Source organism: Streptomyces sp. NPDC102437 (assembly GCF_044765565.1).
GTDB lineage: Bacteria > Actinomycetota > Actinomycetes > Streptomycetales > Streptomycetaceae > Streptomyces.
In genome coordinates this window covers 113478-228820 of record NZ_JBIWKI010000011.1, presented here as the reverse complement: position 1 = coordinate 228820, position 115343 = coordinate 113478, and the positions used below count along the sequence as shown (strand labels likewise).

86 protein-coding genes and 8 pseudogenes (2 of these 94 cut by a window edge) are annotated in these 115343 nt (G+C 70.5%); 34 read left to right on the top strand and 60 right to left on the bottom strand.

Annotated elements, in window-relative coordinates:
- Positions 1–482, bottom strand: partial view of a polyphosphate kinase 2 gene (ppk2, locus tag ACIRJP_RS16865; RefSeq protein ID WP_404173957.1) — the 5' portion only. It extends 340 nt beyond the left edge of the window; only the first 482 of its 822 coding nucleotides appear in the window; it begins with the start codon at positions 480–482; the stop codon falls past the left edge of the window.
- A gap of 325 nt (positions 483–807) precedes the next feature.
- On the opposite strand from ppk2, the gene ACIRJP_RS16860 reads away from it, so the two are divergent.
- Positions 808–1035, top strand: a complete 228-nt coding sequence (locus ACIRJP_RS16860) for an SHOCT domain-containing protein (protein ID WP_404173954.1) — start codon at positions 808–810, stop codon at positions 1033–1035.
- A gap of 307 nt (positions 1036–1342) precedes the next feature.
- On the opposite strand, the gene ACIRJP_RS16855 is transcribed toward ACIRJP_RS16860, so the two are convergent.
- Entirely contained in the window at positions 1343–2674 is a 1332-nt protein-coding gene (locus ACIRJP_RS16855) for a phosphoribosyltransferase family protein (protein ID WP_404173951.1), read from the bottom strand.
- A 792-nt stretch (positions 2675–3466) separates the two neighbouring features.
- Between ACIRJP_RS16855 and ACIRJP_RS16850 the strand changes: the two genes are divergently transcribed.
- From ACIRJP_RS16850 to ACIRJP_RS16840, 3 genes and pseudogenes are all read left to right on the top strand, one after another.
- Positions 3467–3751: a type II toxin-antitoxin system Phd/YefM family antitoxin gene (locus ACIRJP_RS16850; RefSeq protein ID WP_404173948.1), complete on the top strand. Its 285-nt coding sequence runs from the start codon at positions 3467–3469 to the stop codon at positions 3749–3751.
- A 242-nt stretch (positions 3752–3993) separates the two neighbouring features.
- Positions 3994–4290, top strand: a complete 297-nt coding sequence (locus ACIRJP_RS16845) for an urease subunit gamma (RefSeq protein WP_404173945.1) — start codon at positions 3994–3996, stop codon at positions 4288–4290.
- Positions 4269–4559 (top strand): annotated as a pseudogene (locus tag ACIRJP_RS16840) (urease accessory protein UreD); the annotation flags it as partial. The gene ACIRJP_RS16845 and the pseudogene ACIRJP_RS16840, both read left to right, overlap by 22 nt.
- A 24-nt stretch (positions 4560–4583) precedes the next feature.
- Here ACIRJP_RS16840 and ACIRJP_RS16835 read toward each other — a convergent pair.
- From ACIRJP_RS16835 to gcvPA, 8 genes are all read right to left on the bottom strand, one after another.
- Positions 4584–5633, bottom strand: a complete 1050-nt coding sequence (locus tag ACIRJP_RS16835; protein ID WP_404173942.1) for an NAD-dependent epimerase/dehydratase family protein — start codon at positions 5631–5633, stop codon at positions 4584–4586.
- A gap of 64 nt (positions 5634–5697) precedes the next feature.
- The gene (locus tag ACIRJP_RS16830) at positions 5698–6429 is read right to left on the bottom strand and encodes a lysophospholipid acyltransferase family protein (RefSeq protein WP_404173939.1); all 732 of its coding nucleotides are present in this window, start codon (positions 6427–6429) and stop codon (positions 5698–5700) included.
- 66 nt (positions 6430–6495) lie between these two features.
- Positions 6496–7713: a DUF4032 domain-containing protein gene (locus ACIRJP_RS16825; RefSeq protein WP_404173936.1), complete on the bottom strand. Its 1218-nt coding sequence runs from the start codon at positions 7711–7713 to the stop codon at positions 6496–6498.
- Between the two features lie 98 nt (positions 7714–7811).
- Positions 7812–8453: a GntR family transcriptional regulator gene (locus ACIRJP_RS16820; RefSeq protein ID WP_404173933.1), complete on the bottom strand. Its 642-nt coding sequence runs from the start codon at positions 8451–8453 to the stop codon at positions 7812–7814.
- Between the two features lie 49 nt (positions 8454–8502).
- Complete coding sequence (locus tag ACIRJP_RS16815) at positions 8503–9249, bottom strand: SDR family NAD(P)-dependent oxidoreductase (protein WP_404173930.1); 747 nt, start codon at positions 9247–9249, stop codon at positions 8503–8505.
- Between the two features lie 60 nt (positions 9250–9309).
- Entirely contained in the window at positions 9310–10482 is a 1173-nt protein-coding gene (locus tag ACIRJP_RS16810) for an ATP-NAD kinase family protein (RefSeq protein WP_404173927.1), read from the bottom strand.
- Positions 10479–12077: an aminomethyl-transferring glycine dehydrogenase subunit GcvPB gene (gene gcvPB / locus ACIRJP_RS16805; protein WP_404173924.1), complete on the bottom strand. Its 1599-nt coding sequence runs from the start codon at positions 12075–12077 to the stop codon at positions 10479–10481. The genes ACIRJP_RS16810 and gcvPB overlap by 4 nt, the downstream gene beginning before the upstream one ends.
- The gene (gene gcvPA, locus ACIRJP_RS16800; protein ID WP_404173921.1) at positions 12074–13465 is read right to left on the bottom strand and encodes an aminomethyl-transferring glycine dehydrogenase subunit GcvPA; all 1392 of its coding nucleotides are present in this window, start codon (positions 13463–13465) and stop codon (positions 12074–12076) included. Before gcvPA ends, gcvPB begins: the two co-directional genes overlap by 4 nt.
- A gap of 143 nt (positions 13466–13608) precedes the next feature.
- Between gcvPA and ACIRJP_RS16795 the strand changes: the two genes are divergently transcribed.
- Genes ACIRJP_RS16795 through ACIRJP_RS16775 form a run of 5 tightly spaced genes read left to right on the top strand, consistent with a single transcriptional unit; the run spans position 13609 to position 20962 of the window.
- Positions 13609–14946, top strand: coding sequence for an ABC transporter substrate-binding protein (locus tag ACIRJP_RS16795; RefSeq protein WP_404173918.1), 1338 nt, complete (start codon positions 13609–13611; stop codon positions 14944–14946).
- A 4-nt stretch (positions 14947–14950) separates the two neighbouring features.
- A complete protein-coding gene (locus ACIRJP_RS16790) occupies positions 14951–15877 on the top strand; it encodes a carbohydrate ABC transporter permease (protein ID WP_404173915.1) in 927 nt (308 codons plus the stop codon).
- A complete protein-coding gene (locus ACIRJP_RS16785) occupies positions 15874–16731 on the top strand; it encodes a carbohydrate ABC transporter permease (protein ID WP_404173912.1) in 858 nt (285 codons plus the stop codon). Before ACIRJP_RS16790 ends, ACIRJP_RS16785 begins: the two co-directional genes overlap by 4 nt.
- Positions 16728–18761, top strand: coding sequence for a beta-galactosidase (locus tag ACIRJP_RS16780; RefSeq protein WP_404173909.1), 2034 nt, complete (start codon positions 16728–16730; stop codon positions 18759–18761). Before ACIRJP_RS16785 ends, ACIRJP_RS16780 begins: the two co-directional genes overlap by 4 nt.
- On the top strand, positions 18758–20962 hold the full coding sequence (locus tag ACIRJP_RS16775; RefSeq protein WP_404173906.1) for an MGH1-like glycoside hydrolase domain-containing protein: 2205 nt from the start codon (positions 18758–18760) through the stop codon (positions 20960–20962). Before ACIRJP_RS16780 ends, ACIRJP_RS16775 begins: the two co-directional genes overlap by 4 nt.
- Positions 20963–20969: 7 nt before the next feature.
- Here ACIRJP_RS16775 and ACIRJP_RS16770 read toward each other — a convergent pair whose 3' ends face one another.
- From ACIRJP_RS16770 to ACIRJP_RS16750, 5 genes are read right to left on the bottom strand one after another with little or no spacing between them, the layout of a single operon-like run.
- Entirely contained in the window at positions 20970–25043 is a 4074-nt protein-coding gene (locus ACIRJP_RS16770; protein ID WP_404173903.1) for a hypothetical protein, read from the bottom strand.
- 9 nt (positions 25044–25052) lie between these two features.
- Entirely contained in the window at positions 25053–25928 is an 876-nt protein-coding gene (locus ACIRJP_RS16765) for a carbohydrate ABC transporter permease (RefSeq protein ID WP_404173900.1), read from the bottom strand.
- Positions 25925–26887 carry a carbohydrate ABC transporter permease gene (locus tag ACIRJP_RS16760; RefSeq protein ID WP_404173897.1) on the bottom strand — a complete coding sequence of 321 codons (963 nt, stop codon included), beginning with the start codon at positions 26885–26887 and terminating at the stop codon, positions 25925–25927. Before ACIRJP_RS16760 ends, ACIRJP_RS16765 begins: the two co-directional genes overlap by 4 nt.
- The gene (locus tag ACIRJP_RS16755; protein ID WP_404173895.1) at positions 26884–28191 is read right to left on the bottom strand and encodes an extracellular solute-binding protein; all 1308 of its coding nucleotides are present in this window, start codon (positions 28189–28191) and stop codon (positions 26884–26886) included. The genes ACIRJP_RS16760 and ACIRJP_RS16755 overlap by 4 nt, the downstream gene beginning before the upstream one ends.
- Positions 28188–31109, bottom strand: coding sequence for a family 78 glycoside hydrolase catalytic domain (locus ACIRJP_RS16750; protein ID WP_404173891.1), 2922 nt, complete (start codon positions 31107–31109; stop codon positions 28188–28190). Before ACIRJP_RS16750 ends, ACIRJP_RS16755 begins: the two co-directional genes overlap by 4 nt.
- 360 nt (positions 31110–31469) lie before the next feature.
- Here ACIRJP_RS16750 and ACIRJP_RS16745 point away from each other — a divergent pair, with 360 nt between their 5' ends.
- Complete coding sequence (locus ACIRJP_RS16745) at positions 31470–33023, top strand: alkaline phosphatase D family protein (RefSeq protein WP_404173888.1); 1554 nt, start codon at positions 31470–31472, stop codon at positions 33021–33023.
- Positions 33024–33082: 59 nt separating this feature from the next.
- Here the strand turns inward: ACIRJP_RS16745 and ACIRJP_RS16740 are convergent, their stop codons facing one another.
- The 5 genes from ACIRJP_RS16740 to ACIRJP_RS16720 all read right to left on the bottom strand — a co-directional run bounded on the left by ACIRJP_RS16740 (position 33083) and on the right by ACIRJP_RS16720 (position 37540).
- Positions 33083–33241, bottom strand: a complete 159-nt coding sequence (locus ACIRJP_RS16740) for a hypothetical protein (RefSeq protein ID WP_404173885.1) — start codon at positions 33239–33241, stop codon at positions 33083–33085.
- A gap of 66 nt (positions 33242–33307) precedes the next feature.
- A complete protein-coding gene (locus ACIRJP_RS16735; protein ID WP_404173882.1) occupies positions 33308–34258 on the bottom strand; it encodes a cytochrome c oxidase assembly protein in 951 nt (316 codons plus the stop codon).
- A 111-nt stretch (positions 34259–34369) separates the two neighbouring features.
- The gene (locus ACIRJP_RS16730; protein ID WP_404173879.1) at positions 34370–35398 is read right to left on the bottom strand and encodes a 6-phosphofructokinase; all 1029 of its coding nucleotides are present in this window, start codon (positions 35396–35398) and stop codon (positions 34370–34372) included.
- Positions 35399–35541: 143 nt separating this feature from the next.
- Complete coding sequence (locus ACIRJP_RS16725; protein ID WP_351253798.1) at positions 35542–36267, bottom strand: glutamine amidotransferase; 726 nt, start codon at positions 36265–36267, stop codon at positions 35542–35544.
- A 34-nt stretch (positions 36268–36301) separates the two neighbouring features.
- Positions 36302–37540, bottom strand: coding sequence for a MurT ligase domain-containing protein (locus ACIRJP_RS16720; RefSeq protein WP_404173876.1), 1239 nt, complete (start codon positions 37538–37540; stop codon positions 36302–36304).
- 114 nt (positions 37541–37654) lie between these two features.
- Between ACIRJP_RS16720 and def the strand changes: the two genes are divergently transcribed.
- Positions 37655–38218, top strand: a complete 564-nt coding sequence (gene def / locus ACIRJP_RS16715) for a peptide deformylase (RefSeq protein ID WP_404173872.1) — start codon at positions 37655–37657, stop codon at positions 38216–38218.
- A 41-nt stretch (positions 38219–38259) separates the two neighbouring features.
- Here the strand turns inward: def and ACIRJP_RS16710 are convergent, their stop codons facing one another.
- Positions 38260–38910 (bottom strand): TetR family transcriptional regulator, encoded by a 651-nt coding sequence (locus tag ACIRJP_RS16710; RefSeq protein WP_404173869.1) that lies wholly within the window; start codon positions 38908–38910, stop codon positions 38260–38262.
- A 174-nt stretch (positions 38911–39084) separates the two neighbouring features.
- Here ACIRJP_RS16710 and ACIRJP_RS16705 point away from each other — a divergent pair, with 174 nt between their 5' ends.
- Positions 39085–40311: an acyl-CoA dehydrogenase family protein gene (locus tag ACIRJP_RS16705; RefSeq protein ID WP_358943387.1), complete on the top strand. Its 1227-nt coding sequence runs from the start codon at positions 39085–39087 to the stop codon at positions 40309–40311.
- A gap of 128 nt (positions 40312–40439) precedes the next feature.
- Here ACIRJP_RS16705 and ACIRJP_RS16700 read toward each other — a convergent pair whose 3' ends face one another.
- The 3 genes from ACIRJP_RS16700 to ACIRJP_RS16690 form a co-directional block, all read right to left on the bottom strand.
- A complete protein-coding gene (locus tag ACIRJP_RS16700; RefSeq protein ID WP_404173866.1) occupies positions 40440–40928 on the bottom strand; it encodes a glutathione peroxidase in 489 nt (162 codons plus the stop codon).
- Positions 40929–41145: 217 nt separating this feature from the next.
- Positions 41146–41688, bottom strand: coding sequence for a GNAT family N-acetyltransferase (locus ACIRJP_RS16695; RefSeq protein WP_404173863.1), 543 nt, complete (start codon positions 41686–41688; stop codon positions 41146–41148).
- A gap of 13 nt (positions 41689–41701) precedes the next feature.
- Entirely contained in the window at positions 41702–42283 is a 582-nt protein-coding gene (locus tag ACIRJP_RS16690) for a helix-turn-helix domain-containing protein (RefSeq protein WP_404173860.1), read from the bottom strand.
- 158 nt (positions 42284–42441) lie between these two features.
- On the opposite strand from ACIRJP_RS16690, the gene ACIRJP_RS16685 reads away from it, so the two are divergent.
- The gene (locus tag ACIRJP_RS16685; protein WP_404173857.1) at positions 42442–42882 is read left to right on the top strand and encodes a hypothetical protein; all 441 of its coding nucleotides are present in this window, start codon (positions 42442–42444) and stop codon (positions 42880–42882) included.
- Between the two features lie 18 nt (positions 42883–42900).
- On the opposite strand, the gene ACIRJP_RS16680 is transcribed toward ACIRJP_RS16685, so the two are convergent.
- Together ACIRJP_RS16680 and ACIRJP_RS16675 are read right to left on the bottom strand one after the other, a co-directional pair.
- Positions 42901–44232: a chloride channel protein gene (locus ACIRJP_RS16680; RefSeq protein WP_404173854.1), complete on the bottom strand. Its 1332-nt coding sequence runs from the start codon at positions 44230–44232 to the stop codon at positions 42901–42903.
- 169 nt (positions 44233–44401) lie between these two features.
- Positions 44402–45826, bottom strand: a complete 1425-nt coding sequence (locus tag ACIRJP_RS16675; protein ID WP_404174065.1) for a DUF2252 domain-containing protein — start codon at positions 45824–45826, stop codon at positions 44402–44404.
- Positions 45827–46093: 267 nt separating this feature from the next.
- On the opposite strand from ACIRJP_RS16675, the pseudogene ACIRJP_RS16670 reads away from it, so the two are divergent.
- Positions 46094–46303: pseudogene (locus ACIRJP_RS16670) on the top strand (glycoside hydrolase family 15 protein); the annotation flags it as partial.
- 52 nt (positions 46304–46355) lie between these two features.
- Here the strand turns inward: ACIRJP_RS16670 and ACIRJP_RS16665 are convergent.
- The gene (locus tag ACIRJP_RS16665; protein WP_404173851.1) at positions 46356–48125 is read right to left on the bottom strand and encodes a cation:proton antiporter; all 1770 of its coding nucleotides are present in this window, start codon (positions 48123–48125) and stop codon (positions 46356–46358) included.
- Positions 48126–48174: 49 nt separating this feature from the next.
- Entirely contained in the window at positions 48175–49020 is an 846-nt protein-coding gene (locus tag ACIRJP_RS16660) for an SDR family oxidoreductase (protein WP_404173848.1), read from the bottom strand.
- A 287-nt stretch (positions 49021–49307) separates the two neighbouring features.
- On the opposite strand from ACIRJP_RS16660, the gene ACIRJP_RS16655 reads away from it, so the two are divergent.
- Together ACIRJP_RS16655 and ACIRJP_RS16650 are read left to right on the top strand one after the other, a co-directional pair.
- Positions 49308–49751 (top strand): DUF6325 family protein, encoded by a 444-nt coding sequence (locus tag ACIRJP_RS16655; protein ID WP_404173845.1) that lies wholly within the window; start codon positions 49308–49310, stop codon positions 49749–49751.
- 86 nt (positions 49752–49837) lie between these two features.
- Positions 49838–50140 (top strand): SHOCT domain-containing protein, encoded by a 303-nt coding sequence (locus tag ACIRJP_RS16650; protein WP_404173842.1) that lies wholly within the window; start codon positions 49838–49840, stop codon positions 50138–50140.
- Between the two features lie 38 nt (positions 50141–50178).
- Here ACIRJP_RS16650 and ACIRJP_RS16645 read toward each other — a convergent pair whose 3' ends face one another.
- Positions 50179–50835: a hypothetical protein gene (locus tag ACIRJP_RS16645; protein WP_404173839.1), complete on the bottom strand. Its 657-nt coding sequence runs from the start codon at positions 50833–50835 to the stop codon at positions 50179–50181.
- Between the two features lie 210 nt (positions 50836–51045).
- On the opposite strand from ACIRJP_RS16645, the gene ACIRJP_RS16640 reads away from it, so the two are divergent.
- Entirely contained in the window at positions 51046–51198 is a 153-nt protein-coding gene (locus ACIRJP_RS16640; RefSeq protein WP_404173836.1) for a DUF6011 domain-containing protein, read from the top strand.
- 14 nt (positions 51199–51212) lie between these two features.
- Here ACIRJP_RS16640 and ACIRJP_RS16635 read toward each other — a convergent pair whose 3' ends face one another.
- Positions 51213–52085: an acyl-CoA thioesterase gene (locus ACIRJP_RS16635; RefSeq protein WP_404173833.1), complete on the bottom strand. Its 873-nt coding sequence runs from the start codon at positions 52083–52085 to the stop codon at positions 51213–51215.
- Between the two features lie 49 nt (positions 52086–52134).
- A complete protein-coding gene (locus tag ACIRJP_RS16630; protein WP_404173830.1) occupies positions 52135–54708 on the bottom strand; it encodes a DEAD/DEAH box helicase in 2574 nt (857 codons plus the stop codon).
- A 78-nt stretch (positions 54709–54786) separates the two neighbouring features.
- Here ACIRJP_RS16630 and ACIRJP_RS16625 point away from each other — a divergent pair, with 78 nt between their 5' ends.
- Positions 54787–55578 carry a metal-dependent hydrolase gene (locus ACIRJP_RS16625; RefSeq protein WP_404173827.1) on the top strand — a complete coding sequence of 264 codons (792 nt, stop codon included), beginning with the start codon at positions 54787–54789 and terminating at the stop codon, positions 55576–55578.
- Between the two features lie 36 nt (positions 55579–55614).
- On the opposite strand, the gene ACIRJP_RS16620 is transcribed toward ACIRJP_RS16625, so the two are convergent.
- The 5 genes from ACIRJP_RS16620 to ACIRJP_RS16600 all read right to left on the bottom strand — a co-directional run bounded on the left by ACIRJP_RS16620 (position 55615) and on the right by ACIRJP_RS16600 (position 64745).
- On the bottom strand, positions 55615–57396 hold the full coding sequence (locus ACIRJP_RS16620) for an ABC transporter ATP-binding protein (RefSeq protein WP_404173824.1): 1782 nt from the start codon (positions 57394–57396) through the stop codon (positions 55615–55617).
- Positions 57393–59309, bottom strand: a complete 1917-nt coding sequence (locus tag ACIRJP_RS16615) for an ABC transporter transmembrane domain-containing protein (RefSeq protein WP_404173821.1) — start codon at positions 59307–59309, stop codon at positions 57393–57395. Before ACIRJP_RS16615 ends, ACIRJP_RS16620 begins: the two co-directional genes overlap by 4 nt.
- 273 nt (positions 59310–59582) lie before the next feature.
- Positions 59583–61034, bottom strand: coding sequence for a Gfo/Idh/MocA family protein (locus tag ACIRJP_RS16610; protein ID WP_404173818.1), 1452 nt, complete (start codon positions 61032–61034; stop codon positions 59583–59585).
- A 242-nt stretch (positions 61035–61276) separates the two neighbouring features.
- Complete coding sequence (locus ACIRJP_RS16605) at positions 61277–64228, bottom strand: FAD-binding and (Fe-S)-binding domain-containing protein (RefSeq protein ID WP_404173815.1); 2952 nt, start codon at positions 64226–64228, stop codon at positions 61277–61279.
- A 73-nt stretch (positions 64229–64301) separates the two neighbouring features.
- On the bottom strand, positions 64302–64745 hold the full coding sequence (locus tag ACIRJP_RS16600) for a MarR family winged helix-turn-helix transcriptional regulator (protein WP_124719176.1): 444 nt from the start codon (positions 64743–64745) through the stop codon (positions 64302–64304).
- Positions 64746–64892: 147 nt separating this feature from the next.
- On the opposite strand from ACIRJP_RS16600, the gene ACIRJP_RS16595 reads away from it, so the two are divergent.
- Together ACIRJP_RS16595 and ACIRJP_RS16590 are read left to right on the top strand one after the other, a co-directional pair.
- The gene (locus ACIRJP_RS16595; protein ID WP_404173812.1) at positions 64893–66698 is read left to right on the top strand and encodes an ABC transporter ATP-binding protein; all 1806 of its coding nucleotides are present in this window, start codon (positions 64893–64895) and stop codon (positions 66696–66698) included.
- 379 nt (positions 66699–67077) lie between these two features.
- Positions 67078–67389, top strand: a pseudogene (locus ACIRJP_RS16590) (aminodeoxychorismate lyase); the annotation flags it as partial.
- 46 nt (positions 67390–67435) lie between these two features.
- On the opposite strand, the gene ACIRJP_RS16585 reads toward ACIRJP_RS16590, so the two are convergent.
- Both ACIRJP_RS16585 and ACIRJP_RS16580 read right to left on the bottom strand, forming a co-directional pair.
- A complete protein-coding gene (locus ACIRJP_RS16585) occupies positions 67436–68548 on the bottom strand; it encodes an NAD(P)-binding domain-containing protein (protein WP_404173810.1) in 1113 nt (370 codons plus the stop codon).
- A 128-nt stretch (positions 68549–68676) separates the two neighbouring features.
- Positions 68677–69347: pseudogene (locus ACIRJP_RS16580) on the bottom strand (LLM class flavin-dependent oxidoreductase); the annotation flags it as partial.
- A 264-nt stretch (positions 69348–69611) separates the two neighbouring features.
- Between ACIRJP_RS16580 and ACIRJP_RS16575 the strand changes: the two are divergent.
- On the top strand, positions 69612–70034 hold the full coding sequence (locus ACIRJP_RS16575) for a secondary thiamine-phosphate synthase enzyme YjbQ (RefSeq protein WP_404173808.1): 423 nt from the start codon (positions 69612–69614) through the stop codon (positions 70032–70034).
- Positions 70035–70412: 378 nt separating this feature from the next.
- Here the strand turns inward: ACIRJP_RS16575 and ACIRJP_RS16570 are convergent, their stop codons facing one another.
- Positions 70413–72137 (bottom strand): styrene monooxygenase/indole monooxygenase family protein, encoded by a 1725-nt coding sequence (locus ACIRJP_RS16570; protein WP_404173806.1) that lies wholly within the window; start codon positions 72135–72137, stop codon positions 70413–70415.
- 73 nt (positions 72138–72210) lie between these two features.
- Entirely contained in the window at positions 72211–73431 is a 1221-nt protein-coding gene (locus ACIRJP_RS16565; protein ID WP_404173803.1) for a styrene monooxygenase/indole monooxygenase family protein, read from the bottom strand.
- Positions 73432–73932: 501 nt separating this feature from the next.
- On the opposite strand from ACIRJP_RS16565, the gene ACIRJP_RS16560 reads away from it, so the two are divergent.
- The 3 genes and pseudogenes from ACIRJP_RS16560 to ACIRJP_RS16550 all read left to right on the top strand — a co-directional run.
- The gene (locus ACIRJP_RS16560; protein WP_404173800.1) at positions 73933–74913 is read left to right on the top strand and encodes an AraC family transcriptional regulator; all 981 of its coding nucleotides are present in this window, start codon (positions 73933–73935) and stop codon (positions 74911–74913) included.
- Between the two features lie 50 nt (positions 74914–74963).
- On the top strand, positions 74964–75407 hold the full coding sequence (locus tag ACIRJP_RS16555) for an NADAR family protein (protein WP_404173797.1): 444 nt from the start codon (positions 74964–74966) through the stop codon (positions 75405–75407).
- A gap of 472 nt (positions 75408–75879) precedes the next feature.
- A pseudogene (locus tag ACIRJP_RS16550) lies at positions 75880–76353 on the top strand (IS110 family transposase); the annotation flags it as partial.
- A gap of 210 nt (positions 76354–76563) precedes the next feature.
- Here ACIRJP_RS16550 and ACIRJP_RS16545 read toward each other — a convergent pair.
- The gene (locus ACIRJP_RS16545; protein ID WP_404173794.1) at positions 76564–77364 is read right to left on the bottom strand and encodes an SAM-dependent methyltransferase; all 801 of its coding nucleotides are present in this window, start codon (positions 77362–77364) and stop codon (positions 76564–76566) included.
- 433 nt (positions 77365–77797) lie between these two features.
- Here ACIRJP_RS16545 and ACIRJP_RS16540 point away from each other — a divergent pair, with 433 nt between their 5' ends.
- Both ACIRJP_RS16540 and ACIRJP_RS16535 read left to right on the top strand, forming a co-directional pair.
- Positions 77798–78652, top strand: a complete 855-nt coding sequence (locus tag ACIRJP_RS16540) for an alpha/beta hydrolase family protein (RefSeq protein ID WP_404173791.1) — start codon at positions 77798–77800, stop codon at positions 78650–78652.
- 57 nt (positions 78653–78709) lie between these two features.
- Positions 78710–78925 (top strand): hypothetical protein, encoded by a 216-nt coding sequence (locus tag ACIRJP_RS16535; RefSeq protein WP_404173788.1) that lies wholly within the window; start codon positions 78710–78712, stop codon positions 78923–78925.
- Positions 78926–78964: 39 nt separating this feature from the next.
- On the opposite strand, the gene ACIRJP_RS16530 is transcribed toward ACIRJP_RS16535, so the two are convergent.
- From ACIRJP_RS16530 to ACIRJP_RS16490, 9 genes and pseudogenes are all read right to left on the bottom strand, one after another.
- Complete coding sequence (locus ACIRJP_RS16530) at positions 78965–80146, bottom strand: PucR family transcriptional regulator (RefSeq protein ID WP_404173785.1); 1182 nt, start codon at positions 80144–80146, stop codon at positions 78965–78967.
- Positions 80147–80281: 135 nt separating this feature from the next.
- Positions 80282–80428, bottom strand: a pseudogene (locus ACIRJP_RS16525) (PhzF family phenazine biosynthesis protein); the annotation flags it as partial.
- Between the two features lie 178 nt (positions 80429–80606).
- Positions 80607–81926: a flavin monoamine oxidase family protein gene (locus ACIRJP_RS16520; RefSeq protein ID WP_404173782.1), complete on the bottom strand. Its 1320-nt coding sequence runs from the start codon at positions 81924–81926 to the stop codon at positions 80607–80609.
- Positions 81927–82353: 427 nt separating this feature from the next.
- Positions 82354–85329: an aminotransferase gene (locus ACIRJP_RS16515; protein WP_404173778.1), complete on the bottom strand. Its 2976-nt coding sequence runs from the start codon at positions 85327–85329 to the stop codon at positions 82354–82356.
- A 51-nt stretch (positions 85330–85380) separates the two neighbouring features.
- Positions 85381–85821 carry an Lrp/AsnC family transcriptional regulator gene (locus tag ACIRJP_RS16510; protein ID WP_404173775.1) on the bottom strand — a complete coding sequence of 147 codons (441 nt, stop codon included), beginning with the start codon at positions 85819–85821 and terminating at the stop codon, positions 85381–85383.
- A gap of 258 nt (positions 85822–86079) precedes the next feature.
- Positions 86080–88500 carry an endonuclease/exonuclease/phosphatase family protein gene (locus ACIRJP_RS16505; RefSeq protein WP_404173772.1) on the bottom strand — a complete coding sequence of 807 codons (2421 nt, stop codon included), beginning with the start codon at positions 88498–88500 and terminating at the stop codon, positions 86080–86082.
- Between the two features lie 522 nt (positions 88501–89022).
- Positions 89023–89679: a response regulator gene (locus tag ACIRJP_RS16500; protein WP_404173769.1), complete on the bottom strand. Its 657-nt coding sequence runs from the start codon at positions 89677–89679 to the stop codon at positions 89023–89025.
- Entirely contained in the window at positions 89658–90713 is a 1056-nt protein-coding gene (locus ACIRJP_RS16495) for a hypothetical protein (RefSeq protein ID WP_404173766.1), read from the bottom strand. The genes ACIRJP_RS16500 and ACIRJP_RS16495 overlap by 22 nt, the downstream gene beginning before the upstream one ends.
- A 31-nt stretch (positions 90714–90744) precedes the next feature.
- Positions 90745–91791, bottom strand: a complete 1047-nt coding sequence (locus ACIRJP_RS16490; protein WP_404173763.1) for a sensor histidine kinase — start codon at positions 91789–91791, stop codon at positions 90745–90747.
- 480 nt (positions 91792–92271) lie between these two features.
- On the opposite strand from ACIRJP_RS16490, the gene ACIRJP_RS16485 reads away from it, so the two are divergent.
- The 3 genes from ACIRJP_RS16485 (at position 92272) to ACIRJP_RS16475 (ending at position 95634) form a co-directional block, all read left to right on the top strand.
- Positions 92272–93210: a peptidoglycan-binding protein gene (locus ACIRJP_RS16485; RefSeq protein ID WP_404173760.1), complete on the top strand. Its 939-nt coding sequence runs from the start codon at positions 92272–92274 to the stop codon at positions 93208–93210.
- A 313-nt stretch (positions 93211–93523) separates the two neighbouring features.
- Positions 93524–94303: a D-Ala-D-Ala carboxypeptidase family metallohydrolase gene (locus ACIRJP_RS16480; RefSeq protein WP_404173757.1), complete on the top strand. Its 780-nt coding sequence runs from the start codon at positions 93524–93526 to the stop codon at positions 94301–94303.
- Between the two features lie 239 nt (positions 94304–94542).
- Entirely contained in the window at positions 94543–95634 is a 1092-nt protein-coding gene (locus ACIRJP_RS16475) for a M23 family peptidase (RefSeq protein WP_404173755.1), read from the top strand.
- Positions 95635–96105: 471 nt separating this feature from the next.
- On the opposite strand, the gene ACIRJP_RS16470 is transcribed toward ACIRJP_RS16475, so the two are convergent.
- The 4 genes and pseudogenes from ACIRJP_RS16470 to ACIRJP_RS16455 all read right to left on the bottom strand — a co-directional run.
- Positions 96106–97002, bottom strand: a complete 897-nt coding sequence (locus ACIRJP_RS16470) for an aminoglycoside phosphotransferase family protein (RefSeq protein WP_404173752.1) — start codon at positions 97000–97002, stop codon at positions 96106–96108.
- Positions 97003–97590: 588 nt separating this feature from the next.
- Positions 97591–97979, bottom strand: a pseudogene (locus ACIRJP_RS16465) (alpha/beta hydrolase fold domain-containing protein); the annotation flags it as partial.
- A gap of 5 nt (positions 97980–97984) precedes the next feature.
- On the bottom strand, positions 97985–98932 hold the full coding sequence (locus ACIRJP_RS16460) for an alpha-N-acetylglucosaminidase C-terminal domain-containing protein (RefSeq protein ID WP_404173750.1): 948 nt from the start codon (positions 98930–98932) through the stop codon (positions 97985–97987).
- Between the two features lie 109 nt (positions 98933–99041).
- A pseudogene (locus ACIRJP_RS16455) lies at positions 99042–100298 on the bottom strand (alpha-N-acetylglucosaminidase); the annotation flags it as partial.
- Positions 100299–100534: 236 nt separating this feature from the next.
- Here ACIRJP_RS16455 and ACIRJP_RS16450 point away from each other — a divergent pair.
- On the top strand, positions 100535–101698 hold the full coding sequence (locus ACIRJP_RS16450) for an ROK family transcriptional regulator (protein ID WP_404173747.1): 1164 nt from the start codon (positions 100535–100537) through the stop codon (positions 101696–101698).
- 114 nt (positions 101699–101812) lie between these two features.
- Here ACIRJP_RS16450 and ACIRJP_RS16445 read toward each other — a convergent pair whose 3' ends face one another.
- Positions 101813–102910 carry a hypothetical protein gene (locus tag ACIRJP_RS16445; protein WP_404173745.1) on the bottom strand — a complete coding sequence of 366 codons (1098 nt, stop codon included), beginning with the start codon at positions 102908–102910 and terminating at the stop codon, positions 101813–101815.
- 296 nt (positions 102911–103206) lie between these two features.
- Here ACIRJP_RS16445 and ACIRJP_RS16440 point away from each other — a divergent pair, with 296 nt between their 5' ends.
- A complete protein-coding gene (locus ACIRJP_RS16440) occupies positions 103207–103431 on the top strand; it encodes a hypothetical protein (RefSeq protein ID WP_404173742.1) in 225 nt (74 codons plus the stop codon).
- Between the two features lie 167 nt (positions 103432–103598).
- Here ACIRJP_RS16440 and ACIRJP_RS16435 read toward each other — a convergent pair whose 3' ends face one another.
- From ACIRJP_RS16435 to ACIRJP_RS16415, 5 genes are all read right to left on the bottom strand, one after another.
- Entirely contained in the window at positions 103599–107480 is a 3882-nt protein-coding gene (locus ACIRJP_RS16435) for an AAA domain-containing protein (RefSeq protein ID WP_404173739.1), read from the bottom strand.
- Positions 107477–107896 (bottom strand): hypothetical protein, encoded by a 420-nt coding sequence (locus ACIRJP_RS16430; protein WP_404173736.1) that lies wholly within the window; start codon positions 107894–107896, stop codon positions 107477–107479. The genes ACIRJP_RS16435 and ACIRJP_RS16430 overlap by 4 nt, the downstream gene beginning before the upstream one ends.
- 267 nt (positions 107897–108163) lie before the next feature.
- Positions 108164–108646 (bottom strand): hypothetical protein, encoded by a 483-nt coding sequence (locus ACIRJP_RS16425; protein WP_404173733.1) that lies wholly within the window; start codon positions 108644–108646, stop codon positions 108164–108166.
- Positions 108647–108785: 139 nt separating this feature from the next.
- Positions 108786–109628, bottom strand: a complete 843-nt coding sequence (locus ACIRJP_RS16420) for an alkaline phosphatase family protein (RefSeq protein ID WP_404173730.1) — start codon at positions 109626–109628, stop codon at positions 108786–108788.
- 43 nt (positions 109629–109671) lie between these two features.
- Positions 109672–111801: an alpha-galactosidase gene (locus ACIRJP_RS16415; protein ID WP_404173727.1), complete on the bottom strand. Its 2130-nt coding sequence runs from the start codon at positions 111799–111801 to the stop codon at positions 109672–109674.
- A gap of 193 nt (positions 111802–111994) precedes the next feature.
- Here ACIRJP_RS16415 and ACIRJP_RS16410 point away from each other — a divergent pair, with 193 nt between their 5' ends.
- From ACIRJP_RS16410 to ACIRJP_RS16400, 3 genes are all read left to right on the top strand, one after another.
- On the top strand, positions 111995–113185 hold the full coding sequence (locus tag ACIRJP_RS16410; protein ID WP_404173724.1) for an ROK family protein: 1191 nt from the start codon (positions 111995–111997) through the stop codon (positions 113183–113185).
- Positions 113186–113306: 121 nt separating this feature from the next.
- Complete coding sequence (locus ACIRJP_RS16405) at positions 113307–114590, top strand: ABC transporter substrate-binding protein (protein WP_404173721.1); 1284 nt, start codon at positions 113307–113309, stop codon at positions 114588–114590.
- Positions 114587–115343, top strand: the 5' portion of a protein-coding gene (locus ACIRJP_RS16400; protein ID WP_404173718.1) for a carbohydrate ABC transporter permease. The gene runs 236 nt beyond the window's last position; the window shows 757 of its 993 coding nt (coding positions 1–757); its start codon is at positions 114587–114589; its stop codon lies off the right edge, out of view. Before ACIRJP_RS16405 ends, ACIRJP_RS16400 begins: the two co-directional genes overlap by 4 nt.

Here is a 115343-nt window from a genome sequence, read left to right as displayed (position 1 = left end):
TCCTGTACCGCGTCGCTGACCGAGAACCAGTACTTGCGCAACAGGATGCCGTCCTCCACCAGCATCCGCTCGAACACCGGGCACTGCCTGAGGAACCGCTGGTGTTCCTCCATGGTGCAGAAACCCATGACGCGCTCGACGCCGGCGCGGTTGTACCAGCTCCGGTCGAGCAGGACCACTTCCCCCGGGGCCGGAAGGTGCTCGACGTAACGCTGGAAGTACCACTGGCCGCGCTCGCGCTCGGTGGGCCGCGGCAGCGCGACGATACGTGCCACCCGGGGGTTGAGATGCTCGGTGACGCGCTTGATCGTGCTGCCCTTGCCTGCCGCGTCACGACCCTCGAACACCACGACGAGCCGTGCGCCTTCGGCGCGCACCCACTCCTGGAGCTTCACCAGCTCGGTCTGGAGCCGGTACAGCTCACGCTCGTACAGCGAGCGCGGCAGCTTTCCGGGCGTGCTCGGCTTCTTCTCGTCCGACATGGGGCGACGTTACGGAGAGAACCATGCCCGAAGTCAAGTGTCAGCGCCGAACGGGCTCCGCCGCGTGGATCCCGGACGACGCGTTCAAGTGAGTCGGACCGGCCGATGAGCCCGTCCCATCCCCGTGGCTCAGCGTCTTGAGTGGATTTGGTCAGCGGCCGCCCGCGCACAGATCCGTACGGACCATCCGGTCCCTGACAGGGGCCATGTTTCCTCTCGTCATCAAGGCCATGCAACGCCACTCTGGAACTGTCCACGGTTCACCGTCCGAAAGAAGGCGATTGGTGTGATGTGGTACAACGGCGGCTGGAGTGGATGGTTCCTCATGACCATGATCATGGTTGTGTTCCTGGCGCTGCTGATCGTCGGGATTGTTGCCCTGGTCCACTACCTCACCAACACCCGCCGCGGTCACCAGCCCGGCCCGTCCTCCGGCGAGGCAGCGTGGGGAAACCGACGAGCCGAAGACCTGCTCGCAGAGCGGTTCGCCCGCGGGGAGATCGACGAGGACGAGTACAAACGGCGCCTCATGCTGCTGCGTGAACAGCGGTAATCCGGACCGCCGCGCACTGCTGCCGGACATTTGAGAACCAGCACACAGTGGCCATCGATGTGGCCGCAGTACTGAAGCCGCCCACATGGTTGCGCCTGCGGCCGCAGCCATTGCCCAGCGCTCGGGCCGGCGCCGCTGCCACCTGCGACCGGCCGCTGCCGCCGAATCCGGACGGCTTTCGGGGCGGGCCCCCGGGCACGGCCTCCCAGCTCCCGTCTGCCTTCGCTGCACCGACTGACCGCACTCGGGCCGCACATGCCCCTCCTCCCGCCTGAGCACCGCCTGTGACCTGGGCACGCGTTCAGTCTCAGCCCGCCGTATGAGAAACGGGGGTCATATGGTCGGCGAACCAGTCACGGGCCAGATCGGTGACGTTCTCCAGGGCACCGGGTTCCTCGAAGAGGTGGGTGGCGCCGGGGACGATCGCGAGGCGGTTCTCGCAGCGCAACCGCGTTTGAGCCTGGCGATTGAAGTCGAGCACCAGCTGGTCGTCACCCCCGACGATCAGCAGCGTCGGCGCCGTCACCGACGGCAGTCGTGGCCCCGCCAGGTCGGGCCTGCCGCCCCGCGAGACGACCGCGGCGATCCGCGCACGCGGCTCGGCGGCTGCCCACAACGCGGCTGCCGCGCCGGTGCTGGCGCCGAAATACCCGACAGCGAACCCTTCGGTCTCCGGCTGTCCTGTCAACCAGCCGGTGGTGTCCGCCAGCCGCCGGGCCAGCAGTCCGGTGTCGAACACGTTGGCCCGGTCGGTCTCTTCCTCCTCGGTGAGGAGGTCGAACAGCAGGGTGGCCAGCCCGGCCCGATTCAGTCCGGCGGCCACGAACCGATTGCGAGGGCTGTGCCGACTGCTGCCACTGCCGTGCGCGAACACCACGACCCCGCTCGCATCCTTGGGCACCGTCAACTGCCCGCGCAGCACCACCGCACCAGCCCGCACCTCCACCTCCAGATCCTCGCGCACGGCGTCACACGACCCGGTCCGGTGGTTGCTCACCAGGCGGGCGGCCGCCGCTTCCAGACAGGCGACAACCTCATCGTCGTCGGTCTGGGAGAAGTCGATTGTGTAGAACTGTCCGACCGCGAAGAAGTCCCGCGCGGTGTGCAGGCATATCAGCTCGTCGGCCTCCTTGCCGAGCCGTGCGGTCCAGTCGTGAGGTGCCACCGGAACGGCGAGCACGATCCGTGCAGCCCCGCGGGCGCGGGCGACCCGGCAGGCCGCGCGCGCCGTGGACCCCGTGGCCACCCCGTCATCGATCATCAGCACCGTACGGCCTTCCAGCCCGATCGGTTCCCGCCCGCCCCGGTACCGCCGGGCACGGCTCTCCAGCACCTCCCGTTCACGGGCCTCAACCCGAGCCAGCTCATCCGGGGTGATGTGCGCCGTGCGGACCACATCATCGTTGATCACGCGTATCCCGCCCTCACCGATCGCTCCCATTCCCAGCTCCGGCTGGAAGGGCACGCCCAGCTTTCGCACCAGGCAGACATCCAGCGGAGTGCCCAGTGCCTCGGCGACCTCCGCGGCGACCGGAACCCCTCCACGGGGCAGGCCGAGCACCAGCACCTCGGTCCCCTTGAGGTAAGCCAGCCGGGCGGCCAGTTGCCGGCCGGCATCACGACGATCCAGGAAGAACACGATCCGACCTCCTCATCCTGGAGAAGCACGTGGGTAACGCGTACGCCCCGTACCTCCATCCTCGCCCCTTCGCTGGTGCTTGTTACGCGGCCGGGTACGCGTGAGGCCGTCGCCGCGACGTTTGCGGGCCTGATGGTTATCCCATTGGCCTTCCTGGTTCAGTGCTCGACGGGACCTGACAGGGGCGATCACCTCGGCAGGCGTGGAGATCACCTCCAATGCGGCCTTCGGAGTCATGCTCGATGCCGGCGCCCCGGACGGCGCGTTCACCATCCGCGACCCCGATGGCGCCCTCTGCTGCCGGTCCGGCGCCTGATGACAGCCGCCCCAACCGCGACCCACATCCAGCACATGCTCGATGGCCTGCGCGTTCGCTGCTGCCGTCCCGGTCCGTACCGTCTGAGGCCTCGCGTCGCTTGACGCCGGGCAGTGCTTCCCCCTGGCCCCGGTGCTGCGGCTGTCACCCCCTTCGTGGGCCCTGCGGGCCTTGACGTGGGACCAGACCGAGGCTGTGCGCGCGGTATGCCGGTCTCGGTGGTCGCCTGCCGACGCCTTCGTCCTGGCCGTGAGCTCTCCCGGCCAGGACGTCTGGCTGCACCAGCCCGATCGCGTCATATGAGGCGTCGATCCCCGCTGAGACCCGCCAGGATTCAAGTGCGAGCAGAGAACTCTCCGTCTCACACATTTCTCCCAGACGAGAGCGTACGGGAGCGCGCGAGAGCCTCTGACCTGGACAATCGCTGCCGCTACGGACCACGGCGGACCAGGTGGACATTGAATAGGCTAGGGAGCATGGCCTACGAGATTCCGGTGACGCAAGCCCGGGCTGAACTCGCCGAACTGATCAACCGCGTCGTCTACGGCGGTGAGCGCGTGGTCGTGACGCGCCACGGCAAGCCGCTGGTGGCGCTTGTCTCGGCCGCTGACCTGGAGCGACTGGAGAAGGGCGGGGCAGCCGTCGAGGAGCAGGTGATCAGTTCGGTCTCCTCGCTCGACTCCGCGGTGTCCGCTCCCGGCGGACGGCGGCGGTTCGGTATCGCGGCGGAGCACCGGCAGCAGGGCGAGCCGGGCAGCTGAGCCCCGCCCGCGCGGTCCGCGCGGGCGAACGGCCTGCGCGGCCCGATGCCCATGGGGCCGCCGAAGACCGCTGACGCACGGGAATTTGCGCGCCGGAATCGATGTGCCGGCAATGTCGCGCCGGATTCAACGCGCAGGAAAACTCCGGTCCTGACGTGCGCCGTTTCGCGTGAGTCGGCGGTTCGCGGCCGACGCCTCGCCGCGCCCAGGGAGTACTGGGCACCGGACCGTGAGGTGGAGCCATGCGACTGACCCCGCACGAACAGGAACGCCTGCTCGTCCATGTCGCCGACGTGGCGCGGCAGCGCCGGGCGCGCGGACTGCGGCTCAACCACCCCGAGGCAATCGCGCTGATCACCGTCCACCTGCTGGAGGGCGCCCGCGACGGCCGTACGGTCTCCGAGCTCATGGTGTCGGGCCGTACGGTGCTGGGCCACGACGACGTCATGGACGGGGTGCCCGAGACGATCCTCGACGTCCGGGTCGAGGCCACCTTCCCGGACGCACCAAGCTCGGTCACCGCGCGGGCCGGCCGCTGATCGACCAGCAGACGGCCCACGGGCCGGGCGCACCCGGCGGCTGGGACGGCGCCGCGGTCCTGGGCGGCCACCGGGTCGTCGGTCAACTCCTCGTCGCGGACCCGGTGTTCGAGGAGCGGTGGCGGTGCCCCGATGCGCGAATGCCGGGGAACACCGCCGTCCGCTCCCCGCTCGCCGGCCCGGCCGTGCTGGTCACCGCCGTCGCCCCCGACGCGCGCCTGCTGCGCGGAGTCCTGGACGACGCGCTGAACGATCTGCTCGACGCCCTCGTGGGTGACCGCCGAGGCCCCGTCTCACCCCTTCCGGTCGTACGCCGACAGCCAGGCGTCCTCCGCCGTGTAGTCGAAGAGCTTCTTCCCGTACGTCCGCAGCATGGCCGGGAAGGCCTCCGTCCAGTCCTGGCCCGCCAGCCGTGCCGCGAGCCAATCCACCGTCTCCGGCAGCGACTCCACATAGCCGGTGACCGGCCGGTACCCCAGCTCACGTTCGGCGGCCGTCATGTCGTACACGATGGGATGGGCGCTGCTCCAGGGCGTCGCGCCGACAAGGTCCTCCCCGAACGGGCCGGCCATGAGCACGGTCTCGGCCCGGCGGCCGAGCACCGCGTCGACGGCCTCGCCGATCTCCGCGACCGTCGGAGCCTGCGGATCACCTGCGTTCAGCACCCGCGAACCGGGCCGTAGGGCGGCGAGCCGGATCAGCTCGGCCAGGTTGGAAGCGTGGACCGGGTGGAAGCGGGACTCCCCGCCGAAGGCGAGCACCCGCCGGTCGCGGCCGTCCAGGAGCCGCTTCACGAAATACAGCTCACGTGGCGATCGGCAGTGCGTCCCGTGGATCGCCCCGGCCCGCAGCAGCGTCACCGGCAACGCGTCCCCGGCCGCCAGCAGATCCTGCTCCAGCTGTATCTTCCGCGTCCCGTACGTCGTGTCGCCGGCCGGCACGGTGCGCTGCGACTCCGGGATCGGCACCGGATAACGCGGCGCCCCGTCGGGCTCTCCCTGCGTGTCGAAGCTGCGGCCCCGGTGGTCCTCGTACACCGCACCGCTGGAGACGACCACCGCCGAACCGATGCGGTCCGCGAGGCCGGTCAGCTGACGGGCGTGCCCCGCGTCGTACGCCACCATGTCGACCAGCACGTCGCAGCCGTCGCCCAGCGCCGCCGCGAGCGCTCCTTCGGTATTCCGGTCCAGGGCGATCGTGCGCACCGCCGCGTCCCACCGCGGATCCCGGCCGCCGCCGAGCGAGGCGGCCGTCACCTCCCAGCCGTCCTCGACGAGTGACCGCACCGCCACTCGTCCGATCTGCCCCGTCGCGCCCAGTACCCATGCGTGTCCCTTGCTCATGGGTGCCACGCTAGGGCCGGGCGGTCACCGATCCCGGCGGCGTTCACCGAGCGCGGATCCGCCGTCAGCGTCGCAGTTTCGGGAACTTCTTCGGGAACTTCTTCGACTGCCCCGCCTGTTCGGCCTGCGCCGCCTTCACCTTGACCGCGTACTCGTCCACGTACTCCTGACCCGAGAGCCCCAGGATCGCGTACATGATCTCGTCGGTGACGGCCCGGACCGCGGCCTTCTGGTTCTCCATCCCGGCGTAGCGGGAGAAGTCCAGCGGCTCCCCGAAGCGGATGGTGACGCGCTTGATGTGCGGGACGGTCTGTCCCGGCGGCTGGATCTCGAACGTGCCCACCATCGCGCACGGCACCACGGGCACCTGCGCTGTGATCGCCATGACGGCCACGCCCACCTTGCCCTTGTAGAGCCGGCCGTCGTGCGAGCGGGTGCCCTCCGGGTAGATCCCGAGGAGTTCGCCCCGGCTCAGTACCCCGAGCCCTTCCCGGATCGCCGCCTGCCCGGCCTCCTTGCCGGAACGGTCGACCGGGATCTGCCCGATGCCCCGGAAGAAGGCGGCGGTCAGCCGCCCCTTCACTCCCGGCCCGGTGAAGTACTCGGCCTTGGCGAGGAACGTGATGCGCCGCTTGAGGATCGCGGGCATCAGGAAGTGGTCCGAGAACGACAGATGGTTCCCGGCGACGATCGCCGCACCCTCCTCGGGGATGTGCTCCAGGCCCTCGATCCTCGGGCGGAAGAACAATCGCAGGAGCGGCCCGATGATGACGTATTTGAGCACCTGGTAGAACACGGGGCGGCTCCTCGTTCCTCTCGTCCGGATGCCTGGCTCGCCAGCGCACATCTCAAGGTGGGCAGCCTATGTGCAGCTGTCGCCCCCTGTAACCGTCTTCCTGACGTAGTCCTGGACCGCCGCGTCGAGTCCGATGTCGTGCTGGGCCTGCTCGGAGAGGTGCCAGCGATGTTCGAGGAGCTCGTGGTAGAGCTCGGCCGAGTCCATCCGGGCGGGCGCATGGTCGCGTGCCGCGCGCACGGTGGGCCGGAAGATCTCCCGGACCCAGCGATGGGCCAGCACCTCGGTGCGGGCGCCGTGCCGGTCGCCGGGCGCGTAGTCGTCCTGGGTGGCCATCCAGCTCTCCAGGTCGTTCAGGAGCCGGCGTGCCTGGTTCTCCTCCGCGTCCATCCCGGTGAGCCGCAGGAGTTGGCGCTGATGGTGGCCGGCGTCCACGACCTTGGGCACGAACGTGACCGTGTTCCCCTGGTCCGAGTGCGATATCTGCATCTCGGCGACGTCGAAGCCCAGGTCGTTGAGGCGGCGGATGCGGCGCTCCATGTAGTGGTGCTTGCCCGCCGGGTAGACGGACGTACGCGTCAGCTCCGTCCACAGCGCCTGGTAGCGCTCCTCGATCTCCAGGCCGAACGCGATCGGGTCGATGGACGGATGCAGTGCGCCCGACGCCTCCAGATCGAGCATCTCGCCGCTGATATTGACCCGGGCGAGCTCGATGTCGTACCCGCGCTGCCCGTCGCTGAGCCGGGGGTGCAGCTCACCGGTCTCGGCGTCCACGAGGTAGGCGGCGTACGCGCCCGCGTCCCGCCGGAACAGGGTGTTGGACAGTGAGCAGTCCCCCCAGGCGAACCCTGTCAGATGCAGCCGTACGAGCAGGACGGCGAGGGCGTCCATGAGGCGGTGCACCGTGCCGGGGCGCATGGTCGTCTCGAACATCGAGCGGTAGGGCAGCGAACCGCCCAGGTGGCGGGTGATCAGGACGGGTTCCAGGGGGGAGCCGTCGGCTCCGGTCCGGCCGGTGACCACGGCGAGCGGGTCGACGGCGGGTATCCCGAGCCGGTCGAGCGTACGCAGGAGTTCGTACTCGCGCAGCGCCGGCCGTTCGGCGAGCTCCTTCACGGCCACGGTCTCCTCGCCCGCTCGCGCGTAGCGCACGACGTGCCGGGAGATGCCGCGGGGGAGCGGCACGAGGTACTCGTCGGGCCACTGCTCCAGGGGGATGTGCCAGGGCAGTTCGAGCAGGAGGGCCGGGTGTTCGGGGTTGGTGGCGCTGATCTGCAGAGTCATGCGGTCACGGTCCCTGGGTCGTGCGACGGGTCGACCGTGATCGGATCCCGAAGGGGCGGTGCGGGTCAAGACCCGGGTCCGCACCGCCGCCACGCGCCTCAGTCCGTCAGATGCTCCAGGATCCGGTGCATCCCGCTGTTCCAGTTCTCCTTGAGTGCCACGACGGCCGCGTCCAGGTCACCGCGTTGCAGGCACTCGGCGATCCGCTCGTGCTCCTGCGCCGAGCGCTCCAGGATGTCCTGGTCGCCCAGGGCGACCCGCTCGTAGCGGTGCATCGTCACCTTCAGGGAGGTGATCAGCTTCATCAGCCGGTCGTTGGTGCAGCCGGACAGCAGCAGGTCGTGCCACGCGTCGTCGTAACGCTCTATGACGTCGTGCGGTGCCTGCGGGGCCGAGAACGCGCGGGCCTCCTCCAGGAGGCGGGGGGCCGTCGCCGCCAGATGCTCCGGATCGCTTGACTCCAGAGCGAGCGCCTCCAGCGTCGCGACGATCGCGGACAGATCGCGGAACTCCTGCGCGCTGAGCGGCGTGAAGCGGAACCCCTTGCCGCGCTCGCTGGTGATGACGCCCTCACGCTCCAGCGTGATCAGTGCCTCGCGCAGCGGAGTACGGCTGACGCCGAGCTCGGTGGCGAGCTGCCCCTCGTTGATCGGCGAGTTGGTCGCGATCGTGCCGCGCCCGAGGCGCTTGATCAGTTCCTCCTTGACCTGTTCGCGCAGCGGGCGGTTTTCGATTGGCATGTGAGGCTGCCCTCCCCTTCGGTCCGGTCGATTATCCGCTACCGGCGGGTCACGCGGTACCGGCGCCGTCGACGGGGATGACCGCCCCGCTCAGGAACGCCGAGGCGTCGGAGGCGAGGAACGCCACGGTCTGCGCGATGTCGCGGGGCTGCCCGATCCGGCCGAGCGGCCGGTCGGCGGCGTCGGCGTAGAACGCGTCGGAGCTCTCGCCGAGCTGGCGGGCCTCCTCGGCGAGCATCCCGGTCGCCGTGTCGCCCGGGCAGACACAGTTGACGCGGATGTTGTCGGGGCCGTGGTCGATGGCCATGGCGCGGGTCATGTTGACGACGGCGCCCTTCGACGCGCAGTACGAGACGGCCCGGCCGCCGCCGCGGATGCCCCATCCGGAGCCGGTGTTGACGATGGAGCCGCCGCCCTGGGCCGCCATCCCCGGGATCACCAGCCGGCTCATCAGCATCACCGAGCGGATGTTCACGGCCATCACCAGGTCCCAGTCGTCCTCGGTGATCTCGCAGACCGTGGAGCGGCGGATGATGCCGGCGTTGTTGAAGAGGACGTCCACGCCGCCGAACCGTTCCTGTGCCGTGTGCACGACGGCCTCGCAGTCCTCGCGCCGAGACACGTCGCAGTGTACGAAGGTTCCTCCGGTGTCCTTCGCGGTGTGCTCGCCGCCCTCCGTGTCGATGTCGGCGATCACCACGCGGGCGCCGAGTTCCGCGAGGACCTGGGCGGTGGCGCGGCCGATGCCGGCTCCGCCGCCGGTGACGATCGCGCGCTTGCCTTCGAGGGAGATCATCCTGGGCTCCTTGTGTCCTGGGTCGGGATGTCGGGATGTCGGGGTGCCGGGGTTACGCGGTCACATGGCCAGGCGGTACAGCGAGGTGCGCCGCCTGCCGGTGATGACGGGAAGGTGGCCGGACAGCTCCGCGTCGAGCGCGTCGTCGCCGGTGTCCAGGAGTAGCGGGCGGCCGCCGAGCGCGGCCAGTTTGGCTTCCGTGCACAGCACGAGCAGGCGCTCGCGGCCGCCAGTCGCGCGCAGCACGCGCGGCGAGATCTGCTGGTTGCCGCGGCCGAGGAGGAACCCCTGGCCGCCGATGGGCGAGAGAGCGATCCATGCGGGGCCGAGTGCCAGGAGGGTGTCCTCCCCGGCGTCGCGGGCCACGATGCGGGGCGGGTGGCCCGGCCGCAGGGCGAGCGCGTCGACGCCGGTGAGCGAGACGTCCGCGCCGAGCGCCGCCGCCACCGCCCGGGTGGTGCTGCCGGGGCCGATCGCGAGCAGCCCTTCCCCGACCCGCCCGGCGACCTCGGCCGCGATCCCGCCGACCGCCCCGGGCGAGGCGGCGGTGCTGCCGGTCTTGCGCTGCTGCACGCGGACCGGCACGTCGGGGACGGGCAGCCAGCCGAACAGTCGGGAGGTGACGCGCCCCTCGGCCAGGGCTTCCTCGTCGCGGTCCATCACCTCGGCGTCCCGCAGCCGGACACCGCCCGCGCGGGCCAGCCACGCCCCCGCGACCTCGCCCGCGGCCCGCGGGCTGACGGCGAAGACGGCCGAGTGCATCTTGACGCCGGTCGGTACGCCGAGAACCGGGCAGGGTACGTAGCCGGGGGAGCCGAGGACGCCGGAAGGGCCGAGGGCGCCGAGCACGTCCCGCGCGGTGCCGTCGCCGCCGGCGAAGAGCAGCAGGTCGACGCTCTCTGCGACGACCGCCCGCACCGCGGCGGCCGTGTCCGCGGCCGAGGTGTCGCGGCCGGCCCCGGCGGCGTACACGATCCGTTCCGTGAGCCCCGCGGCGGCGACGGCGTCGGCGCCCAGGCGCCCCGCGGCGGTGACGACGAGGAGCCTGCCCCGGGCCGACTCGCCCGTACGCGCCGCCAGTTCGCCCAGGGCCGCGGCCGCCCGTGCCCCCGCCAGCGGGCGTGCGCCCAACGACAGCGCCGTGCGGGCCCGGTCAGGGCCGTCGGTGCCGCCCAGGCCCACCCGGCCGCCGAGTCCGGCGACCGGGTTGACCACCAGGCCGACCCTCGTCACCGGTCGGCCTCACCGAGCACCTTGCGGCAGTACGCGCGCCAGGAGACCGCCCAGACCGCGGGGTCGTCCAGGGCCTCCGGACGTACCCGGTGGATGGTCGAACGGTGCGGTGCCGTACGTACGGTCTCCGGGTCCTCGTACGCCTCGCGGGCGATCTCCGTGAGGATCGCCGCGTACTCGTCGAGGTCGGCGCGCGTGTACGACTCGGTCGGCTCCAGCGTCATGGGCTCCGGGACCACGTACGGGTGATGGCTGGTCCAGTAGTGCGTGCCGAAGTCCGCGGCGCGCAGGCCGATGTCCTCGGAGTGCAGCCCGGTGTCCTGGTGGAGTTTCTCCCAGCTGTAGCGGACCTGTTCGACGCGCGGGCGCCCGGCCGCGTACGGCACGCAGACGCCCCGGATCTGCCGGACCTTGTGGAGCAGGTAGTTGTTGTTGAGGACTGCCGTCTCGGCGGCGGCCCGCAGACCCTCCGCCCCGAGCGACATGATCCAGGCGTAGGCGCGGACCAGATTCGGCACGACGCCGTAGAACGGCCGCATCTTGCCCACCGACCCGGGCCGGTCTTCGTCCAGCCGGTACGTACCCCTCTCCGGGTCCAACTCGACGGTCGGACTCGGGAGATACGGGGCGAGCTCCTCGGTGACCGCGCAGGCGCCCGCCGCCGGTCCGCCGCAGGCGTGCGGGGTCGAGAACGTCTTGTGCAGGTTGAAGTGGCACAGGTCGAAGCCCGCGTCCCGGGCGCGGGTGATGCCGAGGATGCCGTTGGCATTGGCCTGGTCGTACGAGCACAGGCCGCCCGCCTCGTGCACGATACGCACGAACTCCTCGATGCGCGGGTTGTAGATCCCGGTGTCCTCGGGGTTGGTGATCAGGAGCGCCGCCGTGCGCGGGCCGACCGCCGCCCGGAGCGCCTCGATGTCGGGGTAGCCGTCGGCATCCGGATGCAGCGTGATGACCTTGAAACCGGCGGTCTTCGCGCAGGCCGCGTTGGACGGGTGGGAGAAGATCGTCGTGATGACCTCGTCGCGCTGGTCCAGCTCGCCGCGCGCGGCGAAGTAGGCGCGGATCATGGCGACGTTGGTGTAGATGGCGGCGGAGCCCGCACCGGGCTGCAGCGAGACCCGGTCCATGCCGGAGATCTCCTTCAGCAGCTGCTCCAGGCCGTGGATGATCCCGAGGACGCCCTGGACCGTGTCCTCTTCCTGGAGCGGGTGCAGCGCTGCGATCCGGGGGTCGCGGACGAACTGGTCGTTGACCTTGGGGCTGTACTTCATGGTGCAGGTGCCCTGGCCGACGTCGATGTTGAGATCGGCGCCGAGGTTCTCCTGCGAAAGGCGCAAGTAATGGCGCAGGACCTGCTGTTGGGACATCTCCGGCAGGGCGGGCGGCTCGGCGCGGCGCAGCGCGGCGGGAATCGCGGGCACGCCGAGGGACGGGTCGGCGGCCGGGACGAGGACGCCCCGCTCGCCCGGCGAACCCAGCTCGAAGATCAGTTTCTCGTCCCAGGACGCCTGCTGGAACCGGCGCAGCCGGGGCTTGCCGGCGATGCGCGCCTCCTCGGGGGAGACGGACACGGGCGCGTGCGAGGCGGTCACTTGACGATCTCCTTCAGGGTCGCGGCGAGCCGGTCGATGTCGGACCTGGTGTGGACTTCGGTGACGCAGAACGCGGCCTCGTGCGTGCCGGTCGGGGTGCCGCCGAAGATGCCCCGTTCCTTGAGTTCTGCGCGGATCTCGGCGGCGCTCCGGCCGCCCGTGTAGCGGACGGTGAAGTCGGCGAAGTGCAGGGCGTCGCCGTACGGAATCGCGATGCCGGGCACCTCGGCGAGGCTCCTGCGGGCGTACGCGGTCAGGGCGAGGATCGTCTCGCCGATCTCCCGCATGCCCTGCGGTCCCATCAGTGCGAGATAGACCCCGGCACCGATGCCGTGCAGCGCGGCGGCCGTGCCGACCCACTCCTTGCCCTCCTCGCGCAGTGCGAACGAGGTCCGTTCGTAGGCGACGTCACCGAAGCCGTACTCGCCCTCGACGCTCGTCGGCACCAGGCCGAACAGCCGTGACGGATACTCGGCGACCAGCCTCTCCTCGTCGCGGGTGGCGATGAAACCGGCGTTCGCGCCGCCGAAGCTCTGGTGCAGGCCCAGCGGCTGGATGTCGCCGCACGCGATGTCGGCGCCGTACGCGGAGGGCGGCGCGAGCACGCCGAGCGTGAGCGGATTGCATCCCACGACGTACAACGCACCCGCCGCATGGGCGAGTTCGGCTAGGCGAGGGAGCGCCTCGTCGACGATTCCGAGCGCGGAGGGTGTGTCCGCGTACACCGCCGCGGTATCGCCCGCGCCGAGCGCCTCGCGCACCGCTTCGAGGTCGGCGCGGCCGGTGGCCGGGTCGACCGGGACCACCGTCACGTCGTGGTCGGGGCGTACGTAGTCACGGATGCGGGAGAGCTTGTCGGCGTCGATCGCGGTGGCGACGATCAGCCGTCGGCGGCCGGTGATCCGCCCGGCCATGCGCAGGGCTGTCCCCGAGGCCTGGAAGCCGTCGTACACCGGGACGTTGACGATCTCGACGTCGAGCAGCTCGGCCATCATCGACTGGTACTCCCACAGCGCCTGGAAGCGGCCGTGGTCCTCGTAGGGCTCGCCCGCGTACGCCGTGAGGAACTCGCTGCGGTTGACCACCTCGTCCACGACCGCCGGTACGTGGTGCTGGTAGCAGCCGGAGCCGAGGAAGCTGAGCGCCTGCCGCGTCGAGGTGTTGCGGCCGAGCAACTCCTCCATGTGGCGTGTGAGTTCGGCTTCCGAACGCAACGGCTCCGGCAGGTCGAGGGGGCGGTGCAGCCGGATGCCGTCCGGGATGTCGGCGTAGAAGTCCTCGACGCTCGCGGCGCCGATCTCCTCCAGCATCGCCTGCCGCACGGCCGGCACCGCGTTCGGGATGTAGGGGTGGGTGTAGGTGTGGACGGAGTCCTGGGGTGACGTCATGCCGCGCCTTTCGCGTGCGCCGACTCGGGGGACGGCCATGGACCACAGCAGCAAAAGTCTTTGGGTGTACACCTCTTGACGGCAGCCTCCGTCATTCAGTGTTCTGAATACAGCATTAGGCATTCAGGCTCCAGGAGGCAAGAGTGTCAACAGGACCCACCCGACGGGTTGTTCTGGCCACAGGTTTCGCGACCGCGGCATCGTCCCTGGTCAGTGGCTGTGCCATGGGCGGCGCGGGCGGCGGAGAGGCCCGGGACATCGACGGCAGGAAGGACGACGAAGGGGACAGGGTCAGCGGCAGGATCAACGTCTGGTCGTGGGACGTGGCTGCCAAGGCCATGAAGCGCCTCGCCCGCACCTTCGAGGAGCGTCACCCCGGCACCACCGTCGACATCGTCGACATCGGCTACGAGAACGCCTACGACAAGATCACCGTGGGCCTGCGCGGCGGCTCGGGTCTCGCCGACGTCCTCACGGTCGAGGGCAGTCACATGCCGCGCTTCACCGGTAACTTCCCCAGCGGCTTCTACGACCTGACCAGCCTCGGCGGCCGCTACGGAGGCGACTTCGACCGCGCCGCCTGGCGCACCGTGACCGGCAAGGACAGCGCGGTCCTCGCCCTGCCCTGGGACATCGGTCCCTGTGCGCTCTTCTACCGCAGGGACCACTTCCGTGCCGCGGGAGTGGACCCGGCGTCGCTGGTGACATGGGACGACTACGTGGCGGCGGGCGTCCGCGTCAAGAAGGCCACCGGCCGCAAGCTGCTCATCATGGACTCCACGGACGCCGGGATCCTGCCGATGCTGCTCCAGCAGCAGGGCCAGTACTACTTCAAGGGCGGCCGGGTCGCGCTCGACACCCCGGAGGCCGTGCAGGCCCTCACCCTGATGAAGACCCTGCAGGACGAGGGGCTCGTCGACTACGAGAAGGGCTGGGACGCACTCGTCACCGGCACCAAGGAGGGCAAGGTCACCACCACACCCACCGCCGCCTGGTGGACGGGCACGCTCACCGACGAGATGCCGGAGTTGAAGGGCAGGTTCGGGGTCGTGCCGCTGCCGGGATTCACCACCGACGGCATCCGCACCTCCAACGTCGGCGGCTCCACGCTCTGCGTCCCCGCGCAGAGCAGGAACCCCCGCCTCGCCTGGGCGTTCATCGAGTTCCTGCTCACCGGCAAGGCCAACCAGGTCTCCATGCTCAAGCGCGAAGGCCTCTTCCCCGCCTATCTGCCCGCGCTCGACGACCCGTACCTGAGTGAGAAGCAGGAGTACTTCGGCGGGCAGGCGGCCCTCGACGTGTTCGCCCGGCTCGCCCGCAACATCCCTCCGGTCGAGAACAACAAGGACGACGCGAAAGCCACCGACATCGTGGTCTCCGCCGTCAACGGTGTGATGCTGCGCGGCAAGGACCCGCGCACCGCCCTCGAATCGGCCGCGCGGCAGCTCGCCACGGCCACCGGCCGCGAAAGGGTGAAGTAGCCCGATGGCCGTCCACACCACCTACGACCGGCCGGTCGCCCCCACCCGTGCCCCGGCGACGGCGCGCCGCAGACGCCGACGTCCCACCGCCTGGATCTTCGCCGGACCGGCGGCCGTCCTCTTCGTGCTCTTCTTCGCCTACCCGCTGGGTGCGAGCCTCCTGCAGAGCTTCACCACCGAGGACGCCGGCGCCACCCACTGGGTCGGACTCGACCAGTACCGGCGGATGATCGAGGACCCCGCCTTCCTGGAGTCCCTGTTCAACACCGGGGTCATCCTCGTCGTGCAGGTCCCCGTCATGATCGGCCTGGCCCTCGTCCTCGCCGTCCTGCTCGACCAGTCCTGGCTGCGCTTCCGCGGCACCTGGCGGGCGATCTGCTTCCTGCCCGCCGTCACCACGCTCGTCGCGTACGCCGTCGTCTTCCAGGTCCTCCTCAAGACCGACGGCGGCCTCGTCAACCAGATCCTCGGCACCGTCGGCATCGGCCAGGTCGACTGGCTCAACAGCCCCACCTGGGCCCGCGTCTCCCTGATCGCCTCCCTGACCTGGCGCTGGACCGGCTACAACGCCGTCATCCTGCTCGCCGGACTCCAGTCCATCGGCAAGGAACAGTACGAGGCCGCCGCCATCGACGGCGCCACCACCTTCTCCACGTACGCCCGGGTGATCCTGCCGCAGCTGCGCCCCGTCGTCCTGTTCTGCGTGATCACCTCCACCATCGGAACACTCCAGCTCTTCGACGAGAACTACGTCCTCACCCGCGGCGGCCCCGACGACGCGACCCTCACCCCCGTCGTCTACCTCTACAAGGTCGGCTTCCAGCAGCTCGACTTCGGCTACGCCGCCGCCATCGCCTGGGTGGTCGTGGCCCTCATCGCCGCGATCTCGGCCCTCCAGTACGTCGCCTTCGGAAGGGAGCGCCGCCGGTGACCGCCCTCCAGCAGGCCCCCGTGCGCGTCCACCCGGTCCGGCGCCTGGGCCGCTACGCCGGGCGGCTGCTGCTCGCGGCCGGTGCCGTCGTCAGTCTGGTGCCGTTCCTCTGGATGGCGATCGCCGCGACGCACTCCACCTCCGACCTGTTCCACTCGCCGCCACCGTTCCTGCCCGGCGGCCGGCTGCTCGACAACCTCGCGAGGCTCCAGGACACCATCGGCTTCGGCCGGGTCCTGCTCAACAGTGTCTGCATCGCCGTCCTCCACACCGCGCTCAGCTCGCTGATCTCCGCCATGTGCGGCTACGGACTGGCCAAGTACCGCTTCCGAGGCCGCGGTCTGCTGCTCGGGGCCGTGCTCGCCACGATGATGATCCCGTTCCAGGTACTGCTCGTGCCGCTGTTCCAGATGATGGCGAGCGTCGGCTGGATCGACTCGTACCAGGCGGTGATCCTGCCGTTCCTGGCGAACTCCTTCGGCATCCTCCTGATGCGGCAGGGCTTCGTCGACTTCCCCGACGAGCTCCTCGAATCCGCCCGCATCGACGGCTCCGGCGAGCTGCGCACCTTCTACCAGGTCGTGCTGCCGTGCGTGCGCCCGCAACTCGGTGCCCTGGTCATCTTCACGTTCATGGCGCAGTGGAACAGCTTCATCTGGCCCCTGCTCATGCTCAACTCGGAGGACAAGTACACCGTGCCCGTCGCGCTCAACACCCTCACCGGACTCTCGCACGTCGACTACTCCGGCCTGATGCTCGGCTCGCTCCTCGCCACGCTCCCGCTGATGCTCCTCTTCCTGCTGTTCCAGCGGCAGTTCGTCGCGGGGCTGCTCGGCGGGGCGGTGAAGGGATGATCCGCCCGACCCGTGTCCCGGGCATCCTCTACGGCGGTGACTACAACCCCGAGCAGTGGCCCGAGGAGATCTGGGCCGAGGACGCCGCGCTGATGCGCGAGGCCGGCGTGAACATGGTGACCGTCGGAGTCTTCTCCTGGGTCAGGCTCCAACCCGGCCCGGACACCTGGGACTTCGACTGGTTCGACCGCCTCCTGGACCTGCTGCACGCCCACGGCATCGCCGTCGACCTGGCCACCGCGACCGCGTCACCGCCGGCCTGGCTGGTCCGCACCCATCCGGAGATCCTGCCGGTCACGGCCGACGGCGTACGCCTGGAATTCGGCTCCCGCCAGCACTACTGCCCCTCTTCGCCCGATTACCGTGCCGCCGCGCTCCGTCTCACCCGCACCCTCGCCGAACGCTACGCACACCACCCGGCGCTCGCCCTGTGGCACATCCACAACGAGTACGGCGACCACGTCACCGAGTGCTTCTGCGTCCGCTCCGCCGAACACTTCCGTGCCTGGCTCACCGACCGCTACGGCACCGTCGACGCTCTCAACCACGCCTGGGGCACCGCGTTCTGGTCGCAGCGCTACGGCAGCTACGAGGAGATCGAACCGCCGCGCACCGCACCCGGACCGGTCAATCCGACACAGCTCCTGGACTGGCGCCGCTTCTGTTCCGACGCCCTCCTCGAATGCCACCGCGCAGAACGCGAGGCACTGCGGGAAATCAGCCCGGCCATCCCGGCCACCACCAACTTCATGTCGATGTTCAAGGCACTCGACTACTGGAAGTGGGCCGAGCACGAGGACCTCGTCTCCGACGACGCCTACCCGGACCCCGCCGACCCGCACGCCCACGTCAACGCCTCGCTCAACTACGACCTCATGCGCTCCCTCAAGGGCGGCCGGCCCTGGCTGCTCCTCGAACAGGCACCGTCCGCCGTCAGCTGGCGTCCGGTCAACGTCCCCAAGAAGCCCGGACTGCAACGCCTCTGGTCGCTCCAGGCACTGGCCCGCGGCGCCGACGGCATCATGTACTTCCAGTGGCGCGCCTCCCGCGCCGGCGCGGAGAAATACCACAGCGCACTGCTCCCGCACCGCGGCACAGCCTCCCGGGGCTGGCGCGAGACCGTCCGCTTCGGCGCCGAACTCGCCCGGCTCGGCGAGATCACCGGCACCACCACCCCGGCCGACGTGGCGATCGTCCTGGACTGGGACTCCTGGTGGGCCCTGGAGGCCGAGGACCACCCCTCCGCCCGGATGCGCTGGCGCGAGCTGCTGCGCCCCTGGTACGCGGCGCTCCACGCCCGCGCAGTCTCCGTCGACTTCGTGCCCCCGCACGCGGACCTGGAAGATTACCGGGCCGTCCTCGCCCCCAACCTCCACCTGCTGCGGCCCGAGAACGCCGCCCGCATCACCGCCTACGTGCACGGCGGCGGCCACCTCGTCTGCGGGCCCTTCAGCGGCGTCGTCGACGGCCACGACCACATCCACGACGGCGGCGCACCGGGACCGCTGCGGGACGTACTCGGCGTCTCCGTCGACGAGTTCTGGCCGATCCCCGACGGTACGGAGCTGCCGCTCGCCTCCGGCGCACGGGCCGGCCTGTGGAGCGAGTGGATCGAGCCCGAGGGCCCGGACACGGAGACCGTCGACTCGTACGCGGCCGGCGAACTGGCGGGCCGCCCCGCCGTCACCCGCCACCGCCACGGCACCGGCACCGCCTGGTACATCAGTGCCCACCTCGTCGTCGGCATCGAGGCCGTGCTTGACGAAGCGCTGCGGGCGGCGGGAGTACGCCCCGTGCTTGACGTCCCCGAGGGCGTCGAGGCGACCGTACGCTCCGACGCGCAGGGCACGTACCTCTTCGTCCTCAACCACACCGACCACGACACCCGGACGCCACTGACCGGCCGCCACGGGGCCGGCGGCACCGACCTGCTCACCGGCACCGCCGTCCGCGACCACATCGACCTCGGCCCGCTCGGCGCCGCCGTCCTGCGCATCGCCACCGACCCCCTCGAAGGGACCGCGAAATGACCCGCCGCAGAGACCGACACCTGACCGCACACCGCCCCGTCGGCGCCCTGACCGCGCTCCTGCTCGCCGGCGGCGCCCTCGCCGTACCGCAGACGGCCGCCGCCCACGGGCACCCAAAACCCCCGCCCGCCTACGCCGACGTCCTCGATCTGCACGGCACCCCCACCGCCGCCGAGCCCGGCGACGACGAGGGCAACAACCCGGTCACCGTCTTCGCCGACCGGGGCGCCTGGCACGCCTACGCCCTGCCGGAGGCCGGGGACGAGGACGCATACGGCGGCTTCTCCGGACCCCTCTACATCGCCCAGGAATACCCCTGGTGGCTCAGCAAGTCCTTCAGCCGCATCCGCCTCACCGAACACGGCCGCGCTCTGGACCTGGCCGGCGGCGGCGCACCCCGCTCCACCTCGCTCCCGGGCCGCCTTCTCCAGTCCTACGACCTCGGGCGCGGCCTGCGGCTCACCCTCGAACTCCGCTTCGCCACCGAGCGCACCGCCCTGATCAGGGCCGAGGTCCGCAACACCGGCCCCGCGACCCGCACACTGGGCGCCGACTGGACGGGCAGCCTGCTGCGCCCCGCCGACAAGCCGATGCGCGACGCGCCGTCGCTGACCGCCACCGGATCCGGCGTCGGCGTCGACTTCGCGAAGGTCCGCGCGACCTGGGACTACCTCACCGACGGCACGGAACGCTTCGAGATCACCCACAAGGACCGCGTCCGCACGACCGTGGACGGCGACACGTACCGCACCGAGGCGGCGCGGCCGGTGACTCTCGCGCCCGGCCGCTCGCACAGCTTCGACTGGACCGAGTCCTACACCTTCACCGCCGCCGAGCGCACGAAGGAGAAGGCGAGGGTCAGCGACGTACTGGCCCGCCCCGCCGCCGTCGTGTCCGCGTCGGACGCGCGCTGGCGCGGCTATGTCGCCGGGGTGACCCGGGGCGTCCCGGCCGACCGTCGGCGCACGGCCGTGAAGTCCCTCCAGACCCTCGTCACCAACTGGCGGGGCGCGGCGGGACAGATCAAGCACGACGGCATCACCCCGTCGATCTCCTACAAGTGGTTCACCGGCGGCATCTGGGCCTGGGACACCTGGAAGCAGGCGGTGGGCACGGCACGCTTCGCGCCCGAGCTGGCCCAGTCGCAGATCCGCTCCATGTTCGACTGGCAGATCCGCCCCGACTCCGCGACCCGCCCCCAGGACGCCGGGATGATCCCCGACGTCATCTTCTACAACGACCCCGAACGCGGCGGCGGCAACTGGAACGAGCGCAACTCCAAGCCCCCGCTGGCCGCCTGGGCCGTGTGGGAGGTGTACGCGAGGTCGGGGGACCGGGCGTTCCTGCGCGAGATGTACCCGAAGCTCGTCGCGTACCAGGACTGGTGGTACCGCAACCGGGACCACGACCGTGACGGGCTTGCCGAGTACGGCGCCACCGTCGACCCGGCCAACGATTCCCCCGAGCAACGGCGGCTCGCCGCGGCCTGGGAGAGCGGCATGGACAACGCGCCCCGCTTCGACGCCGGCCTCGGCACCGGCACCGTCGCCAACAGGGCCGCCGACGGAACGCTCCTCGGCTATTCCATGGACCAGGAATCCGTCGACCTGAACTCCTATCTCGCAGCCGATCAGGCCTACTTGGCCCGCATCGCGGGAGCGATCGGCCGCAGCGCCGACGCCGGGCACTGGAAGCAGCGCTCCGCCGCCACCGCCGCCGCCGTCCGCACGACGATGTACGACCCCTCGGACGGCTGGTTCCACGACACCGCGATCGGCACCGGCGCACCGCTCACGGCGCGCGGCCGCGGCATCGAGGGCGCCCTCCCGCTGTGGACCGGCACGGCGTCCGCCGCACAGGCCCGCGCCGTGCGGGACAAGCTGACGGACCCGGCGGAGTTCGCCACCACCGTGCCCTTCCCGACCGTGTCGAAGAGCTCGCCCTACTTCTCGCCGACCGCGTACTGGCGCGGCCCCGTCTGGTTCGACCAGGCCTACTTCGCCCTCGGCGGCCTGCGCCGCTACGGCTACGGCAAGGAGGCGGACGCCCTGACGGACCGGCTCCTCGCCCACGCCTCGGGCCTCATGGGCGACGGACCGGTCATGGAGAACTACGACCCCACCACCGGGGCACCCCTCAACTCGCCCGACTTCAGCTGGTCGGCGGCGCTGCTGCTGCCGATACTGACGGGAGAGGAGTAGGCCCCCGTCACCCCCGCTCGGTGCGCAGCCGTACCGGCCCCAGCAGGCCGCTGACGCGCTGACCGGGAAAGACGAAGTGGGTCGGGCTCGTCGAGTCCAGGCGGGGCGCCAACGTCCCGAACACGGTGATCTCCAGGGCGTTGGCCCCCGGCACGACCAGACCCGTCAGGTCGAACACGTACGGGGAACACACCCGCACCCCCGCCCCGGCGCCACCGACCCGTACCTCCGCCGTTCCCCGGACCCGTCCGAGGTCGAGCGACACCCGTCCCGCGACGGCCCCGGCCGGCACGGCCACCGCACGGCCGTACCGCACCCCGCCGCTGTACTCGGCGAGCCCCTGGCCCTCCCAGTCGCCGAGCCGGATCCGCCCGGGGCCGACCACGCAGCGCACCGGACCGGCCAGCGCGGCGCCGCCCTCGTACCCCGGGCGGGTCCGGACCCGCAGCGCCGCTGTCCTCGGCCCGCCACGGTCACCGGGCGGCAGATGGGCCGTCACGGTGCGCACCCCCCGGGCATCCGTGTCGCTCAAGGCGGCCGGGCACTCGGCGCCGTCCACGTGGACGGTGACCTCGCCGTACACCTGAGCTGTCAACCGGGAGGTTCCGGGAGGGAGTTCGCACCACAGCCACTCCACGCCGCCCCGGCGCCCCGGAATCGCGAACCGGACCGGAACCACCGTGCCGTCGTCGGCCTCCGGGTCCAGCCAGGAGGCACCCGGCAGCGGATGCGGGCGGCGGCGCAGACACAGTGCGGCGGGGTCGCCCACCGGCTCGCGGCGCACCCGGACCGGCTCGCGGCCCCGTGGCCCCTCGGTCCACCAGCGGGCGTCGCTGTGCAGCGTCGCGACGGACTCGCCGTCCGCACCGTCCGCACCGCCGAAGAGTGCGTCCACCAGGACCGCGCGCTCGCCGTCGCCGGACGCCTCGACCGTGATGCGGTTGTCGCCGACCCGCAGCGCCGCCACCACATCGTGCCGCCGTACGCGTGGCACGGCGTGCTCGGCGTACGGGTCGAAGCCGCCCTGTCTGCCCATGAGCCGGCCGTTCACCCGCAGTGCGCAGGGCACTTTGGACGCGACCTGGACGACGGCGCGGGCGGGGAGCGCGGTCAGTCGCAGCGTCGTGCGCATGGTCCCGGGCGCGTGGATCCACTCCGGACGCCGGTAGCGCCCGGGGTAGCGCACAAGTGCCAGGTGTGCCCGCAGGTCGCAGTTCTGATCGGGTGTCAGTTCCAGTTCGAGGAGGTGGACTCCGGCCGTGGTCCGTACCGGGCCCATCGCGAGATGCCCCCCGTCGTCGAGCGCCACGCGAACACCGTCGAGCCGGACCCGCTTCACCGCCGCGGCCCCGATCGCGAGGTGCCCGTCGAAGTCCTCGCCCAGGTGCATCGCCGTGCTCAGCCGCACCACCTCTCCGGCGGCCGCACGGCCGATGTGCGCGAACTCCTCCGGCACATGCCCCTTCGGCCCCAGGACCGCACGATGCACCGGGTCCTTGTGCACGCCCAGGGTCTCGGACCATTCGAGTACCGACGGGCGGTCCCGGCCGGGCCCCTCGCGGAGCACCAGCGCGCGCGGTCCGAACGTCGCGCGGACCGTGGCCGGCGGCGGCCCGGAGCCGGGAGGCGCCGATGCCCAGCCGTCCCGGACGCCGTCCTCACCGGCCGCCTCCGCCCGGTGCCGAAAAGTACGGCACTCGGTGACGGCCGGGCCGGCGGGCGGACCGGTCGCCGGGCGGGCGAAATCGCCCCAGGTGTTGTCGAGCGTGGGCACGAGGACCATGTCCCACTCCGCGTCCGGGGGGATCTCGACGCTGGTGGCGGTGGACGGCCGGGCGCCGGAAACCGCGGGCCCGGCCGGCTCCCGGCCCTGTGCGGCCGGGAAGACCAGCACGGCCGCGGGGCCCGTGTCGAACGGGACGTCGACCTCGACGGTTCGGGGCTCGTCGGCGACGGGCCGCACCGGCAGCCGCCGGGAAGCGCCGCCGAACGGGTCCACCAGAACGGCCGGGCCCGCCACGTCCCGAACCCGGACCAGGGCGCGCCGCGCGTAGCGGCCGGGGTCGAAGTCGTAACGGACGTCCAGCCAGCCCAGGGCGGCGCCCCGCTCGTCGGGGGCGGCGACTTGCGCACGGGTCGCGCGTGGGGCGGCCGCGGTCAGGAAGACCACCGTGGCACCGTCGACCCGCCGAGCGAGCGCGGGCACCGGCGCGCGGACCACGGGCCGCACCCCGCCGAGAGCGGCGCCGAGCGAACCGGCCGGGTCGTCCGTCCGGGGTACGTGCACGGCCCGGCCGTCCGCGAAGCACGCCCGCAGCCCGTCCGCCGCAGTGGACGGCCCGGAGCCCACGAGCTGCTCGGGGAGCTCGCCCCACGCGATCAACCGACCGCCGGCGCAGACGAATTCGACGAGCCGCTCGGCCGTCTCCCGTTCGAGGACGGTGCACGAGGGAAGCACGATCGTCGAGTACGCCTCGTCCGCGACCCGCAGCCGTACGCCGTCGTCGAGCCGCGAGACGCGGGCCTGTGCCACCGAGGCGTCGTCGATGACGTCGGCGTCGAGACCGAGCCGGTCCAGGAAGCCCGGCCGGGTGCGGAACCAGGCCATGTCCCCGACGAGTTCGAGAAACGCCGACTGGGCGCGGGACGCCGCCTCACCGACGCCGTCCAGGGCGGTGCCCGCCTGGGCGGTGGTGGTGGGCAGCAGGACCGCGACGTCGCACAGATGGTGACCGAGGCCCAGGACCGCGCAGAGCCGGGTCACGGCGTCGGCGAAGACGCGGTGGTGGCGCCAGTAGGGCTGGCGCCAGTCGGTCGCGGGCGGCGCCCACTCCCACCAGCCGCCCTTGGTCGTGTAGTAGACGGCATGAGGGTTGTACAGCGTGGCACCGGCACGGAGCCAGGGGAGCAGCCAGTCGAAGGTCTCCTCCAGGGTGCCGCCCCAGCCGGTCGAGTGGAAGGCCTCGACCCAGGTGCGGGGCCGGCCGTAGAGGTGGGCGAGCGAGGAGTGGACGCGGGCGTCCCCGTGATGGTCGGAGCCGGGCGCCGAGAACCAGCGGTGGGTCCGCGCGTAGTCGGCGTACAGCTCCACGCCCGCGACCGGGTGTCCGGCGCGGGCCGGGTCCTGCTGGTCGCAGCCGATGAGCAGCCCGTGCCGCTCGTGCCAGCCGGCCAGAGGCCGGAAGAACGCCTCCTCGGCCAGTTCGGCACGGGTCAGGTGGTAGTCGCGCCGGACCCGGTGGGCGTCCCGGTCCGCGCAGTCTTCGTACAGGGCGTCCAGCCGCTCGGTGATGTCGTACCCGCGAAGCCGTAGAAAGGCTTCGGCGAAACCGGCGGACCAGGTGGGCAGGGACGGCAGTTCGTCCTGGAACGAGCCGGCCACGACGGACCCGAGCCGGTCACCGAGCCGGCGCTCGAACTCCCCGTGCACCCGGTCCAGCAGCGCCGCGCACGCCTCGGCGCCCAGGTAGTCGAAGCCTAGCGCCTCGTGGTGATGGAGCGTCAGCCGCCAGCGGCCGGTGCCCGGCGCCCGTACGGCTCCGTCGGCCACCGTCACCGCGAGGGCCGGGCCGGTGCTCCGGCCGTCGGCGTCGAGCGGTTCGGCACGGCCCGCGAGCGGCCGGCCCCGGGGCGGACACCGCAGCTCGCCGGCGCGCTCCGCCGAGGACTCGACCACGGCCCGCACCCGGCCGAGCCGGCGACCGGCGTACGCCGGCCGCTCGTCGACGAGGCATGCCTGCAGATCGGCGCCGGAGAAGCCGAGCTGGTCGTAGAACCAGAGCCGGACGCTCAGCTCACGGGCGTCGTCGCACACCCCGTCGAGCAGCGCCCACCACGCGTCGGAGAGGAACGGCGGGTCGTCGGCGTCGGAGCCGAACAGTGGCCCCGACGGCGCCAGGTTGAGGAGCACCAGATTGTGCACCCCGCCCTCCGTGAAGCGCTCCAGCTGCGCCCGCAGCCGCGTCCGGTCGAGCCGCTCCCCGCTCCACCACCAGATCGCGACGGGCGAGAAGGCGCGCGGGGGCCCGGCGAGTACCGCCGCGACGCTCGGCGGAAGGAGCGGATCACCCGGATGTGCCATGAGAGGTCCTCAGCCCTTGAGGCCGCCCGCGAAGCCCTTGATCACATAGCGTTGGAGGACCACGAAGACGATCAGGATCGGCAGTGCGGCGAGCACCAGTCCGGCGAAGACGAGCCCGTAGTCCGAAACGTACTGGCCGACGAACGCGAAGATGCCCACCGGCACGGTCTCCTTGTCGGAGCCGCCCAGGTAGAGCAGCGGTGTGAAGAAGTCGTTCCAGATGAATACCGCGTTCAGGATGATCACGGTGCCGGTGATGGGGCGCAGCAGCGGGAAGACGATCCGGGTGAACGCCTGCCGGTGGTTGCAGCCGTCGATCAGCGCGGCCTGGGCGTAGTCCTGCGGCAGGGCGCGGATGAATCCGGTGTACAGGAAGACGGTGAACGGCAGTTGGATACCGGTGTAGAAGAGCACCATGCCCTGGTACGTGCCGAGCCAGCCGAGGTCGTCGACGAGCTTGTACAGCGGGATCATGCCGAGCTGGAACGGCAGCACGATACCCAGCAGGAACAGGATGTACAGCCCGTAGCCGAGGCCGCGGGCGCACCGCGCGAGGTAGTAGGCACCGGTGGAACCGACGACGATCAGGAGCAGCAGACTGACGACGGTGATGACCGTGCTGTTGAGCAGTGCGGGCCCCAGCGACGCGGAGGACCAGGCGTCGCCGAAGTTGCCGAAGGTGGGCGGCGAGGGCAGCGAGAGGGGCGACTCGGAGATCTGCCGGGGGTCCTTCATCGCCAGGGTGATCAGGGCGTACACCGGGAACAGGAAGACGACGGCGACGGCGATCATGACCAGTTCGAGGGCGTACTGCCCGTACCGCGGTCTGCGGCTCCCGCGGCCGGCCTTCCGGTTCGCCGGTCCGCGGGCCGTTGCGACGCTCACGCGGTGACCTCCCTCGCACGCAGATAACGGAGCTGGACCAGGGAGACCGCAGCGACGAACAGCGCGAGGACCAGGGCCACGGCGGTGCTGTAGCCGAACTTCCCGTAGACGAACGCCTCCTTGTACAGGACGGTCGACAGGGTCTCGCTGGAGGTGCCGGGACCGCCGTTGGTGGCGGCGTAGACCTGGTCGAAGAGTTTGAGACCGCCGATGGTCGACAGCATCAGGTTGATCGTCAGCGCCGGGGCCAGCAGCGGCCAGGTGACATAGCGGAAGCGCTGCCAGGAACCCGCCCCGTCGATCCTCGCGGCCTCGTGGAGTTCGGCGGGCACGCCCTGGAGCCCGGCCAGGAAGACGACCATCGAGTAGCCCGCGTACTGCCACACGACCATCGCCGCGACGGACCACAGGGCGAGCGAGGGATCGCCGAGCCAGTCCTGACGCAGCCCGCCGAGTCCGACGGCGCCGAGCAGTCCGTTGAGCCCGGCGCCGTTCTCCGGGTTGTAGACGTACTTCCACAGGATCGCGACCATGACGGGGCTGACCACGGCCGGTGCGAAGAAGATGAGCCGCAGCACCGCGCGGGACTTGATGTTGGCGTGGACACCGAGCGCCAGCAGCAGGCCGATGCCGTTCTGGACGACGACCACGGCGATGGTCAGGAGCAGGGTGTTGGTGACGGACTCCAGGGCGCGGCTGTCGTCGAGCAGGGCGCGGAAATTGTCCACGCCGGTGAAGGTGAAGCCGCCGATGCCCGACCAGTCGGTGAAGGCGTACATCACTCCGGCGAGGCTCGGGTAGAGCACGACGACGGCGTAGACGACGAGGGCCGGGACGACGAAGAGCCAGGGCGGGACGGTGTGGTCGCGGCGCCGGGCGGGCCGGCCGTGACCCGTTCGTGGAACGTCCCCGGCTGCGGTGACCACGCCGGGGACAGTCTTCTGGGGGGTGCTCGTCACGATTTCTTCCCGTAGGCCTCGTCCATCTGTCCCAGGGCCCCGTCGACGTCCGTCTTCCCGGCGAGCAGATTCTGCACGGCGGCGAAGTGGGCGGGCTGTACCTCGGCGTTGGGCCAGCTCTGGTCCATGAAGGGGACCGCCCGGTTGTCGTCGATGACGGGCAGGAAGTCGGAGAGGACCGGGTCGATCTTCGTCGAGGCATTGCGCTTGAACGGGATCGCGGCCACGGACTGTGCCCAGCGGTCGACGTTCTCCTGCTTTCCGAGGAATTCGATGAACGCCTTCGCCGCGGCCGACTTCCTGGACCGCGCCGAGACGCCGAGCCCGACGACGATGCCCGCCGGGATCCACAGTTTCGCGGGGTCGTCACCACCGGGGAAGGGGAACATGCCGAGGTCCTCCGGGGTCCGGGCGGCCTGGCGGAAGTTGGCGAGTACGGCGGAGACCTGGACGGCCATGGCGGCCTTGCCACCGGCGACCATCGAGGTCTGCTGCTCGTACGTCGTTCCGTTGGGGTTCTCGTTGAAGAAGCCCCGGCGCTGGAGTTCCTGGTACTTGCCCATGGCGTCGGCCCACCCGGAGCCGCGGAAGTGCGCCTTGCCGGCGGCCATTTCGGCGTCGAACCCGGGGTTCTTCGCATAGACGGCGTTGGGGACCAGCGCGTACGTGATCAGCTGGGTGACCCAGGCCGTCTGTGCGCCGAGTGCGATCGGGATGATGCTCTTGGCCTTCAACTTGGCGCAGACGTCCAGGAGTTCGCTCCACGTCCGGGGCGGTTCCACTCCGGCCTTGGCGAAGGCCTTCTTGTTGTAGATGGCGCCGATGGCGCTGCTGCCCGCCGAGTAGAGATACGTTTTTCCTTCCCGCTGGTAAGCAGGGTGGAAGTTCGCCGGAACCTCCTTGGTCCATGCCTGGTCGCTGAGGTCGGCGAGCAGTCCCGCCTTGGCCAGCTCGACCATGGACATGGCGCTGCCACTGCCCGGGTAGAGCACGTGCACATCCGGGGCGTTGCCCCCCGCGAGTTGGGTGCGCAGCACCGTCTGCACCTGGTCCGTGGGTGCGAAGGAGGTGGCGAACGTGTCGTCGGGATGGGACTTGCGGTAGAGGCCGACGAGTTCCTGTATCGGCTTCTGCTGGTCGGCGACGCCGACGACGCGCAGCTTGCCGGCGCCGCCGCCGGAGTCCGAGCAGGCGGTCAGAACGGGTGGCAGGGCGGCGAGCGCCGCGACCCCGCCGCCGATCCGGAGAAATCCCCGGCGGCCGACCGTGCTTCGGCCCGGCCGGGAGTGAGAACCCGTCGTCATGGTGTGCCCTCCTCGTACGAACGGGCGAACGAAGGTTTCGTCGCCGGTCCTGATGTGCGTCGGCTCGGGGTGAGCGACAGCGGCAGTTCCGCCCCGGGCGGCCCCGCGTGGCAGTCCGCCGGGGGATGGGCCGCGGTGAAGCGGTAGGCGCCCGAGGACACACGGTGGACCACGTGGTCGGAAGCGGTCGCGATCAGCGTGATGTGGCGGTCGTCGGCGCCCGGCACCAGGCCCGATTCGCGGACCGAGCCGGGGTCCGTGGTGGGCACGTGCACATCGGCGGTGGCGCCGGGCGGCACCTGGACACGCAGGGAGATCCGGTCGCCCTGCCGCTCCCAGGCCACCCTCACGGTGCCGCGCACGGACTCGTGGTGGGCGCTCGCGTGGCGCAGGCCGCCGGGGCGTGGCCGGATCCGCAGGTGCCGGTAGCCCGTGGAGTCCGGCGCCTGGTCCAGGCCGGCGACACCGCGGTAGAGCCATTCGCCGATCGAGCCGAGCGCGTAATGGTTGAAGGAGTTCATCGACGGTGCCCGGAAGCCCGTGTCCGGGGTCCAGCCGTCCCAGCGTTCCCAGATCGTGGTGGCGCCGTGCCGCAGTGGGAACCGCCAGGAAGGCACCTCGTCGCGGAGCAGGAGCGCATGGGCGAGGTCGGCCCGTCCGTGGTCGCCCAGGACGGGCGCGGCGAGCGCCACCCCGAGGAATCCCGTCAGCAGGGCGGGTCCGGCCGACTCGATGAGTTCGGCGAGACGGCGGGCGGCCGCCTCGGCGAGCCCGGCGGGCAGCAGATCGAAGGCGAGCGCGACGAGATACCCGGTCTGGGTGTCACCGGCGACGCGTACGGACAGGCCGCCCGCGTCGCCCTCGGCGGTCACGAACCGCTCGGTGAACGTACGGCGGATGTCGTCCGCCAGCCGGTGGTAGCGCTCACCGGTGTCCTTCTGCCCGAGCACCTCGGCGGCCTGAGCGGTGAGCCGGGCGCTCTGCGCGAAGTACGCGGTGGCGATCACGTCGCGCGGGGTGGGGGTGCCCGGGGCGAGCCAGTCGGAGAAGTGCGGGCCCACCCGGTCGCGCCAGATCAGACCGGGATTGTGGCGATGGATCAGGTCGACCCAGGCGCACATGCCTTCCAGGGCCCGGGAGAGGAACCGCGGGTCGTCGTAGACGCGGTAGAGGTGCCACGGGACGATCACCCCCGCATCGGCCCAGCCGGGCGCCCCCTCGTCCGCGACGCCCACGAGTCGCGGAGCGACATTGGTGAACCCGCCGTCGGGGGTGCGGGCGTCGTCGACATCGCGCAGCCACTTGGTGAAGAACGCGGCGACATCCGCGTTGAGCGCGGCGGTGGGCAGGAATACCTGCGCGTCCGCGAGCCAGCCGAGCCGCTCGTCGCGCTGCGGACAGTCCGTGGGCACGCTCACGAAGTTCGAACGCTGCCCCCAGGCCACACAGTCGTGGAGCCGTCTCAGCTCGGCGTCCGAGCAGTCGAACTCCCCGGCCCACGGGGTGTCGCTGTGCAGCGCCACGGCGACGACATCGGCCTCGGCCAGCTCGGGCACGCCGCTGACCTCCGCGTACCGGAACCCGTGATACGTGAAGCGCGGCTCGAACACGATCTGTTCGCGCCCGTCCCCGACGAGCACATCGGTCGCTGCGGCGGTGCGCAGATTGGCTGTGTAGAGCCGCCCCGCGCCGTCCAGGACCTCGGCGTGCCGGATCACCACCCGGGCCCCGGCCGCGAGCCGGCGCACCCTCAGCCGTACACGTCCGGCGAGGTTCTGGCCGAAGTCGACGACGTGGGTGCCGGGGGAGACGCGGTCGACCGAGCGCGGGCGCAGTTCGGTCATCGCCCTCACGGGCTCGTCGGCGGAGGCCACCAGCAGGCGGTGATCGGCGTCGGTGACCTGGGCGGGGGACCAGCCGGAGTCGTCGAAGCCGGGCAGTTCCCAGCCATCGGCGGAGCGCCGGAGGTCATGGCACTCGCCCATCAGCAGATCCGCGTGACGGATCACCCCGGTGGCGGTGCGCCAGGTGTCGTCGGTGACCAGCACGGAGCCCCGGCCGCCCGCCCCGGTCAGGTGGAGTTCGGCCAGGAATTGGGGGTACGAGCCGTAGTGGGCCCCTGCCCGGCGCGGCTCGAAGCCGACGAATCCGCTCCACCAGCCGTCGGCGAGGGTGGCCGAGAGGACGTTCTCGCCGTCCCGCAGCGACGCGGTCACGTCGTACGTCTGGTACTGCACGCGGTGGTGGTAGTCGGTCCAGCCGGGCGCGAGTTCGGCGTCACCGACCCGTTCGCCGTTGAGCCGGACCTCGTACAGGCCGCGCGCGCTGACGTACAGCCTGGCCCGGGTACCGGCCGACGCGGTGAAGGCCCGGCGCAGCACCGGGCACGCGGCGAGCCCATGGTCGTCGAGGGCGAACTCGCCCTCGGTAGGCGCATCCATGACCTCGACCGGGCGCGGGTCGTGGGTGATCCACGAGGCCCGCCAGTCGGTCCGGGTGAAGCCGGTCTCGAACCACGAGCCGTCCTCGGCGGGCGTGTTTGACCCGGCCGGCCACACCGAGACCCACCAGTGGAAGCGTGTACGGCCCGGCAGAGCCGGACCGGCGTAGTCGACGGCCGTGGCCCCGGGATCGGCCACCCGGCCGGTGTCCCAGAGGAGTCGGCCGCCCCCGTCCGGATCGTCCGGATCTCCGGCGTGCTCGGTGACGCGGACCCGGTAGGCCACCGGGTCGTCGCCACGAATGTCGGAGGCCAGCCGCCAGGAGAGCCGGGGCGCGGGTTCGTCGATCCCGAGCGGGGTGGTGCGGTGTTCGCACCGCAGGGCGTAGGGACGCAGCCTCCGGGCCTCCGGAGGGCCGGTGACCGGCCCTCCGGAGGGGCGGCCGGCGGGGACACCCGTTGCCGGGGAACCGGACACGAACACGTCCTTCCGTCGCACCGAATTTCCCGATGTGAAATCTAACGTTATTTCTGTGGCGTGGAGACTATGAGCCGCCTTCAGGGGTGTCAAGGGTGTTGCCGACCTGGGAGCAGTCGCGTCGGTGAAGGGCTGATGTTCCCTCAACTAACCGCCTGTGAACGGCAATATGACCACTCGTAGGTGGTCTTGTGGCGTGTGTTCCCTCTGTGATATTCACCCTGTGATTACCACATGGACGGGCGTGAAATCACGCGCCGATCCCATCTCGTACCGGACGGAATCCCGCCCGACGAAGGGACGAGTTTCATGAAAATGAACAGAGCGTCAAGTGGTACCGGAGGGTTAGGAAGACGGGCGATGCTCGGCGGAACGGTCGGCATGGCCCTGGCCGCGTCCGGCGTGTCGGCCGGCCGGGCCTGGGGTGACACACCCTTCCACGAGGACCCGTTCACCCTGGGCGTCGCGTCCGGCGATCCGTGGCCGGACGGGGTCGTCCTGTGGACCCGCCTCGCCCCCCATCCCCTCGCTCCCGACGGCAGCGGCGGCATGCCGCCGTACGCCGTCGACGTGCAGTGGGAGGTCGCCCGCGACGACCGCTTCCGGTCCGTCGTACGCCGGGGACGGACCCGGGCGGTGCCCGAGCTCGCCCACTCCGTCCACGTGGAGGTCTCCGGACTCCAGCCGGACCGGCACTACTACTACCGCTTCCGCGCCGGCCGCGTGCACAGCCCGGTCGGACGGACCCGCACCGCGCCCCCGCCCAACAGCCGGCCCAGGGAGCTCGACTTCGCCTTCGTCTCCTGCCAGGCGTGGTTCGAGGGCTTCTACACCGCCTACCGGCACCTCGCCGAGGAGGACGTCGACCTGGTCCTGCACCTCGGCGACTACGTCTACGAGAACGCCATCGACGCCATGGGGGGCGTGCGCAACGTCCCCGTGGCCGCCGAGCTGCGGCCCGAGCCGATGAACCTCGTCCAGTACCGCAACCGCCACGCCCTCCACCGCTTCGACCCCGACCTCATCGCCGCCCACCAGGCCCACCCGTTCGCTCTCGTCTGGGACGACCACGAGGTCGAGGACAACTGGGCGCGCGACAAGTCCAAGGCCGACACCGAGCCCGACCAGGACCCGGCGGTCTTCCGCGAGCGCGCGGCGGCAGCCTTCCAGGCCTACTACGAGCACCTCCCGCTGCGGCTGCCGAACAAGCCGAACGGCTTCGAGGCACGCATGTACCGCCGTCTGCGCTACGGGCGGATGGCCACCTTCCACATCCTCGACACCCGGCTCTTCCGCGACGACCAGCCCTGCGGCGACGGCACCAGGAGCGGCTGCGACGAACGGCTGACCCCGGGCCGCACCATCCTCGGTCCCGAGCAGGAACAGTGGCTCTTCAACGGCCTCGGACGCTCCGACGCGACGTGGAACATGATCTCCCAGCAGATACCCGTGACCCAGGTCGACACCGATCCCGGCCCCGGCCAGGCATTCGTGATGGACTTCTGGGACGGTTACGTGGACGCCCGCCAACGGCTGTTCAAGGAGCTCACCGACCGCAGTGTGAGCAACCCGGTCGTCCTCACCGGCGACATGCACCGCCACCTCGCCGCCGATCTCAAGCAGAACTTCGACGATCCGGAATCACCGACGCTCGGTGTCGAATTCGTCGGTTCGTCCATCTCCACCACCAAGGACGGAATGGACCTGGACCCCTCCGGCGCCAGGCTGCTCGCGGCCAACGAGCACATAAAGTTCACGAACTTCCAGCGTGGATACGTGCACTGCTCACTGACCCGGGACAGCTGCCGCGCCGACTTCAAGGTGCTGCCGTACGTCACCACCCCCGGCGCACCCATCTCGACCCGGACCTCCTACGTGACCGAGGCCGGTCATCCAGGGCTCCAGGAGGCCTGAGGAAACACCCACCGAGCGGTGCCCCGGGAACGGGGCGCCGCCCGCGCGGCTCCCCGGGGTCAGGACTCGCGCGTCGCCGCCATCCCCAGGGTGACCAGGCCGAGCACCACCCAACCGAACCAGAGCCAGCCGCTGCTCCCCAGGGCCACCGTGTAGGCGGTGACCACGACCAGGGCGGTCAGCGTGAGCACTCCCATGGCCTTCGTGGATCCGGACATGCCCGCACCCTCCTCATCGGCCGTGCGGCCGTGGATGCCATCGTCACCCCTGAGGCATGCCCACCGCTACTGCCCGCGTGCCTGCAATGAGGCGAGATAGGCGTTGTACGCCTGCAGCTCCTGGTCACCGTCCCGGTCGGCCCGGCGGTCCGAGCGCTTCGCCGTCCGCTGCTCGGAGCGGTACCACTGGAAGACCAGTGCGATCAGCACCAGCACCGAGGGGATCTCACTGAAGGCCCAGGCGATACCGCCCGCCCAGCCCTGATCGCTCAGCGCGTCGATGCCCAGCGAGGCCGGCGGATGCTGGTACGTCCCCACCATCGGGGTGGTCGCCATCATCAGCGCGATACCGAAGAACGCGTGGAACGGCATCCCGGCGAACAGCTCCAGCATCCGCATCACATAGCCGGGGCGGTGCGGCCCCGGGTCGACGCCCATGATCGGCCAGAAGAACACCAGACCGACCGCGAGGAAGTGCACCATCATCGCGATGTGACCGGTCTTCGAGCCCATCAGGAAGTCGAAGAGCGGGGTGAAGTACAGCCCGTACAGGCTGGCGATGAAGAGCGGGATCGTGAAGGCCGGATGCGTGATGATCTTCATGTACCTGCTGTGAAGCAGCTTGAGCAGCAGCTCGCGCGGCCCCGTGCGGCCACGGCCCGCGACCGGCAGCGCACGCAGCGCCAACGTCACCGGAGCGCCCAGGAGCAGCAGGATCGGCGACAGCATGCTGATCACCATGTGCTGCACCATGTGCACGCTGAACATGACCATGCCGTAGTCGTTGAGCCTGGTGCACATCACCAGGGCGATGCTCAGCACGCCGACGACGAAGAACACGATCCGGCCGACCGGCCAGTCGTCCCCGCGTCTGCGCAGCCGCAGCACGGCGTATGCGTACAGGCCGATGCCGAGTACGCAGCCGATGAGGAAGAACGGGTCCGCGGAGAATTGGAGTCCACGTCCCAGCGTGAACGGCGGCAGATCCATGTTCATGCCGTGCCCGCTGTGATCCATCTGTTCACTCCTGCTGGGGGCATCCCCGTTTCGTGCCGGTTGTCCCGACCAGAGTAGAACTGCCCCCGGCCGCAGCTGCGGCCGGGGGCAGTCCGAAGAACGAGGTGTCGCTCAGAGCACGCACTCCGCCTCGGCGTACCGCTCGGCCGGGACCGTCTTCAGCGTCTCCACGGCCTCGCTCAGCGGAACCATCACGATGTCCGTGCCGCGCAGCGCCGTCAGCATGCCGAATTCGCCGCGGTGCGCCGCCTCCACCGCGTGCCAGCCGAAGCGGGTGGCGAGCACCCGGTCGTACGCGGTCGGCGTGCCACCGCGCTGCACATGGCCGAGGATCACCGGGCGGGCCTCCTTGCCCAGGCGCCGCTCCAGCTCGCCGGAGAGCTGCGTGGCCATGCCGGCGAACCGCTCGTGCCCGTAGATGTCCTTGGTGCCCTGCTCGATCTCCATCGACGTGCCCTCGCGGGGCTTGGCGCCCTCGGCGACGACGACGATCGCGAACTTCTTGCCGGCCGAGAAACGCCGGCCGACCACCTCGGTCAGCTCGTCGATGTCGAAGGGGCGCTCCGGCACGACGATGGCGTGCGCGCCGGCCGCCATGCCCGAGTGCAGGGCGATCCAGCCGGTGTGGCGGCCCATGACCTCGACGATCAGCACCCGCTGGTGCGATTCGGCGGTCGTCTTGAGCCGGTCGAGCGCCTCGGTCGCGACACCGACGGCGGTGTCGAAGCCGAAGGTCACATCCGTGGAGGCGATGTCGTTGTCGATGGTCTTCGGTACGCCGACGATCGGCAGCCCCGCCTCGGAGAGCAGGTTGGCCGCCTTCAGCGTGCCCTCGCCGCCGATCGGGATGATCGCGTCGAGACCGAGGTCGGAGACATGGCCCCTCGCCTGCGCCACACCCCCGCGCAGATGGGCGGGCTGGACCCGGGAGGAGCCGAGGATCGTGCCGCCCCGGGCGAGGATGCCGCCGACCGCGTCGAGGTCGAGCTTGCGGTAGTCGCCCTCCAGGAGGCCCTTCCAGCCGTCGTGGAAGCCGATGACCTCGTCGCCGTGGTCCACCACCGCGCGATGAACGACGGAACGGATGACGGCATTGAGGCCGGGGCAGTCGCCGCCGGAGGTGAGAACACCAATTCGCATTGCCCGGGAAACCTTTGCAACGTGGGCCGACGACCGGACCACGTCGTCCGGTTGGATCCCCGCCACCCTACCGGCGCAGGGTGGCGGGACCGAACCGGGCGTCCGCCTGCTGGACTCCGCTCAGACGAGCGAAAACCGCCTCATCAGGCGGGCTGTGTCGCCGACGCGATGCGCTCCGCGCGCAGCGCCTCGTACCACCGGTCGTCCGTCGGCGGCAGGGCGTTCACATCGAGGGCCAGCTTCAGCAGCAGGTCCGCGATCAGCGGGTTGCGCGCCATGACGGGGCCGTGCATGTACGTACCGAAGACGGTGTCGTTGTACGCGCCCTCGGTGCCGTCGCCGGTGCCGTTGCCCCGGCCGAGCTGCACCCGGGCGAACGGCCGCGCCGTCGGGCCGAGATGCGTGACGCCCTGGTGGTTCTCGAACCCGGTCAGCGGCGGCAGGCCGAGGTTCGGGTCGATGTCGGCCAGTACGTCACCGACACACCGGGCACCCTCGCCGCGCGTGGAGACCACGTCGAGCAGTCCCAGACCGGGCTCGCGCTCACCGAGGTCGTTGATGAACTCGTGGCCGAGGATCTGGTAACCGGCGCAGACCGAGAAGATGATCGCGCCGTTCGACGCGGCCCGGCTGAGCCCGCCGTCGCGGCGCAGCCGCTCCGCCGCGAGCCGCTGCGGCCGGTCCTCGCCGCCGCCGATCAGATAGATGTCGCCGGACGTCGGGACCGGCTGGTCGCTGCGCACGTCGACGCGCTGCACGTCGAGACCGCGCTGCCGGGCCCGGCGCTCCACCACCAGCGCGTTGCCCTGGTCGCCGTAGGTGCTGAGGAGGTCGGGGTAGACCCAGACCAGACGCAGACCGTTGCTCATGCTTCGTCCTCTCCGGAGGTGGCCGGGGCCGGGGTCAGTTGCCGACACGACGGCGCAGATCCTGGAAGGCGGTGTAGTTGGCGATGACCTCGATACGGCCGGGTGGGGCCTGTTGCACGGCCTCGTCGAGGTTCTCGCAGACCCGGAAGTCGAGACCGGCCACTTCGAGCCGGACCGCCAGGTCCAGCTTGCGGTCGCCGAGCACGAAGATCGGGTGACCGGCGAGCTGGGTGTAGTCCACGTCCCACAGCCAGGAGGTGTCCGTGCCGTCCGCGCCGCGGGCGTTGACGGAGAGGATCACCGGCGTGGGCGGCGGGTCGATCAGGGAGAACGTCTCCAGCCAGCCCGCCGGGTTCTTCGCCAGCAGCAGCCGCAGCTCACGGCTGAGGAAGGACACCACGTCGTAGCGGCCCGCGACGGCCTGCACCTGGTACATGCGCTCCAGCGCGACCTGCGGCGGCACACCGAAGACGGCGGCCACGGCGGCGGAGCTGGTGGCGTTGGCCTTGTTGGCGCGGCCGGGCAGCTGGAGGTGGATCGGCCACGCCGAACCGTGCGGGTCCAGGACGTAGTCGCCGTGCAGGACCCAGCTGGGAGCGGGCCGGCGGAATCCGCACTCGCCGCAGAACCAGTCGTCGCCGGGGCGCTGCATCACACCGCCGCAGGACGGGCAGGACCAGGCGTCGTCCTTCCACGCCTGCCCCGCCGCGACCCACACCACATTCGGGGAGGAGGAGGCCGCCCAGACGATCAGCGGGTCGTCGGCGTTCGCGATGATCACGGCCTTCGAACCGGACAGCCCCTCACGCCACTTCTCCGCCAGCATCCGGGTCTCCGCCGCGCGGTCCAGCTGGTCGCGGGAGAGGTTGAGCAGTGCGATCACCTTGGGCGTCGTGTCGCGTGCGACCCCGGCGAGGTACTTCTCGTCCACCTCGATCACGCCGTACCGCGCGTCCGAGCCGCCTGCCAGCGCGGAGGTGATGCCCGCCGGCATGTTGGCGCCGAGCGCGTTCGACACCACCGGGCCCGCGGCCCGCAGCGCCTCGGCGATCAGCCGGGTGGTCGTCGTCTTGCCGTTCGTCGCCGACACGAGGATCACGTCCAGGTGCTGCGCCAGCCGCCCCAGCAGGTCGGGGTCGAGCTTGAGCGCCACCCGGCCGCCGATCACCGATCCGCTGCCGCGCCCAGCGGCGCGTGACACCGCCGCCGCGGCCTTGCCCGCCGTCACGGCCAGCTTGGCCCGTGGCGACAGCGGCTCCGTGTTGCCTGCCATCGTCCTAGATCCTCCTTGCATCGGTCCACGCCCAGCCTATCGATGTCCGGCGCGACGGCCGCACCCTGGCACCGCCGGGAAGGTGGAGGTCACGTGGAACGTACGATTGCGGCCATGCGAAACCGCCCGATCCCCGGCAGTTCCGGACTGATCCGTGCCATGAGCCTGCTCGGCGATCCGGTGCTGCACGGGAGCTGTGAACCCGTCACGGACTTCGGTCCCACGCTCGCCCGGCTGGTCGAGGACATGTACGCCACCATGTACGCGGCCGAGGGCGTCGGCCTCGCGGCCAACCAGATCGGCGTCCCCCTGCGGGTGTTCGTCTACGACTGCCCGGACGACGACGACATCCGTCACCTCGGGCACCTCGTCAACCCCAGGCTCGTCGAGGCCGACGGCATCACCGTACGTGGCCCGGAGGGCTGCCTCTCGCTGCCCGGCCTCGAAGCGGGCACCCCGCGGTTCGACCGGGCCGTGGTCGAGGGCTTCACGGCCGACGGCGAGCCGGTCCGGGTCACCGGCACCGGGTTCTTCGCGCGCTGCCTGCAGCACGAGTGCGACCATCTCGAAGGCAAGGTCTACACGGACCGGTTGACCGGGTTGCGCCGCAGGAGGGCGCTGCGGGCGGCCGGCCGGGCGCCCTGGGCGCGCACCGGTCGGGCCACGTCCGGGGTCTGAGGCTGTCGGGAGGTTCCGACCAAAGACCGCCCGACGGCCGCTCAGAATCCGGGGCCGCCCGGCCGGTCGCCCACGGCGGCCAGCCGGCCCCACAGCAGATCGGCCAGGCTGCTCACCAACTGCTCGCGGGAGCAGGGGCGTTCGCCCAGCCACCAGTCGCCCGCCGCGTGCATCATGCCGACGATGCCGTGGCCCCAGATGCGGGCCATGGCCTGGCTGTCCGGGCCGAGGTCCACCCGCTCGGCGATCACCAGGGCGAGTTCCTCGCCGAGCCGGCGCAGCAGCGGTGCCGAGTGCCGTCCGACGTCGAAGCCCTGCTCCGTCGAGGGCGCCGCGTCGTCGGACGGGTGCATCAGGAAGCGGTAGACCTGCGGGCGGGCCTCGATGGCCGCGAGATAGGTGTCGAGCGTCGACTCGACGCGCCGGCGGCGCTCGGCGGGGGCGTCGAGCGCGGCGCGCAGGGCGATCAGCAGGGCGTCGGTGTGCCGTTTGGCGAGGGCGCGGTAGAGGCCGCCCTTGTCGCCGAAGTGCCGGTAGAGGATGGGCTTGGTGATCCCGGCCTCCGCTGCGATGGCGTTCATCGAGGCCCCGGGCCCGTCCCTGAGCACCACGCGGTCGGCGGCTTCGAGCAGCTCGCGGCGGCGGCTCTCGGCCGCTGTCCGCTGTCGCTCTGCCTGTCGTGTGCTCTCCATGTCGCCTCTCCCCGCCCCTGGCCGTGCATATTGCGTCCTGCCTGCGCAACGTAACACCCTGCCCAACGCGGCGCGGATCCGAACCCCGACGGTTGACAGAGGCTACTTGCCGGTAACAGACTGCGGTTACCGCAAGTAACGAGTGGTTTTTCACAGCAGTACGTGGAGGGGAACATGTCCGAGTTCACGCTCGAACTCAACGATGACCAGAAGCAGGTCCGCGACTGGCTTCACGGCTTCGCAGCGGATGTGATCCGTCCGGCGGCCTCCGAGTGGGACGAGCGGGAGGAAACGCCCTGGCCCGTCATCCAGGAGGCGGCCAAGGTAGGCATCTACTCCCTCGACTTCTACGCCCAGCAGTTCTTCGACCCTACGGGCCTCGGCATCCCCATGGCCATGGAGGAGCTCTTCTGGGGGGACGCGGGCATCGCGCTGTCCATCGTCGGTACGGGCCTGGCGGCCGTGGGCGTCCTCGCCAACGGCACCGAGGAGCAGATCGGCACCTGGATCCCGCAGATGTACGGCGACGCCGACGACGTCAAGGTCGCGGCCTTCTGCTCCTCCGAACCGGACGCCGGTTCCGACGTCGCCTCGATGCGCACCCGCGCGGTGTACGACCAGGCCAAGGACGAGTGGGTGCTGAACGGCACCAAGACCTGGGCGACCAACGGCGGCATCGCCAACGTCCACGTCGTCGTCGCCGTGGTCGACCCGGAGCTGGGCTCCAAGGGGCACGCCTCGTTCATCGTGCCGCCGGACACCCCCGGCCTCTCCCAGGGCCAGAAGTTCAAGAAGCACGGCATCCGCGCCTCGCACACCGCCGAGGTCGTCCTGGAGGACGTCCGGATTCCCGGCCACTGCCTGCTCGGCGGCAAGGAGAAGCTCGACCAGCGCCTGGCACGGGCCCGCGAGCGCGCCGCCTCCGGCGGTGAGCGGGTGAAGAACGCGGCGATGGCCACCTTCGAGGCGTCCCGCCCCGCCGTCGGCGCCATGGCGGTCGGCACCGCCCGTGCCGCGTACGAGGTGGCGCTGGATTACGCGAAGACCCGCACCCAGTTCGGCCGGCCCATCATCGACAACCAGGGCATCGCCTTCCAGCTCGCCGACATGCGTACGCAGATCGACGCGGCCCGGCTGCTGGTGTGGCGCGCCTCGTGGATGGCGACCACCGGCAAGCCGTTCACCTCGGCCGAGGGCTCGATGTCCAAGCTATACGCGAGCGAGACCGCGAAGAAGGTCACCGCCCAGGCCGTCCAGATCCTCGGCGGCAACGGCTTCACCCGTGAGTACCCGGTGGAGCGGATGCACCGGGACGCGGCGATCTACACCATCTTCGAGGGCACCAGCGAGATCCAGCGCCTGGTGATCGCCCGCACCCTCTCGGGCATGCCGATCCGCTAGGGACACCCGTTCGGATCAGGCACCGGGGCGCGCGAGCCCGGCGTGATCCAAACGAGAGGCCCTGGAGCTCCGCGTTGCTCGATCGCCGGACGGGCCTCGGCCTGCCCGGCGATCGAGGACACGGTCCGTCAGGCCGGCAGCTGAGCCTCGATGGCCGCGATGAGCTCCGGCGCCTCCGGCTCCGTGCCGGGGCGCAGGCGAGCGACCGGTACGCCCGTCGGCGAGATGAGGAACTTCTCGAAGTTCCACTGGATGTCACCGGCCTCGCCGTCCGCGTCCGCCACCTGGGCCAGCTCGGCATAGAGCGGGTGGCGGCCCTCGCCGTTCACGTCGGTCTTCTCCAACAGCGGGAAGCTGACCCCGTACGTCGTCGAGCAGAAGGTCTGGATCTCCTCCGGACTCCCCGGCTCCTGGCCGGCGAACTGGTTGCACGGCACACCGAGCACGGTGAAGCCGCGGGCGGCGTACGAATTCTGGAGCCTTTCCAGGCCCTCGTACTGCGGGGTGAGCCCGCACTTGGACGCGACATTCACCAACAGGACCGCCCGCCCCCGGTAGTCGGCCAGGGATGTGGGCTCACCGGTGAGCGTGCGCAGGGGGATGTCGTGCAGTGTCATGAGGTCTCCTCGTGAGGTGTGGCTTCCACAGCCATTGTCACGCCCGGAACAGGTCCGTACGAAGCCCGTCCGCCGGCCGCCCGGAGCCCGCGCACGTCACCGACCTGCGGAGGTACGGCAGATGCGGCGACTGCGGCATGACCCCGATGAGCGACCCGTGTACGGATACGGGGCGGGGGTCGAACTCCTGTGCCCGGGCCGGGAGAACGGCACACTCTCACCGGTCGGGCAGCGCCCGCGCGGGGCCGATCGCCTTGTAGTACAGGGTCGTCGGCTTCAGGACCCCCGCCGGGTTCTCGGCGTAGTCCGGGATCGAACCGCACTCCGTCCAGCCCGCCGAACGGTAGAGCCGCTCGGCGGGACTTCCGCTCTCGGTGTCCAGGACCAGCAGTGTGACGCCCGCCCCCGCGGCCGACCGCTCGGCCGCGTCGAGCAGCGACCGGCCCAGGCCCCGGCCGCGTGCCGACGGACGCACCATCAGCTTGGCCACCTCCGCGCGGTGGCGGGCGTTGGGCAGCCGGGCCCGGGACAGGGCGATGGTTCCCGCGACCCGTTCCGCGTCGCGGGCGATCCACACCTGGAGGAGACCGGCGTCCACCTCCCCGGCCCGCTCGCGCCACCAGACGGCGGCCACGTCGCGGTCCAGCGGCGCCAGGAAACCCACCGACGACCCGCCGTCCACGGTCTCCACCAGGAGTGCGGCCAACTCGTCGGCGTAGGTGACCAGTTCGTTTCCGCATACGGCGACGATCTCGGTCATGCGTGAAGTCCTCTCAGGGCAGAACGATCAGCAGGGCATAGCGGACCTTTTCCGGTCCCGGGCAGTGGAAGTGCGAGGGGCCGCGCAGCCGGAACCGAAGGCAGTCGCCGCGGCGCACGGTGTGCACGGTGCCGTCGACGGTGATCTCGACCGTTCCCTCCAGCACCCACACGTGCTGCTCCACGCCGGACACCGGTGCGTCGTCGTACGCGATGGCGGCTCCCGCGTCGAGGGTGCCCTCGATGACCTCAGCGCGCAGGCCGGTGTGCGGCGGCGACACCGAGCGGCGTACGAAGCCCGATGCCTCGTCCCGCCAGACCGGCTGCCGCGCGGCGGGGACGAGTTGCGGGGGCTCCGCCTCCACCTCCAGCAGCAGGCGGGACATCGTCCGTCCGTAGACCGTGCACAACTTGCCGAGCAGCGCGGCGGTCGGGCTCAACTCGCCGCGTTCCAGCCGGGACAACGTGGAGCGGCTCACCCCGCCGCGTCGCGAGAGCTCGTCCAGCGACCAGCCGCGCTCGGTGCGCAGTTCACCCAGGCGCGCGGCGAGCCGGGCATCGACGGAGCCGGGCTCCGTCTCTTCGGTTTCTCTCATCCTGGAGATGATATCTCTGTACAGAGACGGCTTGTGCGAGAGCGGCGGCCCCGGGAAGTGCTTGTTCTGCCGGGTGGGTGCCGACGTGACACCCTTGGTCCGGAGGCCCGCGTGGCCACTCGGCCCGCCGGGTTGCCCTGCTACCCGAGGAGACCGCAATGGCCAGTACCAGCACTGGGCCGTCGGTGGCGCCCGCCGGCGCTTCGAGTTCGCACCACCCCTTCCGGATCGGCTGGGCCGCCTTCGCGGCGGTGCTGATGATCTTCGGCGGGGCGATGGCGATCTTCGAGGGAATTGCCGCCATCGCCAAGAACAACGTGTTCATCGCCACCCGCGACTATGTGTTCCGGTTCAATCTCACCGGCTGGGGCTGGATCCACCTCGCACTCGGCATCGTCATCGTCATCGCCGGGTGCGCGCTGTTCACCGGAGCCGCATGGGCGCGCGTGACCGGCATCGTGCTCGCGGGCCTGAGCGCACTCGCCAACTTCCTGTGGCTGCCCCACTACCCGCTCTGGTCCATCGTGCTCATCGCCATCGACGTCTTCATCATCTGGGCGCTCTGCGCCGATTCGTACGAGGAGAAGGAGAGCGTCTGAGGTCACGGCGCAGGCCCGTCATCCTCGATCCGGCCGGGCGTCGGCCGGGGACGGCGCGAGCCTGAGCGTGACGACGTAGGAGACCACGACCGCGACGATCACGAGCGGCATGACGGTCAGCCCCTCGGACCCCAGCAGCAGTGTCGCCAGTAGCACCGAGGTCATCGGGAGCTTCAGCAACGCCACGCACATGGCGCCGATACCCATCGCGAAGCCCGACGTGAGGTCCAGTCCCGGCAGATGGGACAGGGCGCTACCGCCCGCCGCTCCCACGAACATCGCCGGGAAGACCGGGCCGCCCCGGAAGCTGCTCAAGGAAGCGCAGTACGCCACCGCCTTGCAGGCGACCAGCGCCACGAGCGTGCCCACCGAGTATCCGGCGCTCTGCGCCAGCAGCGGATCGAGGGCGTTCTCCCCGGAGTACAGCACCCCGGACGCGTCCCGGCCGGTGCTCTGCGCGTACACGAGAGCCGCCGCGCCGACGACCAGGCCCATGACGACGGTGGCCATCACGGTCCGCCGCGCCACCCGTGCCTGGAGGAACAGCGCGAACCGCCGAATGCCCGTGCCGACGAAGGCCGCGACCACGCCCACGACTAGCGCCCAGCCCAATCGCGCGAGGTCGGGCGCCGTGGCGCCGGGCACATGGTGAAGTGCCAGGGAATACGTCCCGAGACCGGTCCACGAACCAAGTCCGGTGAAGATGAGCGCGCCGACGCCGGACGCCAGCAGACCCGGCACCAGGACCATCCCCAATATCATCCCGGCCAGCCCCGAGGTCTCCATCAGGAGAAAGGCTCCCAGGAGCGGCGACCCCAGCAGCGCGCTGATCGCGGCAAAGCTGCCCGCGGCTCCCATCACGGCACTCGCGCCGGGATCGATGCCGGGCCGGACCAGACGCGCCGCGAGCACGGCCAGTCCGCCGCCGAGCGCGATCAGCGGCGCCTCGGGACCGAGCACCGCCCCCAGGCCCAGCGAGGCGAGCGCCGCCAGCACGATGCCGGGCAGTTCCACCGCCGATGGTGCCCCCGTGCTCACCATCCCGTCGGCGGGCCGGTGACCGCCGCTGCCCGGCAGGTGGCGGATGGTCAGCCCGACCAGCAGGCCCGCGACGGCGAGCAGTGGAACCGGCCACCAGGACGGCGCACCGGCGAACCCCAGGGCCCGGGGCAGGTCGTGGTAGGTGAGCGACTGGAGTTCGTGGACGAGCGCGAGGAAGCCGAACGCCACCGCCGAGACCGGGACTCCGAGAGCCGCCGCCATCACGAGGAGCACCGCATAACCGCGGGTGCGGATCAGCGCGGAGGGGTTCACTGCCGCCGGGGGAGTTGCGGCGGGCTCGGTCGACATGATCGTTGTCTCCTCGGCGTCACAACCGTCCGGAACACGCTGTCCCGCAAGCGTCCACAAGGAGATAGCACAATGTGCGCATTCGGCCGTGATGTACCCGCTGTGCAGGTGCGGTGATCTCCGTACCGCCATTCCCCTGGACCAGCGCGCGGGCGGCGCCGGAGGAGGCTCAGACGCCCCGGGTCGCGGGAAGCCGGCCCGCCCGCACCGCGTCGACGAGCGCCCGGTGGTCCCGCTCGTTGCAGTCGGCGTACTTCTCGGCGAAATACGTCAGCGCCCGGTCGAACGAGTGGCCGCGCCCCAGGTACGCCGCGATGGCGATCCGGTCGCCGGAACGGGCGTGGGCGCGGGCCAGCGCGGTGCCACACGCCTCGCCGAGGACCCGCATGCCGGACGGCACCATGTCCTCCGGCTCCATGGCGCCCTTCCAGTCGCGCAACTGGCGTACGTAGAAGTCGCGGCGCCTGCCGTCGATCCCCTCCACCCGCGCCCAGCCGAGGAAGATGTCGCCCGCCGCCTGCATCAGCCGCTGTCCCGCGACCACGCGCTCGCCCTGGTTCCGGTACGGGCCGGGGCCGGCATGGGGCGCGAGCACCGAGGGGCCGGCCTCCTTGACCTGGAGGAGGAGCGGATCCCCGCCGTCCCTGCCGAGCATCAGGACGATCCAGCAACGCGTACCGACACTGCCGACGCCGACCACCTTGCGCGCCATGTCCACGAACCGGAAGTCGGAGAGCAGGGTCCGCCGGTCCGACGGCAGGCTGCGGCCGTAGCGGCCGATCAGTTCGCAAAACCGCTCCTGCGTCGCGTCGCGCTCGCCCGCCGGGAGCAGATCGGCCACCGGTACGAGCAGCGGCGGGTCCGCCGCGATGCGCGGCTCTCCGTCCACCGTCACGGTGAGCTTGTCGAAGGCCTGAAGGCTGTCCCGGGTGCGGGCCTTGGCCGCGGCCCGTGACAGTTTCTTGCGGCCACGCTTCGCCAACTGCCGGGAGGCCAGCGCCTCGAGACGGCCGATGTCGGTCCGCGAGTACCACACGTCGAGATTGCGCATGCCGGCGAACCGGATCATCGACTCCCGGTACGACCTCACCGCGGTCAGCACGATGTCCGCGCGCTCCTGGTCGGTGAAGCCGTTCGCCCGGCCGGCGACGACGAAGCCGGCCGCCAGGCGCTTGACGTCCCACTCCCAGGGCCCCGGTGACGTCTCGTCGAAGTCGTTGATGTCGAACAGCAGATTGCGTTCCGGCGAGGCGAACAGCCCGAAGTTCAGCAGATGGGCGTCCCCGCACAGTTGGGCCCTCATCCCACAGTCCCCGGTGGCGGCCAGGTCGGAGGCCATGATCGCGGCGGCACCCCGGTAGAAGCGGAACGGCGACTCGGCCATCCGTCCGTAACGGATCGGTACGAGTTCGGGCACCCGGGCCGCGGACTGGGCTTCGAGGACGGCCAGCGGGTCGGGCCGGTCGGCCGGCGGTTCGAACTCGGCGTGACTCGACCGCGGGGCCGTCCTCCGGGCCGCCTTCCCGCGAGCCGCCCGCTGCTCCGGCGTCGCGTCCGGTGCCGTCCTGAGCATCGAGGTCGCGTCCTGCGGCATCGGGTCCTCCTGATCGCTCACGGGCGTGCCACCGCGCCCCGGGCGTATGCCGCTCCCGCCGACGCCCGCCTGCCCGGTTCCGGGGGCGCCGCACCGGTCGGCGCTTGCGTGCCCCGAGTCCGATCATCGCGGCTCGGCCCGGTTCCGGCATCATCTGGACGCCGCCCGTCACTTCCCGCGTCCGGACCGCTACCGGCGGACGTCCGGGGCGGGGCGGTCCGGGCGAGCGAGCACGGGGTGCCTGGCGGATAGCCCTGGCCCGCGGGGGGCCGGCTGCGCAAGGCCCGCTACGCCTTCGAGAAGATGCTCACGTACGCCAACCATGTGGGCCTGTTCGCCGAGGAGATCGTCCCCACCGGCGAGCAACTCGGCAACTTCCCACAGGTCCCACAGGCGTTCACCCACCTCTCGCTCATCACGGCGGCGCGGACCCTGGACGAGGCGCTGGACGCGGCACGCGCCAAGGAACGCGGCTGACGGAGCTCGATGGTTGTCGGGTCCCCTCCGGCCGCAGGGCACCGACAGCCTCTCAGGGCGACGGCGGCCGGGAGGGGGGCCCGAGGAGGACGGCGGTGTCGCCCGGCCGGGCATCCGGGGTGTGCGTGTGGGTGACCGGGGCGAGCAGCCCGTCGGCGCGTACGAGGAACAGCACATCGTGCCCGGCCGGTACGTCCCCGTCGGCCCGCCGCGTGAGCACCCGGGCCCCCGCCTCGTACCGGCGGGCCAGCTCCGGACCGGTCAGACCGGTACGGAAGAGGGGCTCGCCCCCGGTGTACGGCGACACCGCGCCCTGGCTGTCGGTGTCCGGAGCGAGCCGGTGGACCGGGCCCTCGACACTCTCCCGCAGGGCCATCGCCGCCAGTGCGTTGAAGTCGTCCTCCTCGGTGAGCAGCAGCACACCGGTGATGCCCTCCAGCTCCGCCCCGGCACCCGAGGCCGCCGCGAGCAGTTCGCCCGTCGCCAGCGGCAGCCCGGCCTCCTCGATCCGGGCCCGCTGGCGCTCGGCACCCGCCCACATCAGCACGTCCAGCCCCGCCGAGTTGAGCGCGCGCCCCAGATCCACCGCCCAGGGCGCGCCGCCCACCAGTAGCGGCCGGGACCGGGACGGGCGCAGCACCTTCAGCCGCCGGGCGACCGGAAGCGCCGTCAGGCCGTACAGCGACACGGTGGCGACGATCACCACGAAGGTCGCGGGCAGGATCCGCTCGGCGCCGTCGACGCCCCGCGCCACCAGGGTCGCCGAGAACGTAGAGGCGGTCGCCGCCGCGACGATGCCACGCGGGGCCATCCACCCGATGAACCACCGTTCCCCGCCCCGGACATCGGTACCGGCCGTCGACACGAGGGCCACGAGCGGGCGCACCACCAGCACCAGGAGGGCGACCAGGGCGAGCGAGGGCAGCACCACATGGCGCAGCGAGGCCGGGGTGACCGTGGCGGAGATGGAGATGAACAACAGGCCGATGATCAGCGAGACCAGGGTGTCGAGGAACGGCCGCCGGGCCGGAAGGTCGAGCCCCGGAAGATTCGCCATGGCCATACCCATCACGACCGCGGAGATGAGCCCGGTGTCCTCGCGGAGCGCGTCACAGGCGGCGGCGATCCCGATCACTGCGGCGATCTGCGCCGACGCCGCAAGTTCCTCGTTCAGCCGGGTCCGGCGCAACAGCAGCCACAGCACGCCGGCCCCGACCACGCCGCCCACCGCACCCACCGCGACGCTGGCCGAGAACTGCTCCAACTGGCTCACGGAACCCTTGCGTTCACCGGCGACCACGGCATGGAAGACGAGCGCCCCCAGGATGCCGCCGACTGGATCGATCAGGGAGCCCTCCCAGATCAGGATGCGCTGCAGCCGCTCGCAGGGCCGTACGAAGTTGAGCAGTGGCCCGACGACCGTCGGGCCGGACACGACGAGGATCGCGCCCAGCATCACGGCCGCGCCCTTGGACATGTTCAGCACCGGCACCGCGAACAGCGCGGCGGACAGCCAGGTGATGAGCGCCCCCAGCCAGAGCAGCCTGACCACGATGCGACGCGTATGGCCCCGCAGCCGGCTGATCTCCAGGCCGAGCCCGGCCTCGTAGAGGATCACCGCCACCGCGAGCGAGACCAACGGCGAGAAGGCATCGCCGAGCAGCTTCTCAGGATTGACGTCGTCCGTCAGCGCCCCGGCGGCGAAGCCGACCGGCAGCAGGACCAGCAGGGCGGGAATCCGCAGCCGGCTCGCCAGTAGCTGGGAGCCGACCGCGAGCACCACGATGAGCCCCACACCCACCATTGCTTCATCAGCCGTCATGTCCGTGCCTCCTCGGATGCCAGGTGACCGGCCGCCCTCGTGAACAGGGTCAGCCTCCGGTGGCGAAGCCGGGAAAGAGAGTCATCCCGCCGTCGACGTAGAGGGTGGTGCCCACGACGTAATCCATCAGGTCCGAGGCCAGCAGGGTCACCGCGGTGGCGATGTCCGGCGGATCGCCCACCCTGCCGTAGGGGATCAGCTTGAGGAGTTCGGCCTCGGCCTCGGGTGTGTCCCAGGCACTGGTGTTGATGGGGGTGCGGATGGCACCGGGGGCCACGGCGTTGACCCGGATGCCCCGGGGTGCGCATTCCTGGGCCAGGGTCTGCATCATCATGAGGACGCCGCCCTTGGACGTGGCGTAGTTCAGATGCCCCGACCACGGAATGATCTGGTGGACCGAGCTCATGCAGATGATCTTCCCGGCGGCGCGGGACACTTCGGGCACGACACCCCGGCGGTCGAACTCCTTGACCGCCTCCCGGGCGCACAGGAACTGTCCGGTGAGATTGACGTCCAGCACCTTGTTCCACTGGTCCAGGGTCATCTCCGCGGCGGCGGCGTCCCGCTGCAGGCCGGCGTTGGCGACCAGGACGTCGACCGTGCCGAACTCCTCGACCATGCGGGAGAACATGGCGACGACCTGATCCTCTCTTGAGACGTCCGCCTCATGGGCGTACGCCCGCACGCCAAAGCTCTCGATCTCCCGCACCACGTCCTCGGCCGCCTCACGGCCGGTGACGTAGTTGACGACCACATCGGCACCCGCCCGCCCCAGCTCCACCGCGGTCGCCCTGCCGATGCCGGAGCTCGCACCCGTCACCAGTGCCTTCTGGCCCCGCAACAGGGGCAATGGCAGCCGCTGCCGGGCCGCGTCCGCCGGTGAAGCTGAAGTCATCCTCGTCTCCCGTCGTCCCGCGCGTGGCGATGTCCGGGCCCCGCAGGAATCCGGACCGGCCCGGGCAGGCCGTCCGCGCGCGACAACCATCCGTGGCGGCCGGGCACGGGCTTGGCACGGCTCGCACCACTCGGCCGCCGGAGTGACCCGCTGTCCCTCCGACGGAGCAACCGGTGCCGCGTCCGTCCGCCGCCGCGACCGAGATGCGCACCGGCCCGCCCGCTGCTCCAATGACGAAGGCACAGGCCCTGGCGGACCCGGGGCAGTCGAGATTCTGAGGAGCCGGTGTGAGCAGCGAGACCGACGAGACGGGGCCGATCGACTACCTGGTGATCGAATTCCCGGGCAGCCGGATGACGGGCGAGGGACTGCCCCTGCTGGTCGACCTCGTCGACCGGGGAATCATCCGGATCCTGGACCTGGTCTTCCTCCGCAAGAGCGAGGACGGAACGGTCGCGGGCGTGGAGCTCTCCGAGCTGACCGCGAACGGGCACGAGGACCTGGCCGTGTTCGAGGGGGTGTCCTCCGGTCTGCTCGGCCGGGACGACATCGACGAGGTGAGCGCGATTCTCGAACCCGGCAGCGCCGCCGGGATCGTCATCTACGAGAACGTGTGGGCCGGACCGCTCGCGGCCGCGCTGCGCCGCTCGGGGGGACGACTCGTCGCCAACGGGCGCATCCCGGTCCAGGAGATCCTGGCATCGCTCGACGCGACCGAGGCCGGGGTCTGAATCCGGCCGGCCCCCGCAGCGCCGCCCCGGCCCTCATGCCGCCGGTCGGCCCCCCCCGCACCAGCCAGTCAAAAAGGAGATGCACCATGCCAGGCCTTCTTCGTGGCGTCGCCCGTACAGCGGTGATCGCCGGAACCGCCACCTCGGTCTCCAACCGGGTCTCCCGGCGGCAGGCGGGCCGCTGGGCACGCCAGGACGCCGAGCAGTCGCAGGCCCAGCAGGCCGCCACAGCGCCCCCGCCCCCGCCACCCGCGCCCACGTCCCTCGCGCCGGAGGACGAGATGAGCAACAAGATCGCCCAGCTCAAGGACCTGGGCGACCTCAAGAGCCAGGGAGTGCTGAGCGAGAGTGAGTTCGAGGCCCAAAAAGCCAGGATCCTCGGGTTCTGACCGGCACGGCCGGGCGACCGGGACCGCGATGGCCCGGCTCAGTCCCGCTTGTCGTCCCAGGGCGTGCCCAGCCAGCCGTCGAAGGTACGGATCAGCGCGCTCAGTGCCGCCGCGAGCCGCCAGTCGACCCACGGCGCGTGGACATGGACCTCGTCGTCGTCCGAGAAGAACTCCAGCGGAACCTCCCGGCCGGCCCGCCAGATGACGCGCCGCGGTCCGCGCGCCACATCGCCCCCGCCGTTCAGCAGGCTCCCCACGCCGATCGCCACCTGGACCGGGAACAGCAGCCACCACACGTACCACCAGAAGATCCGGCCCTTGAAGCCGACCGCCTCCGGGCAGCCGGTCTGGGCGACCGTCCAGCGGGTCCGCAGCCCCTTGCCGCGGAGGGCCTTCTCCCGGACGAGCGTGCCGATCAGCTCGCCCTGCGCGCCCAGCACCCGGTACGTGGCCACGCCGTCGGCCGCGGACGCGGTGACGAGGGTGGCCAGCCGGGTTTGGCGCTCACCGTCGGCCCACAGGACGAAGGAACGAACCCCCGACTTGCGGGCCGCGAGGTACGCGGGTATCCCGCCCTCCGGCAGTTCGCGCTCCACATGGGCGACCACCCGGGACTCGCCGGGCGCGTCGGCGAACTCGACGACATGGCCGACGGGCGAGGCCGCGGCCGGCTTCATGGTCAGCACGCTGCTCACCGGTGAACTCCTCCGTTGTGTGCTGCTCGGACGTCTGGGTACTGCTTGGATGTCTGCGTGCTGTTCGGACGTCGCACAGCGGACGGCGCCCTGAGAAGATCGATCCGTGGAATCCGCCGAGCCCCTCCCCGAGCCGTTCCCCGGAACCGGCGCCGAGCCCCCGCCCGGGGACGACCCGGCCGGCCGCACCGCCCGCCGGAAGGTGGTGCGGTGCGCTGCCGTATGTGCGGCCGCCCGCTCACCGGTACGGCCTCACGCCGCACCGGCCTCGGCCCCGCCTGCGACGCCAAGCTCCACCCGGCGCCCCCGGATATCCGCACCCGCCGCCACGAGGTCGAGCAGGACCCGCTGCCCGGCGTCTGACGCGGGGCAGCGGGCTATCCGCCGAGACGGCGGAACAGTCCCTCCTGCACCACGGACACCAGCAGGTTGCCGTACCGGTCGTAGATCCGGCCCCGCGCCAGCCCCCGGCCGCCCGTCGCGACCGGCGACTCCTGGTCGTAGAGGAACCATTCGTCCGCCCGGAACGGCCGGTGGAACCACATCGCATGGTCCAGCGACGCCATGTCGAAACCGCGCGGCCCCCACAACGGCTCCACCGGGATACGGACCGCGTCGAGCAGCGTCATGTCGCTGGCATACGTCAGCGCACATGTGTGCACCAGAGGGTCGTCGCCCAGCGGGCCGACCGCCCGCATCCACACCGCGCTGCGCGGGTCCGCGTCCTGGACCTCCGCCTTCGTCCAGCGCAGCCGGTCGACGTACCTGATGTCGAAGGGCTGCCGGCGGGCCATCCGCTCCAGCGCCTCCGGGAGCGCCCCGAGGTGTTCCCGGACCTCCTCGGCGACGGTCGGCAGCTCCTCCGGATCCGGGACCTCACGGGCCGGCGGCAGCTGGTGCTCGAAGCCCGCCTCCTCCGGCCGGTGGAAGGACGCCGTCAGATTGAAGATCGTCCGGCCCTGCTGGACGGCCGTGACCCGGCGGGTGGTGAACGACCGGCCGTCCCGGACGCGCTCCACCTCGTAGACGATCGGCACACCCGGCCGCCCCGGACGCAGGAAGTACGCGTGCAGCGAGTGGACCGGCCGGTCCCCGTCGGTGGTCCGGCCGGCCGCCACCAGCGCCTGCCCGGCGACCTGCCCGCCGAAGACCCGCTGCAGGGACTCCTGCGGGCTGCGCCCACGGAATATGTTGACCTCGATCCGTTCCAGGTCGAGCAGATCGACCAGGCGCTCGGCGGGGTTCGTCATGCGGTTCGTCTCCACTCTCGCGACGGTGCCGCGCCCGCGGCGTACGTTCTCACAGCTGACCGACGGAGGTCACGCGGACCACGGCCCGGCCCTCCTCGTCGGAGGCGGCCAGATCGATCTCCGCGCTGATGCCCCAGTCGTGGTCGCCGTTGGGGTCGGCGAACGTCTGCCGGACCCGCCACAGCCCGTGCGCCGCGTCCTCGTCGATCTTCAGCAGCTTCGGACCGCGGGCGTCCGGACCGGTGCCCAGGTCGTCGTACTCGTCCCAGTAGGCGTCCATCGCATCGCCCCACGCGTCCTCGTCCCAGCCCGCGTCGCGGTCCAGCTCGCCGAGCTCGCCCACCTTGTCGAGCGCGGCCAGCTCGACCCGGCGGAACATCGCGTTGCGCACCAGCACCCGGAAAGCGCGGGCGTTGGCCGTGACCGGCTTCACCTCGTCGGCCCGCTCCTGCGCCTGCTCGGCGGTCTCCACCTCAGGGTTGGCCAGCTGCTCCCACTCGTCGAGCAGGCTGGAGTCCACCTGCCGGACCATCTCGCCGAGCCAGGCGATCAGATCCTCCAGGTCCTCGGACTTGAGGTCGTCCGGGATGGTGTGCTCCAGCGCCTTGTACGCACTGGCCAGATAGCGCAGCACGATGCCCTCGGTGCGGGCCAGCTCGTAGTTGGAGGTGAACTCCGTGAACGTCATGGCACGTTCGTACATGTCACGGATCACGGACTTCGGCGAGACCGGGTGGTCGCCCACCCACGGGTGGCTCCTGCGGTACACGTCGTAGGCGTGCCACAGCAGCTCGCTCAGCGGCTTCGGGTACGTGACCTCCTGGAGCAGCTCCATCCGCTCCTCGTACTCGACCCCGTCCGCCTTCATCTGCCCGACCGCTTCGCCGCGCGCCTTGTTCTGCTGGGCGGCGAGGATCTGCCGCGGGTCGTCGAGCGTCGACTCGACGACGGAGACCATGTCCAGCGCGTACGAGGGGGAGTCCGGGTCCAGCAGGTCGAACGCGGCCAGCGCGAACGTCGACAGCGGCTGGTTGAGCGCGAAGTCCTGCTGGAGATCGACGGTGAGCCGGACGAGCCGGCCCTCCGCGTCCGGCTTGTCGAGCTGCTCCACGACGCCGCCGTCCAGCAGCGAGCGGTAGATCGCGATGGCCCGGCGGATGTGCCGCAGCTGCGCCCGGCGCGGCTCGTGGTTGTCCTCCAGCAGACGCCGCATCGCCTCGAAGGCGTTGCCGGGGCGGGCGATCACGGACAGCAGCATGGTGTGCGTGACCCGGAAGCGGGAGGTCAGCGGCTCCGGATCGGACTGGATCAGTTTGTCGAACGTGGTCTCCGACCAGGCGACGAAGCCCTCGGGGGCCTTCTTGCGGACCACCTTGCGCTTCTTCTTCGGGTCGTCGCCGGCCTTCTTGACGGCCTTCTCGTTCTCGATGACGTGCTCGGGTGCCTGCGCCACGACGAAGCCCGCCGTGTCGAAGCCGGCCCGGCCCGCGCGGCCGGCGATCTGATGGAACTCACGGGCGCGCAGCGTACGCACCCGGGTGCCGTCGTACTTGGTGAGCGCGGTGAACAGCACTGTACGGATGGGGACGTTGACGCCGACGCCGAGGGTGTCCGTACCGCAGATCACCTTCAGCAGACCGGCCTGGGCGAGCTTCTCCACCAGGCGCCGGTACTTCGGCAGCATGCCCGCGTGGTGCACCCCGATGCCGTGCCGCACATAGCGGGAGAGGTTCTGGCCGAACTTGGTGGTGAAGCGGAAGTTGCCGATCAGATCGGCGATCTTCTCCTTCTCCTCCTTGGTGCACATGTTGATGCTCATCAGCGACTGCGCCCGCTCGACGGCCGCGGCCTGGGTGAAGTGCACGATGTAGACCGGCGACTGCCTGGTGTCCAGGAGCTCGGTGAGGGTCTCGGTGATCGGGGTCAGCCGGTACTCGTAGCTGAGCGGGACCGGCCGGGTCGCCGAACGCACCACGGACGTGGGGCGGCCGGTACGGCGGGTCAGGTCCTCCTCGAACATCCGGACGTCGCCGAGCGTGGCCGACATCAGGATGAACTGGGCCTGCGGCAGCTCCAGCAGCGGGATCTGCCAGGCCCAGCCACGGTCCTGCTCGGCGTAGAAGTGGAACTCGTCCATCACGACCTGGCCGATGTCGGCGTACTTGCCGTCACGCAGCGCGATGGAGGCCAGCACCTCGGCCGTGCAGCAGATCACCGGGGCATCCGCGTTGACCGAGGCGTCGCCGGTGAGCATGCCGACGTTCTCCGTACCGAACAGCTTGCACAGGTCGAAGAACTTCTCCGAGACCAGTGCCTTGATCGGCGCGGTGTAGAAGGTGACCTTGTCCTGGGCCAGCGCGGTGAAATGCGCACCTGCCGCGACCAGGCTCTTTCCGGAGCCGGTCGGGGTGGAAAGGATCACGTTCGCGCCGGAGACCACCTCGATCAGTGCCTCCTCCTGGGCCGGATAGAGGGTGATGCCCCGGGTCTCGGTCCATGACGAGAAAGCCTCGAAGAGGGCGTCGGGGTCGTCGGTCGGGGGCAGCTGATCGATAAGGGTCACGCCCCCATCTTGCCTGCCTTCAGCCCGGATGAGGGAACCGGACGACGGTATGAAGATCATGGGCGATACGCTTCCCACTCAACTCGGCCGTGCCTGGGCGGCAATGGCAGCGATACGACTCTGGGGGCGGGAAGAACCATGATGGGACCGGCACACTCTCTGTCAGGGGCGGCGGCCTGGCTGGGGGTGGGCGCGGCTGCGGCGGCCGCCGGCCATGCGATGCCGTGGCCCGTCCTCGTCGTCGGGGCACTGATCACCGCCGGAGCCGCGCTGGCCCCGGACCTCGACCACAAGTCCGCGACCATCTCGCGCGCCTTCGGGCCGGTGTCCCGGGGGGTCTGCGAAATCGTCGACAAGCTCTCGCACGCCGTCTACAAGGCGACCCGGATGCGCGGCGACTCGACCCGTAACGGCGGCCACCGGACGCTGACCCACACCTGGGTGTGGGCGGTCCTGATCGGTGCCGGAGCCTCCGCCGCGGCGATCACCGGCGGCCGGTGGGCGGTGCTGGCGATCCTCTTCGTCCACCTGGTGCTCGCCGTCGAAGGGCTGCTGTGGCGGGCTGCCCGGATGTCCAGCGACGTCCTGGTCTGGCTGCTCGGCGCGACCAGCGCCTGGATACTGGCCGGGGTCCTGGACAAGCCGGGCAACGGCTCGGACTGGCTGTTCACCGCCCCCGGCCAGGAGTACCTCTGGCTCGGGCTGCCCATCGTGCTCGGCGCCCTCGTCCACGACATCGGCGACGCGCTCACCGTCTCGGGCTGCCCGATCCTGTGGCCCATCCCGATCGGCCGCAAGCGCTGGTACCCGATCGGCCCGCCGAAGGCCATGCGGTTCCGGGCCGGGAGCTGGGTGGAGCTGAAGGTGCTGATGCCGGTGTTCATGGTGCTCGGGGGAGTGGGCGGGGCGGCCGCGCTGAACTTCATCTGACCCGCCCCGCCACCGGCCGGCCCCGGGGCCGGGCGGTCAGCCGTGCCAGGACCGCCACAGCGCCGCGTACGCGCCGTCCGTCGCCACCAGCTCGTCATGACTGCCCAGCTCACTGATCCGGCCGCGCTCCACCACCGCGATCACGTCCGCGTCGTGCGCGGTGTGCAGCCGGTGGGCGATCGCCACGACCGTACGGCCGTCCAGCACCCGGGCCAGTGAGCGCTCCAGGTGGCGGGCGGCCCGCGGGTCCAACAGGGACGTCGCCTCGTCCAGCACCAGCGTGTGCGGATCGGCCAGGACCAGCCGGGCCAGCGCGATCTGCTGGGCCTGCGCCGGGGTCAGCGCCAGTCCGCCGGAGCCGACCTCGGTGTCCAGCCCCTCCTGAAGAGCCTTCGCCCAGCCGTCCGCGTCGACGGCCGCCAGCGACGCCCACAGCTCGGCGTCCTCGGCGCCCGTCCGGGCCAGCAGCAGGTTGTCGCGCAGCGAACCGACGAACACATGATGCTCCTGGTTGACCAGCGCCACATGAGTACGTACGTCCTCCGCCCGCATCCGGGACAACTCGGCACCGCCGAGCGTCACTTCGCCCGCGCGGGGGGCGTAGATCCCGGCCAGCAGCCGGCCCAGCGTGGACTTGCCGGCGCCGGACGGGCCGACCAGCGCCAGGCGCGTACCCGGTGCGACGTCCAGCGACACCCGGTGCAGGACGTCGAGCCCGGTGCGGTACCCGAAGCGCACCTCGTCGGCCCGGACGTCCCGGCCGTCCGGCACGACCTTCGCGTCGCCCGCGTCCGGCTCGATGTCCCGCACCCCGACCAGCCGGGCCAGCGACACCTGGGCGACCTGCAACTCGTCGTACCAGCGCAGGATCAGGCCGATGGGGTCGACCATCATCTGTGCCAGCAGCGCACCCGTGGTCAGCTGCCCCACGGTCAGCCAGCCCTCGATGACGAACCAGCCGCCGAGCATCAGCACCGCGCCCAGAATCGTCACATAGGTGACGTTGATGACGGGGAAGAGTACGGAACGCAGGAAGAGTGTGTACCGTTCCCACGCCGTCCACTGGGCGATGCGGGTGTCCGACAGCGCCACCCGGCGCGCACCCAGCCGGTGCGCCTCCACGGTCCGTCCGGCGTCCACGGTCTCCGCGAGCATCGCGGCGACCGCGGCGTAGCCGGCCGCCTCCGAACGGTACGCGGACGGCGCCCGCTTGAAGTACCAGCGGCAGCCGAGGATCAGCACGGGCAGGGCGAGCAGCCCCGAGAGCGCCAGCGGCGGAGCCGTCACGGTGAGAGCGGTGAGCAGCAGCCCCGCCCACACCACACCGATCGCCAGCTGCGGCACGGCCTCGCGCATCGCGTTGGCCAGCCGGTCGATGTCCGTGGTGATCCTGGAGAGCAGATCGCCGGTCCCGGCCCGCTCCAGCACCCCCGGCGGCAGTCCCACCGACCGTACGAGGAAGTCCTCGCGCAGATCGGCCAGCATCTCCTCGCCGAGCATCGCGCTGCGCAGGCGCATCAGCCGGGTGAACACGGTCTGCACGACCAGCGCGAGCACGAACACCCCGGCGGTGCGCTCCAGATGGAGGTCCCGCACCCCCTCGGAGAGGTCCTCGACCAGCCCGCCCAGCAGATACGGGCCGACGATCGACGCGATGACCGCGACGGCGTTGAACGCGACGAGCACCGTGAACCGCCCGCGATGGCGCCGCAACAGCTCCCGTACATAGCTCCGTACGGTGGCGGGGGTGCCGACCGGCAGGGTCGTCGCCGACTCCGGCGCGGCCGGGTCGTACGCCGGTACTTCGACGCCGATCATGCCCGTTCCTCGATTTCCTCGATCGTTCCGGTCGCGCCACAGGGGGTCAGGGCCGCGATCTCGTCGTCCGTCTCGCGTGTCACGACCGCGCGGTAGCGGGGGTCCGTGCGCAGAAGCTCGCGGTGCCCGCCGACCGCGACGACGGTGCCCCGATGCATCAGCACCACCCGGTCCGCGAGGTCGAGCAGCAGTGGCGACGAGGCGAAGGCCACGGTGGTACGGCCCTGGCGCAACGCCTTGATCCCGGCGGCTACCAGGGCTTCCGTGTGCGAGTCGACGGCGGAGGTCGGCTCGTCGAGAACCAGCGCCTCCGGGTCGGCCACCAGGGAGCGGGCCAGCGCGAGCCGCTGCCGCTGGCCGCCCGAGAGCGACCGGCCGCGTTCGGTGATCCGGGTCGTCATCGGGCCGCCGTCCGTGGTGGGCGACGCCTGCGCCAGGGAGTCCAGCACATCGCCGCACTGCGCTGCCGCCAGAGCCTCCTCGGTACGCACCCGGCCCGACGACGGGACGTCCAGCAGCTCGCGCAGCGTGCCGGAGAGCAGCACCGGGTCCTTGTCCTGGACGAGGACGGCGGTCCGTGCGCAGTCCAGCGGGAGTTCGTCCAGCGGCACGCCACCGAGCAGGACGGACGGCGCCGTCCGCGCCGCCGCGGCGTCCCCGCCCGAGGAGCCGGGCGCTCCGTCCTCCGCCTCTGCGGCACGCCCGCCCTCGTCCGGAGCCGGGTCGGGGTCCGGGTCCGGGTCCGTTCGGGCATGCCCGCCGAGCCGCTCCGCCAGCCGGCCCGCCTCGTCCGGATCGCCGCAGACCACCGCGGTGAACAGGCCGGCCGGGGCCATCAGACCGGTGACCGGGTCGTGCAGATCACCGGTCGGCGCGGCCTCGGCGGCCGGCGCGGCATCGTGGCCCGGCGGCTGGGCCGTACGGCGCAACGACAGCACCCGGACCGCCCGCTGGGCGGAGGGCCGCGAGAAGGAGTACGCCATCGCGATCTCCTCCACGTGGCGGAGCGGGTACAGCAGCAGGGCCGCCGCGCTGTACACCGTGACCAGCTGGCCGACCTCGATCCGGCCGTCCCGGGCCAGCATCGCCCCGTACACGACCAGCGAGATGAGCAGCACGCCCGGCAGCAGCACCTGGATCGCGGAGATCAGCGACCACATCCGCGCGCTGCGCACCGCGGCCTCGCGGACCTCCTGGGAGGCACGCCGATAGCGGCCGAGGAAGAGCTCCTCGCCACCGATCCCGCGCAGCACCCGCAGCCCCGCCACGGTGTCCGAGGCCAGTTCCGTGGCCTTGCCCGCCTTCTCGCGCTGGAGGTCCGCTCGCCGGGTCGCCCGGGGGAGCAGCGGCAGCACGGCGAGGGCCAGCAGTGGTACGGAGACCGCCACCAGAATGCCCAGCGACGGCAGATACAGCAGAAGCCCCACACAGATCAGAACCAGCGCGGCGGCCGCCGCGGCGAACCGCGAGAGCGCCTCGACGAACCAGCCGATCTTCTCGACGTCCGCTGTGGATACCGCGATCACCTCGCCCGCCGCGACCCGGCGCGTCAGCGCCGAACCGAGCTCCGCGGTCTTGCGGGCCAGCAGTTGCTGGACCCGGGCGGCGGCGGTGATCCAGTTGGTGACGGCCGTACGGTGCAGCATCGTGTCGCCCACCGCCATCAGCACGCCCAGGACCGCGATCAGCCCGCCCGACCACGCGAGCCGGCTGCCGGAACGGTCGACGACCGCCTGGACGGCCAGGCCGACGGCGGCCGGCAGACCGGCGAGGGCGCATTGGTGCAGCAGGCCCCAGGACAGGGAAGCGAGCTGGCCCCTGAGCTGGTTGCGGCCCAGCCAGAGCAGGAAGCGAGGACCTGAGCGGACATCGGGCTCGCCGGGATCCGGGTAGGGAAGATCGCGAATCTGCATGACGTCCCATGGTTCGGTGTGACCGGTGGTTCGGTGAATGGATCAAGGCGAATGATCCAAACCGTGCCAGGTTCACCCCGGGACGTCGGTTCGAGCAATTGGTTTTCTCCAGGAACGGCCGTTTCGCGCCACTGCCACTGCCACTTCCGGCACCAGGGCCCCGCGAGCACTGCCACTGCCAGGGCTGCCACTGCCAGGGCTGCGACGCGCATGGGCGGGCGGGCCGGGCCGGCTCAGGCCCCAGCAGGGCCGGTGCCCGGCCCGCCCGGCCGGTCAGGCCTTCTCCGGGTTCTCCGAGTCCATGCCGGAGCGGGTCTTCTTCCACTCGCCGCGGGTGAAGTCCGGAATCTGTTGCGGCGCGCCCTTCGCCTTGATGGACAGGTGGCTGAGCGGAACCGGCGACGTCCAGGTCGCCGCGTCGTACACATCGAAGTCGGGAACGAGGCCGAGTCGCATGCACTGCATCAGCCGGAAGACCAGCATGTAGTCCATGCCGCCGTGGCCGCCGGGCGGGTTGGCGTGCTCCTTCCACAGCCAGTGGTCCCACTCCTGGTACTTGGAGAAGTCGCCCCAGCTGTCATTGGTGTGGTCGGGCTCGATGTAGATACGGGCGGGGTAGTCCTCGAAGACGCCCTTCGTGCCGCCGAGGCTGTTGATCCGCGAGTACGGATGCGGAGTGGACACGTCGTGCTCCAGCCGGATGACCCGTCCCTTGGCGGTCTGGACGAGACTGATGGTCCGGTCGGACTCGATATAGGTCTCCTTCCAGCTCGGGTCGCCGGCCGGCATGTTCTTCTCGCGGTACTCGGCGAGCCCGAGGGACGGGGAACCGACACTGGTGATGCTCACCGCACGGTCGCCGCGGTTGATGTCCATGTAATTGGCGACCGGGCCGAACCCGTGGTTGGGGTAGAGGTCCCCGCGCAGCCTGGTGTGCCACAGCCTGCGCCAAGGGCCTTCGTAGTAGTCCGGGTCGAACATCAGGCCGCGCAGATCGTGGTTGTAGGCGCCCGCGCCGTGCAGCAGATCACCGAAGAGACCGGCGTGCGCCATGCGCAGCACCCGCATCTCGTTCTGCCCGTAACAACAGTTCTCCAGCTGCATGCAGTGGCGCCTGGTCCGCTCGGACAGGTCGACCAGCTCCCAGAGCTGGTCGAGCTGGAGCGCGATCGGACACTCCACACCGACGTGCTTGCCGTTCAGCATGGCGGTCTTCGCCATCTGGAAGTGGAAGTCCCAGGGCGTCGCCACATAGACGAAGTCGATGTCCCCACGCTTGCAGAGGTTCTCGTAGTCGTCCTCGCCGTTGGTGTAGACGGCGGGCGCCGGCTGACCCGCGGCGGTCACCTTCGCGGCGGCCCGCTGCGCCTTGGCCTTGACCGGGTCGCAGACGGCGACGACCTGTACGCCGGTGACGGCGAGGAAGAGGTCGATCATGCTGCCACCGCGGTTGCCGAGGCCGACGATGCCGACCCGCACGGTGGAGCGCCCCTCGAAGGGGACCCCCACCATGGTCGCGCCCTGGCGCTTCGGAGCGGCCGCCTGGTCCGCAGTGGCGGCCTCGGGGCCCCGGACGGGGGCGGCGGCTGCGGAGGAGGTGCCGAGGGCGCCGAGTCCGAGTCCGGCCCCGGCCACTCCGGCGGTCGTCCAGAGGACCGAGCGGCGGCTCATGGAGCCCTCGTCGCCACCCTGCGTACCGTCGTTGTGCTGTGCTGCGTCGTTCATCGATCCTCCAGAAAGGGGGTCTGACGTGCGCGGCTGGTTAATGAACCTCGGTAAGGACCCTGGTAGTTGAGTCTGTTGTTGCGCAAGGGGAGCGATTGGACTCCTGTGTCGAAACCATGGACTTTCGTGCCCGCACGAAGAAGCCGGGCGGGCTCGAACGCGTCGAGCCCGCCCGGCGGTCAGGGACGGCGAACGGGGGCCGTACGGCCGGGTGATCAGCGCACAACGGCCCCGGTTCGGTGTCAGCGCACGACGGTCCCCGGCCGGGTGGCCCGCTCCAACTCCATCAGCACCGAGTAGTACCGCTTCCCCGTGGCCCGGTCCATGCCGATCTCGCACATGCGATTGGCCGAGAGATACGCGTCGTACTCGCGCGCCTTCACCTCGGCGGCCTCCTTCGCCGTCGCCGAGGCCGTCAGCTCCTTGTGCAGCATGCCCCGGTCGCCGGCGAAGGCGCAGCACCCGGCGTCGTCGGGGATCACGACCTCCTCGGCGCAGGCCTCCGCGACCGTACGCAACTGCTCCACATCGTCCAGATGCTGCATGGAGCACGTCGGATGCAGAACTGCCGAGCCGGTCTTCCGCAGCACCGTCAGCTCCGGAAGCAGCTCGTCGGCCGCCCAGACCAGGGAGTCGACGATGGTCAGCTCCCGGTGCAACTCCCGGTTGTCATCGGTGAGATACGGCACCACCTCATGGGCGATGCCCAGGGTGCATGAAGAGGCGTCGACGACCAGCGGCAGCTTTCCGCCGGCCGTCCAGCCCCAGGCCGCTTCCACGATGCGGTTGGCCATCACGGCGTTGCCCTCGTCGTACCCCTTGGAGTGCCAGATCGTCGCGCAGCAGGTCCCCGCGACATCGTCCGGGATCCACACCGGCTTTCCGGCGCGGGCGGACACGGCGACTACGGCCTGCGGGAGCGAAGGGCCACGATGGCCCTCGGGGCCGCCGAAGATGCGGTTCACACACGCCGGGTAGTAGACGGCGCTCGCCCCGACGCGGGAGGTCCGGGGCAGCTTCCGGGCGGCGGCGCCGGGAATCTCCGGCAGCCACTCGGGCACCAGATCGGGGCGTACGGCCTTGCGGGCGAGCGCGGTGATGGTCTCAAGCGGTCCGTCACCGAGCCGGTCACCGATCCGGTCGGCCGCGGCCACCGCGAGCCGAGCCGCCGCCTCCACCGCCTTGAAGTTCTTCGCCGTGAGCGCCGCGATGCGCTCCTCGCGCGGCGAGTGCCGCCGGTGGCGGAAGTCCTTCATCATCGCGCCGGTGTCGATGCCCACCGGGCAGGCGAGTTTGCACGTCGAGTCGCCCGCACAGGTGTCGACGGCGTCGTAGCCGTACGCGTCGAGCAGCTGCGTCTCCACCGGGGAGCCGTCCGGCTGGCGCAGCATCTCCCGCCGCAGCACGATCCGCTGGCGTGGGGACGTCGTCAGATCGTGGCTGGGGCAGGTGGGCTCGCAGAAGCCGCACTCGATGCAGGGATCGGCGATCGCCTCGACCTCGGGGATGGTCTTCAGCCCGCGCAGATGGGCCTTCGGGTCGCGGTCGAGGACGATCCGGGGAGCCAGGACGCCGTCGGGGTCGATGATCTGCTTGGTGCGCCACATCAGCTCGGTCGCCTTGGGACCCCACTCCAGCTCCAGGAACGGGGCGATGTTGCGGCCGGTGGCGTGCTCGGCCTTCAGGGAGCCGTCGAAGCGCTCCACCGTCAGCCGGCAGAAGTCGTCCATGAACGCGGCGTACCGGTCGACATCGGACGGCTTCGCCGCGTCGAAAGCGAGCAGGAAGTGCAGGTTCCCGTGCGCGGCGTGGCCGGCGACGGCGGCGTCGAAGCCGTGCCGCGCCTGGAGATCGAGCAGCGCCTCGCAGGCCTCGGCCAGCCGGGAGGGCGGCACCGCGAAGTCCTCCGTGATCAGCGTCGTACCCGAGGGCCGGGAGCCGCCGACCGCGCTGACGAATGCCTTGCGGGCCTTCCAGTAACCGGAGATGACCTTGGCGTCGCGGGTGAACGCATTGGTCACCGAGGGGACGGGCGCGACCAGGTCGAGCGCCTCGACGACGGCAGCCGCCGCCCGCTCGTACGCCTCCTGGCCGGGCTCGTCCGGAGCGCGGAACTCCACCAGCAGTGCCGTGGTCGCCTTGGGCAGCTCGGCCCAGTCCGCCGGTACGCCCTTGACGCTCACCGAGGCGCGCAGCGTATTGCCGTCCATCAGCTCGACGGCGATCGCGCCCGCCTCGTTGAAACGGGGCACGGCGGCCGCCGCCGCGGTGAGGGAAGGGAAGAACAGCAGGGCTGTGGAGATCCGGCGGTCAAGGGGCAGCGTGTCGAAGACGACCTCGGAGATGAAGCCGAAGGTGCCCTCGGAACCGACCATCAGGCCGCGCAGGATCTGGACCGGCGTCGAGCCGTCCAGGAAGGCGTCGAGCCGGTAGCCGTTGGTGTTCTTGATCTCGTACTTGGCCCGGATCCGGGCCGTGAGCTCCGCGTCAGCCTCGATCTCCGCCTTCAGGGCCAGCAGCCCTTCGCAGAGCCCCGGCTCGGCGCGGGCGAGGTCCTCGTCCGCGGCCGGGGCGCCCGTGTCGACGACGGTGCCGCTCGGCAGCACGAAGGTGAGGGAGGAGACGGTGCGGTACGAATTGCGGGTCGTGCCCGCCGTCATCCCCGAGGCGTTGTTGGCGACGACTCCGCCGATCGTGCAGGCGATCGCGCTGGCCGGATCGGGGCCCAGCAGCCGGCCGTGCCGGGCGAGGGCGGCGTTGACCCGCACGACCGTCGTACCCGGGCGGATGCGGGCCCGCGCGCCGTCGTCCAGTACCTCGATGCCCGCCCAGTGGTGGCGGACGTCGACCAGGATGTCCTCGCCCTGGGCCTGGCCGTTCAGACTGGTGCCGGCGGCCCGGAAGACGACCTCGCGGCCCCTGCCGTGCGCGTACGACAGGATCGCCGAGATCTCGTCGATGTCCTCGGGGACCACCACGACCTGGGGGAGGAAGCGGTAAGGACTCGCGTCGGAGGCGTACTTCACCAGGTCGGAGACCTTCCAGAGCACCTTCTCCGGCCCGAGCAGGGCGATCAGCTCGCCGCGCAGCGGTTCGGGCGTGCCCGGAGCCTGCCGGTCGGGCACCCGGTCCACGGAGGGCGTGCGCACCGCGTCGGGACGCAGTACTTCCGGCTTCGGCTCCAGCAATGGCATGTCGAGGTCTCCTTGGCGGTTCGGTTCGGTACCACGGCGGCGAACGCGCCGCCCGGTGTCCAGGGGGCGTCCGTCAGCAGCGGCGCTCCGGCATTCCGTTGACCAGAGCGGACAGCAGACCGCCGAGCACCTCGCGCTGATCGGCGGTCAGCGGAGCCAGGATCTCCTCTGCGGCGGCCCGGCGCGCGTCACGCAACGAGCGGAGGGTGGCGAGTCCCTCCTCGGTGATCTCGATGCGGACCACCCGGCGGCTGTCCGGATCGGGGGCGCGGCGCACCCGTCCGCTCGCCTCCAGACCGTCGACCAGGGTGGTCACGGCGCGCGGGACGACGTCCAGGCGCTGTGCGAGATCGGCCATCCGGGGCGGACCGTCGTAATGCGCGACGGTGCGCAGCAGCCGGAACTGCGCGGGCGTGATGCCGATCGGCTCCAGCTGGCGGCTCTGAATCCGCTGGAGCCTGCGGGTCACCCGCAGCAATTGCTCGGCGAGCACGCCGTCGGCGTCGGAGGAGTCCATGGTGGGAACAATATCAGGACCTTGTTCATTGTGAGTATAGGTAACAATGAGCTATGCTCTCAAAAATCGGCTCGCCCGCGCCCTCGCCCGGTCCCCCGATCGAGCCCCGCCCGGGTCGCAGCCGTCGCACGCCCGACGAAGGAGCCCATGAAACCCGACGTGATCAACTGGACAGCCCCGCCGCGGGACGAGAGCCGTCCGCCCGCCGAGGTGCGCCGCATCCTGCGCCTCTTCCGTCCCTATCGAGGCCGGCTGGCACTGGTCGGCCTGCTCGTCGGCGCCTCGTCACTGGTGTCGGTCGCCTCCCCGTTCCTGCTGCGCGAGATCCTGGACACGGCCATTCCCCAGGGACGTACGGGACTGCTGTCCCTGCTCGCCCTCGGCATGATCCTCACCGCCGTGACGACCAGCGTCTTCGGCGTCCTGCAGACCCTGATCTCCACCACGGTCGGCCAGCGGGTCATGCACGATCTGCGCACCGGCGTCTACGACCAGTTGCAGCGGATGCCGCTCGCCTTCTTCACCCGGACGCGAACGGGCGAGGTCCAGTCCCGGATCGCCAACGACATCGGCGGCATGCAGGCGACCGTCACCTCCACGGCGACGTCACTGGTCTCCAACCTCACCGCGGTCATGGCCACGGTCGTCGCCATGCTGGCCCTCGACTGGCGGCTCACCCTGGTCTCGCTCCTGCTGCTGCCGGTATTCGTCTGGATCAGCCGCCGGGTCGGCCGTGAGCGCAAGAAGATCACCACCCGGCGCCAGAAGCAGATGGCCACGATGGCGGCCACGGTGACCGAGTCGCTCTCCGTCAGCGGCATCCTGCTGGGCCGGACCATGGGCCGCGCGGACTCCCTCACCAAGGGCTTCGCCGAGGAGTCCGAGAAGCTCGTCGAGCTCGAAGTGCGCTCCAGCATGGCCGGACGGTGGCGGATGTCCACGATCGGCATCGTCATGGCCGCCATGCCCGCGGTCATCTACTGGGCGGCGGGCCTCGCCCTGCAGTCCGGCGGACCCGCCGTCTCCATCGGCACGCTCGTCGCCTTCGTCTCGCTCCAGCAGGGCCTCTTCCGGCCCGCCGTGAGCCTGCTCTCCACCGGTGTGGACATGCAGACGTCCCTCGCGCTCTTCCAGCGGATCTTCGAGTACCTCGACCTCGATGTGGACATCACCGAGCCCGAGAACCCGGTCCGGCTGGAGAGCATCCGCGGCGAGATCCGCTTCGAGGATGTCGATTTCAGCTACGACGAGAAGAGCGGCCCGACCCTCAGCGGCATCGATGTGACCGTCCCGGCCGGCGGCAGCCTGGCCGTCGTCGGCCCGACCGGATCCGGCAAGTCCACGCTCAGCTATCTGGTGCCGAGGCTCTACGACGTCACCGGCGGCCGGGTCACGCTCGACGGGGTCGATGTACGCGATCTCGATTTCGACACCCTGGCCAGAGCCGTGGGTGTGGTCTCCCAGGAGACCTACCTCTTCCATGCCTCGGTCGCCGACAATCTGCGCTTCGCCAAGCCGGACGCGACCGACGCCGAGATCGAGGCGGCGGCCCGCGCGGCACAGATCCACGACCACATCGCCTCACTGCCCGACGGCTACGACACCCTCGTCGGCGAACGCGGCTACCGCTTCTCCGGCGGTGAGAAGCAGCGCCTCGCCATCGCCCGTACGATCCTGCGCAACCCGCCGGTCCTGGTGCTCGACGAGGCGACGAGCGCCCTCGACACCCGTACGGAATTCGCAGTGCAGGAAGCCATCGACGCTCTCTCCGAGGGGCGCACCACCATCACCATCGCGCACCGGCTCTCCACCGTCCGCGACGCCGACCAGATCGTCGTCCTGGACCGCGGTCGGACCGCCGAGCGCGGCAGCCACGAGGAGCTGCTCCAGCAGGAAGGCCGCTATGCCGCGTTGGTCCGGCGGGACACCCAACTGGCCCCCGCGACAGGCTGACCGACGGGACCGGGCGGACCGTCGGGCCGCGCACGCGGCGACGCCGCCGCTCCCGTGGGACGGGGAGCGACGGCGCCGGGCAGAGCAATGGTCAGACGAGCCAACCCACGAAGTGGACGATGCCGGCGAGCAGGTTGGTGAGGAAGTTCATCTGGTGCTTCTCCTTGTACGTATTGCAAATCTGGGACAGCACAATCGCGGTCTGCAGCCCGTCGCTTGCGCCCTGTAATCATCCTGCGCCGCAGTGGAGTTGAGCAACGAATCCTGGAACGGTCACGCGTTTCAGCGAACACCCGATCCCCTGTTCGTGTGTTCCATTCATGAATCGCGGGACTCGTGTCGTCAGGGGCCCGGTTCCGGACAGCGGGACAGCGTGCACATGGTGAACGAACCCCCGGACACCCCGCCCCTTCGCCCGACCCGGCGCGGCCGTCTGGTCCTGTTCATCGGAGTCGTCCTCGTCCTGGTCGTGGCAGCGGCAGTGCTCGTACCGCTGCTGACGAGAGGGCCGAAGGTCGAGCAGGCCCGCTCGCTCGGCATCCCCGAGGGATGGCGGGCCTCCCAGGTGTACGCGGCGGTGGACAAGTCCCTCGATGCCGAGCCTGGGACCACCGAGAAGGCCGCCGCCACGACGGACCTGCCGCTTCCGGCCGCGGCAAAGGGCAACCCCGAGGGCTACCTCTTCCCGGCGAGAGTCTCCCGCAACTGCCGCAGTGCGTCCGCCGGCTGAGCCCCCGTCACACCGCGGCGGGCGTGAACACCTCCTCGACGTCCGCCGCCGCGTCCTTCTCGGCCAGCAGCCGGCCGATCGCGCGCACTGCGGCCCGCCCCGCCCGGTTGGCGCCGATCGTGCTGGCGGACGGCCCGTACCCGACGAGGTGGACGCGTGCGTCCCGGACCGCCCTGGTGCCCTCGACCCGGATGCCGCCGCCCGGCTCGCGCAGCTTCAGCGGTGCGAGATGGTCGATGGCGGCCCGGAATCCGGTGGCCCAGAGGATGACGTCCGCCTCGACCGTCCGCCCGTCGTCCCACGCCACCCCGCTCGGAGTGATCCGGTCGAACATCGGCAGCCGGTCCAGCACCCCCGTCTCACGTGCCCGCCGCACCGCGTCGGTGAGCGGCAGTCCGGTCACGGACACCACACTCTGCGGCGGCAGCCCGCGCCGCACCCGCTCCTCCACCATCGCCACCGCGGCCCGCCCCCGGTCCGCGTCGAAGGGGCCGTCCCGGAACACCGGCGGCCGCCGCGTCACCCAGTACGTCTCGGCCGCCACCTCGGCGATCTCCATCAGATGCTGCGTCCCCGAGGCCCCGCCGCCGACCACCACCACACGCTGCCGGGCGAACTCCGCCGGACCCGGGTAGTTCGCGGTGTGCAGCTGCCGCCCCAGGAAGCTCTCCTGGCCCGGGTAGCGCGGCCAGAACGGCCGGTCCCAGGTGCCGGTGGCGTTGATCAGGGTACGGGTGGCGTACGTACCCTCGGAGCTCTCGACGAGCAGCCGCCCGTCGGCGCCCTCGCGTACCGCGCTCACCTCCACGGGCCGGTGGACCCGCAGGTCGAAGGCGCGCTCGTACTCGGCGAAGTACTCACCGATCACCTCGGAGGAGGGCCGGCGGTCGTCCGCTCCGGTGAGCTCCATGCCGGGCAGTGCGTGCATGCCGTGGACCTTGCCGTAGGTGAGCGAGGGCCAGCGGAACTGCCAGGCCCCACCGGGGCGCGGGGCATGGTCGAGCACGACGAAGTCGCGAGCGGGCTCCAGGCCCGCGCGGCGCAGATGGTAGGCGCCGGACAGACCTGCCTGTCCGGCTCCGATCACGACGACATCGACCTCGTGTGCTGCTGCGGCCACCCCAGAGTTGTTCACGCTTCTACTAACCCTGTCGCGGTCCGGGATCTTCCCCGATTGGCCAGGCCAGGCACCGGGGCTTCCCCTGTCGGTCGGCGGCCCGGCCCGCCGACCGCCGCCCGGTCAGCGGCCCCGGCGACCAGCAGCGACGCCCCACCCGGCGCCGACGCCGGCCGGCCGTTCGCGACACCCCGAGCAACGGCGACGCCGGTACGGTCGAAAGCAGGCCGCGCGCCGCCGGCTCGGGCGTCCCGCCCTCGCCGAACCGGTACGCCTCCTCCAGATGCGGGCAACCGGAAAGCACGAAGTGCTCCACACCCAGCGCGGGGTACTCCTCGATCCGGCCGGCCACCTCCGCATGACCGCCCACCAGCACGGTTCCGGCACCGCCCCGCACCAGCCCGACGCCCGCCCACAGATTCAGCTTGTCGCGCGAGCCGGCGTGCAGCGCCAGCATCCGCTGCTGCCCGACCGACTCGCTCTGCCCCAGCGCCTGCTGGGCGGCCGCGATCGTCCCGGCATCGAGATCGCCCAGCAGCCGGTCGGCCGTCGCCCATGCCTCGCGCGAGGAGTCGCGCGAGATCGTGTGCAGCCGGATGCCGAAGCGGACCGTATGGCCCTGCTCCTCGGCCAGGCCGCGGATCCAGTCGGTCTTCTCCTTCACCGCGGCCGGCGGCTCGCCCCAGGTCAGATAGACATCGGCATGCGCGGCGGCCACCGGGCATGCCGACGCCGACGACCCGCCGAAGAAGATGTCCGGCAGCGGGTCCGACGGCAGAGCGGTCAGCCCGCCCGGATTCTGAAGACATATCCGGTGGCGCGAGGGCATGGCTGATGGTCACGAGGGTTCCACGAGCAGTCCACGGGCGGGGAGGCGCACCGTGACCAGGGCGGCGCGAGCCCCAGTGCCGTCACAGCAGCGGGGGTCACGCCGGGCGGCGGACGGGGCGGGGTACGCCGATGTGCGCTGTGTACGGGCAGACGTCTACGGGGGCGGGGACAGGCGGCAGGAGAGCCCGGTGCAGATGGACGCGCGGTCTTGTCCCATGGGCGCGATGATGGGCCCATGCCCCATGCCTTCGCCACCAGCGTTCTGCACATCACCACTGGCACGACGGAGTCCGTCACCGACCTGACCGCCGAGTGCGAGCAGTTCCTCGACCGGCACGCCGCCTCCAGGGACGGCCTCCTCAACATCTTCGTACCGCACGCGACCGCCGGCATCGCCGTCCTGGAGACCGGAGCCGGCAGCGACGACGATCTCCTGGCCACCCTCCACACCCTGCTGCCCGCCGACGGCCGCTGGCAACACCGCCACGGCAGCCCCGGCCACGGCCGCGACCACGTACTGCCCGCCCTCGTCCCACCCCACGCGACGCTTCCGGTGATCGGGGGACGGCTGGAGCTGGGGACGTGGCAGTCGGTATGCCTGGTCGACACGAATCGGGATAATCCGAGCCGTCAGGTGCGGTTGAGCTTCTTCGGCTAGGGGTTTGCTTCGGTGGGACTGTATCGGCGAGGTCCGGCCGCGCCAAACGACCCGTGGAACGACGAGAAGTGTCCACCTTTGAGGTGGCGTACTCGTGTACCTATATCCGAGTGTCGGGCCCGGACTCTGCACGGTTGGGTGGCGGTGCGCGAACCCACGACCTCGGCACGGTGGCACCCGCTGCTCCCGGTGCCTGGGCCAGCTCAGCCACATCAGCCGGTTGCACGGTGACCGGTGTCGGTCTGAGGGCAGGGAATGTCAGCCAGCCGGCCTGGGCGAGTTCGGCCCACAACTCGTGACGTCCGTGCAGGCGCATGCCGGGCAACGGGCGGTGGACAGGCGGACATGGCCCTGGGCGTCGGAGATCCGCATGATCGTTCACAGATCCGGATGCTTCGTCGCCACGTGGTAGTACCCCGAGTGGAACACCAGAGGGGTGCCGCCGCCGGTCTCGTACTGTTCGACCTCGCCGAGGAAGATGATGTGGTCGCCGGCGTCGAGGCGTTGGACGGTGCGGCATTGGAAGCGGGCGACCGCGCCGTCGAGGAGGGGGGCGCCGGCGATGCCGGGGGTGATGGGGATACCGCTGAATTTGTCGTCGGCCGGGGTGGCGAACTGGCGGGAGAGGTGATGCTGGTCGGCGGCCAGTACGTGGACGGCGAAGTGCGAGGCGTCGGTGAAGTCCGGGAGGCTCGGGCTGTTTTTGCCGGGGCACCACAGGATGAGGGGCGGGTCCAAGGAGACGGAGGTGAAGGAGTTCGCGGTCATACCGACGTTGCGGCCGTCGGGGGCGCGGGCCGTCACCACGGTCACGCCGGTGGCGTACTGGCCCAGCGCGCGGCGCAGTTCGCGGCCGTCGAAGCGGACGGCGTGCTGGGCGCGCTTCTCGGCGAGGAAGCGGTGTGCCTCGGCCTCCTCGAACCACCAGCGGTAGAGGGTACGCGGGTCGTCGAATCCGGCGGCGAGGGCGCCTGCGACCGTGGGGATTTCGGCCGCCGCTGTCAGGAGGTCGCGGTGGTGGGGACTCAGGTCGGTCAGGAGGGAGTTGGTCCAGCCGACGGCCCATTGAGCCCAGCCGCGCCAGAAGTTGTCGAAGGTGCGCTGCATCCACTGCGGGGTGAATTCGGAGGTGCCGTGGCGGAGGATGCTTTCGAGGTAGTGGCTCGCGGCCTGGGCCGCGTTGTTCGAACCCTGGCCGGTGATGGGGTCGTTGAGGACGACGGCATCGGCCATGCCGAGGACGTGCCGCCCGGAGGCCAGGCCGGCGACGGGGTGCCTGACGGTCGGAGTGAGTCGGCCGCGCAGAACGCCGCCGTCGTCGGTGAGTTGGGCGTGCCGGCAGCGGTCGTATTCGTCGGGGAAGAACCGGTGGAGGATTTCCAGTGAGCGGGCGAGGTGGCCTTCGGGCGTGCGGATGTCGTCCCAGCAGTCCATCGGGCCGCCGGGGACACCTTCGAAGACCATGATGTCGCAGGGTCCGGTGGTGGTGAGGGCGGGGAAGGAGAAGTATTCACCGATGCCGGGGACCATGCGGTAGTGGACGGAGGCATCCCCGTCCCGCGGTGCCGTTCCCGTGACGTACGTCAGAGCCAGCGCACGGCGCGGCCGGTCGTACGGGGAGAGTTCGGAGTTACGCGGGAAGAGTCGGCTCAGCTCGCCCTTGCCCGTGGAGACCACGACGAGATCGTGCGTACGGGCGTACCACTCGAGGTCGCTGACGCCCGCCTCGTGCAGCACGATCTTGCCGTGGCCGCCGGCCGCGAACTGCTCCATCCAGGCGGCACACTTGACCCGCTGGTCGACGGAGTGTGCGGGGCCCGCCAGCGGCGCGCGCCAGGAGACGTCCGGAGTGCCGTGCGGACCGATGAGAGAGAACGCGATGCCGGAGATGTCCGGGGCCCTGTCCTCCCAGTGGTGCAGGCCGAGTTCGCGCTCGCTCTGCAGCGCGGTGTCGAACATGCACTGGCTGGACATGACCGGGCCACGACGTATCTCGTCGGGGCCGCGGTCGGCAACCAGGGTGACGTCATAGCCGTGCGCCTGGAGGCCCAGGGCAAGTTGAGCACCCGCCTGCCCGGCGCCGACCACCGCGATCCTTCTCATTCCCTGCTGTCCTGCTCTCGTTACGTACTATCGCTGGCGCACCGTCAGGGCGCGTGTGTCTCCTGGCGGCCGCTCAGGCGCTGACGTCGGTCAGGTAGTTCTTCGCAGCGATCGGGTCCATGAACCAGTGGAAGAAGTCGCGCGGGTCGTCGAAGCCGTTGACGAAGCGGGCAGCGATACGGGAGTTGGCGCACGCCGCGCCGAAGAGCTCCAGGACGTGCTGCGGCGGGGCGCCGAGCATCGCGTTGGTCCAGGTTGTGGCGTACTGCGCGTTGTCCCAGAAGCGGCCGAAGGCCAGCTCCATGAACGCGGCGTCGTACGGGCGCTCGCCGTGGTCCAGGATGGTGGCGAGGTAGGAGGCCGCGCACTTCGAGGCGTTGTTGGAACCCTGGCCGGTGATTGGGTCGTTGAGGACGACGACATCGGCGAGGCCGAGCACCTGCGCGCCGGAGGGCAGCGCGGCGACGGCCTTGCGGACGGTCGGCGCGAAGCGGCCCGCGAGAGTACCGTTCCAGTCGGTGAGAGCGATCTCGGTGCAGCGCTCGGCCTCCCACGGGACATACGTCCGCAGCAGCTCCTGGAACTTCGCCAGCTGCTGGTCGGGGGTGAGCCCGTCGAAGCAGTCGAGCGGGCCCCCCGGGATGCCCTCGAAGAACATGATGTCGCAAGGGCCGCTGGTGGTGAGGCTGGGCATGGTGAAGTACTCGCCCACACCGGGGATGACGTTGAAGCTGACGCCGGGGCGGTCGGGCAGCGGCGCCATGCCGGTGACGTACGCCAGGGCCAGCGCGCGCTGCGGAGCGTCGTACGGGGAACGCTCGGCGTCCCGCTGGAACAGTCCGGCGATCTCGCCCTTGCCGGCCGCGACGATCACCAGGTCGGACTCTGCGGCGTAGCGCTCCAGGTCCTCGACGCCGGCCTCGCGGATGTCCAGACGGCCGCCGCGGCGCGCGAACTCACCCATCCAGAGCGGCATTTTGACGCGCTGGTCGATGGAACGGGCGGTGGCTTCGAGGCGGGCGTCGAAGGAGAGCGCCCGGCCGCCCTGGCCGTTGGCGATGTTCACGCCGAGCCCGGCGATCGACGGGCAGGCGTCGCCCCAGAAGTCGAGGCCGAGGTTGCGCTCGTGGGCCAGCGCGGTGCCGAACATGGCCTGGCTGGACATGACCCGGCCCTCGCGGATCTGGTCTCCGGTGCGGGTGGACACGACGGTGACCTCGTAGCCGTGGCTGACCAGACCGATAGCGAGCTGGAGGCCGGCCTGGCCGGCTCCGACGATGGTGATCTTGCGCATGGGGGGACCTCCGGGGGTCGCGTTGTGCGGTTTTGAGCGGGGCTTCGGCGACGTGGCGGCGTCAACGAGTGGGGGGTTCGCATGTGTGGAATTCGGCTGCCCGCCGGAGGGGGCCGGCGAGCAGCCGCGGGAAGCCGGTTCGCCCGTAGGACCGGGGGATGGGTCCCGGGTCACCCGGCCGTCTGAAGGGGCCGGCCGAATCGGTGAGCCGACGCGGCAGAGGCAAGGGTGCCCCGACGTGCAGGGGTACGGTCTCGGCGGCCTCCTCCACGCCGGTCGCGCACAGCTCGCGCAGCGTGCATGCGACGGGCTGTCCGCTGGGCGTGGCTTTACTCCCGTGACGAGTGCACTCCAGCCCGGCACTCCCTGCATCGTTGAATCCCTGGTTTCTTCTCGGGGCCGAGGCGGCCGGGGATCAACCTTGGTATGCAAAGATCATCTTCGCTATCCGGATCACGCGGATCGCTGTCCTGATCGCGCATCTCGGCGGTGGAGGTTCACATGCCCAGTGAAGAGCCCCCTCTCGCAAACCACCAGCGGTTTCACACAGCAGACATTTGGGAGGCGCGGGCCGAGGTCGGCCGCGCCTTCTGCCCGCATGAGCTGCGCATCATGCAGCGCTCGGCGACGCTCGACGCCCGGCTGCACGGCGCACCCTTTGATCGGACAGGCCTGTATTACCTCGATTACGGAACGGAAGTCCGGATCACGCCAGGTGACCTGGAAAGCTTTTTCCTTGTCCAGATCCCGCTGGCCGGTTACGCCGAAATCACCTGCGGTCGCGAGGAGATCATTTCCTCCCCAGAACTCGCTTCTGTCCCCTCTCCGACCGGAACGTTGGACATGCGCTGGGGTGATGGCAATCCGCAGCTGATCGTGTGGTTCGACCGATCGTCCCTGGAATCGCATTTGGCCAGTCTGCTCGGCCGCACCGTGCGCCGCCCGATCTTCTTCTCGCTCGGTATGGACCTCACCACACCGGGCTCGCGCTCCTGGCTCAACATCGTCGACCTCATGCGCCGGGAGGCAGAGGGGTCTGGCGGCATGACAAGCCAGCCCATCGTGACAAGACAGCTTGAATCACTCCTCATGACACAGCTGTTGATGGCCCAGCCCAACAACTACACGCCGGCGCTGCTCGGCGAGCAACCGCGCGTCGCACCGCCCGCGGTCCGCCGCGCCATGGAGATCATCGAGGGGCACGCCGCCGAGCCGCTCACGGTCGCCGAGATCGCGGAATGCGTCGGCGTCGGCGTACGGGCCCTCCAGGAAGGTTTCCGCCGGCACCTCGACACGACACCGCTCGCGTACCTGCGCGAGGTCCGCCTGGACCGCATACGCAAGGAACTCCTGGCTTCCGACCCGGGTGCCACGACCGTCACCGCCATCGCATCCCGCTGGGGCTTCTTGCACCCAGGCCGCTTCTCACTCGCGTACCGCCAACAGTTCGGGGAGTCGCCTTCGGAGACGTTGCGGTCATAGGAGGGCATCCGGTCGTGGCCGGGGCGGGCGGACGGCCGAGGCAGCCGAAAATGTGTTGCCCGGGAGAGGGCGTTTCCTGGTGGGGTGAGCGTTCTCGGACATACCCATCGCCCGTCACCGTGGGCCAGGACGACGCCGTCCATCCGACCGTCGTCCACGCCTACTCGGCCCTGTCCGTCGCCGAGCCACAGGACCGGGAGGCCGTCCGGACGGTGACGTCGGTCTTCGACGCCCGCGCGATCGCCGCCCAGGCCCCACGCCGACCGGACTGGGAAGCCATGCGCACCGCCGTCATGACCGACCTGCTCCGCGCCAAGTTCGGCCAGCACCCCGAACTCGCCGCCGTCCTGCTGGCCACGGGTGACGCCACCCTGGTCTACGAGGAGCAGTCGTACTTCTGGGGCGACCGGGGTGGCCCTGGCCGCAACTGGACGGGCCGTCTCCTGGAACTCGTACGCTCCGAACTGCGGTCCCGCCAGGCGGGATGGACGTGAGGCCGCCGGAGCTGCGCCTGGGGTGGACCCCGGCACGTCCTGGGCCGCAGTTCCTCCTGGACCTGTCCGCAGGGTTCACGTCCGGCTTCTCCGCCATCCGCTTCCAAGGCCACTTGCGGGCCACGACCGGCAGCATGCAACCCTGACTCGCCGTACCTCCAGGCGGCGGGTGACGATTCAAGGTGGCACCGTATGCGATACGCCATCTCCAGGTACTCCTCGACCGAGTCAATCCTTCCCCGAACGTCTTCGCGAGCCGCTCCCTTCGAACTGCTCGCTGATGGAGGGCATACGTCATGGCGCCGGAGAGAGCGATACATGGCGCGATCGGTGCCCTGGGACCGGCCGTCTCGTGCGGGCATCTGGGCGTAGCCCATAAACGAGGTAAGCATGACGTTCAGAGAATCCGGGCTGCTGCATCAGGCGGGAGAACTCAGGTGACAACCACCTTGATCGCGCATCGATCGTGGGTGTGCTGACCGGCCGCCGGTCCGACATGGTCGAAGACCGCACCCGTGTCGTCAACCGCCTGCGCGGCACGCTGCTGCACATGTTCCCGGCCCTGGAACGGACCCTGGACATGACCAACACCGGCCCTCTCAGACTGCTGACGGCCTACCAGGCCCCGGCAGCGATCCGCCGCGCTGGCGTCACGCCGCTGACGAAATGGCTGGCCAACCGCAAGGTCCGCAACGCCGCAGCCCTCGCCGAAGCCGCCGTCGAGGCCGCCGAACGCCAGCACACTGCCGTCCCCGGAGAGAAGACCATCGCGAAGCTGGTCCATACCCTGGCCGAGGAGGTGATGGTCCTCAATGAGCAGGTTTCCGAGATGGACAAGCTCATCGAGGGCCGGTTTCGCGAGCATGAGATCGCCGACATCATCCTGAGCGTCCCCGGCATCGGAGCAACCCTCGGCGCCGAGTGCCTCGCCTCCGTCGTCGGCAACCACACACCGCGCCCACCCACAGCCCGCCCCTGGCGACCCGGGCGCGGTGTTCAGCGGTGCGCAGGTGCTCGGGCCGCAGGCGGCGGGCGTACAACCGGCTTCTCGGCGGGCGACGGGGCTCGTCATCGGCAGGTGCTTGCCCGTGCCGGTCCCCACAGCCCCGCCCGTGATCGCGCAGGCAGTATGGCGACCAGACGCCCTGCTCGACGGCTATCGCTTGGCGGCCACAAAACCCCACTGGTCGACCGGCTCGCCGACGGCAGGCTCTTCGGGGCGCCACAGGCTGATCGAGCCGAAGCCCGGCTCCACCAGCTCGAGTCCGTCCGCGAAGCTCCCCATGATCTCCCTGGGACGCGAGATGTACGGCATGGCACCGCCACTGGCGTACTCGTCGGACCCGGCCTGCGTCTCAGGAGTCGCGATGGTGTCGCACAGCATCAGGTAGCTGCCCGCGGGCAGCGCGTCCAAGTAGCTGCGCAGCAGCGCCGCGGCCTCGTCCGAGTCCGCGACGTGTCCCAGCGTCGAGAGCACCATCACCGCCACCGGCCGGTCGAGGTCCAGCGTCCGGCCGGCCTCGCGCAACACCGTCTTGGCGTCCGTCAGGTCCGCGTGCACATAGTCCGTCGCCCCTTCGGGCCGGCTGGTCAGCAGGGCGCGTGCATGGGCCAGGACGATCGGGTCGTTGTCCACGTACACGATGCGTGCCGTCGGCTCGACGTCCTGGGCGACCTCGTGCGTCGCGTTCGCCGTCGGCAGACCGGTGCCGAGGTCCAGGAACTGCCGCACCCCCGCCTCACCGGCCAGATAGCGCACCGCTCGTGCCTGGAACGCCCGGGAGGCGCGCGCTATCTCAATGATCTGTGGGTACAACTCCTCCATCGTCGCCCCGAGCCGGCGGTCCACCTCGTAATTGTCCTTGCCACCCAGCCAGTAGTTCCACACCCGGGCCGAATGCGGCGTGCCCGTGTCGATTCCGTCCACCGGCGTCCGCATGCCCTGCTCGTCAGTCATCAGCCCTCTTCATCTCGCACATCGGCTGCGCGGACGACCTCCCGTACCGCGCACGCCCATGCTTCCTCACCAGCAACATCCGCACCAGCCCGGCAAGGAAGTAACCCCCTTACAAGGCCCGGAGAAAGAACCGGGCACAGACCCGGGGAGACGGGCGTGGTGGACTCGTTCCTGCCGGGAATCAGACTGTCGGGGATCACCAGGATGGGGACGGCGTCCGCAACGGGGCGGCGGGCTCTCTGTCGTAGCGGCGGAACCGAGCATGGCACCCTCACCGCGCTCAGGCCTCTCGGTATGTTGCACAAACTCCGACGTCGCTGCTTGCCGCGATTGCGCAGAGACGGGTCTCGAACCGTGCTTCAGGATGTGCGATCAGACAAGGCGTGAGCCGGATGAAACATCCAGTTCACCGTGACGACATCGGGAGTCCGCTGTGCTCTGGAGAAAACTGCTCGTCCCCCTGATCTCGCTCCTGCTCCTGCTGACGGCTTCTGCCGGCGCGGGTGCGGCAGCGGCGTCCACCGGTTCCCCCGCCGGTGCCGGTGCCGAGGCGGCCGCGGCCGACTACGGCGCTCCCGGCCCCTACGCCACCGCGGTGGAGGTCGGGGCGGTGACCACCCTGTACTACCCGCGTGACATCGCGACCAGCGACCGCCGCCACCCCGTGATCGTGTGGGGAAACGGCACCTTCGCCTTCCCGGTCGTCTACCGCGACCTGTTGCTCCACTGGGCCAGTCAGGGCTTCATCGTTGCCGCCGCCAACACCCCGCAGTCCAACCTCGGCATCTCCATGCGCGCCGGGATCGACCTGCTCACCCGTCGCAACGCCGACCAGGGCAGCCCCTTCCACGACCGTGTCGACCTGGAGCACATCGGCGCGTCCGGTCACTCGCAGGGCGGCGCCGCTGCCATCGTCGTCGGCTCGGACCCGCGCATCGACACCATCCTGCCCATCCAGCCCGGGCCCCTCGCCGACATCGACGACGTACACGTACCCGCGCTCCTCCTGGCCGGGCAGAAGGACAGCATCGTCTTCCCCTTCCTGGTCAAGGCCTTCTACAACGACGCCGACCACATACCGGCCATCTACGGGGAACTGCGCGGCGCCGATCACTTCACGGTCGTAGGCGACCCCGGCCCGTTCGCCGCGCCCACCACCGCCTGGTTCAAGGCACACCTGATGGGGGACCAGACGGCGAGGGCACAGTTCTTCGGGGCCGGTTGCGGAATCTGCACCGACAGCGGCACCTGGTCCGACGTCCGCCGCAACGGCCTCGCAAACCAGTGACCCGCTCCCGGAGATCCCTTCCGCCGTGACCGGCGGCCGTCCCGATCCACGCCGCGCGTGGTCGACGGCGACGTGGTGCCCGCCGCCCCGCCCCTTCCCGAGGCCGCCCTGCTGCTGGGCTGCAACCGGGAGGAAGGAGTACCGGCTGTGGTTGTACCCGGCGCAACCGTGGACCGGATCAGCCGGCTCACTCTGGGGCTGACACTGCTGAACCACCCCGGCGCCGGCCCGGTCCTCGCACCCCGGCACGAGGAACTCGGCGCCTGGCTCTGACAGATGACAGGCCGTGCGCTCGCCGACGCCGGCCGTGGTTCATCCGCTTTCCGCTGCTCCTGCGGACCCCTGCCATCCGGTGACCCCGCGGCGATCCGCGGGCCCGGCCAGGTCCCTGGCGACGAGCGCCGCCTGGATCAGCCGCGCCTGCGCGGGAACCGCGAGGTCGAGGCCCGTCAGCGCGCTCACTCGCTGCAACCGGTAGTCCAGGGTGTTGCGGTGGACGCACAGCTCCAACGCCGTCTGGCGGCGGTTGAGCCCCCGCTCCACGAACACGCGCAGCGTCTCAAGCAGGTACGGATGCTCCTCCAGGGGGTCGAGTTTGGCCGCCAGCCGCATCAGGCCGTCCCCGGGGCGCGCGAGCTGGTGCTCCAGCAGCACGTCGTCGAGGCGGTAGCACCCGGGCGGGCGTCCCAGGCGCCGGACGAGATCCAGCACGCGGCCGGCCTCCTGCGCCGCCGAGGGGATCGCCGTCGGTACGGAGGAGCGGGCGGCGGCGGCACGCACGGGCTGCCCCACGTCCTTCTCCAGCCGGGCCACCAGGCCCGGCACGTCGGCCCTGTCCGGCAACAAGGCGATCCGAGCGACGTGGTCCATCAGCACAGGGATCCCGGTGAAGGCGTCGAGCGAGGACTGCACCAATCTGCTCGGCGGGTCGGACTCGAACGCGAAGGCAACCACCTCGTACTCACCCGCCACGGCCACCCGCGCCACGCCCGCCAGCTCTTCGTACGGCCGTCCTGCCAGTAGGGCGCCGAGCAGGGCCCGCCGTACGCGCTTGTCCTCGCTGTGGAGGTCCTCCTGGGCGTTCTGGTGGGCGAGGACGACCGCGGGCAGCGCGGCGTGCAGGCAGGCGAGCAGCTTGCCGCCCGCCCCGGCCAGCTCACCGGGCTCCGCGACCTCTGTCAGCGTCTGCCACCACACCTCGGCGCCGATCAGGTACGCGGCGATCACCGCCTCCAGGGGGACGCGCTCCTCGGCCCGGCGCGCCGACCACTCGATGAGCCGGGTCAGATCGCCCTGCCCCATCGGACCCCCGCCGCCGTCGCGCAGTGCCCTGAGCAACAGCGCGTGCACCGCCGCGATGGACCGCGCCACCTCGCCCTGGAGGGTGGCGCGGGGCAGCGCCCCGTAGAACGGCGCCTCCGCCGCGCAGCGCGCGACCACGACAGCCGTGAGGTCACCGACCCGGGCGGCCATCCGGGCGTGCAGGTCCGACATCGGCGCATCGTCACACCGCCCCGGCCGTGCCGTCAATCGGAGCCCCGGGTCCCGTGGCGCGGGCAGTGCGTCGGGCGTGTCCCCGAACCGCTCCCGGCCGCCAACTCGTCGACGAAAGAGGCGACGTCATGTGGCGGGGGCGAGTGCGGTGTGGGCGCTTCCGGTGACGGGGTCCTCGTCGATGCCGATGGCGGGGAAGAAGCAGCGCGAGACGAACTGGCAGTCGCCTTCGGGGTGATCCGCCACGGCGGTCGCGATGATCCCCCGCTCGGGGAGGGGGCCGTGGTCGGGGCCGCGAGGTCGGGGGCGAGGGCGAGATGTCCGCCGGTCCCGCCGACCACGCCTGGTACCCGGTCCGGGCGGTCACGGGCCCATGCCCGGATGGACCGCGGTGACGAGGGCCGGACCCGCGCCGAAGCTCCGCTGCATAGTTGGACCCGGCTACGTCACGTCGAAGGGCTCACGCCCGTGTGAGATCGGCCAGGGAGATCGGTGAACCGAGGATCCGCTCGGCCGCGCGATGCCCTGATTGGAGCGCGCCGTGGACAGTGGCCGGCTCGCGCCCGCAGGTTGCTTCTCCCGCAAAGTGCAGAACGCCGTCGACGGGTTCTGCCATCGCATCGTGATCGTCGTGCGAGGATCCGACGGCGACGTAGGAGTACGAGCCGAGGGCCAGAGGATCGACGCCCCAGCGTGTGATCCAATGTGCTACGGGCTCGGGGACGGAGTCGCCGTAGATTTCCCGTAGGGGGCCGAGGACCGACGAGATCACCTCTTCGTCGGTCTTCTGCTCGATCTCCCGCCCCCAAGCGCCGCCGGCGAAGGTCAGCAGCATCGGCTTGCCGCTCACCACGGAGACGTCGTACCAGGAGTGCCAGGGGACGCCGGCCCGGCCGTGCTGCCGGATCGCGTAGACGCCGTCCTGCCAGAAACGGCTCGGAAACTGAAGGAAGACCTTGTTGAACACGCCCATCCCGAGTCGGGCGATCGGCCCCGCAACGGCGTCGGGCAGAGCGGGCGTGAACTCGATCGCCCCTGCTTTGAGCACACCCAACGGCACTGTGATGATCACTTGCGCGGCGTGGAAGGACTGGTCCTCCGTGTCGACTCGCACCCCAGTGGCCGACCTGGTGATGGCGGTCACGGTCATTCCCAAACGAACGTCGAGGCCTTCTGCGAGAGTCCGGGGAAGCACATCGTAGCCACCCGGAAAGATCACTTCGTCACCTTCGATGGTGTCCTCGTCGAGGGCGTGAGCGGCGACCTGTTCGATCTCTGCGCCGCATTGCTCTTCCGTGCGGTGCCGATAGAACGCGCGGACCCGTTCGGCTCGTTCGGGTTCCCATCCGGTCGCGGCAAGGGCGCGCTCGGCAGCGGTGGCGTAACTCTCGTCGTGACCGGACGCCGCGCTGGTCAGCTGGAAGAGGTCATCTGCCGTGTCGACGTCAACGGTCCACTGCCGTGTCGCGTCGTCGTCCAGGAGACGCTGCGATTCGTCGTAGTCGGCGATCGGCCGCCCGCCGGCCTGGAAGCTCCCGACCGTGAACTCGCGTGTCTCCATCCCGAGTGCGGTGACAAGTCCCGTGAGCGGGTTGCCGGTGAGGCCATGGATCCATGAGGCGCCGTGATCGACGGAGAACCCTGCCGTGCGGTCCGTCCAGATCCGCCCACCGATACGGTCTCGCGCCTCAAGCACGACCACGCGTTGTCCTGCGAGGTGCAGCAGTCGAGCTGCGGTGATTCCGGCGATTCCCGCGCCGACGACGATGGTGTCCATCATCTTCTCTCTTCTCCAGGGAACTTGAAGTCAGACCTGCGTGTCAGCCGTCGGAGCAGGCGTGCCGCCGACGGCGAAGCTGTTCATTCCGCGCGAGCACCTGTGGAACGGGCGCTGCCACCAGGTCGCCGATGTGCGCAACGTGAGGACTTGGTACAGCTCCTGGCGCTCGTACGGGTGTCGGGCGTCGCTGTTGGCTGTGAAAGTCGCGACGAGTGGACCGCAGCCACAGGTCTCGGCAGCCCGGACTGCAGTTGGCGGGGGCCGAGGAGCGCTGGTTGAAGCCGATGCCGATCGAGCGAACGGGCTCGACGGGAAGGCAGAGGAGGTCGGCGTACGGGGTCGAGGGCGGTCGTTCGGCGGGGCCGCCGACCGGCAGACCGGGCATCGTCTCGGCGCCGCATCGCGAAGCGCCGAGTTGAGCCCGCTGTTACCGGGCGTGGGAGTGGCCTAGTTGAGCGAGAGCGCGGTCCAGCATGTCGGCGAAGAAGTCGGCCGCGATGGTGTCGATGCACAGCGGAGGCTTGATCTTCAGGACGTTGAGGTGGTCTCCGGTGGGCTGGACGACGACGCCGAGGTCGAGCATGCGGTCGCAGAGTTCGGCGGTCTCTTCGGTGGCGGGTTCCAGGGTGGTGCGGTCCCGGACGAGTTCGAGGCCGAGGTAGAGGCCCGTGCCGTGGACGGCGCCGATGATGCCGTAGCGGTCGGCCAGGGCTTCGAGTCGGATCTTCAGATGGCTGCCGACGCGTACCGCGTTGCCCTGGAGGTCCTCGTCGCGCAGGGTGTCCAGGACGGTGAGGCCCACGGCGCTGGAGACCGGGCTGCCTCCCGTGGAGGAGAAGAAGTAGCCCTGGTCACGGTAGCGGTCGGCGACCGGCTTGGAGGTGATGACGGCGCCGAGGGGGTGGCCGTTGCCCATGGCCTTGGCGACGCACACGATGTCGGGGACGACCTGTTGCTGCTCGAAGCCCCAGAACCAGTGTCCCAGGCGGCCGTAGCCGGCCTGGACCTCGTCGGCGACGGCCAGGCCGCCGTGACGGCGGATGGCCCCGTACACCTGGGCGAGATAGCCGTCGGGCAGGGCGACGCCACCGGCGTTGCCGTAGAAGGTCTCGCTGATGAAGGCTCCTGCCGGACGGCCCGCAGCGGCCAGTTCGTCGATCTCCGCGACGGCTTCGGGGGCGTAGCGCACGGCATCCGCCCCGCGGTGCCGGCCGCGATAGGAATTGGGTGAGTCCACGGTGTGGACCCAGTTCGGGCGGGTGGCCAGCGCGTCCGGGTTGTCCTGCAGCGAGGTGGAGACGGCATCGGAGGCGTATGTCCAGCCGTGGTAGGCCTCGCGCAGTGCGACGGCATCGTGCTGTCCGGAGGCCCCGATGGCCAGCCGGAGGCCCAGGTCCACCGCCTCGGAACCGGAGTTGACGAGGAACACCGTGTCCAGGGGATCGGGGAGGAGGGTGGCGAGGCGTTCGGTGAACTCCACCACCGAGGCGTAGTGGAAGCGCGAGTTGGTGTTGAGCCGTCGCAGTTGCCGGGAGACCGCCTGCTCGACGCAGGGGTGGGCATGGCCCAGCGGGGTGACGTTGTTGACGATGTCGAGGTACGAGCGGCCTTCGGTGGACAGGAGATGGTGGCGCCAACCACGCTCGATACGGGGAGGGTTGGCGTAGTAGTGCTCCTGCACGGTCGCGAACACGGCGTCACGCCGGTCGAGCAGGTCCCTCTCGCCCGTACCGTCGGACTCGACCGGGAGACCGAGAAGCGGGGCGGGGTCGGCGGTGAGCGCGAGCCAGCCGGCGGCGTACTCGGGACGGACCAGAGCAGGGACAGCGGGGCTGTCGGCGTCGCGCAGCGCGAGGTGGAGGGTGGTTCCGGAGGGGACGCGGGCGACGTCCTCACCCGCCTGCACCGTCGCACCGGTGGTGACCGCCGGGTGGACCGCGCGGGGGAACGACAACGTCAGCACCTGCTCGCCGTAGGTGAGCTCCACACGACCCGGCACCGCGGCGAGGACCTTCCCCGCGTCGGGGGCCTGCGCCACGGCGTCCCGGCCGAGCCGCACATCGATGCCGGTGGGCACCGTGGCGGCGGACACCGCCGACAGGGCCGGCGCCTGAGTGAGCCGCGCCTGCGCGTACCGGGTGGCGACCGCGAGTGCACCGTCCGCGAGTGCGGAGGCAGCCAGCCGGTGCTCGGTACCGGCCTTGAGCCAGGCTCCGTGATCCATGGAATCGGCGTCGGTGGACAGGTCGAGGACGGTGATTTCGGCTGCGGCGAGGTTCCGCAGTAGAGGGCGCACCGGTGCGGCGGCCTGCGCGGTTCGGGCAGCGGAGTCGGCCATGTCGGTCGCGTCCCTGACTAGGCGGCTCATCACCGGCATGGGCAGCCGGGTGGCCTGTTCGAATATGCGCCATTCCCGGTCGAGGGCGGCCCTGGCGTAGGCGTTGTCCTCGTCGACCGCGGCTTGCTGCCGCCCGCTGGCCACCAGGACGGCGGCGCGCAGGATCACGAGCGGCCACAACGCCTCCGTCTCCTCGGGGGAGAGCGGCCGAACGGCGTGGAAGGCGCGGACGGCCGGCAGCAGGTGGTGAGGCTCGATACCGTCGTGGTGGAGCATTGAGGACAGTGACACGGCAAGCTCACCGACCGCCCAGCTCATCGTCACGTCACCGAAGTCGATGACCCCGTCCGGCATCGGCGGACGGGTGTCGGGGCAGCGGATCAGGTTGTCGTCGGTGAGATCCAGGTGCACCGCCTGCAACGGCAGCGCGGCGGCGAGCTCCTGGACGCGGGCCCAGGCCTCGACGGTCGCGGCCTCGACGGCATTGCGCCGGTCGGGCTCTTCGATGTGGGCGGCGAGCCTGGCGACGACACGGTCGGCATGCCGCAGGTCCCACTGGAGCACGCGCTCAAGGCCCGGGTGCCGGAAGTCGCGCAGGGTGGTGCTGGCCTTGCCGACGATCGTGCCCATGGCCGCCACCGTGGTCGGGGACAGGTGGCGGGGTCCCGAGAGTGTCCCGCCGGGCAGGTAGCGCAGCAGTCTCGCGACGGCCGGACCGTTCTCGGTGTCCACCGTCGTGCGACGCGGGGAGCCGTCGGGGCGGCGCAGGACGGTGGCGACGCGCAGTTCCGGATGCGCCGAGGCGATGAGGTCGGCTGCCGCGTCCTGGGCTTCGATCTCCGTGGTGCCGAAGGCAGGGTTGGAGATCTTCAGGATCGCAGCGGGTGTCACGTCGTCGGTGTGCAGCAGGAAGTTGGCGTCCTGCTGGCTGCCCAGCGACTGCGCGCGAGCAGTGATGCCGAGGTGTTCGGCAGCGATGAGCTCACAATCGGCCGGCGCCACGCGGGGTGCAGGCAGCGCGTTCTCGGTGAAGAAGTCGATCGTGCGGTACTCGTCGGGCAGCATGCAGGGTTCCTCGGCTGGTGCGGGCAAAGAGGGCTGGGAGGCTCGGATGCCTCAGTCGACGTGCCACAGGAAGCGGTGAGTGTGAATGCCGAAGTAGGGGAAGTTCTCCACGGATGCGACCCCCTCGATGGGCCGCACGATGTCGTTGATGAAGTCCAGAAGATCCCGAGGTTGACTGCACACCACCTCCGCGAACAGGTCGAAGCCGCCGGCTGTCAGGACCGTGTACACGACTTCGTCGTGCCGTGACAGCTCAACGGCCACTGCCCGGGGATCGCCGTCGACGCGCAAGCCCAGGAGCGCCATCGTCTGCTGGCCCATGGTCATCGGGTCGGTCACTCCGACGACCTGGACCGCCTTGGTGTCGATCAGCCGCTGCAGCCGGAGCCTTGCGGCCGAGGGTGACAACCCCACCTTCGGCCCCAGATCGGCGTAAGGGATCCGGCCGTCGATCTGGAGCTCCCGCAGGATGGCCCGGTCGGTGTCGTCCATGAAGCACCCCTCTCTCCTGCGTGAACGGCAGGTATTGCACTTGCTTCAAGCACAATGGCGGATCTGTGTGCTCGATTCAAGCGTGCAGACGATTTATTCGAGCGAATCGCGGCGTTGGTCTCGTGAGCATCCGGGCGATTCCCACCGCGGCTGGAACTTCGAACCGGGCAAGCTCCACGCCGTGGACACACGGGCAGAACAACGAACTCCCCCGCCCGGTCGGGGACCGGACGGGGGAGGCGCGGTGGATGGGGCGGGTCAGGGCTTGACGCGGACCACCTGCGGGTCGTGGTCGGAGGCCTGGGTGGCGAACTCGCTGTTGATGTGGACGATGTCGTAGCGAGTCTGCTGCGGCTTGAACGCGGGGCTGACCAGGATGTGGTCGAGCACCTGCGAGTTGCCCTGGAAGATGTACGAGTAGCGCTCGGACGCGGGCAGTTCGTTCGCCAGGTCGCGCAGGACGCCGCCCTTGGTGAGGGTCTGGAGCGTGGGCGAGAACTGGTAGTCGTTGAAGTCGCCGAGGGAGACCACCCGGGCGCCGGGGGCGGCGGCCAGGAGCTTGGAGACGAAGGCCTGCTCGGCCTCGGCCTGCTTGGAGCGCTGGACCTCGGAGCTGCGGGTCGGGGCCTGGAAGCGGCTGTCCAGCCCCTGGTCGCCGCCCTTGCTGTTGAAGTGGTTGGCGATCACGAAGACCGGCTTGTCGTGGAACTCGAACTGACCGACCAGCGGCTTGCGGCTGCTGTTCCATGCCGCGTTGGCAGGGTCGATCCGGCCCGGGGAGGCGGTCAGCGAGGTGAGCTCGCCGGTGCCGGTCACGTCCACGGCGGTGGTGGAGTCGCCACCGGGTATGTCGGTGAAGGAGACGCGGTCGGGGTTGAACAGGAACACCTGGCGGATGTTGCCGCCGGGCTCGCCGCCGTCCTTGCCGTTCACCGGGTCGACGGAGCGCCAGTCGTAGGCGGGGCCGCCGGCCGCCTTGATCGCCTCGACGAACTTGGCGATGGTGGCGCCGGCCGTGACCGTGCCGTCGTCGACCGGACCGTTGTCGTCCTGGACCTCTTCCAGGGCCAGGATGTCGGGCGAGCGCAGGTTGGTGACGACGCCGGCCGCCAGCTCGGCGAACTTCTCGTCCGGGTCGCTCGGGTCGAGGTTCTCGACGTTGTACGTGCCGATCTTGAGCTCGCTCGGCAGGCCGGACTGCGTGACCTCCCGCTTCAGCCCGCCGGACTGGACGGCGCCGAGCCGGGTCGCCTGCACCGCGTAACCACCGAAATTGGTGTAGTCAAGCGGGCCTCCGGTGGCGCCGGTGAGCCGGTCGCCGACATCGGCGACGGGGAAGTCGGCGGCCGCGCCCAGCGACTGGACCATGAGCCGGCCGGAGTTCTGCTGGTCGTAGCCGAGGTACACGGAACCGCCGCGGGACGAACGCGGGTCCTGCTCACGGGCGTTCACCCACAGCTCGTGGTACGAGTTGCTGGCCTGCGTCACCGGCACGTCGCGGACCTCGACGTTCATGCCCTCCAGCGACTCGTACAGGTCGAGCGCGTAGGCGTCGGGCCGCAGCGGCAGGGACTCGATCGAGCCGCCCGCCGCGTCCGGGGCGTATGCCGCCGGGATGGCCGAGCCGTCCAGCACGACCGGGGCGGGCACCGGGTTGTCCGAGGAGACGACGGTGACCTTGGCGGTGGACAACTCGGTGAGGGACTGCGAGCCGCCGGAGCGGTTCGGGTAGTACTCGGTCACCTTGGCCGTGACCAGGACCGAGTCGCCGACCTTGACGGCCGGGCCGGCGCCGCCGGTGTAGACGAAGACGCCCTCGCTGGTGGCCGGGTCGGCGTCCGGGTCCGGGTCCTGGATCCAGAAGCCCTTGGTGCCGTACGTACGGAGGCCGGTGACGATGCCGGGAACGCCCGTGACCGTCTGGCCGGCCAGCGGCGAGACGCGGGTGACGCCCTGGATGTCGTGGACGCGGACCGTGCCGGGCTCGGTCGGGCCGGTGCCGCCCCCGTCGGAGCCGCCGGGGGCGGACTCGCCCTTGCTGTTGACCGGGGTGGGCTCGCCGGCCTGGAAGTCGGCGGCGTTGTCGTCGGTGTCGGCGAGAGACGCGGCGCGAGCCACCGAGGCACTGTTGGAGGCGCCGGGGGCGGCGCCGGAGCCCTCGTGGACCACGGCGGTGCCGAAGCCCACCAGGTCGACGACGCGCGGGTCGGCGGCACAGTCCGCGGCGGTCTTGCAGGTCAGCGCGTCGGTGCCGTTGACGAGCGCGATGGTGCCCGAGGTGGCGGACAGGGCCAGGCTGCCGGCGGTGTCGGCGGTCGGGAGGTCCACGGTGCCGCCCGTGCCCGCCGCCTCGGCGACCAGGTAGCGGGCGCCGGCGGCGACCGCGCCGCTCAGCGGGGTGACCCCCCACTTGCTGGTGGCGCTGGGGTTGCCCGGCAGGTACTGCACGCTGTGGCCGGCCAGGCCGAAGGCGGCCCCGGACGGGTTGGCGAGTTCGATGAAGTCATTCTTCAGCGTCGCGCCGGAGTTGCCGCCACCGCCGTACACCTCGGCGATGACCACGTCCGCGGACGTGGTGGCGACCGCGCCGGTCAGCGGGACGAGCACCAGCGACGCGGTGACCGCGGCAGGCAGGGTAGCGCGCAGCAGTGTGCGGCGGGTGGAAAGGGGACTGGGCACCGTTGCGGCACTCCTTATGGCAGAACACAGCCCGGTCGCCGCAGCGGCGCCAGGATCGGTGAGGGATCGTCAACGTGCTGACGGGGGACGCTCAAGGGCGTCTCGCGCAGATCCAGAAGCTGAAGATACGCGCGTAGAACATGGCGTAACAAGGCTTCGGACATGAACTTCTCGTCACCATGCCCACCTGTCCGGTCGCTGTTCCCGCAAGTCGCACCAAGCCGTGCACCGGAGCCGGACCATCGTCACGCGGGGTGGAGAGTGCACCGAACCGCCAGGCAGCCCACTCGGGACTCGTTGCGTCATTCGCTCTTCGGCACCGTCGCCTCGGCAAGGGCAGGTCGGCGGTGAATCTCGAACCATCCGCCGGAGGGAGACATGTGGCGGCGAGCACTTGTCGTCTCGCCTTTTAGCAATCGAGCTGAGACCCACCGTCGGGTCTCGCTGAGGTCCCGGTAGTGCTGTCAGGCTGTGGGCGCCCTTGCCCGGCCGCTTCGGGGTGAGGGGAGGGGAAGACTGGCGTCACAGGTCGTCGACCTGGACCAGTCCGTCCTGGATTGCTCGTGCCAGGAGCGCGGCCTTGGTGGGCGCCTCCCTGCCGATCATTGCGTACTTGATCCGGATGTGTTCGAGGTGGGTGTTGACCGTGCGCGGTGAGATACCCAGGCGTTGGCCCACGAAGTCCTTGGACTCGGACTGGAACCACTCGACCAGCACCTCGGTCTCTCGCGCCGAGAGCGTCGGCCGGCTGGCGGAGCGGTCACCTGCCAGCGCTCCTGCCAGCGACGGCGGAGTGTACGCGCGGCCTGATGCCGCAGCGACGGAGGCTTCGAGGAGATGCTCGGCGCCCTCGGCCTTGGTCAGGTAGCTCAGGGCCCCCAACTCCAGGCACTGCAAAGCGATCTCGTCATCCGCACGCATCGAGTAGACGACGACCCGTCGCCCCGCCTGAGCCAGCCTGCGAAGCTCGCTCATGGCCGGCGTCGGCCCGCCCAGGTGCAGGTCGAGGATCACCACATCGGCGGTGGCGCCCTCGCCGGCCCACGCGACCCGGACATCGTCACCCGATGCCGCGACCTGGATCGGTGGGGTGCCGGTGACCAGCCATTGGGCGACCCCGGCACGCACTGCGGGGTGGTCGTCGACGATGACGGCGCTCAGCTCTGTTGCTTGCGCCATCTTGCCTCCAGCCGCAAGGATTCACCGTAGACGCCGTACTCGACCCCGACTCGGCCGGTGGATTCGATGACCAGGTCGGCGCAGGCGTCGGCTACCACAGCGATGCGTACCTCCTCATCGGTGCGCAGCATGCTCACCCTGGCACGGATCCGCGCCGCCGACAATGCCGTGACCACCGGCCCGGTCAGCTCATGGCGCACCTGCGAGGGCACCGGCACGGCGGCGCCACTGATCGCGAACGACACGTCCACGCCTCGTCGCTCCGCCGCGTCGACGCACGCGGTGACCTCGTGCACCAATGGGTCGGGCACGTTGTCGTTCTCGGCGAACAGCCGCCGCAACTGTGTCGCCGCAAGCGCACATCGCCGCTGGGTCTCACTGTCGCGTGGGTCCAGCTCGCCGTCGGACAGGCCCGCAAGAAGCGACAGCGTCGAGCCCAACTGGTCGGCAAACAGGTTCCGTTGGCCCTGTTCCCACTGCTGTGCCGTCAGTACCCGGGTCACCAGCCGGTCCTTCTCCTCGGCCACCGCCATCGCCTCGTGGGTCTGCCGGTGCAGCACTTGCGTGATCACTACGACCGCCAGCTGGACGTTGACCGCGCCGAACGCGGCGGCACCGGCCGCACCCAACGTCGCGCGGTCCGGCATGCCTGCTGAAAGGAACAGTCCCACGCCTGTCACCAGATGCGCGGCCAGAACCGTGATCAGCACCCGGACCCGGTCCAGCAGCAGCAACAGCAGGTGCCACCCCACCAGGCCGAACGACCAGTCGGACGCTTGGAAACGCCGGTCCGGGGCGAGCGCGGCCGGGGCGCAGAACGACACGGCGAGCACCACTGCCGTGCCGGCCACCACGAGGGCGACGGGCAACGCCTTTCGCCGCAGCACCCACCCGCCGCAGACGGCGGTGACAGACGCCAGGGCGATGAAGGCGGCGACGGCGAGCCATCGGTGCCGGTACTCCTGTGCGAGCAGGGGATGCAGGCACAGGCCGAACTGCAGAATGCCGGTGGCGCAGACCAGGATGATCCGCATCGTCGCGTAGACGTGGTCACCTGCCGCTCTCTCACTCACCGGACCACACCAACCTCACGGTGGTACCCGCACCGGGACGCGAGGTGATCGTGGCGCTGCCGCCGACGGCGATCATGCGCTCGACCACCGAGCTCCGGATACCGCGACGGGAGCCTTTCACCTCGTCCGGGTGGAACCCCACCCCGCGGTCGGCCACCGTGACGACGACCCGGTCGCCTTCGCCGCGCACGCTCAGCACGGCGGTGCCGCCCTCGGCATGCCGCTCGACGTTCACCAGTGCCTCGCGCACCGCACGCACGAAGGCGAGTGCCACCGAGGCCGGAACCAGCCAGGTGCCCTCCGCGCGGACCTCGACGGCCAGTCGGCCGCGGTTGGCGACGGTGTGCAGTGCGGCCGTCAGGTCCACGGTGCTGTCCTGGGCGGTCGCTCCTCCCGCGGTACCGGTGAGCACCGCGAGGTCGTGTCGGGCGTACTCGGCGACCTGCTCCGGGTCCGTTTCCTTCGCCTGCACCGTCACCAGAAGGAAGGTCGACGCCGCTGTGTCGTGCAGCAGCGCGAGGTACTCGCGTTCCTCCCGGTGCCGCGCCAGCGAGGCCGCCTCCGCGCGCGCCAGCGCCGATCGGCGTTCCCGTAACCCGTCCACGCGCCTGGCCGATTGGCGAAGCAACACGAATCCCAGGCGCGCCAGCAGGCACTCGAACACCAGGCGCGGCAGCAGAGTGCCGACGACATCGGTTCCCACCACGGTCAGGTCGACCGCGAGCAGCCCGGACGTGACGGGCACGGCGACCGCCGGGGGCCACTCCCACTGGAGTGTGATCGCCGTTGTGGTCAGCATGTTCAACGCCCATGGGTTCAGTGGCCCGCCGGTCCATTCCTGGGTCCCGCAGACCGCCGCCACCCTCAGCACGGCGAACACCAGAGACAGCATCGCGCCGCGCCCTGTGAACCCCGCCCAGCAGTCCACCCCGGCGCCCATGAGCACCAGCCCGAGCAAGGCGAACCCCAGCGGCAGAGCCTCGTCGGGAACCGCGAGAAGGCCGAAGACACTGATGACGACCACCGCGACCCCGCGCACTGGAGGAACCAACCGGTGGGCGGACGCCAGGAATCGCGCCTCGACACTGCCTTGTGGCGAGATCGGCGGCACTCCGCTCACCGAACCGGTCGGAGGGCGAGGCCGCTGGTGCCGCCGTCTTCGCGAGCGAGTGGGCAGAGCTCTCGAACAACCGGTGCGACACCGCAGGATGACAACCCGGGCATCGGTTCACCGTCCTCTTGGGTTGATCCGGCCACCTCAGCTGTCGAGGACGAATCCTGACGACGCGGGACTATACCGAAGCCGTACGACCACTCCTCACGTCAGACGTGCGTGCTCGACCCATCGGACCCGGACGAGTAGCCCTGGAGCGTCCGCACAGGGTCGGGGCAGAAGAGTCGGCGGCGGGTGATTTCGGCCGTCGCCGAGAAGAAGCGACACGGCGGACATGTCATGTTCCGTACGTCGGTCGAACACCCGATGCCGGCTGGGCCGTCTGTTGCTACTTTTCGGCGCGCAATGTTCCTCGACGTGGGAGTCGGGTTGATATCAGGAACAAGAGTCAGACGTGCGTGGGTCGCGATTGCCGCGGTGTGCGCGGTTTTGGTGGTCTCACTCGGTCTTGTGCGGTCGGCCGCTGCCGCTCCGGCCTGGCCCACCCTCAGCAATGGCACGACCGGAGCGAACGTCGCCACCGCCCAGTACCTGTTGCGTGGTCACGGTTACGACATTTCGGCCGACAGTGATTTCGGCCCGGCGACCGAGAACACGGTGGTTGCCTTCCAGGAGTCCAGGGGGTATGTCGCGGACGGTGTCATCGGCGCGGAGACCTGGCCAGGACTGATCGTCACGGTCCGGGAGGGCGAGAGCGGCGACGCGATCGCGGCGGCGCAGACCGCTTTGAACAAGCACGGTTACGGACTGGCCGTGGACGGACAGTTCGGTCCGGCCACCGCCTCCGCGGTCACCTCGTTCCAGAGTGAAAAGGGCCTGTCCGTAGACGGTGTCATAGGCCCCGAGACCTGGCAGAACCTCGTCGGCCAGGGCGGTGGCGGTGGCGGCGGGGGCTGCGCGGTGCCGGACGAACCCGACCCCGAGGTGCTCGAGGTCGTCTACCGGACCGGCGTCGAACTCGGCGTCAGCGACAAGGTGTTGCTCGCCGGGTTCGAGGCGGGCGTGGTCGAGTCGAACATGAACAACCTGGACTGCGGCGACCGGGACTCGCTCGGAGTGTTCCAGCAGCGTCCGTCGCAGGGCTGGGGCACGCCGGAACAGATCATGGACGTGTCGTACGCGTCGAACGCATTCTTCATCCGTGCCATCCAGGTGGCGGCGGACAACCCGGACCGGTCCGCGGGTCAGGTGGCGCAGGCAGTGCAGGTCTCGGCTTACCCGGACCGCTATGACGCGGTGGAAGGCACCGCCCGCGAGCTGATCGAACGCGCATCGCACATCTGAAGTCCTGACGAATCCTCCGGCACACCCGTTGCAGCCCCAACCGCCTCAGCTTGATCACCTCCGCCTCCTCACCCTCGGGAGGCAACGCTGACAACGCCCGATCAACGATGCTGCGCCCACAAGGCCACGGAGCGTCGTTGCGACACGAAACCAGACTTTCAAGACCCCTCACAGAGCCGCTCACGGGATGGTCCGGCAGCCTCCGGCCACGCCATTACCTGACCGGACATCGATAGCGGTTCGGCCGATTCGTGAGGCTGCACCCCCTGACCGTGTCATCCGACAATGCCGTCGTCCGAACAGAGGCCCCCACATGACATCGCGTTCATCCCTGTTGCTCGCGTCCGCCCTGACCGGCGTCAGCCTGCTTTTCCTCGCACCCACGTCCGCGTTCGCGAGCCCCGCACCGTCCCTCGCACCCGCCTCGGCATCCGCCGGCCTCGCACCCGCCGGATCCTGCTTCACCTGGAACCGATCCTTGAGTGAGGGAACATCCGGCGAGGACGTACGGCAGCTCCAGATCAGGGTCGCCGGCTACCCCGGGTTCGGCGGCGAACTCGCCATCGACGGCGAGTTCGGCCCGGCCACCAGGGCCGCGGTGCAGCGCTTCCAAGCGGCGTACGGCCTGGAAGCCGACGGCATCGCCGGCCCGCTCACCTTCGGCAAGATCTACGACCTCCAGAAAAGCGACTGCTCCCCGGCCAACTTCGACTGGTCGGAACTCAACCAATGCGGCACCGACTGGTCGGGCGGCCAGGTCGACGCCGCCACGGTCGAGGCCAACGTCATGGTCACCATGTGGAAACTGCAGGCCCTGCGGCACGCGATGGGCGACCGGCCCATCGGCATCAACGACGGTTTCCGCGACCACACCTGCAACGACGCCGTCGGCGGAGACCCCGACAGCCTCCACATGTACGGCCTCGCAGCCGACTTGAGCGCCGGCTCCCAGGGCTTCTGCGCCCTGGCCTTCGAGGCCCGCGAACACGGCTTCACCCAGATCCTGGGCCCGGGCTACCCCGGCCACGACGACCACGTCCACGTCGCAGGCGGCACCGGCCGGTATTGGTCGGCCCCCAGCTGCGGCCTCTGACGCCTCACCCCGCGCCGAACCCGGCCGTCCGCCTTCATCCGCCTCGCCGGAGCCCCTCGACGTGACGGCCGGAACGCAACACACTCCGCCGACGGGCTCACACAGCCGGCCGGTCACATTCGAAAGACAAGTAACCGCCAGTACTTCGGCTTCAACGTCCCATACTGCGTGCCGCGTTCCACCACGCTCTCGCTACCTGTCGCCCCGGCAGGCCCACCTGTGCAGAAGGGATACCGCCCATGCTTGCCAAACTGTCCGTGAGAACCATCGTCGCCGCCCTCGCCGTCACCGGACTGCTCGCCGCCGCGCCTTCGGCGGCGGGGAGCAGCCCGCACTCGGCCGCGCCCCCGGTTGCCGCCGCCCAGCCGTCATCCTCCGGTGTCACCGTGAAGATGCCGGCCACGGTCGCCGACCGCCTCGGCACCGACCGCAAAGCACTGATGGACGCCGTCTCCACCGACGTCCTCTCCCGGTCCCACGACGCCAGGGGCCTCGCCCCGAAGGCCGCCGTCAGTAAGCTCGCCGCCGAGGGCCGCAAGGTCGTCGTCGACGTCCGTACCGTCTCGCGCGACTGGGCACGCGGCGTCGCGTACGTCGAGGCGTCGCGCACACACCACGGCGAGCCGGAAGGCTGGCTCTACATCGCCCACCGCAAGGACGGGCGCTGGGTCGCGGGTCTCGAAGGAGACCGCGAATTCGCCGACCACGTGGCGAACTCCCCGCTGGTCGGCAAGGCGGAGCGGCAGACCATGACGGCATACGCGCAGCACAAGGCGACGCCGAAGAAGCAGACGTCGTCGGTGGGGACCCTGGCCAACACCAACGGGCTGCTGCTGCCCTGGATGCCCGACTACTACATGACCCTGACCGGCGGCGCGCACTCCAGCAACGGCTCGACCGGCTACTGGAGCAGCCTCGACTTCTCCGGCGGCAACGCCAGTGGCCGGGTCCGCTCCTCCCGCGAGGGGACGGCGACCTCGATGTGCGGCGCCGGCGGCGGCTGGACCAGGGTGATCCACCCAGGCGGCTTCTCGACGGACTACTACCACATGTGGAACACCACCTACTACAACGGGACATCGATCGCTCGCAGCGCCCTGCTCGGCAACATCGGCACCGACACCTGCGCAGGCGGTTCCGCGACTGGAGCCCATGTGCACTGGAGCCTCCGCACGTACGACGCCAACTACGTCGGCCAGTACACCTGGCTGAACGGCCGAACCATCGGCGGCTGGACCTGGTGGAACGGCTCCGGCCAGTACTCCGGCTGTGCCACCCGCTCCGGCATCACCGCTTGCCCCGGCACGGCGATCTACAACCGCACCAGCTGACAAGCGCCCTGTGACTCCGCACCCGGTCCCACTGCCGGGTGCGGAGTCATGCGGTCGCGGTCTGGCGCAGATCGGCCCCTTCGGTACCGGTGCCTCCCGTTCTTGCGCACATCGACCCCAGCCCCCGGGGCGAGTTCCTCCCGCACGGGTGCACAACCGCTGTCGCCACCCGGTCTCCGGCGCAGCTTCTGTGATGACGGCATGCCGATCGCTGCGTCGGCTCGGTATCCGCGACAACTTGATCGCCCGAATCGCCGAAGCCGGGACGGAGGCCGGCTCGGCGAGGTCGAAGGTCTCCGGGCCGGCCTGCCTGGCGCCGAGGAGAGGCTCCGCCGGCTCGATCGGGGCCACGGGCGGCATGGGGCCGTGGACATTGGCATCCCCACCGTGCGCGGTGATCGATGAACCCACGAAGGCCGACTGTCGCATGGTCCTCAACCGAGATCGAGAACAAGTTCAAAGTAGCGCGCATCAAACGCCTTTCAGGACACGGTCAAGTGCTGCCCGGCCTGCTGGTCCCCAGTTCGGCTTGCCGCCGGGAAGGCCCCGGTCTCCGTTCTGCCCCATGAGCATCAGGAAGAGGCTCTTCATAGCGGCCAGTCCGCGGGCGCGCCGGATCGCCGCCTCGTCTGCATGCGCGTACATGTCGAAGAACCGTGAGGCCGTGCCCGCGGGTAGCAGCACCCATGCGGCGGCGAGGTCCCATGCCGGATCGCCGGCGAACAGGCAACCGAAGTCGACGATGCCCGAGAGTGTTCCGTCCGAGACGACGACGTTCGCGGGATGGAGGTCGCCGTGCACCCACACCGGCGGGCCCTCCCACGCGTGGGCCGAAACGGCGTCGTTCCAGACGGCCCGGATGTCGGCAGCGATGTCGTCGGGGGCAATGGCCTGGAAGAAGTTCTCGAAGTCGTCCGTGCAGTTCCTGAGGTGGGCAGCGCGGTCCGTAGTGACGGGCGCCTCGGCGGGCGCTTCCACATGGAGCGCCTGGAGGAAGCCTGCCAGCGTGTCGGCCGCGTGGGTGCCGCGGCTGATCGAGCTGTGGTCCAGCGGCTCGCCGGGAACCCACGTCATCACGGTCCAGTGCTTGGGGAAGCGCTCGGACGGTTCGCCGAGCCGCACCGGGGTCGGCACCGGGAGCGGCAGGCGCGGGGCCAGCACCGGTAGCCACCGCCGCTCGTTGAGCTGGAGTTCCGGGGTGGGGTCCATGCGCTGCATGCGCACGGCCAGCTCGTCCCCGAGGCGCCACATCTGGTTGCCCCAGCCACCCGCCACCTCGCGGATGGCCAGCCCCGCAAGGTCTGGATGCTGCTCCTGCAGCAGGTCACGGACCAGGTCTGCGGTGATCTCGATCTCGGTGTCGGTCATACGAAGCCACGGTACTGCGGCGGCAGGCGGAGCGGCTCTCGCGCTCCGGCTCAAGATGTCCGGGGTGGCCCAGGTACTGTCCCGCGCTCCATCCCTGCCCGCAGGCCGGGCGGATGCACTGCGCACCGCAGGCGAGTTGTCGCCTCTGCCCGGACGGAAGGGACGCCGACGCACTGGAAGTGAACCGCACGCCCACAAGATGTCGGCGCAGCAGGTCCACCGAGCCGCGCCCCATCTTCCGGGTTCTCGGACAGTCCTGCGCCATCGACGCCCGCCCCGCGCTACGGTCTGGCCGAGATCACCGTGGAAGCAGGGGGCATGACCGGTTGGACGGACGAGTGTGGAGCGTCGGGACGTGCCCTCGTCACCACCTCCTTCCTTACCCCTACGCGTCCCTCCTGCCCGGCGGTCGTCTGCCGGACGGGGGCGAAGGCGCTCCTTCGGCCATCTGCTCTCGGCACGCCAACCGTGGGAGGACCTGGATCCTGGCGGCCTATCAGGGGGAACAGCTGTGGGGGCGGGCTCCTGCCCCGTCCGGGTTGTTCTCCCTGTTGTCGAGGGCTTCTGGAGGTCGGTGCCGAGCGCGTTTCAGCCGGTGTGCAGCGCGGTGCGCAGTGTGTCGGTGGCCAGTGTGATGGCTGCCTGGGCGGCGTGGGTTTCGCGCGGGGGTTGAGCATGACGAAGTCGTGGATGATGCCCTGGAAGCGGACTGCGGTGACGGGGACGCCGGCTTCGCGCAGCTTGTTGGCGTAGGCCTCGCCTTCGTCGCGCAGGACGTCGGCCTCGCCGGTGATGACCAGGGCCGGCGGCAGGCCGGTGAGCTGTTCGGTGGTGGCCCGTAGCGGGGAGGCGGTGATCTGGGCGCGGTCGGTCTCGTCGGTCGTGTACTGGTCCCAGAACCACTGCATGCCGTCGCGGCGCAGGAAGAAGCCTTCCGCGAACTGACGGTAGGAGCCGGTGTCGAAGTTCGCGTCGGTGTCGTTCAGGTCTGGGCAGGGGTTCCGTCACACTGGTCGAGCCGCAGAGCGGTGCCGTCGGCGGAGTTTGCGCCCGTGACCTCCACGCATGTGCCGTCGGCGCCGGTGAACGGTCCCGACGGCGGCGGGGCGGGCAGGGCATCGCGAACCGCGGCGGCCAGTGCCACCGGGTCGCCCGAGGCCCTGACGGGGTAGGTGTCCCGCTGCTGGTTCCAGGCGTTCTCTACGGCGAACCAGTCGATGGAGACCGGTGCCTGGCCGGTGGCCAGCGCAGTGTCGAGGGAGTCCAGGTACTTGGTCCAGCGCATGGCGTAGAAGTCGGAGACCAGCCCGGACCATTCCCGGTTGGCGTAGTCACGCAGGCCGCCCGAGTCGCTGCCGGAGCGGTCGCCCCAGGTGGTGAGGATGGAGCGGGCGTCGAACTCGGCCGCCGCTTTCTCCGCCTCCGTTGTGCCCGAGGACTTGGCGTCCTCCAGCCAGGGGCCGAGGAGGAACCGGGTGTCGGTGGCGAGGAGTTCGTCCAGCAGGGCGAGGTCGCTCTTCCACTCGGCGGCCCGCTGACGGAAGAGGGGCAGATCCTTGGCGTCGTAGGCGGCCTTGATCTTCGGGAGCAGCGTCCGGCTGTGGTTGGCCAGGGCCTGCCGTGCGACATCGACCAGGTCGAAGCGATAGGCGTCTGTCTTCCGCAGGCCGGGCGCGACCTGCAGCAGTTCGATCAGCGCCCGCTGCACCGTGCTCGCGTCGTAGCGCATCGCGCCGGGGCTCCAACTGGCCGCGGTGGTCGCCGTCAGCCGGGGGCGTGCGGTGAAGAGGCTGTCCTGGGACTCGCTCCACGTGCCGGACGAGGTGCTGTACGGGCCGCTGCGCAGCAGCTCCCACGCCTTGGCGGCATGCGGGTCCACACCGCCGTAGCGGCGCTCCGCATACTGGGCGAACCATGCCTTGTGGTCCACCGGGCCGGTGCGCCAGGCCAGTTCGGCGAACAGTTCGTAGGCGACGGGGTTGCCCGCCGGTGCCTTCCGGAAGGTAGGCGATGCCCTTCAGCGCGCTGCCGGGCTTGGTGCGCCACTGGTCGAAGCGTTCGGTCCAGACAGCGGTGTTGGCGCCGATGGTGGTGTGGCCGCCGAAGTTGGGGATCGTACCGAACGCGTAGGGCGCGCCGTGCCAGGAGGCTTCCCGGTCGAGGCCGTTGTAGCGGTCGGACAGGCCGTCGACGATGAACAGCTTGCTCTTGTCGACGGCGTCGATGATCTGCGTGGAGGGGTTGTTCTGCCAGCCGAGCAGGGTCCAGGTGGCACCGGGGTGCGCGGTCTGCAGCGCGTTCATCACGGCGTTGGCGGCGTCGCCGATGGGGACGTCGCCCGGCCGCCCGCCCTCGTGGAGCAGGTCCATCTTGTACATCGTGGAGTCGCCGAAGAGTTCGCGCTGGTGGCGGTAGAACGAGGCGGCGACCTCGGGGAACATCTGGCTGCGCGGGTCGAGCCAGTCGGGCCGGTCGAAGCCGACCCAGCCGCCCTGCGGGACGACCGGTCCGGTGGGGTTCTTCTCCGTGAACCGCGGCGGAACGGTGCCGTAATAGCCGGGCAGCACCGGGGTCATGCCGAGTTGGCGCAGTCGGTCCGCAATCCTGCGGCCGAGTTCCGCGCGGTCCTTCAGCTGCTGCTCGGAGACGGGGCCGCCGAAACCGGACATGTTCTGCATCAGCCACCACGGCTGGTGTGCCGGACCGGGGATCCAGGACCTGAGCTCGTCCTTGGAGTAGCCGAAGTCCTGGAGGGTTTCGTAGTAGACGGCGTCAGCGCCCATCTGGACGAAGACCTCGTTCGCGCCGTGCAGGGCAAGCAGATCGATCTGCTTCTCGTAGGAGGACCAGCCGCGGTAGGCGCCGGAGTAGCCGTCGTCGGTGTCGTTGAGCGCGAAGCGGTGCGGCACCGAGGCGTCCTCGCGGACGGTGCCGGCGGGGGCGGGCAGTATGCGGGGCAGTTTCGCCGTGCTGTCGCCAGGCCATCCGAGGTCGACCTTCGCGGTGTACTTCAGGTACCAGTTGACGCCGCTGAGGATCACGGCGGGGCTGGTTCCCTGGACACGGAGATCGCCGGCGCTGCCGGAGACGGTGAAGTAGTCGCCGGACTCGGGGCGGCTCACCGGGACAAGTGTGAACTGGGAGACGTGGCGCGGCAGCAGCCGTGCGAGCGCTGCCCTGGCCGGGCCGGTGGCGAAGGCGGGCCGGCCGGCGGAGGGCGCCGCGGCGGCCCCGGTCCCGGTGGCTGCAGTAGTGGTGGAAGTGCCCAGGACCGTGGCCAGTGCGGCCAGGGCCATGGCCAGGAACGCGGCGGCCCAGGATCTCGGTTCTCTCATTGGCAGCCCATCAGAGAGGGGTTATTAATGGAGCGTTCGATAATATGGAGGCGGGTGATGGAGCCCGTCAATACACCGGACCGCTCGTTGTGGATCGGCTGGGTAGAGTGCCCAGCACGACAGCGGGGAGGGCGGGGGTACGGACGCACATGGCAGCCAGGAGAACAGCGGCCAACGGGCCGCATGTGCTTCGGCAGATGAACGTCGCTGCCGTCCTGGCGGCGCTGCGGGAGGCCGACTCCGCCGCCACCAGCGTCAGCGGCCTCGCCGCGGCCACGGGGCTGTCACGGCCCGCGGTGACGAGAGCCCTGGCGGACCTGCGGGACCGCGGCCTGGTGGCGTTCACATCCACGGGCCATTCGCTGCAGCCCGGACGGCCGGCCCAGTACGCCAGGTTCCGTGCCGAGACGGGGTACGTCGCCGGAATAGACATCGGACCCCACAAGGTACTGGTGGCGATCGCAGACCTCGCGGGGCGGATCCTGACGGTCCACCGTGCAGCGGTGGACGCGGGCACTGACGGGCGGCAGATGTTCGACACCGTTCGCGCCGCACTGACCACGGCGGTCGTGGAGGCGGGAGTTCAGCTTTCCCACGTGTGGGCGGTGACTGTCGGCACGCCCGGCATCGTCGACCGGGACCGCGGCGAGGTATTGCTGGCTCCGAGCATCCCCGGCTGGGCCGGGCTGCCCGCGGTGACGCGACTTGGCGACTGGTTGCACTGCCCGGTGTTCATCGACAACGACGTCAACCTCGCCGTCCGCGCCGAACGACGACGGGGGGCCGACGCCGAGGCCGAGAGTCTGGTGTTCGTGCAGTGGGGCCGGCGCATCGGCTGCGGCATCATCATCAACGGCAAGCCGCACCGCGGGCACTCGGCCGCCGCCGGGGAGCTGGGCTTCATCGACCTGGCATCCGACCCCGACGCACCTCCCGCACCGCGCCCCTCCGACGGCACCGGACCGTTCGAGCGGTTGGTCGGGGCGGCAGCCATCCATCGGCTCGCCCTGGAGGCCGGCGCACCAGCAGGCGACGAGGACGACATCGCACCGCTCTTCGACGCGGCGGCGGCCGGTGACCGGGCCGCCACCGATGTCGTGGAGCGGGTGGCCGCCCGCTTCGCACGCGGTCTTGCCGCGATGCTGCTGGTGCTCGACCCGGACCGCGTCGTCATCGGTGGCGGAGTGTCCCGGGCGGGAGACGCCCTGCTGGATCCGGTCCGCCGTCATCTGCACCTCCACGCCCTGGTACCGGTCACCGTGCATGCGTCGACGCTGGGGGAGCAAGCCGTGGCGCTGGGTGCGGTGCGCCATTCCCTGGACGTCGCGGAGGAACGGATGCAGGGAACACCCCAGGGCTGAGCAGGCGCCGCGAGCACGGGGGCTCTGGGGCCGCCGGTGGGCGTATCCGCAACCCCTCGCTACGACGCGGGGGCCCACGGTGACCGCACCACCGCAAGCCGCGGCGGGCCGGCGTCAGGACTGGGTCCCCGGGTCGATGTACCGCAGCAGAGCGCCCACGCCCTCGTGCAGCCTCAGCTTGTTCTCCGGTACGACGACCAGCTCGGCGCTGGTGCCGACGAGGGCCCGGACGAGGGCCTCGTCGGCGCGTTCCTCGCGCGGGGCCCGGACGCCGAAGGACATCAGTTCCGCCTCGGTCAGGGCGAGCTGAGTGGGCCGGGAGCCTGTCCAGAGCCGCAGCGAAGACCCTGGCGGCCGGTTCAGCAGCAGTGCCGCGACCTGGCCGCGCTGGAGGGCGGCGACAGTCGCGCCCAGCCCCTGCGTCATGGGTCCGTCCAGGGCGCGCCGGCCGATGAAGATGTCCACGAGCTCCCGGTCGTGCGCGGCCATGCGGCCGCTGAAGACTCCGTCGAGCTGCGGCTCCAGCAGGGCGCGTCCGGTGTCGGTGCGGGTCCGGCCGCCCACGCGTACGACCTTGTCCCGCAGGGCGTGCGGCAGGCGGCGGATCAGTACGTTGCACGCCCACTCGTCCCCGCCAACGACGACGGCGTCGGCATGGACGCGCCGCGCCCGTTCGTCCAGCTGGTGGCCGAGCCGGAGGGAGGTGCGGTGCCAGGTCGCCACCGCGACCCTGCGGTGCAGCCGCTCACCCGGGGTGACGGTGGACGCGGGCCAGGTGCCGGTCTCCGCCTCCAGGGTCACCCAGCCGTGGGTCTCGGCGGTCGGAAGGCCGCCGTAGTGGACGACCACGGCCATGTAGGGGATCTCCGGAACGTGCTGTGTGACCAGGGGCATCGCGTCCGGCAGGGTGCTGTAACGCGCGGAGTCGTGTTCGGGCGGCCTGGGCAGCTCGCCGTCCAGGACGAGTGTGCCGTGGGCGGCGAAGATGGCCTGGCCATGCACCCCCGGCACCGCTGTGTCGGCACCGACCGCCTCCTCCAATACGTTCAGCAGAGCCAGGTCCGAGCCCTGACGGGACAGACTCTCGCGCAGCCGCTGCCAGCGCAGCGCGATCGCTCGCTCGGGATGCTCGACGTCTCGGGAAGTGTCCAGGTACACGGAGGCGAACGGACCCGGCTCCGCGTAGAGGGGTTCAAGAAACGACAACCTCATCGTCACTCCTCGTCGATGGTCTCCCCTCCTTTGATGATGCGCGCCTCAGCGCAGCGATGGAGCTCGACGAGCGCGATGCGGTGCGGAACGTGGGGTGGTTGGGCGCCGGCCGTAACAGCTGCGGCCCCGATGCAGGCCGACACCCCGCGCACTTCCGCATCGGGAAGCGATTGTTCAGCACTTCATGCAACTGTTCAGAGAGGGAGGAAGTATGGGAAATCTTCGGGAAGACGCCGGAGTCGCCATGGCGCGCGAGATCTTTGGGCCCTTGGGGAGGCGTCGTTGAAATAGGTGCGGTGGTCGATGGCGAGTTCCGTGTTTCACTCGGAATCCTGCAAGTTGCGCAGGTGAGCGGTGGTTTCCCTGATTCGACGATGGCGTTGGTGGATGAGCGCGGCTGGCGTCCTGACCATGAAGTGACGGCTCCTTCCTTGCTGCTGTGGTCCGGCGGCATCGAGGAGATTTTCTCCAACTCTCGAAAATCCCCGGTCGGTGCGTCGAATGGTCGAAGCAGGGCGTGACCTGAAACTGGTGAGGCTCATGCACGCCCTCATGGGTGCTGCTGTGACCAGAGGAGAATTCAGTACTTCGCTGTCCGACGGGTGGCTGGGGGCCCGTCCCGGCCTTGACGCCCCGGACGCCTGCGATGTGACGCGAGCCCGCGAGCCCCCATCCCGTGTGCGAGCGGTCAGGCGAAGAGCGGATCCAGCATCGCCTCCCCGGCCCGTACGCGCCAGGCCGGCAGCCGCACCGCCCTGGTCACCGGCGCGGGCTTCGCGCCCCGCCCGCCGGACGGCAGCCCGATCAGCAGGTCACCGCGTGCGTGGGTGAGCCGCAGATGGCGCGCGGGATCCTGCCCGGGCAGGGGTCCCGTGTCGATGAGCACAGCCGTGTTCTCCCCGTCCCCCGTGAACAGCAGGTCCACGGTGTGCCCGCCGACCACTGTCGCGCGCTCCAGGTCGGTGATGCCACGGGCACCGAGATACTCCTGGAGCCGGTCGGCGAGCTCCTCGCGGAATCCGGGCGGCGCCAGGGGACCGGAAGCCGTGTCCTGGTCGGCACAGGCGCCCGCGCGCAGCACGGTCGAGCGTTCTGCCAGCAGGGCCGGCAGCCCCGCCTGGCCCTGCCAGAAGCGATGGCTCCCCACCGTGATCAGCTGCGACTTCGCCCGGGTGACCGCGACGTTCCAGAGATTGACCTGGCTCGACACCCAGTGCGTCGTCTTCGGCGGGGTGTTGTCCGTGGCCACCGGGCTCAGCACCATGACGTCGCGCTGGCCGCCCTGGAAGGCGTGCACCGTACCGACCCGGACCCGGTCGTCACCGGCCCACACCCGGGCCAGTGCCTCCTTCTGTGCACGGAAGGGCGTCACCACTCCGACCGTGGCGTCCTCGGGCAGCCGTGCCAGCAACTCGTCCACCGTCTGCCGCACCTGGCCCGCCTCGGCCTGGTTGCGCCAGGATCTGCCGCCGCTGCCGGCCGCTGACTCGCCGTACGGCACGTCCACCCAGCCGAGCACCGGAGCCGGATCGGCAGCCCCCGCCGGATCGACCGGCGGTACCTGCCTGCGGACATCGGTGAGTACCTGCAATTGGCCTGCGTAGCAGTAGCCGTTGACCAAATCTGCGATCTGCGGATGGCACCGGTAGTGCTCGTCGAGCAGCAGCGCCGCCTCACCGTGCTGCGCCGCCGCGTGGTACGAGGCATACACGTGATAGGCCAGCCTGTGGTCCTCCAGCTGCGCGGCGGTCAGGCCCGCCCGCACCCGGGCCTGCCGCTCCTGTTCCGGGCTGATTCCGGGAATGTGTCCGAGCTGCATCGGGTCGCCGATGATCAGAGCCCGCTTCGCCCGGAAGAGCAGCGGCAGCACCGACGGGATCGAGCACTGGCTCGCCTCGTCGATCACCACGAGGTCGAAGAGCTTCGGGGAGAGTTCGAGCTGGCGCACCGAGTGCGTACTGATGGCCCAGGCCTTCAGGTGCGCCATCAGATTGCGCTGGCTCTTCTGGAAGCCCGAGCGTCGGCGCAGCGCCTGGAGCCGCTGGTTCATCAGCGACCGACCCCGCGCCGTGCTCTCGGCGGCCACGGAATGCGCCAGCTCTCCCGACACCGCGGAGGACGCGGCGGCGCTCTCCAGCCAGGCCTGCTTCAGCGCGTCCTCGTCCCAGGCCAGATGCGCCGGTGCGAGCTCCCGCAGGGCCCTCTCCACCGCCACGGCCTCCGCGAGGTCGAGCAGCAACTCGGGCGGGACAGGGCGCTGCGCGGCCCAGGCCGGCCACGAAACCCCGGATCCGTCGCCCGACGAAACTGCGAGGGCCGCGAGAGCCCGCCCCCGGCGCCACCCGCCCAAGGTCAGCCGTCCGGCCCCGGCGGCCCTCCGGGCGCGTTCCTCCCAGCGGGCGAGGGCAGCCGGTTCCTTCGCCGCCCAGGTACTCTCCAGCACCTGTACGGGCAGCGCGAGCCCGTCCGCCCGTCGGGCCCGCTCACGGACCAGCTCCAACAGGCGAGACTCCTCGCCGATCCGCCCCGCCGCCTCCGCCCGGAGCGCAGCCGTACGTGCCTGGCGGTTGCGCAGGTCACCGGCCACGGTCGCGGCACCCCGGGCCGGGGCCGCTACCGGCTCGGCCAGCAGTCCGGCCAGCTTCGCTGCCTCCCGCTCCCGGGCCTCCACGTTTCCGGTGCGCATGAGCAGGCCCGGCGAGATCTCGTCACACCGCTCGGCCACCACGTCGACGGCCTCGTTGTTGGTGGACGCGACGAGCACGGACTGGCCGGCGGCGACGGCGGTCGCGACCACGGCGGTCACCACCTCGCTCTTGCCGGTACCGGGCGGGCCGGTCGCGACGGTGAGCCGACGGGTCATCGCCGAGGAGATCACCTGCTCCTGGCTCTCGTTGCACGGGCCGGGGGACACCACCGTCACGACCGCCGCATCACGACCCGGCCCCACACCGTGGTCGCCGCCGGTGAGGAGGGCGTCCAGCGCGGTACCCGCGATCTGGCCCGCACGCGTGGACATCTGGAGCAGGTTGTCGACCAGGCCCTCGGTGGCGACCCGTTCCAGGCCGGAGGGTGCCAGCAGCACCGCGGCGTTGTGGGCGCCGGGCCGCAGCGAGTCCATCACGGACCGCTCGCTGAGCGAGGACAGATCGAAGGGCTCCAGCTCCGGAACGCCGAGCTCGGTCAGGAGTTCCCGTACCGCCTTGACCATCTGGGCGCCGTTGCCCTCCTGCCAGCTCGGCTGCCAGTGGGTCAGCAACTCGGCGGCCTCGTCGTCGGAGAGCAGCTCGGTCACCACACCGGTGTGCAGGGAGGGGACCCCGCTCGGGCGCAGCAGATCGCGGCCGTTCTCGTCCGGGGTGAGTTCCATGGGCTGGACCAGCAGGGGTGCGATTCGCACGGGCGTCCGCCGACGGCCGTCCGCGCGTTCGGGAAGGGTGATCGCGGGATATCCGTACCAGTACTCCTGGAGCCCGGTCCCGTTGGCCTGTGCGCCCGTGCTCTTCGGTCTGGGCAACTGCCCGGGGGCCGGGAAGGAGTGCCCCAGCCCGGATTGGATCGCCTCCGGGCCCTGACCCAGCAGGAAGTAGGCCGATCCCCGGCCGCCGTCTCGATCGGGCAGCATGCCGGACGCCACTTGGGCGCCGAGGCAGTGCGCGTAGTAGCGCAGCAGTCGCTGCGTGTCGATGCCCTCCCCGGCGTCCCGGGCGACCAGCTGCCTGGCTTTCAGCAGGGTGGGGGAGACGTCGGATCGGGCGGCGGCACGGGCTGCGTCACGCGGTGCGTCGGGGAGACGGACCGGACGGGCGACCGAGCGGGCGAAGGGCAGTGAACGGGTGGCCCGGATCGTGGACTTGGTCGGCCGCTGCTCTTCCGGGACGCCCTTGATCACCATTTGCGCGGTCAGGTACTCGAAGAGGTTGTCGGGGGTGATCCAGCCGCCTTCCTTGATCCGCCCACTCCGCAGGCCTTCCACAATCTCGCCGGTGAACCGGGAGGTGCCGAGAGAGGATCCCTCCGGTGCCATCGCGGACGCGGCCTGGAGGGCGTCGGAAGCGGTGATGAAGTACACGCCGGTCGGGTGCAGGAGCGTGCTGGGCGTCGTTCGGTCGCCGGGGTCCGCACAGCCCTTGGAGGTCCACCCCTGGACGACGGACCCACTGGAACAGCAGTCCAGCAGCACCAGCTTGGACGAGGCCCGGCAGGACTGGAGCATCCGTTCCAGGAACTCGGCCGGGACGGCCGTGCCGGGCAGGTCGTCCGGGTCGGCGTCCCGGGTCAGGAAGTACAACTGCCCGTCGGCCTCGCAGAACTGGCCGTGCCCGCTGAAGTAGAGCAGCGCCGTCTCGCTGGGCTGCCGTTCATCGAGGAACTGCTCAACCGCGTAGAGCATTTCCGAGCGGGTCGGCTCGGCGACCATCGAGCAGTCGTTGTACATGCCGATCTCGGTGCTCTCCAGCACAGCCCGCATGTAGTGCAGGTCGGCCCGGACGGGCGGCAGGTCGTGGTAGCGGTCGCTGGTGTACGTGGATACGCCGATGAGCATGGCGTACCGGTCGTTGTCGCTCACTGCGTGTCCGGCCCTGCCTCGTCGCCTTCCTCGTCCCGGGCCCCGGCCGCACCGCCGGCGAGGAACCGGTCGATCAGCTCGCTGTCGGCCCGGGCCTCCTTGCCGGAGACGCGGAGCGTCGCCCCGTCCGCCCGGGTGATGACGATGGTCCGCTGGGGTACGCGCGCCAGCCAGATCTGGACGCCGGCGGCGACGAGTGAACCCCCGCTGAAGACCAGTCCGATCAGGTCGCCGACCGGGCCGCCCTTGAGAGTCTCGTCCTCGGGCCGGGGGCGCGGGAGGTCGAGCGCGGCGCGAGGATCGGCGTCGATGAGGGCGGCAAGCAGCTCACGCGCCTCGCGCCGGGCGCGCAACGGGTCCTCGTCGAGGATGGCGATGTGGTGGCCGGAGTCGGCCAGATCGGTGGTGGTGCTCACGTTCTACATCCCCCTGGGTCTTTCCCGTGCGGCGGACACACGGACGGGTGAGAGTACCGAAGATCTCCGTCAGCGAACCTACGAATTTCCGAAAGGCCGCTGGTCATTGGCGTGAAACGGCCGAATCCGCTCTTACGGCCGCAGTTGGCGCCGTGAGGCGCGGCGCCAACTCCCCACGCCCGGACGGAAGGCAGGCGAGTCACGCACGCCAGGGTGCCCGCGGTCCCCGTGGAGGCGCGGGCGTTCTGGCGTGCGGGGTGGAGTGGGTCAGGCAGAGGCCGGCTCCTCCAGCGCCACCACGACCATCACCGGAAGATCGGTGTCGTGCTGGATCACGCCTGCGGTCAGGATCCGGCCGTCGAGGGTCCACTTCTTCACCGCGATGAACTCGTCCCTGTCCGCCGCCGTCTGCTCGGCCTCGACGAGGTGGCCGACGAGAGAGGATTCCTCGATCTCGGGCAGAAAGTCGGCCAGCGCCTGCTCCCCCTGCTCGTAGACGGCATCCATGTCGTCGAAGTAGCCCGACTCGTCGACGTCGCGGATCCAGACGGCGAACGAGACGCAGACCACCCCACCGCCGAACGTCTGGATCCAGCCCCCGACGCCGTCCTTGTCCCACGACGTCTCCACACCGTCGCGGGGCTTGCCCCCGGGCGTCCACGCCTGGGCCGAGAACCGCGCCGCCGCGCCATCGGCGGTCAGCGGGGCGATACCCCTGAGCTCTTCCAGCATTGCGATCACTGCAGCCATGAACCCATTCCACTCATTCCGTCGCCGGGCACGTGATACGCCTTCAGTTGCCCGCCTGGGGCCGACATACTGCAGCGATGTCGTCCCCGGGGCAGGCGGCTCGACACGGTGCCCTGGGCCTCGGCGTTCCTCGCTGGGCTCACGCGGTGAAGGCGGTGCCGTCCAAGGTCCAGTGGGGGTCGGGCGTGACGCCGAGGGCGGTGTAGACGTGCGCGGCGACGTCGGCGTGGTGGAGGGGCGACGGGGCCGCGCCGGCGGTCAGGCCTGGACCGCAGGCGGCGATCCAGGCCGTACGTTCCTGTCGGCTCCGTCCTCCGTGGCCCCCTTCGTCGCGGTGGCCGTGGTCCGTCACCACGATGACCGTCCACCGCTCCGCCGCGTGGCCGGGGCGATCACGTATGGCGGCGAGGAGGCGACCGAGGCGTCGGTCAGCCGCCTCGATCGCCTGGCGGTACTCCTTGCCGCAGCCGAGGAAGTGGGCGGTCTCGTCGACGGCGCCGAGATAGACGAAGCCGGCGTGGAGATCCTCGTCCAGCCCGAGGAGGTGCACCGCGTCGTCGGTCACCCTGTCGTCCGCCTCCTCCCAGGCTTCGGGGGTGTCCTCGCGGGGAGCGATGTAGCGGAGCCTGGTGGGGGAGACGAAGAGGGGGCCGCCGTCCTGGGCGAGGAAGAGCGGTGCCCAGCCGCCGACGGCGAAGGTCCGTCGTCCGCAGTCGGCCGCGAGGCGGGTCGTGAAGTCGGGGAAGAGGTCGAGGCGGTTGCCGTCGAAACGGTTGGCCCAGACGCCGTGCTTGGCGACGCCGACGCCGGTGACGATGGTGGTCCAGCACGGGCCCGACATCGTGGGCGTCACGGAGTCCACCTCGACGGGGGCCAGGAAGCCTGCGCGGGCGATCCCGTCGAGATGCGGCGTATGCAGTTCGGGGAGCAGGTCGAGGCGTACGCCGTCGATGCCGATCACCAGTACGTGGGTGCTGTTCATGGGCGGTTCCAGGGGAGTCGTGAGTGGGCGCGAGAGGGAGGTGTCAGGGGCCGACGCGGCGGAGCCGGATCAGGCTGCTGGCGTAGTCGCCGACGGGCAGCCGCGGGTCGATGCCGTGGCGTACGAGGACGGCGCCCCGGTGGACCTGGTTCAGCTCCGGGTCCAGGTAGCGCGCCTCGGGGTCGAGAGCGGGCAACCGCACCGGGGCGGAGCGGTGGCCGAAGCGGGTGGTGGGACGCCAGACGAGGAGCACGTGCTCGCTGTCGTCCGGCGCCGCGCAGTGGACGGCGGTCACCGGCTCGCCGGCTGCGGCGACCCGGTGCTGGTGTCCCCTCTGCACGAGTGGGCGGATCAGCTTGTACTCGGCCACGAGCTCTGTGGCTTCCGCGAGTTCCTCCTCGGACCACGACGTCAGGTCTCCGCCGAGACCCAGCGCGCCTGCCATGGCGACATGGAAGCGGAAGCGCAGCGGAGTGCGCCGGCCGGTGGCGGTGTTGGGGCTGTCGGTCACCCACGAGGCCATGGCCTGGGCGGGGAAGAGCTGACCGAAGCCGTGCTGGATGCCGATCCGGTCGACCGGGTCGGTGTTGTCCGAGGTCCAGGCCTGGTCGGTGCGGGCGAGGATGCCGAGGTCGACGCGCCCGCCGCCGCCAGCGCACGCCTCGATGCGCAGACCGGGGTGGGCGGCGCGCAGCCGGTCCATGATGCGGTGGACGGCACGGGTGTGGTCGATCCACAGGCGGTCGGGGTCGGGGTGGCCGTCCCATCCCGCTTCGGTGAAGGCCCGGTTGGCGTCCCACTTGAGCCAGTCGACGCCGTTCTCGCGCACCAGGTGGTCGAGCGTCTGCCGGGCCCAGGCCTCGACCTCGGGCCGGGCGAAGTTCAGCACGAGCTGGTTGCGCAGTTCGGTCGCGTCGAGCTGGGGGGAGTGGAGGACCCAGTCCGGGTGCTCGCGGTACAACTGGCTGTCACGGTTGACCATTTCCGGCTCGACCCACAGCCCGAAGTCCATGCCGAGGCGGTGCACCTCGTCGGCGAGCGGCCGCAGTCCCCGGGGGAAGGCCTCGGGGCGAGGGGTCCAGTCGCCGAGCCCGGACCGGTCGTCGCGACGGGTGCCGAACCAGCCGTCGTCCAGGACGAAGAGTTCGGCACCGACGCGCGCGGCCAGCTGGGCCAGGCGGATCTGACCGGCCTCGTCGACGTCGAATCCGGTGGCCTCCCACGAGTTGTAGAGCACCGGCCGGTCCCGCTCGGGCTCGGGCAGGATGTGCCCGCGTACGTAGTCGTGCCAGGCGCGGGCGGCGCCGCCGAAGCCGTGCGGGGTGAACAGCCCGGCGTACACCGGTGTGCGCAGGCTCTGGCCCGGCTGCAGGGTCCAGCTGAGACCTTCGTGACCAAATCCGCCGGTCCAGGTGGTGCGGCCGGTCGGGTCACGGTGGATCGTGACGCGCCAGCTGCCGCTCCAGGCGAGCGCCGTGCTCCAGACCTCCCCCTGGTCCTCGCTCGCGGTGCCGTCGTCGATGGCCAGCCAGGGACTGGCGTGGTGGCTGGTGAGACCTCGACGGCTGGTCAGTACGGTCTCTGCGACGGGAAGCCGGTCGCGCTGGAGCTGGAATTCGCTGTTCCAGCCGCCGGTCAGGTGGCTGAGCCGGTAGTCGGGCAGCGGAGGAGCGGTCCATGACGCCGAGTCCAGCCGGTCGACGCTGATCGGATCCGGCGGGCCGTCCGCGGCCCCGGTGTGGGTCAGTTCCGTCCAGCGCTCGATGACGTCGGTGTCGCTCCGGACGCGGTAACAGAGTTCGGCCCGCAGGGGGTGGCGCCGGTCGTCGAGGCGCAACCGCAGTTCGCCGCCGTCAATGGTGTGACCGGCGAACCGCCACTGCGCACCCCGGGTCCCGTCGGCGAAGCGGACCTGAAGGCCGGCCGGGCCGAAGCGCGCCCCGGTCTGCGGCGCGAGTTCGTCGGCGGCCGCGTCGGCCTCGAAGCTGCTCGCCGCAGCGGAGACCGTGTCCGGGACGTCGGCGAGCGCCGCGGTGTCGAGCGGCAGGCCCCAGCGGAGGTGCCGCGGGCTGCCGTCGGAGGCGAGGCGCAGCGCGTAGATGCTGTTCGGCGTGCGCAGGACCGCGAGGCCGGGGCCGGATTCGAAGGTGACGGGCGGGAGTGTGGCGTGCACGGATGGATCCCCTGAGTGGTGGTGAGGAAAAGGGCGCGGTTCAGGGCGACTTGGAGAAGAAGTGACACAACACCGTCAAGGCGGCGCGGTGTTCGAGAAGTCTTGGGGGAGCAGAGGAGGGCCCGAGCGTAGGGCGGCACCAACTCCCAAATCAATACTGGAAGAAGTTATTTATTTGCTCTATGTTGCTCCCGTGTTTCGACATCACTCCCGCCCTCTGGTCAGTGCGCCCGCCGAGACCGCGGTCCTCGCCCTGCTTCTTGCGGAGGGGCCGCTCAGCAGAGTGGAACTGGCACGGCGGACTGGACTCTCCTCGACCGCGGTCACCAAGGCGGCCAGGCCCCTCATCGACGACGGCTATCTGTATGAACTTCCGCCAGAGCGCACCGCGCCCGGTGCCGGCCGACCGGTCAACCCGCTCGCGGTCGACCCCGACCGGGAGTACTTCGTCGGACTGAAGATCAGTGGCGATCAGGTCTTCGGCGCCGTCTGCGATCTGCGGGCGGGGATCCGGGCCACCGCGAGCCGGCCGCTCGACGGCTGCACCCCGGGGGCCGTCGCCGGGCTGACCGCCGAACTGGTCGACGAACTGCTCGACACCGAAGCCGCGTTCCGGGCCCGGACCCGACACCTCGGCGTCGCGGTCAACGGGGACGTGGACCGCGAAAGCGGCAGGCTCCGCCACTCCGGCCTGCTGGGCTGGCGCGAGGTTCCGCTCGCGGAACTGCTCACCGAGTCCACCGGCCTGGCAGTAACCGTCGAGAACGACGTCAGGGCCCTGACCATCGCGGAGCACTGGTTCGGCGAGGGCATCGGCACCGAATACTTCGCGCTGGTCACCATCGGCGCGGGCATCGGCTCCGCGCTCGTCGTCAACGGGCAGCTGATCAGGGGGGCGTACGGCGTCGCGGGGGAGGTCGGACACCTCTGTGTCGACCCGACCGGTCCGAGCTGCCGCTGCGGGGGGCGCGGCTGCGTCGAGGCGATCGCCTCGACCGACGCGATCCTCGCAGCGGTCCGCCAGGCCACCGCGGAGCCGCACCTCACGTTCGGCGAGGCCGCCGACCTCGCCCGGGAGGGCCACCCGGCAGCCCGCGAAGCCTTCGCCAGGGCCGGACACGCCATCGGGGTCGGCATCTCCGCACTGGTCAGCCTCGTCGGCCCGGAGCGTGTCGTCGTCAGCGGCGAAGGCGCCGACGCCTACGACCTGTTCAGCCGCCACATCCAGGACGCGTACGCCGAACACGCGTTCGGGGCGGCTTCCCGGTGCCCGCTGTCGCTGCGGCCGCTCCCTTGGGAGGAATGGGCCCGAGGCGGTGCTGCCGTGGCCATCCAGGCCCTCTTCCCGCAGTACGCGGCCACCACCACGATCGGCGTCGGCTGAGCACTCCCGCAGCCGTCGCGTACGACTCCCTGGCCGACGCCTTCCTCTGCCGGCAAGCAATGACGAAGGCGCCGGCCAGGCAGCACATCCACTCCGCCACACCCATACAGAAGGATGCGACATGAGCACACGCAGACCAGAGCATAGCCGACGCGGATTTCTCAGGGGATCGCTGCTCGTCGTCGCCGGAACCGTCCTGTCGGCCGCGTGCAGCACCGATCCCACCGGTGGTTCCTCCTCCGGAGCGAAGACCACTCTCAACGTCTGGTACCACGCCTACGGCGAGGCCGGGACCCAGCAGGCGGTGCTCCGCTACGCCACCGCCTTCACCAAGGCCAACCCCGACATAGCCGTGAAGGTGACTTGGGTCCCCGGCGACTACTCGGCCAAGGTCAACGCGACCCTGCTGACCGACGCCGCCCCCGACGTCTTCGAGATCGGCGACTTCAAGGAGAGCCTCGTCCACCGCGGCCAGATCGCCGCCCTCGACGACGTGTACGGCACCGCCAAGAACGACTTCAACACGAACGCCGTCGAATCGGTCACCGTCGACGGCAAGCTCTACGGCGTCAAGATGATCGACGACGTCATGATGCTGTACTACCGCAAGAGCGCCCTGTCGAAGGCCGGGATCACCCCGCCCACTACCTTCGACGGTCTCGTCGCCGCGGCGAAGGCCCTGACCACGAAGAAGAACAAGGGCCTGTTCATCGGCAACGACGGTCTCGGCGACTCCGCGACCAGCGCCGTCTGGTCCAACGGCGGCGACCTCGTGACCCCCGAGGGCAAGGTGGAGTTCGGATCGGCACCGGCACTCGAAGCGCTGACCGGCCTGAAGCGACTGCATGACGACAAGTCGCTGCTGCTCGGCTTCACCACCGACTGGTGGGACCCTGCCGCCCTCACCCAGGGCGTCGTGCCGATGCAGTGGAGCGGCCTGTGGGCATATCCCGCGATCAAGTCCGCGCTCGGCGACGACTTCGGCGTGCTGCCGTGGCCCGCCTTCAAGGCCGGCGGCGCCCCCGTCGTCCGCGTCGGCGGCTGGACCAGCTGTGTCAATGCCAAGGGCAAGAACGTGGCCGCGGCGAAGAAGTTCGTCCAGTGGCTGTGGGTCCGGCAGGCCGACCTGCAGAAGGACTTCGCCGAGAGCTACGGTTTCCACGTCCCGCCGCGCAGGACCGTCGCGGCGTCCGCGGAGAAGCTCTCCCAGGGCACGGCCAAGGAAGCCGTGGTGCTCGCCGAGAAGCACGGGAAGCACTTCCCGGGAACCTGGGACACCGCCGTGAGCAACATGTTCAACGCGGCCGCGATGAAGATCGTCGAGGGGCAGGGCGATCCTGCCGCCCTTCTGGCCGACGCGGTGAAGAAGGCCCAGCGCGAGATAGACAAGCAGCTCGGCCGATGAGCCGGTCGACGGACCTCGCACTGAAGCCCGAGCATGCCGGGCGGCGCCCCGCGGCCGTCCCGCGCGGCGCCGCCCGCCCCGGCCGGGCACGTCCCGGCCGGGCCGGCTGGGCCGCGTTCGTCCTGCTGACCGCGCCGATGCTCATCGGCCTCGGTCTCTTCAAGTACGTTGCGATCGGCTGGAGTTTCCTGCTCAGCCTCAGCGACGCGCGCGGCACCATCGCCCTGGGCCACTGGGTCGGACTCGAGAACTATCGCAGGCTCCTGTCCGACCAGGAGTTCCGTGTCTCCCTCCTCCAGATCCTGCTGTTCACCGCCTTCATCGTGCCGCTCACCTTCGCGGCCTCGCTGGGCCTCGCCCTGCTGGTGCACCGGATCAGACGGGGCCGGGCCCTGTTCCGTACCACCTTCCTCATCCCGGCGGCCGTCTCGTACGTGGCCGCGTCACTGATGTGGAAGATGTCCCTGTTCAACGGCCTCCCGGCGGGTGTCGCCAACACGATCGGAGGCTGGTTCGGAGCGGATCCCGTTCCCTGGCTCCAGTCCACCTCGCCGCCGCTCTACTGGGTGGCGCTCGTCACCCTGCGGCTCTGGCTCCAGGTCGGCTTCTACATGGTGCTGTTCCTGGCCGGACTCCAGGCCATCCCCAAGGAGTTGTACGAGGCCGCCGCACTCGACGGCGCCACCGGCAGGCGGCTCCTGACCAGGATCACCCTGCCCATGCTGCGCAACACCTCCGTCGCCGTACTGATGC

Excerpts from the sequence above, each read along its gene's own strand:
- ACIRJP_RS16860 (WP_404173954.1), top strand. The coding sequence starts at position 808 with ATGACCATGATCATGGTTGTGTTCCTGGCGCTGCTGATCGTCGGGATT.
- ACIRJP_RS16850 (WP_404173948.1), top strand. The coding sequence starts at position 3,467 with ATGGCCTACGAGATTCCGGTGACGCAAGCCCGGGCTGAACTCGCCGAA.
- ACIRJP_RS16845 (WP_404173945.1), top strand. The coding sequence starts at position 3,994 with ATGCGACTGACCCCGCACGAACAGGAACGCCTGCTCGTCCATGTCGCC.
- ACIRJP_RS16835 (WP_404173942.1), bottom strand. The coding sequence starts at position 5,633 with ATGAGCAAGGGACACGCATGGGTACTGGGCGCGACGGGGCAGATCGGA.
- ACIRJP_RS16825 (WP_404173936.1), bottom strand. The coding sequence starts at position 7,713 with ATGACTCTGCAGATCAGCGCCACCAACCCCGAACACCCGGCCCTCCTG.
- ACIRJP_RS16820 (WP_404173933.1), bottom strand. The coding sequence starts at position 8,453 with ATGCCAATCGAAAACCGCCCGCTGCGCGAACAGGTCAAGGAGGAACTG.
- ACIRJP_RS16815 (WP_404173930.1), bottom strand. The coding sequence starts at position 9,249 with ATGATCTCCCTCGAAGGCAAGCGCGCGATCGTCACCGGCGGCGGAGCC.
- gcvPA (WP_404173921.1), bottom strand. The coding sequence starts at position 13,465 with ATGACGTCACCCCAGGACTCCGTCCACACCTACACCCACCCCTACATC.
- ACIRJP_RS16790 (WP_404173915.1), top strand. The coding sequence starts at position 14,951 with ATGGCCGTCCACACCACCTACGACCGGCCGGTCGCCCCCACCCGTGCC.
- ACIRJP_RS16780 (WP_404173909.1), top strand. The coding sequence starts at position 16,728 with ATGATCCGCCCGACCCGTGTCCCGGGCATCCTCTACGGCGGTGACTAC.
- ACIRJP_RS16775 (WP_404173906.1), top strand. The coding sequence starts at position 18,758 with ATGACCCGCCGCAGAGACCGACACCTGACCGCACACCGCCCCGTCGGC.
- ACIRJP_RS16770 (WP_404173903.1), bottom strand. The coding sequence starts at position 25,043 with ATGGCACATCCGGGTGATCCGCTCCTTCCGCCGAGCGTCGCGGCGGTA.
- ACIRJP_RS16755 (WP_404173895.1), bottom strand. The coding sequence starts at position 28,191 with ATGACGACGGGTTCTCACTCCCGGCCGGGCCGAAGCACGGTCGGCCGC.
- ACIRJP_RS16745 (WP_404173888.1), top strand. The coding sequence starts at position 31,470 with ATGCTCGGCGGAACGGTCGGCATGGCCCTGGCCGCGTCCGGCGTGTCG.
- ACIRJP_RS16740 (WP_404173885.1), bottom strand. The coding sequence starts at position 33,241 with ATGTCCGGATCCACGAAGGCCATGGGAGTGCTCACGCTGACCGCCCTG.
- ACIRJP_RS16735 (WP_404173882.1), bottom strand. The coding sequence starts at position 34,258 with ATGGATCACAGCGGGCACGGCATGAACATGGATCTGCCGCCGTTCACG.
- ACIRJP_RS16730 (WP_404173879.1), bottom strand. The coding sequence starts at position 35,398 with ATGCGAATTGGTGTTCTCACCTCCGGCGGCGACTGCCCCGGCCTCAAT.
- ACIRJP_RS16725 (WP_351253798.1), bottom strand. The coding sequence starts at position 36,267 with ATGAGCAACGGTCTGCGTCTGGTCTGGGTCTACCCCGACCTCCTCAGC.
- ACIRJP_RS16720 (WP_404173876.1), bottom strand. The coding sequence starts at position 37,540 with ATGGCAGGCAACACGGAGCCGCTGTCGCCACGGGCCAAGCTGGCCGTG.
- def (WP_404173872.1), top strand. The coding sequence starts at position 37,655 with ATGCGAAACCGCCCGATCCCCGGCAGTTCCGGACTGATCCGTGCCATG.
- ACIRJP_RS16710 (WP_404173869.1), bottom strand. The coding sequence starts at position 38,910 with ATGGAGAGCACACGACAGGCAGAGCGACAGCGGACAGCGGCCGAGAGC.
- ACIRJP_RS16705 (WP_358943387.1), top strand. The coding sequence starts at position 39,085 with ATGTCCGAGTTCACGCTCGAACTCAACGATGACCAGAAGCAGGTCCGC.
- ACIRJP_RS16700 (WP_404173866.1), bottom strand. The coding sequence starts at position 40,928 with ATGACACTGCACGACATCCCCCTGCGCACGCTCACCGGTGAGCCCACA.
- ACIRJP_RS16695 (WP_404173863.1), bottom strand. The coding sequence starts at position 41,688 with ATGACCGAGATCGTCGCCGTATGCGGAAACGAACTGGTCACCTACGCC.
- ACIRJP_RS16690 (WP_404173860.1), bottom strand. The coding sequence starts at position 42,283 with ATGAGAGAAACCGAAGAGACGGAGCCCGGCTCCGTCGATGCCCGGCTC.
- ACIRJP_RS16685 (WP_404173857.1), top strand. The coding sequence starts at position 42,442 with ATGGCCAGTACCAGCACTGGGCCGTCGGTGGCGCCCGCCGGCGCTTCG.
- ACIRJP_RS16680 (WP_404173854.1), bottom strand. The coding sequence starts at position 44,232 with ATGTCGACCGAGCCCGCCGCAACTCCCCCGGCGGCAGTGAACCCCTCC.
- ACIRJP_RS16675 (WP_404174065.1), bottom strand. The coding sequence starts at position 45,826 with ATGCCGCAGGACGCGACCTCGATGCTCAGGACGGCACCGGACGCGACG.
- ACIRJP_RS16665 (WP_404173851.1), bottom strand. The coding sequence starts at position 48,125 with ATGACGGCTGATGAAGCAATGGTGGGTGTGGGGCTCATCGTGGTGCTC.
- ACIRJP_RS16660 (WP_404173848.1), bottom strand. The coding sequence starts at position 49,020 with ATGACTTCAGCTTCACCGGCGGACGCGGCCCGGCAGCGGCTGCCATTG.
- ACIRJP_RS16650 (WP_404173842.1), top strand. The coding sequence starts at position 49,838 with ATGCCAGGCCTTCTTCGTGGCGTCGCCCGTACAGCGGTGATCGCCGGA.
- ACIRJP_RS16635 (WP_404173833.1), bottom strand. The coding sequence starts at position 52,085 with ATGACGAACCCCGCCGAGCGCCTGGTCGATCTGCTCGACCTGGAACGG.
- ACIRJP_RS16630 (WP_404173830.1), bottom strand. The coding sequence starts at position 54,708 with ATGATCTTCATACCGTCGTCCGGTTCCCTCATCCGGGCTGAAGGCAGG.
- ACIRJP_RS16625 (WP_404173827.1), top strand. The coding sequence starts at position 54,787 with ATGATGGGACCGGCACACTCTCTGTCAGGGGCGGCGGCCTGGCTGGGG.
- ACIRJP_RS16620 (WP_404173824.1), bottom strand. The coding sequence starts at position 57,396 with ATGATCGGCGTCGAAGTACCGGCGTACGACCCGGCCGCGCCGGAGTCG.
- ACIRJP_RS16615 (WP_404173821.1), bottom strand. The coding sequence starts at position 59,309 with ATGCAGATTCGCGATCTTCCCTACCCGGATCCCGGCGAGCCCGATGTC.
- ACIRJP_RS16610 (WP_404173818.1), bottom strand. The coding sequence starts at position 61,034 with ATGAACGACGCAGCACAGCACAACGACGGTACGCAGGGTGGCGACGAG.
- ACIRJP_RS16605 (WP_404173815.1), bottom strand. The coding sequence starts at position 64,228 with ATGCCATTGCTGGAGCCGAAGCCGGAAGTACTGCGTCCCGACGCGGTG.
- ACIRJP_RS16600 (WP_124719176.1), bottom strand. The coding sequence starts at position 64,745 with ATGGACTCCTCCGACGCCGACGGCGTGCTCGCCGAGCAATTGCTGCGG.
- ACIRJP_RS16595 (WP_404173812.1), top strand. The coding sequence starts at position 64,893 with ATGAAACCCGACGTGATCAACTGGACAGCCCCGCCGCGGGACGAGAGC.
- ACIRJP_RS16575 (WP_404173808.1), top strand. The coding sequence starts at position 69,612 with ATGCCCCATGCCTTCGCCACCAGCGTTCTGCACATCACCACTGGCACG.
- ACIRJP_RS16570 (WP_404173806.1), bottom strand. The coding sequence starts at position 72,137 with ATGAGAAGGATCGCGGTGGTCGGCGCCGGGCAGGCGGGTGCTCAACTT.
- ACIRJP_RS16565 (WP_404173803.1), bottom strand. The coding sequence starts at position 73,431 with ATGCGCAAGATCACCATCGTCGGAGCCGGCCAGGCCGGCCTCCAGCTC.
- ACIRJP_RS16560 (WP_404173800.1), top strand. The coding sequence starts at position 73,933 with ATGCCCAGTGAAGAGCCCCCTCTCGCAAACCACCAGCGGTTTCACACA.
- ACIRJP_RS16555 (WP_404173797.1), top strand. The coding sequence starts at position 74,964 with ATGTGTTGCCCGGGAGAGGGCGTTTCCTGGTGGGGTGAGCGTTCTCGG.
- ACIRJP_RS16545 (WP_404173794.1), bottom strand. The coding sequence starts at position 77,364 with ATGACTGACGAGCAGGGCATGCGGACGCCGGTGGACGGAATCGACACG.
- ACIRJP_RS16530 (WP_404173785.1), bottom strand. The coding sequence starts at position 80,146 with ATGTCGGACCTGCACGCCCGGATGGCCGCCCGGGTCGGTGACCTCACG.
- ACIRJP_RS16520 (WP_404173782.1), bottom strand. The coding sequence starts at position 81,926 with ATGATGGACACCATCGTCGTCGGCGCGGGAATCGCCGGAATCACCGCA.
- ACIRJP_RS16515 (WP_404173778.1), bottom strand. The coding sequence starts at position 85,329 with ATGCTGCCCGACGAGTACCGCACGATCGACTTCTTCACCGAGAACGCG.
- ACIRJP_RS16510 (WP_404173775.1), bottom strand. The coding sequence starts at position 85,821 with ATGGACGACACCGACCGGGCCATCCTGCGGGAGCTCCAGATCGACGGC.
- ACIRJP_RS16500 (WP_404173769.1), bottom strand. The coding sequence starts at position 89,679 with ATGGCGCAAGCAACAGAGCTGAGCGCCGTCATCGTCGACGACCACCCC.
- ACIRJP_RS16495 (WP_404173766.1), bottom strand. The coding sequence starts at position 90,713 with ATGCGGATCATCCTGGTCTGCGCCACCGGCATTCTGCAGTTCGGCCTG.
- ACIRJP_RS16485 (WP_404173760.1), top strand. The coding sequence starts at position 92,272 with ATGTTCCTCGACGTGGGAGTCGGGTTGATATCAGGAACAAGAGTCAGA.
- ACIRJP_RS16480 (WP_404173757.1), top strand. The coding sequence starts at position 93,524 with ATGACATCGCGTTCATCCCTGTTGCTCGCGTCCGCCCTGACCGGCGTC.
- ACIRJP_RS16475 (WP_404173755.1), top strand. The coding sequence starts at position 94,543 with ATGCTTGCCAAACTGTCCGTGAGAACCATCGTCGCCGCCCTCGCCGTC.
- ACIRJP_RS16470 (WP_404173752.1), bottom strand. The coding sequence starts at position 97,002 with ATGACCGACACCGAGATCGAGATCACCGCAGACCTGGTCCGTGACCTG.
- ACIRJP_RS16450 (WP_404173747.1), top strand. The coding sequence starts at position 100,535 with ATGAACGTCGCTGCCGTCCTGGCGGCGCTGCGGGAGGCCGACTCCGCC.
- ACIRJP_RS16445 (WP_404173745.1), bottom strand. The coding sequence starts at position 102,910 with ATGAGGTTGTCGTTTCTTGAACCCCTCTACGCGGAGCCGGGTCCGTTC.
- ACIRJP_RS16425 (WP_404173733.1), bottom strand. The coding sequence starts at position 108,646 with ATGGCTGCAGTGATCGCAATGCTGGAAGAGCTCAGGGGTATCGCCCCG.
- ACIRJP_RS16420 (WP_404173730.1), bottom strand. The coding sequence starts at position 109,628 with ATGAACAGCACCCACGTACTGGTGATCGGCATCGACGGCGTACGCCTC.
- ACIRJP_RS16405 (WP_404173721.1), top strand. The coding sequence starts at position 113,307 with ATGAGCACACGCAGACCAGAGCATAGCCGACGCGGATTTCTCAGGGGA.